General features: G+C 40.9%; 96 protein-coding genes and 3 pseudogenes. 34 read left to right on the top strand and 65 right to left on the bottom strand.

Annotated elements, in window-relative coordinates:
• The first annotated feature begins 154 nt into the window (after positions 1–154).
• Positions 155–883 carry a substrate-binding periplasmic protein gene (locus tag L1272_RS08675; protein WP_235373213.1) on the top strand — a complete coding sequence of 243 codons (729 nt, stop codon included), beginning with the start codon at positions 155–157 and terminating at the stop codon, positions 881–883.
• A 121-nt stretch (positions 884–1,004) separates the two neighbouring features.
• Here L1272_RS08675 and L1272_RS08670 read toward each other — a convergent pair whose 3' ends face one another.
• The 15 genes and pseudogenes from L1272_RS08670 to L1272_RS08600 all read right to left on the bottom strand — a co-directional run bounded on the left by L1272_RS08670 (position 1,005) and on the right by L1272_RS08600 (position 15,039).
• Positions 1,005–1,712, bottom strand: coding sequence for a substrate-binding periplasmic protein (locus L1272_RS08670; protein ID WP_082389280.1), 708 nt, complete (start codon positions 1,710–1,712; stop codon positions 1,005–1,007).
• A 168-nt stretch (positions 1,713–1,880) separates the two neighbouring features.
• Positions 1,881–2,090, bottom strand: coding sequence for a cold-shock protein (locus L1272_RS08665; RefSeq protein ID WP_119852743.1), 210 nt, complete (start codon positions 2,088–2,090; stop codon positions 1,881–1,883).
• Between the two features lie 252 nt (positions 2,091–2,342).
• Positions 2,343–3,047, bottom strand: coding sequence for a hypothetical protein (locus tag L1272_RS08660; RefSeq protein WP_235373212.1), 705 nt, complete (start codon positions 3,045–3,047; stop codon positions 2,343–2,345).
• Positions 3,035–3,784 (bottom strand): iron transporter, encoded by a 750-nt coding sequence (locus L1272_RS08655; protein ID WP_235373211.1) that lies wholly within the window; start codon positions 3,782–3,784, stop codon positions 3,035–3,037. Before L1272_RS08655 ends, L1272_RS08660 begins: the two co-directional genes overlap by 13 nt.
• On the bottom strand, positions 3,768–4,088 hold the full coding sequence (locus tag L1272_RS08650) for a cupredoxin domain-containing protein (protein WP_171041562.1): 321 nt from the start codon (positions 4,086–4,088) through the stop codon (positions 3,768–3,770). The genes L1272_RS08655 and L1272_RS08650 overlap by 17 nt, the downstream gene beginning before the upstream one ends.
• Before the next feature lie 19 nt (positions 4,089–4,107).
• Positions 4,108–5,418 carry an ATP-binding protein gene (locus L1272_RS08645; protein ID WP_235373210.1) on the bottom strand — a complete coding sequence of 437 codons (1,311 nt, stop codon included), beginning with the start codon at positions 5,416–5,418 and terminating at the stop codon, positions 4,108–4,110.
• Entirely contained in the window at positions 5,418–6,077 is a 660-nt protein-coding gene (locus tag L1272_RS08640; protein ID WP_235373209.1) for a response regulator transcription factor, read from the bottom strand. The genes L1272_RS08645 and L1272_RS08640 overlap by 1 nt, the downstream gene beginning before the upstream one ends.
• A gap of 3 nt (positions 6,078–6,080) precedes the next feature.
• On the bottom strand, positions 6,081–6,728 hold the full coding sequence (locus L1272_RS08635) for a tetratricopeptide repeat protein (RefSeq protein WP_194441176.1): 648 nt from the start codon (positions 6,726–6,728) through the stop codon (positions 6,081–6,083).
• A 20-nt stretch (positions 6,729–6,748) separates the two neighbouring features.
• Complete coding sequence (locus L1272_RS08630) at positions 6,749–7,525, bottom strand: SDR family oxidoreductase (RefSeq protein ID WP_054563176.1); 777 nt, start codon at positions 7,523–7,525, stop codon at positions 6,749–6,751.
• Complete coding sequence (locus L1272_RS08625; protein ID WP_199528887.1) at positions 7,522–8,211, bottom strand: TenA family transcriptional regulator; 690 nt, start codon at positions 8,209–8,211, stop codon at positions 7,522–7,524. The genes L1272_RS08630 and L1272_RS08625 overlap by 4 nt, the downstream gene beginning before the upstream one ends.
• 12 nt (positions 8,212–8,223) lie before the next feature.
• Positions 8,224–9,681: pseudogene (locus tag L1272_RS08620) on the bottom strand (AMP-binding protein); the annotation flags it as partial.
• The gene (locus L1272_RS08615; RefSeq protein WP_138600138.1) at positions 9,678–10,319 is read right to left on the bottom strand and encodes a thermostable hemolysin; all 642 of its coding nucleotides are present in this window, start codon (positions 10,317–10,319) and stop codon (positions 9,678–9,680) included. The pseudogene L1272_RS08620 and the gene L1272_RS08615, both read right to left, overlap by 4 nt.
• Before the next feature lie 186 nt (positions 10,320–10,505).
• Positions 10,506–12,665 (bottom strand): S46 family peptidase, encoded by a 2,160-nt coding sequence (locus tag L1272_RS08610; protein ID WP_194441173.1) that lies wholly within the window; start codon positions 12,663–12,665, stop codon positions 10,506–10,508.
• Between the two features lie 146 nt (positions 12,666–12,811).
• A complete protein-coding gene (gene folE2 / locus L1272_RS08605) occupies positions 12,812–13,696 on the bottom strand; it encodes a GTP cyclohydrolase FolE2 (RefSeq protein ID WP_194441172.1) in 885 nt (294 codons plus the stop codon).
• Positions 13,697–13,707: 11 nt separating this feature from the next.
• Positions 13,708–15,039, bottom strand: coding sequence for a dihydroorotase (locus L1272_RS08600; protein WP_235373208.1), 1,332 nt, complete (start codon positions 15,037–15,039; stop codon positions 13,708–13,710).
• Between the two features lie 432 nt (positions 15,040–15,471).
• On the opposite strand from L1272_RS08600, the gene L1272_RS08595 reads away from it, so the two are divergent.
• Positions 15,472–17,637, top strand: a complete 2,166-nt coding sequence (locus tag L1272_RS08595) for a M3 family metallopeptidase (RefSeq protein WP_194441170.1) — start codon at positions 15,472–15,474, stop codon at positions 17,635–17,637.
• Positions 17,638–17,961: 324 nt separating this feature from the next.
• On the opposite strand, the gene L1272_RS08590 is transcribed toward L1272_RS08595, so the two are convergent.
• Positions 17,962–21,966, bottom strand: a complete 4,005-nt coding sequence (locus L1272_RS08590) for a rhombosortase-dependent M36 family metallopeptidase (protein ID WP_194441169.1) — start codon at positions 21,964–21,966, stop codon at positions 17,962–17,964.
• A 127-nt stretch (positions 21,967–22,093) separates the two neighbouring features.
• Between L1272_RS08590 and L1272_RS08585 the strand changes: the two genes are divergently transcribed.
• On the top strand, positions 22,094–22,588 hold the full coding sequence (locus L1272_RS08585; protein WP_194441168.1) for a hypothetical protein: 495 nt from the start codon (positions 22,094–22,096) through the stop codon (positions 22,586–22,588).
• A gap of 256 nt (positions 22,589–22,844) precedes the next feature.
• Here the strand turns inward: L1272_RS08585 and L1272_RS08580 are convergent, their stop codons facing one another.
• Together L1272_RS08580 and L1272_RS08575 are read right to left on the bottom strand one after the other, a co-directional pair.
• Positions 22,845–23,546: a M15 family metallopeptidase gene (locus L1272_RS08580; RefSeq protein ID WP_138600131.1), complete on the bottom strand. Its 702-nt coding sequence runs from the start codon at positions 23,544–23,546 to the stop codon at positions 22,845–22,847.
• Positions 23,547–23,598: 52 nt separating this feature from the next.
• Positions 23,599–25,224: a sensor domain-containing diguanylate cyclase gene (locus L1272_RS08575; protein WP_235373207.1), complete on the bottom strand. Its 1,626-nt coding sequence runs from the start codon at positions 25,222–25,224 to the stop codon at positions 23,599–23,601.
• Between the two features lie 195 nt (positions 25,225–25,419).
• On the opposite strand from L1272_RS08575, the gene L1272_RS08570 reads away from it, so the two are divergent.
• Complete coding sequence (locus tag L1272_RS08570) at positions 25,420–26,607, top strand: acyltransferase family protein (protein ID WP_194441167.1); 1,188 nt, start codon at positions 25,420–25,422, stop codon at positions 26,605–26,607.
• A gap of 50 nt (positions 26,608–26,657) precedes the next feature.
• Here L1272_RS08570 and L1272_RS08565 read toward each other — a convergent pair whose 3' ends face one another.
• On the bottom strand, positions 26,658–29,531 hold the full coding sequence (locus tag L1272_RS08565) for an FAD-binding and (Fe-S)-binding domain-containing protein (RefSeq protein ID WP_194441166.1): 2,874 nt from the start codon (positions 29,529–29,531) through the stop codon (positions 26,658–26,660).
• A gap of 350 nt (positions 29,532–29,881) precedes the next feature.
• Here L1272_RS08565 and L1272_RS08560 point away from each other — a divergent pair, with 350 nt between their 5' ends.
• Genes L1272_RS08560 through L1272_RS08540 form a run of 5 tightly spaced genes read left to right on the top strand, consistent with a single transcriptional unit; the run spans position 29,882 to position 34,980 of the window.
• A complete protein-coding gene (locus L1272_RS08560) occupies positions 29,882–31,690 on the top strand; it encodes a glycoside hydrolase family 3 protein (protein WP_194441165.1) in 1,809 nt (602 codons plus the stop codon).
• A 46-nt stretch (positions 31,691–31,736) separates the two neighbouring features.
• Positions 31,737–32,534 (top strand): putative hydro-lyase, encoded by a 798-nt coding sequence (locus L1272_RS08555; RefSeq protein WP_194441164.1) that lies wholly within the window; start codon positions 31,737–31,739, stop codon positions 32,532–32,534.
• Between the two features lie 6 nt (positions 32,535–32,540).
• Positions 32,541–33,272: a 5-oxoprolinase subunit PxpA gene (locus L1272_RS08550; protein ID WP_235373214.1), complete on the top strand. Its 732-nt coding sequence runs from the start codon at positions 32,541–32,543 to the stop codon at positions 33,270–33,272.
• Entirely contained in the window at positions 33,257–34,120 is an 864-nt protein-coding gene (locus L1272_RS08545) for a glutamate cyclase domain-containing protein (protein WP_194441163.1), read from the top strand. Before L1272_RS08550 ends, L1272_RS08545 begins: the two co-directional genes overlap by 16 nt.
• A gap of 2 nt (positions 34,121–34,122) precedes the next feature.
• The gene (locus L1272_RS08540; protein ID WP_235373206.1) at positions 34,123–34,980 is read left to right on the top strand and encodes an aminotransferase class IV; all 858 of its coding nucleotides are present in this window, start codon (positions 34,123–34,125) and stop codon (positions 34,978–34,980) included.
• Between the two features lie 49 nt (positions 34,981–35,029).
• On the opposite strand, the gene L1272_RS08535 is transcribed toward L1272_RS08540, so the two are convergent.
• The 3 genes from L1272_RS08535 to L1272_RS08525 all read right to left on the bottom strand — a co-directional run bounded on the left by L1272_RS08535 (position 35,030) and on the right by L1272_RS08525 (position 37,381).
• Positions 35,030–36,010 (bottom strand): WD40 repeat domain-containing protein, encoded by a 981-nt coding sequence (locus L1272_RS08535; RefSeq protein ID WP_235373205.1) that lies wholly within the window; start codon positions 36,008–36,010, stop codon positions 35,030–35,032.
• Positions 36,011–36,207: 197 nt separating this feature from the next.
• Positions 36,208–36,468 carry a hypothetical protein gene (locus tag L1272_RS08530; protein WP_138600123.1) on the bottom strand — a complete coding sequence of 87 codons (261 nt, stop codon included), beginning with the start codon at positions 36,466–36,468 and terminating at the stop codon, positions 36,208–36,210.
• 535 nt (positions 36,469–37,003) lie between these two features.
• Complete coding sequence (locus L1272_RS08525; protein ID WP_055021764.1) at positions 37,004–37,381, bottom strand: VOC family protein; 378 nt, start codon at positions 37,379–37,381, stop codon at positions 37,004–37,006.
• A 162-nt stretch (positions 37,382–37,543) separates the two neighbouring features.
• On the opposite strand from L1272_RS08525, the gene L1272_RS08520 reads away from it, so the two are divergent.
• Complete coding sequence (locus tag L1272_RS08520) at positions 37,544–39,565, top strand: S9 family peptidase (protein ID WP_194441159.1); 2,022 nt, start codon at positions 37,544–37,546, stop codon at positions 39,563–39,565.
• A gap of 812 nt (positions 39,566–40,377) precedes the next feature.
• Here L1272_RS08520 and L1272_RS08515 read toward each other — a convergent pair.
• Positions 40,378–41,979: an isocitrate lyase gene (locus L1272_RS08515; protein WP_235373204.1), complete on the bottom strand. Its 1,602-nt coding sequence runs from the start codon at positions 41,977–41,979 to the stop codon at positions 40,378–40,380.
• A 230-nt stretch (positions 41,980–42,209) separates the two neighbouring features.
• Between L1272_RS08515 and L1272_RS08510 the strand changes: the two genes are divergently transcribed.
• Positions 42,210–44,384 (top strand): malate synthase G, encoded by a 2,175-nt coding sequence (locus tag L1272_RS08510; RefSeq protein ID WP_228482470.1) that lies wholly within the window; start codon positions 42,210–42,212, stop codon positions 44,382–44,384.
• A gap of 197 nt (positions 44,385–44,581) precedes the next feature.
• Here L1272_RS08510 and L1272_RS08505 read toward each other — a convergent pair whose 3' ends face one another.
• From L1272_RS08505 to L1272_RS08490, 4 genes are all read right to left on the bottom strand, one after another.
• Positions 44,582–45,307 (bottom strand): YebC/PmpR family DNA-binding transcriptional regulator, encoded by a 726-nt coding sequence (locus tag L1272_RS08505; RefSeq protein WP_054553380.1) that lies wholly within the window; start codon positions 45,305–45,307, stop codon positions 44,582–44,584.
• A 132-nt stretch (positions 45,308–45,439) separates the two neighbouring features.
• A complete protein-coding gene (locus L1272_RS08500) occupies positions 45,440–46,057 on the bottom strand; it encodes an HAD family hydrolase (RefSeq protein WP_166338222.1) in 618 nt (205 codons plus the stop codon).
• Positions 46,058–46,181: 124 nt separating this feature from the next.
• On the bottom strand, positions 46,182–46,685 hold the full coding sequence (locus tag L1272_RS08495) for a DUF6702 family protein (protein ID WP_054553378.1): 504 nt from the start codon (positions 46,683–46,685) through the stop codon (positions 46,182–46,184).
• A complete protein-coding gene (locus tag L1272_RS08490) occupies positions 46,685–49,123 on the bottom strand; it encodes a M1 family metallopeptidase (RefSeq protein ID WP_054553377.1) in 2,439 nt (812 codons plus the stop codon). Before L1272_RS08490 ends, L1272_RS08495 begins: the two co-directional genes overlap by 1 nt.
• Before the next feature lie 267 nt (positions 49,124–49,390).
• On the opposite strand from L1272_RS08490, the gene L1272_RS08485 reads away from it, so the two are divergent.
• The 5 genes from L1272_RS08485 to L1272_RS08465 all read left to right on the top strand — a co-directional run bounded on the left by L1272_RS08485 (position 49,391) and on the right by L1272_RS08465 (position 55,623).
• Positions 49,391–49,624 carry a hypothetical protein gene (locus tag L1272_RS08485; protein ID WP_054553376.1) on the top strand — a complete coding sequence of 78 codons (234 nt, stop codon included), beginning with the start codon at positions 49,391–49,393 and terminating at the stop codon, positions 49,622–49,624.
• Between the two features lie 138 nt (positions 49,625–49,762).
• On the top strand, positions 49,763–49,999 hold the full coding sequence (locus L1272_RS08480) for a hypothetical protein (protein ID WP_054553375.1): 237 nt from the start codon (positions 49,763–49,765) through the stop codon (positions 49,997–49,999).
• Positions 50,000–50,068: 69 nt separating this feature from the next.
• The gene (locus tag L1272_RS08475; RefSeq protein ID WP_235373203.1) at positions 50,069–51,301 is read left to right on the top strand and encodes an exonuclease SbcCD subunit D C-terminal domain-containing protein; all 1,233 of its coding nucleotides are present in this window, start codon (positions 50,069–50,071) and stop codon (positions 51,299–51,301) included.
• Positions 51,298–54,951, top strand: coding sequence for an SbcC/MukB-like Walker B domain-containing protein (locus L1272_RS08470; protein WP_235373202.1), 3,654 nt, complete (start codon positions 51,298–51,300; stop codon positions 54,949–54,951). The genes L1272_RS08475 and L1272_RS08470 overlap by 4 nt, the downstream gene beginning before the upstream one ends.
• Positions 54,952–54,960: 9 nt before the next feature.
• Positions 54,961–55,623, top strand: coding sequence for a class I SAM-dependent methyltransferase (locus L1272_RS08465; RefSeq protein ID WP_235373201.1), 663 nt, complete (start codon positions 54,961–54,963; stop codon positions 55,621–55,623).
• 595 nt (positions 55,624–56,218) lie between these two features.
• Here L1272_RS08465 and L1272_RS08460 read toward each other — a convergent pair.
• The 9 genes from L1272_RS08460 to L1272_RS08420 form a co-directional block, all read right to left on the bottom strand.
• Entirely contained in the window at positions 56,219–56,620 is a 402-nt protein-coding gene (locus L1272_RS08460; protein WP_235373200.1) for a hypothetical protein, read from the bottom strand.
• Positions 56,621–57,132: 512 nt separating this feature from the next.
• The gene (locus tag L1272_RS08455; RefSeq protein WP_235373199.1) at positions 57,133–57,432 is read right to left on the bottom strand and encodes a hypothetical protein; all 300 of its coding nucleotides are present in this window, start codon (positions 57,430–57,432) and stop codon (positions 57,133–57,135) included.
• Between the two features lie 429 nt (positions 57,433–57,861).
• On the bottom strand, positions 57,862–58,212 hold the full coding sequence (locus L1272_RS08450; RefSeq protein WP_209327804.1) for a hypothetical protein: 351 nt from the start codon (positions 58,210–58,212) through the stop codon (positions 57,862–57,864).
• Between the two features lie 111 nt (positions 58,213–58,323).
• Positions 58,324–58,665: a hypothetical protein gene (locus L1272_RS08445; protein WP_235373198.1), complete on the bottom strand. Its 342-nt coding sequence runs from the start codon at positions 58,663–58,665 to the stop codon at positions 58,324–58,326.
• Between the two features lie 112 nt (positions 58,666–58,777).
• Positions 58,778–59,122 carry a hypothetical protein gene (locus L1272_RS08440; protein WP_105173343.1) on the bottom strand — a complete coding sequence of 115 codons (345 nt, stop codon included), beginning with the start codon at positions 59,120–59,122 and terminating at the stop codon, positions 58,778–58,780.
• Between the two features lie 341 nt (positions 59,123–59,463).
• Complete coding sequence (gene ggt / locus L1272_RS08435; RefSeq protein ID WP_235373197.1) at positions 59,464–61,161, bottom strand: gamma-glutamyltransferase; 1,698 nt, start codon at positions 61,159–61,161, stop codon at positions 59,464–59,466.
• 137 nt (positions 61,162–61,298) lie between these two features.
• Positions 61,299–62,111, bottom strand: coding sequence for a substrate-binding periplasmic protein (locus tag L1272_RS08430; protein ID WP_138599748.1), 813 nt, complete (start codon positions 62,109–62,111; stop codon positions 61,299–61,301).
• A gap of 119 nt (positions 62,112–62,230) precedes the next feature.
• Positions 62,231–62,773, bottom strand: a complete 543-nt coding sequence (locus L1272_RS08425) for a DUF6942 family protein (RefSeq protein WP_194441152.1) — start codon at positions 62,771–62,773, stop codon at positions 62,231–62,233.
• The gene (locus L1272_RS08420) at positions 62,770–63,219 is read right to left on the bottom strand and encodes a YaiI/YqxD family protein (RefSeq protein ID WP_138599750.1); all 450 of its coding nucleotides are present in this window, start codon (positions 63,217–63,219) and stop codon (positions 62,770–62,772) included. The genes L1272_RS08425 and L1272_RS08420 overlap by 4 nt, the downstream gene beginning before the upstream one ends.
• Before the next feature lie 104 nt (positions 63,220–63,323).
• On the opposite strand from L1272_RS08420, the gene L1272_RS08415 reads away from it, so the two are divergent.
• Positions 63,324–63,857, top strand: a complete 534-nt coding sequence (locus L1272_RS08415; RefSeq protein WP_235373196.1) for a lipocalin family protein — start codon at positions 63,324–63,326, stop codon at positions 63,855–63,857.
• 211 nt (positions 63,858–64,068) lie between these two features.
• Here L1272_RS08415 and L1272_RS08410 read toward each other — a convergent pair whose 3' ends face one another.
• Genes L1272_RS08410 through L1272_RS08400 form a run of 3 tightly spaced genes read right to left on the bottom strand, consistent with a single transcriptional unit; the run spans position 64,069 to position 66,343 of the window.
• On the bottom strand, positions 64,069–64,404 hold the full coding sequence (locus L1272_RS08410; RefSeq protein ID WP_235373195.1) for a DUF3325 domain-containing protein: 336 nt from the start codon (positions 64,402–64,404) through the stop codon (positions 64,069–64,071).
• Entirely contained in the window at positions 64,401–66,002 is a 1,602-nt protein-coding gene (locus L1272_RS08405; RefSeq protein ID WP_235373194.1) for a PepSY-associated TM helix domain-containing protein, read from the bottom strand. The genes L1272_RS08410 and L1272_RS08405 overlap by 4 nt, the downstream gene beginning before the upstream one ends.
• Positions 65,999–66,343 (bottom strand): hypothetical protein, encoded by a 345-nt coding sequence (locus tag L1272_RS08400; RefSeq protein WP_206769705.1) that lies wholly within the window; start codon positions 66,341–66,343, stop codon positions 65,999–66,001. The genes L1272_RS08405 and L1272_RS08400 overlap by 4 nt, the downstream gene beginning before the upstream one ends.
• A gap of 198 nt (positions 66,344–66,541) precedes the next feature.
• Between L1272_RS08400 and L1272_RS08395 the strand changes: the two genes are divergently transcribed.
• The 4 genes from L1272_RS08395 to L1272_RS08380 are packed head-to-tail and all read left to right on the top strand — an operon-like array spanning position 66,542 to position 68,945.
• On the top strand, positions 66,542–67,234 hold the full coding sequence (locus tag L1272_RS08395) for an aspartate/glutamate racemase family protein (RefSeq protein WP_235373193.1): 693 nt from the start codon (positions 66,542–66,544) through the stop codon (positions 67,232–67,234).
• A 9-nt stretch (positions 67,235–67,243) separates the two neighbouring features.
• Positions 67,244–67,606 (top strand): VOC family protein, encoded by a 363-nt coding sequence (locus L1272_RS08390; RefSeq protein WP_054553363.1) that lies wholly within the window; start codon positions 67,244–67,246, stop codon positions 67,604–67,606.
• 19 nt (positions 67,607–67,625) lie between these two features.
• Positions 67,626–68,207 (top strand): uracil-DNA glycosylase family protein, encoded by a 582-nt coding sequence (locus L1272_RS08385; protein ID WP_235373192.1) that lies wholly within the window; start codon positions 67,626–67,628, stop codon positions 68,205–68,207.
• A gap of 3 nt (positions 68,208–68,210) precedes the next feature.
• The gene (locus L1272_RS08380; protein WP_235373191.1) at positions 68,211–68,945 is read left to right on the top strand and encodes a phytanoyl-CoA dioxygenase family protein; all 735 of its coding nucleotides are present in this window, start codon (positions 68,211–68,213) and stop codon (positions 68,943–68,945) included.
• Between the two features lie 45 nt (positions 68,946–68,990).
• Here the strand turns inward: L1272_RS08380 and L1272_RS08375 are convergent, their stop codons facing one another.
• Complete coding sequence (locus L1272_RS08375; RefSeq protein WP_235373190.1) at positions 68,991–69,548, bottom strand: short-chain dehydrogenase; 558 nt, start codon at positions 69,546–69,548, stop codon at positions 68,991–68,993.
• A gap of 112 nt (positions 69,549–69,660) precedes the next feature.
• Between L1272_RS08375 and arfB the strand changes: the two genes are divergently transcribed.
• Entirely contained in the window at positions 69,661–70,074 is a 414-nt protein-coding gene (gene arfB / locus L1272_RS08370) for an alternative ribosome rescue aminoacyl-tRNA hydrolase ArfB (RefSeq protein ID WP_235373189.1), read from the top strand.
• Between the two features lie 135 nt (positions 70,075–70,209).
• Positions 70,210–70,530: a hypothetical protein gene (locus L1272_RS08365; RefSeq protein WP_138617196.1), complete on the top strand. Its 321-nt coding sequence runs from the start codon at positions 70,210–70,212 to the stop codon at positions 70,528–70,530.
• A 16-nt stretch (positions 70,531–70,546) separates the two neighbouring features.
• Here the strand turns inward: L1272_RS08365 and L1272_RS08360 are convergent, their stop codons facing one another.
• The 6 genes from L1272_RS08360 to L1272_RS08335 all read right to left on the bottom strand — a co-directional run bounded on the left by L1272_RS08360 (position 70,547) and on the right by L1272_RS08335 (position 75,247).
• Positions 70,547–71,581, bottom strand: coding sequence for a DUF2955 domain-containing protein (locus tag L1272_RS08360; protein WP_138617198.1), 1,035 nt, complete (start codon positions 71,579–71,581; stop codon positions 70,547–70,549).
• A 13-nt stretch (positions 71,582–71,594) separates the two neighbouring features.
• Positions 71,595–72,656, bottom strand: a complete 1,062-nt coding sequence (locus L1272_RS08355; RefSeq protein ID WP_054553356.1) for an HlyD family secretion protein — start codon at positions 72,654–72,656, stop codon at positions 71,595–71,597.
• 4 nt (positions 72,657–72,660) lie between these two features.
• A complete protein-coding gene (locus L1272_RS08350; RefSeq protein WP_194441147.1) occupies positions 72,661–73,137 on the bottom strand; it encodes a MarR family winged helix-turn-helix transcriptional regulator in 477 nt (158 codons plus the stop codon).
• A gap of 135 nt (positions 73,138–73,272) precedes the next feature.
• Positions 73,273–73,749, bottom strand: coding sequence for a TlpA disulfide reductase family protein (locus L1272_RS08345; protein ID WP_082389267.1), 477 nt, complete (start codon positions 73,747–73,749; stop codon positions 73,273–73,275).
• Positions 73,746–74,636 (bottom strand): spermidine synthase, encoded by an 891-nt coding sequence (locus L1272_RS08340; protein WP_194441146.1) that lies wholly within the window; start codon positions 74,634–74,636, stop codon positions 73,746–73,748. The genes L1272_RS08345 and L1272_RS08340 overlap by 4 nt, the downstream gene beginning before the upstream one ends.
• The gene (locus L1272_RS08335) at positions 74,621–75,247 is read right to left on the bottom strand and encodes a fused MFS/spermidine synthase (protein ID WP_054553353.1); all 627 of its coding nucleotides are present in this window, start codon (positions 75,245–75,247) and stop codon (positions 74,621–74,623) included. Before L1272_RS08335 ends, L1272_RS08340 begins: the two co-directional genes overlap by 16 nt.
• Positions 75,248–75,439: 192 nt before the next feature.
• On the opposite strand from L1272_RS08335, the gene L1272_RS08330 reads away from it, so the two are divergent.
• Entirely contained in the window at positions 75,440–75,898 is a 459-nt protein-coding gene (locus tag L1272_RS08330; protein WP_138599761.1) for a GyrI-like domain-containing protein, read from the top strand.
• Positions 75,899–75,968: 70 nt separating this feature from the next.
• On the opposite strand, the gene L1272_RS08325 is transcribed toward L1272_RS08330, so the two are convergent.
• A complete protein-coding gene (locus L1272_RS08325; protein WP_194441145.1) occupies positions 75,969–76,631 on the bottom strand; it encodes an FMN-dependent NADH-azoreductase in 663 nt (220 codons plus the stop codon).
• Between the two features lie 120 nt (positions 76,632–76,751).
• On the opposite strand from L1272_RS08325, the gene L1272_RS08320 reads away from it, so the two are divergent.
• Entirely contained in the window at positions 76,752–77,600 is an 849-nt protein-coding gene (locus L1272_RS08320) for a LysR family transcriptional regulator (RefSeq protein ID WP_235373188.1), read from the top strand.
• A gap of 115 nt (positions 77,601–77,715) precedes the next feature.
• Here the strand turns inward: L1272_RS08320 and L1272_RS08315 are convergent, their stop codons facing one another.
• The 6 genes from L1272_RS08315 to L1272_RS08295 all read right to left on the bottom strand — a co-directional run bounded on the left by L1272_RS08315 (position 77,716) and on the right by L1272_RS08295 (position 83,351).
• Positions 77,716–78,294 carry an alpha/beta hydrolase gene (locus tag L1272_RS08315; protein WP_253036281.1) on the bottom strand — a complete coding sequence of 193 codons (579 nt, stop codon included), beginning with the start codon at positions 78,292–78,294 and terminating at the stop codon, positions 77,716–77,718.
• The gene (locus L1272_RS23120) at positions 78,294–78,596 is read right to left on the bottom strand and encodes an alpha/beta hydrolase-fold protein (RefSeq protein WP_253036280.1); all 303 of its coding nucleotides are present in this window, start codon (positions 78,594–78,596) and stop codon (positions 78,294–78,296) included. Before L1272_RS23120 ends, L1272_RS08315 begins: the two co-directional genes overlap by 1 nt.
• Before the next feature lie 286 nt (positions 78,597–78,882).
• Positions 78,883–81,213 carry a S9 family peptidase gene (locus L1272_RS08310; RefSeq protein WP_235373187.1) on the bottom strand — a complete coding sequence of 777 codons (2,331 nt, stop codon included), beginning with the start codon at positions 81,211–81,213 and terminating at the stop codon, positions 78,883–78,885.
• 94 nt (positions 81,214–81,307) lie between these two features.
• The gene (locus L1272_RS08305) at positions 81,308–82,108 is read right to left on the bottom strand and encodes a DODA-type extradiol aromatic ring-opening family dioxygenase (RefSeq protein WP_194441142.1); all 801 of its coding nucleotides are present in this window, start codon (positions 82,106–82,108) and stop codon (positions 81,308–81,310) included.
• Between the two features lie 112 nt (positions 82,109–82,220).
• Positions 82,221–82,853: a thiopurine S-methyltransferase gene (tmpT, locus tag L1272_RS08300; protein ID WP_054553346.1), complete on the bottom strand. Its 633-nt coding sequence runs from the start codon at positions 82,851–82,853 to the stop codon at positions 82,221–82,223.
• Between the two features lie 9 nt (positions 82,854–82,862).
• The gene (locus tag L1272_RS08295; protein ID WP_194441141.1) at positions 82,863–83,351 is read right to left on the bottom strand and encodes a DUF2938 domain-containing protein; all 489 of its coding nucleotides are present in this window, start codon (positions 83,349–83,351) and stop codon (positions 82,863–82,865) included.
• 100 nt (positions 83,352–83,451) lie between these two features.
• On the opposite strand from L1272_RS08295, the gene L1272_RS08290 reads away from it, so the two are divergent.
• Positions 83,452–84,333, top strand: coding sequence for a LysR family transcriptional regulator (locus tag L1272_RS08290; RefSeq protein ID WP_194441140.1), 882 nt, complete (start codon positions 83,452–83,454; stop codon positions 84,331–84,333).
• Here the strand turns inward: L1272_RS08290 and L1272_RS08285 are convergent.
• Positions 84,328–84,902 (bottom strand): annotated as a pseudogene (locus L1272_RS08285) (DJ-1/PfpI family protein). The gene L1272_RS08290 and the pseudogene L1272_RS08285 overlap by 6 nt on opposite strands.
• A 126-nt stretch (positions 84,903–85,028) precedes the next feature.
• Here L1272_RS08285 and L1272_RS08280 point away from each other — a divergent pair.
• Positions 85,029–85,733, top strand: coding sequence for a hypothetical protein (locus L1272_RS08280; protein ID WP_194441139.1), 705 nt, complete (start codon positions 85,029–85,031; stop codon positions 85,731–85,733).
• Between the two features lie 71 nt (positions 85,734–85,804).
• Here the strand turns inward: L1272_RS08280 and L1272_RS08275 are convergent, their stop codons facing one another.
• The 5 genes from L1272_RS08275 to L1272_RS08255 all read right to left on the bottom strand — a co-directional run bounded on the left by L1272_RS08275 (position 85,805) and on the right by L1272_RS08255 (position 94,245).
• Complete coding sequence (locus L1272_RS08275) at positions 85,805–86,773, bottom strand: hypothetical protein (RefSeq protein WP_235373186.1); 969 nt, start codon at positions 86,771–86,773, stop codon at positions 85,805–85,807.
• A 1-nt stretch (position 86,774) separates the two neighbouring features.
• Entirely contained in the window at positions 86,775–88,241 is a 1,467-nt protein-coding gene (rmuC, locus tag L1272_RS08270) for a DNA recombination protein RmuC (RefSeq protein ID WP_138599771.1), read from the bottom strand.
• A 229-nt stretch (positions 88,242–88,470) separates the two neighbouring features.
• Positions 88,471–91,614 carry a DEAD/DEAH box helicase gene (locus L1272_RS08265; protein ID WP_235373185.1) on the bottom strand — a complete coding sequence of 1,048 codons (3,144 nt, stop codon included), beginning with the start codon at positions 91,612–91,614 and terminating at the stop codon, positions 88,471–88,473.
• A 415-nt stretch (positions 91,615–92,029) separates the two neighbouring features.
• Positions 92,030–92,992 (bottom strand): transcriptional regulator, encoded by a 963-nt coding sequence (locus tag L1272_RS08260; protein ID WP_194441136.1) that lies wholly within the window; start codon positions 92,990–92,992, stop codon positions 92,030–92,032.
• A gap of 14 nt (positions 92,993–93,006) precedes the next feature.
• Positions 93,007–94,245, bottom strand: a complete 1,239-nt coding sequence (locus L1272_RS08255; RefSeq protein ID WP_199528876.1) for an AAA family ATPase — start codon at positions 94,243–94,245, stop codon at positions 93,007–93,009.
• A 769-nt stretch (positions 94,246–95,014) separates the two neighbouring features.
• On the opposite strand from L1272_RS08255, the gene L1272_RS08250 reads away from it, so the two are divergent.
• Positions 95,015–96,229 carry a hypothetical protein gene (locus L1272_RS08250; RefSeq protein ID WP_054553336.1) on the top strand — a complete coding sequence of 405 codons (1,215 nt, stop codon included), beginning with the start codon at positions 95,015–95,017 and terminating at the stop codon, positions 96,227–96,229.
• A 66-nt stretch (positions 96,230–96,295) separates the two neighbouring features.
• On the opposite strand, the gene L1272_RS08245 is transcribed toward L1272_RS08250, so the two are convergent.
• Complete coding sequence (locus L1272_RS08245) at positions 96,296–97,171, bottom strand: DNA replication terminus site-binding protein (protein WP_054553335.1); 876 nt, start codon at positions 97,169–97,171, stop codon at positions 96,296–96,298.
• 436 nt (positions 97,172–97,607) lie between these two features.
• Here L1272_RS08245 and L1272_RS08240 point away from each other — a divergent pair, with 436 nt between their 5' ends.
• The gene (locus L1272_RS08240) at positions 97,608–98,957 is read left to right on the top strand and encodes a class II 3-deoxy-7-phosphoheptulonate synthase (RefSeq protein ID WP_054563102.1); all 1,350 of its coding nucleotides are present in this window, start codon (positions 97,608–97,610) and stop codon (positions 98,955–98,957) included.
• A gap of 63 nt (positions 98,958–99,020) precedes the next feature.
• On the opposite strand, the gene ppsR is transcribed toward L1272_RS08240, so the two are convergent.
• Positions 99,021–99,830: a posphoenolpyruvate synthetase regulatory kinase/phosphorylase PpsR gene (gene ppsR, locus L1272_RS08235; RefSeq protein ID WP_054553333.1), complete on the bottom strand. Its 810-nt coding sequence runs from the start codon at positions 99,828–99,830 to the stop codon at positions 99,021–99,023.
• A gap of 152 nt (positions 99,831–99,982) precedes the next feature.
• Here ppsR and ppsA point away from each other — a divergent pair, with 152 nt between their 5' ends.
• Entirely contained in the window at positions 99,983–102,358 is a 2,376-nt protein-coding gene (ppsA, locus tag L1272_RS08230; protein ID WP_138617233.1) for a phosphoenolpyruvate synthase, read from the top strand.
• A gap of 80 nt (positions 102,359–102,438) precedes the next feature.
• On the opposite strand, the gene L1272_RS08225 is transcribed toward ppsA, so the two are convergent.
• Positions 102,439–102,648 carry a PGPGW domain-containing protein gene (locus L1272_RS08225; protein ID WP_235373184.1) on the bottom strand — a complete coding sequence of 70 codons (210 nt, stop codon included), beginning with the start codon at positions 102,646–102,648 and terminating at the stop codon, positions 102,439–102,441.
• A 147-nt stretch (positions 102,649–102,795) separates the two neighbouring features.
• Between L1272_RS08225 and ydiJ the strand changes: the two genes are divergently transcribed.
• Positions 102,796–105,840: a D-2-hydroxyglutarate dehydrogenase YdiJ gene (ydiJ, locus tag L1272_RS08220; protein ID WP_235373183.1), complete on the top strand. Its 3,045-nt coding sequence runs from the start codon at positions 102,796–102,798 to the stop codon at positions 105,838–105,840.
• 36 nt (positions 105,841–105,876) lie between these two features.
• Here ydiJ and L1272_RS08215 read toward each other — a convergent pair whose 3' ends face one another.
• Positions 105,877–107,064, bottom strand: coding sequence for a cation:proton antiporter (locus L1272_RS08215; RefSeq protein ID WP_235373182.1), 1,188 nt, complete (start codon positions 107,062–107,064; stop codon positions 105,877–105,879).
• Positions 107,064–108,275: a tyrosine-type recombinase/integrase gene (locus L1272_RS08210; RefSeq protein WP_194441132.1), complete on the bottom strand. Its 1,212-nt coding sequence runs from the start codon at positions 108,273–108,275 to the stop codon at positions 107,064–107,066. Before L1272_RS08210 ends, L1272_RS08215 begins: the two co-directional genes overlap by 1 nt.
• 134 nt (positions 108,276–108,409) lie before the next feature.
• Between L1272_RS08210 and L1272_RS08205 the strand changes: the two genes are divergently transcribed.
• On the top strand, positions 108,410–108,973 hold the full coding sequence (locus tag L1272_RS08205; protein ID WP_054553327.1) for a YSC84-related protein: 564 nt from the start codon (positions 108,410–108,412) through the stop codon (positions 108,971–108,973).
• A 103-nt stretch (positions 108,974–109,076) separates the two neighbouring features.
• Here the strand turns inward: L1272_RS08205 and L1272_RS08200 are convergent, their stop codons facing one another.
• Entirely contained in the window at positions 109,077–109,415 is a 339-nt protein-coding gene (locus L1272_RS08200; protein WP_054554905.1) for a DUF3693 domain-containing protein, read from the bottom strand.
• 132 nt (positions 109,416–109,547) lie between these two features.
• Here L1272_RS08200 and L1272_RS08195 point away from each other — a divergent pair, with 132 nt between their 5' ends.
• Positions 109,548–109,763, top strand: a complete 216-nt coding sequence (locus L1272_RS08195) for a hypothetical protein (RefSeq protein ID WP_235373181.1) — start codon at positions 109,548–109,550, stop codon at positions 109,761–109,763.
• A pseudogene (locus tag L1272_RS08190) lies at positions 109,747–110,372 on the top strand (hypothetical protein); the annotation flags it as partial. The gene L1272_RS08195 and the pseudogene L1272_RS08190, both read left to right, overlap by 17 nt.

Raw genomic sequence — 110,372 nt, 5'->3', positions numbered from 1 at the left:
GAGGATCTGTAATTGAATTAAAATGTTTCAGAAAAGTAGTGCTCATATTTATGCGACCAAGTAATTATTATGCCTTGATCTGATCACTACTTGCTCTATAAGTTCAATTTATAATGATCTTGCCGTGATTTACTAAATCCTTTTAAGTGCATAAATGAACTATTTTAGAATTTATATACTAACCTTTTTCTTAAGTTGGCCAGCCCTTTGCAAGCCGACCCTAACCGTTGTTACCGAACTATCACCGCCCAATCAAACCTTGATCAATAACCAAGTTGCCGGTAAAAGCACTGAATTAGTAAGAGCTATTTTTGCCAAAGCAAACTTAAATGCCAATATAGAGCTCTACCCTTGGGCCCGTGCTTACAATATGGCACTAAAAAAGCCGAATACTTTCATTTACAGCATGGCTAAAACTCCAGAGCGTGAACATCATTTCTATTGGATTGGTGAAGTAGCCACCTATGAAATGGGCTTTGTGAAATTAAGCGAACGCCGCGATATAAACATCACCTCCAATGAGCAAGCCAAACAATACAAGATAGCAGTTCAGCGTCATGACTTAGCAGCACAACGCTTAACTGAGCGCGGTTACACTGTTGTGTATACTTCAGACATCAATAAGTCATATCAGTTGTTGATGTCGGGGAAGGTTGATTTAATCATTGACGATGAAAACTATATCGCCGCTATGGCTAATGAATTAGGCCTTGATGAATCGCGCTTACACTTTGCCTTTGCAATTGATTTTTTAGCGATGAAAGGGTTCCTAGCTGCAAACAAAAATACTAACCCACACCATATCAATGCATTAAAAAATGCGTTTGCTGAGATTCAGGCATCAACGCTATATAGTCAGGTCATGCGAACAAATAGGCCTTAAGTAAGAGCAAGAAAAATTCGTTATTTGCTATTCTGAACAACCCCCAGTGACTTTTACACTGCACCATGATAGTAGTACTCAGCTACCGATAGCTTCAACGGCTAACGATGACTAATAAAAATTATTTTGTATTGGTATTACTATATTGCTCAATAAAAAAGTCTAACTTACCCTGAGCAATTAGCTTTTCGTAACTTGATTGCAAACGTTCAACTACATCGATGGGTATGTTTTTATTTAATGCTAAATAATTCCCTAATGTATCGTTAAGAGGAAGCTCAACTAGCTTAACGACTTCTCGTCCAGGGTGCCCGTATTGAGTTAGCTGATAATCAAATGATAGATCTGAACCAATAATTAGCTCGATTTTATTTTTGAAAAATAAATTAAGACACTCATAACTATGACTCACTTTCAGCAAATTTTTACCGTCACTAAAACCAATTGTTTCTACAAATTGCTCATAGATACTATTACGCACAACACATAGGCTATGTTCTTTTACCTGGGGTAGATCAAGTGGATTAATACGCTCATTTGATTTTAATCTATAAAAGAAATTTCGCGATGAGGCCAACGGCCCTACCCAGTTAAACAGCTTTTCTCTTTGCGTAATTCGGGCTGTAGAGACTAACCCTGACAAGGGCTGTTGTTGCGCCAAGTGGAATGCTCTTGACCAAGGTAAGAGCTCAAAATTGCACTTAATTTTGGCATCGATGCACATGGCCTTAACAAACTTTAAGTTAATACCCTCTAAATGCCCTTTATTTGAGAAGTTATATGGCGGGAAATGCTCGGTGTAAATGGTGACACTTTCTTTTGCAAACACTACAGGTGCAAAGCTTAGGCACGCTAACAACAAATATTTTAAAATAATTAATACACTCTAATGACACAGCTGCATTAAATATAGAAATATTAACTAGTCCAGTCAATTTTTAGACATAAAAAAAGCAAGCCGTAGCTTGCTTCTTCTCTATTTTACTTTTCAGTAAAATTATAGCGGCTTGATGTTGTCCGCTTGAGGGCCTTTTTGACCTTGTGATAGAGTGAACTCTACACGTTGGCCTTCAGCTAAAGTTTTGAAACCTTCAGATTGGATAGCGCTGAAGTGAGCGAAAACGTCTGGACCATTTTCTTGCTCGATGAAACCAAAACCTTTAGATTCGTTAAACCACTTAACTGTACCTGAAACAACGTTAGACATAGTCATATTCCTGATATAAAAAATTAAATATTGCCCGTAGTGGGCGGGTGTAGCAAAAAATCAGATGGAACTTAAAAACTTCAGGACGGTACTACAAGTATTACTTATACAACAACGAAATAAAGATTTATTAATTACACGCTTTTTAGCTACCGCTCACTATATAGAGTTGCCAGAATATGTCAAATACTATCGTTTGCTAGGCTATATAAACAGGGCACTTAAGCTACTTTAAAGTAACTAAAACAGTCCTTAAAACTCAAACTCAAGTGCTAAACGAAAGCTGTGATCTTTGCCCGATTGACTAAGTTCACTAATAAAACCCGCTTCCCATTTTAACTGGCGTTTAGGGCTAAATCTGTGTAGCCCAATAAAGCCTGGACCAACCCCAAAAAAGTCCTCTCCCGCATAGATTTCTATCGATGGTTGAAAGGCTGAACGATAGCGATAACGGTATTGTAAGCGAAACTCGCTTTCCCACTCGTTTGCAATATCAGCGCCCCATTCATACACTAAAAATGCGTTCATAGTCAGGCTTGTACGGCCAAACTCTTTTTCCCATAAAAACCCAGTTGTTGCTTCGTATGCATCGATATTATGCTGCTTTTCAAGCTCAAATAACGCTCCCCAATCGGCCCATAAACGGCCTTGCTCAACCAGTTGCCAACGTAACTCAAGCTCATACGAAGATATGCCAAAATCACCGTTATCATCTCGTTCGCCAACTAAGTAGCCCTCAAGACTCATGGTGCCGTTAATTGCGCCACCAAAGCCTGCACGCTGTGCAAGGACATTACCGTTATCGGTTTGCCGAGACACTAAACGCCACTCGACCTCACGTTCAAACGGCATCACATAAGGGTGATATACTTTATCAACCACCATGCCATCTGCCTGCGCGACTTGGCTGACACTTGCTAACAACAAGCAACTTAAGCTAATTATTAAGAACCGCATACTGGCTCCTCTGTCTTTTTAATTTTTAAAACGCGCGCTAAGGCAATAAATACTACAGCAGCAATAACATACATCCAGAGCGCAGTTTTACTCGGCGTGGCTTCGTAGCCCACTAAGGCTTTTAATACGCGCCCAAGCTCTGAGTTTTCAACTAAAAATCCACGCCAATCTAAATAATTTGAGGTCACGTCTAGTAAGTCGACCTGACTTGCTAAATCGAGAAATATCAATAACTTTGCTGTTGCATTAAAGGCAAGCAGCACGACTAAAGGCTGCACACCTGCACGTCTGACGATACTTTCCAGTAAAAAGAACAATAACACACCAAAACTAATACAAATGCCCACACCTAAACATGTACCGAGTATCAATGGCTCAGCGGTATCTTTACTGTGCCAAAAGCTGACCAAATAGATCATGTAATGGCTTAAATACAAGGTCATGGTTGCAATCAAGGCCAGTGCAGCCGCCATTTTTCGATGCTGACAACTCATTAGTGCAGCGACAAAAATCATTATACACAGCAGCATTTGTATGAACTCTAAGCCTCGGTGATCAAATAACTGACTCAGCCAAGCAGCGGCTTGTACAAATACTAAGCTCATCAGGGTACCAATAACGGCATAAATACTCAGCTGGCGCTGACTTAAAGGCACGATCAAACTCAAAAGCACAGCTAAAATAACCACAGGTAAAAGCTGATTAATGCTCATTAATAAACTAGTTATCAGCATCATTCACCTCCGTAGCCACGACAGTTCCTCTGGCTGTATTAGGCGAAAATTCTCCAAAAAAATCATAACGTCCAGGGCTGAGCGGTCCGATATAAATGACACTCTTACGACCTGGGTAGAGCACTTTTTCACGGTTTAAGTCAAAGCTATCGAACTCTTCTGGGGTATCATCTTGGTTTTCGATAACTAATCGCAGCTTTTTATTGGCAGGTACTGTTATTTCAGCGGGGTAAAACAAATGATCTTTTAAAATCAGCTTGTACTCTTTGGCATAGGCAAGCCAAGACGACATACATAGTAGCAGCATAGAAAGCGCTAAAATCCATTTATTCACTGACATTTCCTTGCATAAAAGAGACACTCACTCGCAAGCCACCAAGGTGACTATCTGCTAAAGCAATATCAGCATTATAAATCGAGACTATGTGTTCAACAATGGCCATACCAAGCCCGGCTCCTTGTTCACCTGATGGGTGTTTATCACCACCCACACGGTAAAAGCGGTTAAAAATGCGCTGTTTTTGAGCTTCATCAATACCTGGACCCGAGTCATCTATTTGCCAAATAAAACGATTATTTTCGGTTTTCAGCGTAATACAAATTTCTCCCATAGCTGGGGTATATTTTATGGCGTTACTCAGTAAATTGCCAAACAAAGTAACTAAGGTGAATTCGTCACCGGCAATGATAAAATCATCGCCATCAATGCTTATGGTATGCTCTTTTTCGTCAATACGATCATAAAGTTGTGCAACAACTTGTTGGCTAATTTCTAACACCGACACGGGGCTAAATTGCGCTTGCCATTGCTCTGGATAAGTACGCCCCAAAATCAGCATTTGCTCAACGATATTGTTCAGTTTATCAACGCCTTTTTCCATCGCATCAAGCTCAACACTCTCAACACCTTGAGCCACTAAATTATGCACATTGATTTTTAAACTACTGAGCGGGGTACGCAGTTCATGGGCCGCATCTGAGGCAAAAAAGCGCTCTCGTAAATAGGCACTTTCAACCCGTTTGAATAGATCGTTTAAGCGGCTTATTACGGGTTTTATTTCTTGCTCTGGGGTTTGCCAAGGGATTGCAGTAAAGTCATTTGCTTGACGATGTTTAAGTTGATTTGATAACCGAGTTAGTGGCGCAAGCCCTTGTTTTACAAACACACTAATAAGGAGAGCAAGGATAGGCACACTCCACAACAGCGGCGTCATGGCCGACAAAATCACGGTTTCGGTTAGCGCCACACGTTTACTCAAAGGCTCAGCAATAAGCACCCGCTTATTACCTTCGCTTAAGCGATACACTTTGACGCGTTGCCCAGCCAAGTTCTCAACACTAAACCCGCTTTGCCACTGACTTTGATTACTAAGATTTTGCTGCAATGATTTTGAGCTTGAGGCCAAGCTGTCATCAACCCAAACTTGAAATAATAACTGCGGTAAATCACTCGTATAAGCTGGAGTTTCTTTACTGAGTGGCTGCTCGATTAACACATGTGCCAGCGTTACCAGCTCGTTATCGAGCAGTGCTTCAGCCTGATTCATACTTTCACGGTAACCTTTAGTAAATGCCAAAAAGCAGGTTAAGATCACCATAGACAATATAAGTAGAGTCAGCCTTTTACGAATTGACACTAGCGTTTACCCACCACATAACCAATGCCGCGCAAGGTTTTAATAAACTCTTTTGGGAATTTTTTACGCAAGTGATGAATGTGTACTTCGATGGTATTAGACACCACCTCTTCGCCCCATTCGTACAGTTTACTTTCTAACTGCTGTTTTGATTGCACGCGACCTTGGTTTTCTAGCAAGGCTTTAAGGAGCATAAACTCTTTGCGCGGCAAGTTTACTGGCTCACCTTGAAAGCTCACGGTAAAAGCGGCGGTGTCCATTTCAACATCACCGACTTTTAAAGTGCTGGTCTGAGCTTGGGTCACACGCCTGCTGGCAACCCGAAGACGTGCAAATAATTCTGCGGGATCAAAAGGCTTTGCTAGGTAATCATCAGCACCTAAATCAAGCCCCATGACTTTATCATCAATACTGCCCCGAGCCGTTAAAATCACCACGGGCAGGTTTTTACGATGCTTTTTGATGTGTTTTAAAATGTCGATGCCATCACCGTCTGGTAGTCCTAAATCAAGGACTACCAGCTCAATTTCATCATTTTTCAGCCATTGCATCGCTGACTTAACGGTCGAACTATGTTCAACACTGTATCCTTGTTGACGTAAAGAACGACACAGGCCTTCTGCCACTAAGTGGTCGTCTTCAACGAGCAATAAATGCATAGTTTATCTCTTTATTTTTTTCTCTACCTTAGCCAATAGCTTAGTAATTTCTTGTTGGCGGTAAAGATCTGCTTTTGGTCTATCAGGGCGTGCTGGCGCTTGCTGTGCAACCAATAAAAACTCTCTAGCTGATTTATACTTGCGCTCGTCATATAGGAATGACGCATATAAATAGTTGCTATCGATACCACGCGGGTTTAATTCAAGCGCTTGCTTAAACAATTTTTTCGCTTCATCGTCATCACCAAACCCAATTGGCCAACCAGGTACTTTACCGTATAAGGTTGCAAGGCTCGTGTATGCTGAGCCATCAAGCGCTTTTGGATCTAGGCTTAGCGCTTTTTCAAATTGTGCTTTCGCATCTTTTGCAAGACCTAGCGCGCCTAAACCTCCTTTCGCCCCCGCATAGCTCGATAGCACAATACCGTACCAAATATGGCTGGCTGCTTGCTGGTCGTTCGCTTTTGTAAACTCTGCGGTTTCGCTCGCTAATTTTTCGAATGCATCTAACTGCGCATCGTCAACTAATTCGTAATTAACCACTGCCCACTGCTTTTGCACCGAACTTAAATCGCTATTAAAGTCGGCTTTTGCAGGCACAGCCATGATAACACCTAACATCATTAGGGCTTTTAAATTTAGTTTAGTCATAATCATTCACCTTGATCAATTTAGTTGGCAAAAAAACTTTTAATTTTAGGAAGTTGTTTTGCTATTGCGTTATCAACAAGTGATGGAAATGCGCCGTTAATACGGGCAAATAATGTTTCTGGAAAACCAATAAAACGACGTCGTTTTTTTGATTTAATTAAATCTATTAATGCATCAGCCACTTTTTCTGGCGGATCCATTGTGTTACCCAGCTCTTTGTTCATCGCACGTACTTGCGGCGAATTAATTGCGGTGTCAGTCGCACGAGGCGCTAAATACAATACTTTGACATCGCTGTGGCTGAGCTCTCTAGCAAGGGCTTCGGTCATCCCTCTTAGGCCAAACTTGCTAGCGCAGTACAAGGTTTGATATGGATAACCAATGCTGCCAAACGACGAACCAATATTGACAATCGTGCCTTTATTGCGGGTCACTTGTGGTAAAAACAGCTGACATAATTTAATAGGCACATGCAGATTAATATTTAACAGGTGATCAATTTGCTGCTCGCTAATTTCACTAAACCCCTGCATTACATTAACGCCTGCGTTATTGATTAGTAACGTTGCCCCGCCAATTTGCTGAGCAAACTTAGCAAGGTCATCGCGAGATTCACTGTTACTTAGGTCAGCCTGAAAATACTCAGCATCATTGCCACATTCCAATTGCAGTGCAGCAAGTTGCTTCACATTTCGACCAACAAGTAATAAACGCCAACCTTCTTTTGCAAGGCGAAGGGCAATAGCACGGCCAATCCCCCCTGTTGCACCGGTTAGCACACATACTGGGCTACTCATGCGCTTTGCTCCAAGTCAGCCTCGCTAAAGAAAGGTTCTGAATCGAGGTCACGGAAAATATTGCCGTACAATTTATAAAAACATTTTGCGGCGTGAATGATGGCTTGCTGGTCGTCCTCGTTATCAATTTTGTTCATGAGGTTTTCGAAAAACTTCACATGCTCAATATCCAGTGCACCGTGCGAAGTAAGGTAGGTAAACGCCTTTTTAGGTAAGCCTACAGCCTCACGAATTTGCCCTGCTGCATTATCGGCTAATGCAATCGAAGTACCTTCAAGCACATGAACCATGCCAAAGAATGCTAATGGGTTTCCGCGATTAATTGCATCATAGGCATACGACACCATTAATTCGGTCGAAAACTGTGGACGAGAATGACGCACTTGCTCTTTATCAAAACCACAGGCTGCAATATCGTTTAGCACCCATTCTTGGTGGCCTAACTCTTCTTCGATGTATTCTGCAACAGCTTCGCGCAGCCACTCTTGTTTATCGCTCAGCTTTGCACCGACTGCCATCAACAGTGGTACTGTGTGCTTAACATGGTGATAAGCTTGCGTTAAGAACGATGCATATTCACTTAGGCTTACTTCACCTTTAAAAACGCGGCCAATAATCGGCGCAGCTAAAAGGTAGTCACGCTCTGTTTGTGTTTCGGCTTGTAATGTATTGAAAAATTGACTCATGCTCGTCGCCTCTTGATAAAGTGCAGAGATCTCTGCAGCAAAAAATTGATTGATAACATCGCGTTTTGGGCGACTATTGCTGGTTAATAAACCTTGCGTGTGGCTCATAGGCTCTGCCATTCGATGCCATTTTCTGATTTGTGCGTATTCGGGTAGTTGCGCGTTTTGTGCCGTAATATGGGCAGCAAGTTCAGTGTCATTCATCGCTTGGTTTGCATAGATAAGCGCAGCTAAAAATGCCTGGCCTTCGCCAATCACCACCGCTTGTTGTACCTGGCTGTGGCTAAGTAATAACGACTCTGGCCATTCGGCGCTGATATTGCGCCCAAAGCTGGTGATCAGCTGATTTTTCAAGCGGCCTTGTATAATCAAGCGACCTGCTTGCTCAGTAACGAGATCGCCGGTTGCATACCAATCGTCAGCATTTTGCCCGGCTTGACCTAAGTACCCCAAAAACAATGAACCCTTGATATAAAGCTGGCCATTTTCAATTTTGTATTGAATGTGCTTAAGTACTCGCCCTGCGGTGCCGATGTCATCATCATCGCGAGTGTTTAAGCTCACTACCGATGACGATTCAGACAAACCATAGCCTTGATAAACCGGTAAACCGAACTCACGGGCTTGCTTAATAAGCGCTTGGCTTACAACAGCACCACCTACTGCAATAAACTTTAAGCTTTTAGGTGCTTGCCAACCTTGCTTTGCGAAAGCCACTAAGCAAGTCAGTAGTTCAGGCACTAAAATAAGGGTATTTGGCTCAGTGCGCTCAATTGCGGCTACTAATTTGTGTGGCTCAAGTAACTGTGCACCAGAAAAACCAAGTTCAGCTAAAGGCACTAAATTAACCGTGCCACCAGCTAATAGCGGCGCATAAACACCGGCTAAATTCTCAAGCAAAACCGGTAGCGGCAGTAAACACAAATGGTTTGGCTTTTCTAAATCAATGCTTTGATAAAGTGATGTTGCCACCTGCAATTGACTCTCAAGCGATAAACACACGCCTTTCGGTGTGCCTGTTGAGCCTGACGTAAAGGTAATCTTTTGCGTGTTTGAAAAATATGGCACAGGCTGTGTATTACTCAATTGGTAAACATATAAAGGGTAATGCTTACATACATCTACTAACGCCACTAATTTAGCATGCTCACCTTCGTAAGCACGGTCACATACAAATAGCCCTGCTCCGCTATTTTGCAAACCAAACGCTACTTGCTGAGCCGTAAAAAACGTTGGTAGCGGAATGGCCACTCTTTTAAGCTCGCTAAGCGCAGCTTCTAATACACACCAAGCAGGTGTGTTATCTAATTGATAAGCCACACCTTGGGCATCAAATTCTGCCAAAGTAGGTAGTAAACGAGTTACTTGCTCAGTAAATTCTTGTTTAGTTAGTGAGCGCACACCATCGCTTTTGTGGCAAATCATTAAGGTATCGCTATCTTTATGTGATAACTGTGTTAACCAACTCATAACGCCTCCAAAAATACAGCAAGCTCAAGCGATGACTGTAAACACTGCTGTTTGATATTGAATAAAACGGGGGTATTTAAAACACGTTGATGAGCTTCGTTTAGGTCAACCACACAAATGGTTGGTTGATTGTCGTAATAGCTACCCCAGCTTGCTGGATCTTGAAGTGCTTGCGCATTTGCAACACCGATTTCTTTGCAATTTACACCCAGCATTTTTAATAGCGCTCTCACTTTACGGGTTGCACAAAACACTAAATATTTTGCCCCTGCTTGATAGAGTGCTTCGTTCATTAAAACAAAATGTGCCAAGGTGGCTTTTCGATGCGTTGAGCATAAATTACCTAGCTCAAAAATGTGCTCACGCTTGGCACCGACAAAGTGCTCAATAGACGCAGGGAGGTATTGTTCAATAAACAAAGGTTGTGATGCAGAGCGAAGACCTAACGTACATACTTCATCATCAACATTAAGCTCACACAGTAGCGGCATGAACTGCGAAATTTTCGCATCATAAGCTGCAGCAAAACCTTGCTTGATATTACTCTCAAGGCGGTCACGGAATTGACCTCCTTCACGAGAGCAAACAAAAGCCGGCTCTTGAACTTGAGTTTGATGTGATTGTTGAACTGAAAGCATAATTGTTCGCTCCACTTAGATTATGTGTAAAATTTATCGAGCGAAACTTAAATAAAACTTAAGAAAAATTAATTTTTATAAATTTTTTTCAACCTCATGATATTTAATGCTTTTATTTTTATAAAAAACAAAAATGCCAGTCTGCTAGACTGGCATTTTAATGCTAAAATTAACGTTAAACTTAGATTACTTAACGATAGTCATCTCTTTAAGTAGGTTTTGAGCATTATCAACTTTATCCATTACCCACAACATGTATCGTGAATCAACGTGAATTGAGCGATTTAAGTTCTCATCGTAATCCCAATCACCAATAATGCTTTCGTAAACACCATCAAATAATAAACCAACGAGCTCAGCATTACCGTTTAACGTTGGAGAGCCTGAGTTACCACCTGTGGTATCTACGTTCGATAAAAAGTTAACCGGAACAGTATTCATACCGCCGGTATAATCGCCATAAAGCTTTTGCTTAATTAACTCGTTTTGTTTCTCTGGTGAGTTGAATGGTTCAACACCGGTGTTTTTAGCAAGTAGTCCTTCTAACGATGTAAAGGGGGTTGCCACTAAGCCATCTTGCGGTGAATAGCCGCCTACCGTACCGTAAGTTACACGCAGGGTGCTGTTAGCGTCTGCATAAACAGGCTTATTAAGTGCCTTGTTATAAGCAATGATTGCTTCCATTAATGCAGGGCGAGCAGCTTGCTGTTTACCAGCCAGTTCTTTTTTCGCATCTTCAATATCTTTTGTGACCGCAAAAATTGCATGCGCATATTGAATAAATGGATCGCTACTTTGCTTTAACTGAGCAAGGTCAAGATCTGCCATCCATAAACGTTTGCTTTCATCTGCAAGAACCGATTTAGCATACATATCATCAAGCATGGCTTGTTGTTTTTGTTTATCAAAACCGTTTGTTAGACCCAGTGCTTTATCAACCTCTGCAACTCGCTCGTCTTTAGGTAATGCTGCATACTGCTCAATAAAATACAGTAAAATAGCTTTATCTACGGCTTCATCATAACGACGGCTCATGCTTTTTAAACGAGACTCGATACGTGGCATATCACGCTCTTGATAACCGCTTTCGCGCTCAGCATCTGGCTTTTGTTTTTCGTAAGCTAAACGGTATAAACGTCGAGCAGTTGAAATCATTTGTGAGCGGTGTACGTAACCTAACATACGGTCACGCTGGTTATGCTCTTGCGACTGTGCAACTAGCGCAGATAAATCAGCAAGTACCTGTCCGTATTTAGCTTTGCGCTTACTATCTTCATTGATCCACGCGGTGAGATCTTTTTCGAATTGTTGCTTACGGCTATACATTGACCCTTTGTTAAAGCTCTCAATCATTGAACCGTAGTTTTTAATGTAGTTGTTATAACCCGCAATCGTGCTTTCGTAAGCGATACGTGCCTCTGAACCCTCTGGTGCATTTTCTTCGATTAACGAGACATATTTCGAATTATACTTACGCGCTAATGGGTAGGCCGTGTTAAACACATAGTCAACTTCAGGCGAAATACGGTAACGGTTTGTGCTGCCTGGGTAACCGGTCACCATCACAAAATCGCCTTCTTGAACGCCTTTAGCGCTTACTTTTAAAAACGCATCACTTTGGTACGGCACGTTGTCTTCTGAATATTCAGCAGGCTTGCCATCTTTGCCAACATACGCGCGATAGAACGAGAAATCACCTGTGTGGCGCGGCCACATCCAGTTATCTATATCACCGCCGTATTTACCGACGCCCATAGCAGGTGCATACGCTAAACGTACATCTTTAATTTCTAGCGATTTAATAAGGTAATACTCAAGACCACCGTGGAAAGTATACACATTACAGCGGTAGCTTTGGTCTTGCTCACACTCACTAACAAGTGCTTTTTCATTTGCTTGAATAGCATCAAAACGTGCTTTACCGGTTAGCTTTTCAGTACCTTGGTTTACTTTATCAGTTACTTCAACCACTTCCTCGGTTACATAAACACGAGAACCCGGCGCTGCAGGCACTTCTTCGCCTGTTGTTTTAGCTAAAAAGCCATTTTCTAAAATATTATTCTCGGTGGTCGAGTTATATTGAATCGAACCATAGGCACAGTGATGGTTAGTTACAACTAAGCCTTTTGGTGAAACAAACGAAGCAGTACATCCACCAAGGCTAATTACCGCGTTCATCGGGAACTCAGTTAATTTTGAAATTGACTCTACATCAATGCTCAAGCCTTTCGCTTTTAACACTGATTCAAGCTCTGGTAACTGGTGAGGCTGCCACATGCCTTCGTCGGCAACAGCAACATTTGCTACAGCGAGACCCACTGCAGCAGCAATAAATTTAAAACGCATAGTCGTCCTTTATATTATTATGTTTATCATTTTTAGCGCTCGTATCATTATCATTGTGAAAATGAATAGCAATATTTTGCGACCGCTAATGTCAAAATTTGTAAACCATTTTAGGTTCATGAGCCTAACACTTAGACTCATGAGTCTTAATATTTAGATTCATGAACCACGGCATTATGGCCATGTAAGCTTTCTTGGTGTTCAACCTTAAATTGGTAATCAGCAATACCCGGCATGGCTTCGAAACACTGCTTTAATCGCCTTGCTGCATCTTCGCAAAACAGTAAGTTTTTTGCGTTAAGGGCGGCAAATGCTTGCTCATCTTCACGCTTTACGGCGGTTTGTACAGGGGTGCCTATGGCTTGCTCACATACTGTGATAAAGCCGCCAATATCAGGTAGCTTCTCACTACTAAAAGTGACATCAATATAAGCGTAAGAGCGCTGGCTATGAGGAGTTGCAATTGAGCCCTGTTCACTTGCAAGCCAATTGAGTAAAGAGGCTTTATCTATATGCTCATCACTAAATTGCTTATCGACTGCTTCGCTCAAAAGCTGCCTCGATAATGCCGCTGAACACGGGCAGGTACTGCTGTAGGCTATATCAGCTTTTAAGTTGATAGCCATCGACTGCTTCTTAGTTATCGTTAAAACAACAGGGTAAGCATTGTATCCGGCATTGTCGCTAAGGAGTGCTGGTTTTAGCTCGGGTAAATCAAAATGCAGCACCAGTTTTGCGCCTTTACTTAAGCCTTTTTGTGATGCTAAAACGGCTTCCATAAACTCGTTAATACGCTTAGTCGATAAGCTTTGATTAGCCAATAGCTGATTAAGTAATAAATAAAGACGCGACATATGAATGCCTTTAGCATCACTATCAAGGCTAACAAAAATATCGGCTTTGGCATTCAGGTGCACATCAACATGAGGTTGTGCAAGTTTCAAAGGCAATGCTATTTTTTCCATGCCAACCCATTTTAAAGGCGACTGAAAATCTACATTAGAGTGCGAGGTAATATCGGGTAATTGCATATCAACTTCTTTTAACGATTGAATGTTAAGGCCTTAGCGGCCTGCTTGTGCGGGGTTACGTGCTGTCCATCAAAGACACACTCACCATTTATAAAGGTATGTGTTATTCGGTGTGAAAAAGTAGTGCCATTGAAAGGGGTCCATTGGCATAAGTAATGTGTGTTTGTGTGCTCAACGTGCTTTTCTGCGCTTGGGTCAACCAGGACTAAATCTGCAAAATAACCTTCTCTGATAAACCCTCGATCTTCGATAGCAAATCGCTTTGCCACGTTATGCGCTGTTTTTTCAACGACTTGCTCTAGGCTCAACGCACCACGTTTTACCTGCTCAAGTAACGATAGTAATGCATGCTCGACGAGCGGGAGGCCAGCTGGTGCAGCGCTGTATTGTTGCTGCTTTTCTTGCCAAGTATGAGGTGCATGATCGGTGGCAATAATATCAATGCGACAATCGCGTACTGCTGCGAGTAGCGCTTGGCGATCTTGCTCAGATTTTATGGCAGGGTTACATTTAATTTGATTGCCATAGTGTGTGTAATCATCTTGGTTAAACCACAAATGATGCACACAAGCTTCGGCGGTTATGTGTTTTTGCTCTATAGGTGCGTTACTAAATAGCTCTAGCTCTTTTGCTGTTGTAAGGTGTAAAACATGCAGCTGCGAGCCATAGCGTTTTGCCAGCGATACGGCGTACGATGATGATGCGTAACACGCTAACTCATCACGAATTAACGGGTGATGTTCTATTCGTAACTCACCATAGCGTTTTTCTATTCGGCGCTGGTTTTGTTGAATAACCTCCCCTTGCTCGCAATGGGTTGCAATGAGTACTGGGCTTTCCCGAAAAATGGCCTCTAGAGCATGTGGGTGTTCAACCAGTAAATCACCTGTTGATGCTCCCATAAACACTTTAACGCCGCATACATTTTTAGCATCAAGAGCTTTAATTTCATCAAGGTTGTCTGGGGTTGCGCCAAAGTAAAACGCATAATTCGCAGCGCTCGTTTGCGCCGCTATCGCGTATTTATCTGCAAGTGCTTTTGCCGTGGTAGTCGAAGGTGAGACATTGGGCATTTCCATAAAACTTGTAATGCCACCGGCCACTGCAGCGGCAGATTCACTGGCAATCGTGCCTTTGTGAGTAAGGCCTGGCTCTCTAAAATGAACTTGATCGTCGATCATGCCTGGTAATAGCAACAGACCGCTTGCATCAATTACCTCATCATTGGCCTTGGCACTGATATCTTTGGCAATTTCAGCGATTCGATTACCAACAATTCGTACATCGTTTAATTCGCGCTGTCCTTCATTAACAACGCAGGCGTGTTTGATTATGATAGCCATATGACTCCTTGCTTATTCAGCAACATTTGCAACTTATCGTAAAAAAATGCACTCCATGGCAAGATTGATTGCAGACTAAATTGTTACAATATAACATACCACAAAGTTTTTATTTGGACACTGTTATGAGTCAAAAAGATCAATTGGGTCGAGCTATTTAAGCTGTAAAGTTATAAGTGGCTTTCCGATCTTAGAGAATTTTAACGGCTTATCGCAGCCAATAATCACCTTATCGCAACGTATGAGGTCAATTGTAATAAGACACAGTATGCTGGGCTCATTGATCACATGGTGATACCTGCCTCATATAAGTGCTTTTTTGTAGCACTTTTTGTAATTCGTTTTAACCGCTATGCAAATCAAGAGCTTATAAAACGTATGTGCAAGGTTATATCGACACAATTTAATTTTAAAAATGACAAGAGAAAAACTATGAAACACCTAATCGCAACCGCGATCAGTTCTGCGCTGTTACTCACAGCCTGTTCAGAACCGCAAACAACAACATCAACGCCTAAATCAGAGCAATCAGCGCCTGTTGCTGCAAATGAGCAAGCTAACCCACTGTTTGTGAAAAGCGTATTACAATACGAAACGCCTGATTTCAGTGCGATTAAAGATGAACATTTCATGCCGGCATTTAATAAAGGCATGTCTGAGCAAATGGCTGAAGTGCAAGCTATTATCAACAATCCAGCAAAGCCTGATTTTGCCAATACGATTGTTGCGCTTGAGAAAAGTGGTGAGCTATTAACACGCACACGCAGTATTTTTTATAACTTAGCGGGTACGGATTCAAACCCGGCACGTCGTGAATTACAAAAAGAGTTAGCGCCAAAACTAGCGGCTCATAGCGACAACATTTTCTTAAATAAAGCACTTTTTGAGAAAGTAGCGGCTATTCACAGCGAAGCTGACAGCCTTGCCTTAACTGCTGAAGAAAAGCGTTTATTAGACGTTTACTACAAACGTTTTGTGCGTGCTGGTGCAAAATTAAGTGCAGAGCAAAAACAACAAATTCGTGATATCAATACAAAGCACTCGAGCTTAACAACTCAGTTCTCACAAAACTTATTAGCGCTGACTAAAACAAATGTTGTTTTAGTGGATGACAAAGCAGAGCTTGAGGGCTTACCAGCAGGTCAAATTGAGCAGCTTACCAATGCCGCTGCAGAAGCTGGCCATCCAGGCAAATACCTAATTAAGATCACAAACACCACGCGTCAGCCTATTCTGGCAACACTGAAAAACCGCGATTTACGTGAAAAAGTATGGCGTGCATCAGCTGAGCGTGCATTATCGGGCGAAAATAGTAACCGTGATATCGTGGCAGAACTTGCTCACTTACGTGCTCAAAAAGCGAAACTATTAGGTTACGATAGCTGGGCTGATTTTGGTTTAGAGTCGCAAATGGCGAAAAAACCACAAGCTGTATTTGATATGTTTGCGAGTATGATCCCTGCATTAATGCAGAACGTCAACGCTGAGGCCGCTGCAATTCAAGCTAAGATTGATGAGTCAGGTGAGCAATTCAAATTACAGCCATGGGATTGGTTATTCTACGCAGAGCAAGTGCGTAAAGATAAATACAACCTTGACGAAAATGCAGTGAAAGAATATTTCGAGTTCAACCGTGTTTTAGAAGACGGCGTATTCTTCACCATGAACCGTTTATACGGTATCACCTTTAAACCACGTAACGATATTCCGGTTTATCACCCGGATGTAAAAGCCTATGAGTTATTTGATGAAAATGGTAAAAGCTTAGCCATTTTCTTTGCTGACTACTTCGCGCGTGAAGGTAAACGTGGTGGTGCATGGATGACTTCTTTCGTTAAACAATCTGGCCTTAAGGAACAAAAGCCAGTTGTCGTAAACGTAATGAACATTCAAAAAGGCGCGAATGGCGAACCTACGCTTATCAGTTATGATGAAGCAACAACGATCTTCCACGAGCTAGGCCATGGCTTACACGGCATGTTCTCAAACGTGAAGTATCCTACTCTATCTGGCACCTCAGTATCACGCGACTTCGTTGAGTTCCCATCAACATTTGAAGAAGATTGGGCCATGTACCCTGAAGTTATCGCTAACTATGCAAAACACCATAAAACTGGCGAGCCAATTCCTGATGAGCTACTGAAAAAAGTAATTCAATCACGTAGCTTCAACCAAGGTTTTGATACCCTAGAATACGTTGCTGCTGCACTACTTGATATGGAATGGCATTCACTCTCAGCTGATGCTCCTTTACAAGACATTGAAAAGTTTGAGCAACAAGCGCTTGCAAAACATGGAGTTGATGTAGCATTTGTACCACCTCGTTATAAGTCAGCCTTCTTCTCACACTCAATGGGCGGCGGTTACTCAGCGGGTTACTATGCTTATATGTGGAGTGAAATCTTAGCGGCAGACGCCTTTGCCTTTGTTCAAGAGCAAGGCGGTCTAAAACGTGAAATCGGTGATAAATACCGTAAAGAAATTTTAGAAGTCGGTAACTCACGTGACCTAATGGAATCGTACAAAGCATTCCGCGGTCAAGAGCCAGACACATCAGCATTATTAAAACGCCGCGGCCTAAAAGCAACCGTTCAATAGCTGACCTTAAGCTTTAAGCTGTAAGTCAGAAGTGTGGGGTTATCGAGTGTTTATAACCCCACAGCATTCAACCTGTTGACTCTCCACGTAGGTTGGGTAGAGCGCAGCGAAACCCAACATTAAGAAGCTGTCAGCCTTCAGCTATCAGCGGTCAGACGCGCGAAACAAGTTTCACGCCTACGAAAAGGTGCTAGGTTCTGGGCTCTAGGACGCGATGTAAAGTCGCTGCTAACTTTCCCCTCGCTAACTTTACTCTCGCTAACTTATAAACAAAAAAGCCCTTACAGCGAACTGTAAGGGCTTTGTTATCACTATTTAAAAGTCTTATTTACGTTTACGGCGACGGCCGATAAGCGCTAGTGGTGCAAGTAGTAGTGTTAAGAAACCAAAGCTACCGCTACTAGATTTCTTCTCTTCATTACTTTCTTCTTGTTCAGCTTCGTTAGTTACGGCAACAGTGAACTGCTCAGATACAGAGTCTGTACCATCGCTCACTGTTACTTCAAATACTAACTCGTCATCACTTGAGATAGCACCAGGCGTGAAGCCTAGAGTCGCAGTATCAGCACCTGTAAGTGTTGCAGTTGTGCCGCTTAGTTGCGTCCATGCATAGCTTAGTGTGTCATCACTGTTACGGTCTGACGCTGTTGCTGTTAATGTGCCTGAAGCTGACTCAGACACTGTCGCATCACCTGATACCGAAAGTAATGGTAGTGCATTATCACAAGCGAATGTATCACCAGCAATCACGTTTGAGAAGATTGGTGTCGTTACATTGCTCACAGTTACGTTATCAATCCACCAGCCAAAGCTACTAACGGCATTATCAGATGAAATACGGAAACGAAGCTTGGCACGGTTACCGTTTAGTTCAGTTCCGAAACGAATTGTTTCGTAGTTACCATACACATCGTTTTCATCAACATTGTTACCTGTGAAGGTATCGCGATCTTGTAGTGCTTGCGCGTCGTTTTCGATTAGAGGGCCATCGTAACCAACATCAAATGTACCGCCCATTTCAGTAACATCAACCCAGTTACCGCCGTTTACGCTGATTTCTACAACACCACCATCCCACTCGTTTTCGATTAGGTAGAAGTGCCAGAATGAAACTTCAAAGTCACCCGCAAAACCGATATCAAACTCTCTTGATTCGATTGCAACATCAGACTGGAAGTCATTATTATTTAGGTACATGGTTTGCTCGCCAAGACCAAACCCAAAGCTATCAAAAAATGGAACGTAACCACCTTTTGCCATGCTTTGCGTGCCAACGGCTAGGTCATCACCTGTCATTACGTTTTCTTTCCAGTCACGTAATGATGCACCTGCAATTTCCATATCGTCAGCAGTTTGTGAACTAACTGGTGCTTTATCTTCAAAGTCCATGTTCACAAGATAAGATACTTTATCGGTTGCTGCTTCAACAATTTCGTCATCAGCAGACAGTTCAGGGAATGACACTTCGATTTCAAGTGTATCAGCAGTGCCTGCATCATTTAGCGTAAACGTGATAGGCGCGCTTGTTTGTGAAGCATACGGGTTTGTATCGTCGAATGTAATTAAACCATCATTTTCGAACGTTACATCGTGACCACTAACAACTGTTAACTGTGCTTGTGTACCCGTTAGTACTTCACTACCTGTGTTCATGATGCTAACAGTTAATGTGCCTGTTTCACCTTTATCTAGCACGTTATCGTTTGAACAATAACCTAATTCAGCACCGTTGTAGTTTGCATTCATTGCCACATCTTTCAATGTGAAGCTAGCAAGTTTCATTTTGTCTGATTCAACAACACCGGTTAAATCTTCGCTGAAACGCTCTGGTGCTACAGCACCTAAGCCCATACCACGCTTAGCAAATGCACCTAAGATTAGTTTGTAATCTTCTGGGTCTACTGCGTACGCTGCAGCTAAGATAGCATCACGTGCTTCTGTATATAGCGGAGCAACAGGAGTTAGCTTGTAACCAGCAACTAAGTAGTTAGCCATGCGGTTTTGTGCGTCTTCAAAGCCGTGCTCGTTGATAAGTGCTACATAGCTTTCCCAAAGCATAGTTGCCCAAATTTCACCTGCTGCGTGTGGTGAAGCAACACTTGTTGGTGCAATGCCTACATCAGTACCTTCATTTTCAGTAATGTGACGGAAAGACAGCGGGTTTACTTCCATATTAGTTGAATATGGAACACGACGGATACCGTAGTAGAAATCTTCTACGAAAGTACCGCTACCGTAGGCTTTTTGGAACTTGTCGTTACCTGGAATGTTAATGTCATCAGCTTTAGCAATGAACATAAGTGAGTGGAAATCACCCCAACCTTCGCCCATCGCACGGCCTTGGAAGTTGATAAGACCTGATGAGTTACCCACTAAACGGTTACTGATGTAGTGACCCCATTCGTGAGCAATAATACCGTTATCTAGCGTACCGTCTTTTAACGTTGCTTTGTTGAACATGTTCACAGTAACAGTGTCGCCTGCAGCGATACCATCGTAAAGTGCGTGACCGTCAGCATAGTTCAGACCCATGTTAGGAATGATAACGGCATCATCTTCACCGCCCATCGGCGCTGGTTCATCTGTATCAGGGTTGTTGTTTACAACGATTGCACCAATTGCACCCGCTTCTTGAGCGTGTAGTACTTTTGCTGTGAAGTTACAAGAGCCACGATCAACTAGCGCAATTTTGCCAGCAAGTTCAGCTGCATTTGTTGCTGGTTGACAACCATCTGTTACGCTACCAGAATCGGCATCATCGCCATCAACTAGACGAACAACTTCGCCTGCGATATCAGCAAATTGCATTTGACCAAAGCCTGATACTTTAGAAGACTCTAGAAGACCAATTGATTCGTCAGATGTAACAACCACACCAAAATCTACACCCACTTTCGCATCTTTCGAGTTGTATAAATACATTTGCATGCGTGGGCTTGCACCGTCAGCAGGGGTTGCCATATTAGCGTTATTTAAACCGCTATTATCTTGCGCTTGCGCTTCGATAGGGTCGCCTTCTACACCACCACGGCCGTAGTTTGATACTTGCGCAACATTTGATGTTTCGTCAAAACCATGGTCATAGAAGAAATCGTGTAAGAAGTTGTTCATATAGAACAAGTTAACGATAGCTGCTTTACGGTTGTCGTAGCTGTTTGCTACTTGATCAACTTGATAAGGGTAGTCAAATGTGTAATCTGATGTGGTTTCAGCTGTGAAGTCACCTTCTGTAAAACCTTGTGGTGCGATAACATCAGCATAAGCAAATACGTTATTACCTGATGTTGTTGTAGCATCATCAGCAAGCCATGGATCCATCGTGCTTAATTTTTTGTAGTAAGACAGGCTTACAAGTGGTGCATCTAGGATTTCAGTTTCATCAATTTGATCTGGGCCATCAGCTGGGATCACGTCACCGTGTGGACCTTCCCACGGGTAACCATCTTCGTCAGCCCATACACGGTAGTTAAAGTCTGCCGCGTGTGCTTTTAAGTCTTTCTTGAAATAAACTTTGCTGTTTTGCGCACCAATAACGTAGCTGAAGTAATCGCTTTCTAGGCTGTTTTTATCAGCAACTTCTACTTCAACATAGTATGCAGATTGCAGCTCACCCGCTACTTCAAAGAATACTTTCTTAGCACGTGGCTGACCTAATACAACTTTGTCACCACTTTGGTTAGACACAGTATATTTAACATAGTCGCCTTGCTCAGTTGACTTAGTTAACGACACATTGATATCAGCAAGTTCTTTAATTGCACGTTTAATGCTTTGCTCAGCACTTGTGAACTCACCTAGAGGAGCAACTGAACTCGTCACTTTATTTGCGAAATACCCAGAGCCAGCAACTAAATTATGCTCTTTGTCCATAATCAGGTTATATTCACGGTTGAAAACTTCAACGCCGAGTACTTTTTGCTTGTATTTAGCTGTGATTGAGCCAAGTTTTTGCTCAGATAAATCTGTTAATACAGCACTTGAAAAACCTTTTTTCGCAGTGCTAACACCCGTTAAGGCATTTAAATAAAAATCTGCAGCATAGGCATTACGTTGCTCAGGAAGCACCATCGCCATATCAGGTTTAGCTTGACCAACTGCTTTCCATAAGAACGTAGCTTTACCTAACTGCTCATCGAAAATTGATTTGTGACCCGAAACAGTTCTTCGCTCAGCTAATGCACGTTGTTGAGATACTTGGGGGTTGAATTGCACTTGTGAGCTAACGCTTGAAGTATTATAAAAACGAGTTTGTTCGCTTGCCTGTACTTGAGATGATGCCAAAATAGCCGTTACCATAGTAGCAACTGCTGTTACTTTAAATTGTGACATTATTTACGTTCCCTATTGTTATATTTTTATTTTCGGTTAACAATCATAACCAATTCCAATGTACCTAATAGAACAATTAAAAAACAGAATTAATTGTAAAAAAAAGTAACAAAAAAACAGGTGAGGTATGAAAAAAACACTTACAATACAATTCATTATATTGACTTTAGCTCTAATGACTGGCTGTCAAAAAAATGAAATAAGCGAGCAAGATACAGTACAACAACCAACAACCAGTTCACAAAAAGAACAAATCTCAGTTAAAGATGTTAAAAAATCAGTCGAAATCAACAAGCAAAAATTTACGAACGCTTTTAGTAATAATGGCGAAAAAATTACCTTTGATGCACCTACTTTAACCAAGGGCACAGAAGTCTTTAATCACGCAATGCAAGAGCGCGGCATTGCAACGGGTGCAATTTACTTAACGCTAAAAGAAAATAGCTTACCGGTAGAGCTTAGCAGTCAATATGCGCTGAAAAAAATGACCAACAAAAGCTACCGTTACCTTGCAGAAAAAGACACTGATTTACTGCAAGTGCAAAACGCTTTTAAACAAAATGCCAATGTCGATATTGTTGAAATTAAAGTTGATTATTCACCGGTAAAAGAGGTGATGTAGGTTGGGTAGAGCGCAGCGAAACCCAACGTGAAGAAGCTGTCAGCCTGTAGCAGCGGGTTTAGCCCGCGTCATGATGCGCTAGGTTCTAGAAGGAGCTGTCAGACGCGTGAAACAAGTTTCACGCCTACATCAAACCGTAGGCGTCATGCTTGCATGGCGTGTCTAACATTCAACGCCATTTAATCAAGCTAACTCAACATTCAAAAACAACACTTTCGGCTTAAAACTTACAGCTGAAAGCTTTAAGCTGTTTTACCTACTCCACCACAAAATCAAAATAGGTTGCGGGGTATGCTTGCGGTTTGTAAGTAAAATGCCACCATTCCATTGAATAAGGCGCAAAGCCGGCCTCAGTCATCAGGCTTTTTAATTTGTATCGATTGGCTTTTTGCTCTGCACTAATGCGTGGGTCGTCGGTGTTAGAAAGAGTGTCGAACATATCAAATGGTGAGCCCATATCGAGCTCTTCGCCTTTTGCATCAACTAACGTTAAATCAATCGTTGAACCACGGCTGTGACCCGATTTAGCAGCGATGTAATCACCAAGCAGTTTGTCTTTGCCTAAGTTTGGATAAAACTCAGCTTTAGTGCGGGTATCTTCTAAATCGTTAACCCAACGTACAAAGTGATCAACAGCGCGCTGCGGGCGATAACAATCATATATTTTCAAGCTCAGGCCTTGGGTTTGCGCTGCTACTTGCACTTTTTTAAGGGCTGTAGCAGCACTGTTGTGCAATAAACATTTTGGCGCGTTGTAACCATCAACTGGTTTGCCAACAAAGTTGTGATGGCCAAAATAACGAATATCTAACACAGCATTAGGTAGCAAAGCACCAACATCCACAAATTCGCTACGTTTATCATCGCTTGAGTCTGCATAAACATTGCCTGTTAAAATAACAGCAATACTTAACAAGGAAATGGATTTAGTTAAACGAGTCAAAAAAGTGAATGCCATTTTGGTTTTCCATAAATAACTTAATAACGTTCACTATTGCACATTAAATAACTTATTCCAAGATTGGAGACTCAGAAATAGTTGCGAAATCTTGCCCATAACTTGCATTAACTACAGAACGATTGCGGCCCGTTTTTTTAGCCTGATATAAGGCTTGGTCAGCGAGCTTAAGTACTTCATCAATGTTCAGTTGCTCAATCGGCCAACCAGATATACCAATAGATACATTAATGCAGCCAACAGGGTCAATGTAGCTTTCAGATATCCGCATCCGCAAGCGTTCTGCAAGCTGATACGCCCGTTTGACCTCAACTCTTGGCATGATCACAATAAATTCTTCTCCACCAGTACGAGCAACAACGTCGCTATCACGAGTTACATCTAACAAAATTTTAGCAAGCGACTGCAATACCACATCACCAATATCATGCCCAAATTCGTCGTTTACCCGCTTAAAGTGATCAATATCGATTGCCAAAACTGCAAACGGGCAGCGCTGTGCAATAAAATGACTTAACTGCGCATCAAAGCTTCTACGGTTGTGTAACCCTGTTAGTGAGTCTGTCTGTGCTTCTTGACGTAACAAACCAATTTTACTGTGTAATAAACCAACTCCCTTTAACATTGCTTTTCTAAGCTCATTACTTTCAAAATACCATGAACGAATTAGCATTAACTCGCGTGTTGTGGTTGGCCTATCCAACGTATTTGCGGTTTCAGCAAGTTGCCTCAATGGGCTCGCTATTTTTCTAGCTAATACCCAAATTAATATTAAAGTGATGACACCCACAGGCGCCGTTTTTATGAAGACTTGCCACATTAAATTATCAAGCGGTGCTAATGTGTCTTCAAGGGGTCGTTGTGCAATGACTCCCCAAGGAGCAACGGTTAAGGGAGCAAAGCCAGCCAACATTTCAACCCCTTTGCTATTACTTAATAGTTCAGTTCCGGCTTGCCCTTTCAAAACAGCCTTGATCACAGGGTTTTCAAAAACTTGCTCCCCTATCCTTTTTGTATCAGGGTGATAAAGCAAGCGATGATTCTCATCAACAACATATAAATATGAACCATCGCGATAATAGTGAACTTGTAAAAGCTGGTTTAGAATGCTTGTGCGCTTCAAATATAATGTACCGCCGACATAGCCAATGAATTCACCTTGCTTATCAAATAAAGGCTGAGAAATAAAAATCAGCAAATTTCCCGCCATCGAAATATACGGTTCGCTGATCATCGGGGTTCGATAAGAAAGCGCAGCTTTAGTCCCAAAACTATCAACTTTGCGATTTTTAAGTTTTAAGGATTGCGGTGATACCCCTAAGATATCGCCTTGTTTATTAACAATAATGGTCGAGTTAAAACTGTTAGTTTGTAATCTCAATCGTTCTGCTTCAGCATTTATCAACCCTTGATTATTAAAGTCATTTTCAAGAATTTTACCTACATAAGCCAGTTGCTGCTGCGCCGCCAATAAAAAATTATCGGTGGCCGATACCAGTTTAGCTGCGTAAGCTTTGTGATTTTCAAGCGTTTTATCTATTAGTTGTTGCTTTTGAACTTGATAGCTCGAGTAATAACTGTTTAGAAAGGTGATTAGCGTTGCCGAAAACGCTAATAATAAAATTAAGCGGCGCAGATTTAAACCTGCCTTAAGACCATTAAGCACTGTAATTCTCACATCAAAGCCCAATGTCCATATCGGGTACATCTAATACATTTATACTAGCAATTTATCACTACAGCCTCTATAAAACTTTCGTCATAATTTGATTTAGCTCAATGATGATGCAATAAAATCAAAATTTATATTGACAAATAAACTTGCCCAAAAGGAATAATTTATTACAATAAAGAAAAAATATAGAAATTTTTCATGTTTAAACATAGTTCTGCGATCATCAATAAACTCCCTTCACATCGCCTGATGGCGTTAGATGTAATGCGCGGTTTGACTATTACCGCAATGATATTAGTGAATAACCCTGGCAGCTGGGGAGCGATGTATTGGCCTTTAAAGCATGCTGACTGGCATGGTTGGACACCTACCGATTTAATTTTTCCGTTTTTTATTTTTATTGTCGGCATGTCTATCACGCTATCAGTAAATAGCTTGCGTGCTAAAGGGATCAGTGATCAACACATACTAAAAGCAGGGGTTATTCGTACCATTAAACTCATTGCCCTCGGTTGGTTTTTAGCCTTGTTTTATTACAACTTTCGAGACCCTTCTTTTAGCTGGGTTGATGACAAGTTATTGCAACTGCGCGTGTTAGGCGTGCTGCAACGTATCGGTTTGGTCTATTTAGTAGCTCTGTGTTGTTATCTTTATTTATCACCTAAGAAAATAGCCATAACTTGCATCACTCTTTTATTGTTTTACGGCGCTGCCATGCTTTATATCCCGTATACCTTGCCAAACGGCGAGGTAGTGAGTGGTTTATGGTTACATGGCAATAACTTAAGTGCCTTCATAGACAATACCGTACTTGGTAGTCATCACCTGTATTATGCCAATGCTAAGCCACTGCCATTTGACCCTGAAGGACTGTTCTCAACACTGCCTGCCATTGCAAGTGCGCTAAGCGGCATATTGGCTGCGGTTTATTTAACTAAGCAACCCGACCTTAAAAAACAAGCCCGTACACTTATCTTACTGGGCACATTAGCCGTTATTGCTGGCTATGCGATTGCACCAATAACACCTATCAATAAAGCCTTATGGACGCCGAGCTATGTGCTACTCAGCTCAGGGCTTGCAGCGATTTTCTATGCACTGTGCAGTGCTATTTTAGATATTTATAAGCTGCGTAGTTGGGGCGCTCCGTTTATTGTATTTGGTGCGAATGCGATATTATTTTTTATGTTTGCGGGCGTGTTTGCACGGCTATTAATTATGATCCCGCTCGGCGATAGCAGTTTAAAAGGCAGTATTTATGGCTTAATACAATTAGTGATCAGCAATGATCACCTCGCTTCATTTAGCTTTTCACTGCTGTTTTTAATGGTGTCTTATGGTGTGATGTACGGCTGCTACCGCAAAGGCATTTTTTGGAAAGTGTAAGCTTTAAAAAATAGATGAGCCAGTCAGCAACTGGCTCATCAAATTAGCAATTAAGCCTGTTTTATTGCATGGCTTTGCTGATCGAGTAGATACAAAATTGATTGATAACTAATGCCACTGTGTTCAGTTAAACCAATTTCGCAACTACGGCTATTAGACACGCCGCGATTACAATTTTTTGGTACTTGTTGTTTAAGGGTTTTTAACGCATTGCCATTGAGTTCTGGCAAGTTAAAGCCCTTATCACCTGCAAAACCACAACACTCAATATCAGCTGGAATAATCACCTCATTACTACATGCCTTGGCAAGTGATACTAGGTTTTGCTCTTTACCTAATCGCTTAGAACTACAAGTAACATGGAGCATCACGGGCTCATTTACGGGGGTTACCTGCAAATTAGGCAGTAAATGCTGGGCTGCAAAGTCAGCACTTTCATAAATTTTGAGTGCTGTATTTTGCGCGGCATTAAAAGTAGTAAGTGCACAAGGGCTGGCATCAAAAACAATGGGATATTGGCCATTATTTGAAAGCGTCTCGAGCTCAGTAAGTAACTGCTCACTTTTATTTTTAGACTCTTCATTAAAGCCTTGGCTAGCAAATGGCATACCGCAACAAAGTGAATCTACTTGTTGCGGAAGTAGCACTTCATAGCCTGCTTTAGCTGCGAGTGAATAGATAACATCTAGCAGTGGGCGCTTATCATCCGCAAACTTATCGGGGGCAAAAATCCGGCTGGCGCAGCTTGGCATATACACCAACTTTTTCGTTTGTTGGAGCTGCTTGAATTGCTTATTAATTGGTTGCTCAGCTCTTGGCCATGCCGAGTAATAAAGCGGTGTACCAAGCAACTTATTGGCAGGCTTGCTTAGGCTTCTTAGCTTACTGCTGCCGATTGCTTTTTCGAGCACCTGCATCACAGTTAAACCAAACCGTGCACCCTTAGCAACAACCGCAAAATGCTTGCTAGCAAAACGTGATAATGATCGCGCAACTTTGTTTGATGAGGCTTGCTCTGCTCTGAGCGATTTTATAAATTCGCCCGTGTTTATTCCCACCGGGCATTTAAGGCCACAAAGGCCCGTTGCCGCGCATGAATCAATACCTAAGTATTTAAAGTCGGCCTCGATAACACTGAGCTTTTGATTTAACTTCTGCTTGCTTGCTAAATCTTCGGTTGTTAGCAATTGATTGTGTAACTCGGTGCGGTGTCGCCATAAAGTAATACGCTGCCTCGGTGTTAAGCTAAGCCCTTTTGACGGGCAAACAACTTCGCAAAAACCACATTCAATACAGGTATCGATAATATCATCACTTTTTGGCATGACTTTTAAATGCTGAGTGTGAGCATTTTTGTCGTGATTTATAATAACCCCAGGGTTAAGAATATTTTGTTTATCGAATAATGCTTTAAGCGCAACCATCACCGCAAAGCCATCGTCTCCCCATTCGGTGGCAACAAACGGTGCCATGTTACGCCCAGTACCATGCTCAGCTTTTAATGACCCTTTTAGTTCAACCGCCACTAAGTTCGCCACATCAGCCATAAATTGTTCGTATCGGCTTACTTGCTCTGGTGTATCGAAAGCTTGGGTGAATACAAAATGCAGATTTCCGGCAAGGGCATGCCCAAAAATAATGGCTTCATCATAACCATATTTGATAAATAATTGATGCAGCGCATTTACGCCCTCAGCTAATTTATCAAGAGCAAAGGCAACATCTTCAATAATCACAGTAGTGCCAGTTTCGCGCACTGCACCAACCGCAGGAAAGGTGCCTTTGCGGATATTCCAAAGTGCCGCATTACGGGCGCTGTCTGCTGAAAACTCAATCGCTGCCAGTTGGCTTTGCTTAAACTCAGCAAGAAGTTGTTCGGTGACCTTAGTGAGCACATCGAGAGCCTGTGCATTTTCAGCTCTTAACTCGATTAACAGTGCCGCTGACTGCTCAGGGTAGCTGGCCACTTCTTTTGGCATTATGGCATGCTCAGATACCGACATCAGGGCACGTTTATCTAGCAGCTCAACGGCCGCAACATCAACTCCACTCAGCCTTTGCACCAGCTCACACACCTTGCTAATGTCATCAAAAATAAAGAAACCTGTGTGTTTGTACTTATGCTCAACCACTGTGTGGTAAGTGATATCGGCGATAAAAGCTAAGGTGCCTTCAGAGCCGATAATTAAGTGCTTAATGATTTCGATTGGATCAGAAAAATCCAGCAGTGCATTTAAACCATAACCCGTGGTATTTTTTAAACGGTATTTATGGGCGATGCGCTCACTCAAATCGGGGTTTTGCTTTACCCTATCAACAAGGCTCATTAGCTCATCAACCCAAAGACTATGGCTTTGTAAAAAGGCATTACAGCTTTGGCTATCAGCCGTATCTAGCACAGTGCCATCGGCAAAAATGAGGGTCATATCTTTTACTGTGTGGTAGCTGTTTTGCGCCACCCCACAACACATACCCGATGAATTATTTGCCGCCATTCCGGCTATTTTGCAGCTATTAATTGAAGCAGGATCAGGGCCAATTTTTTTACCAAACGGGGCTAATACTTGATTTACTCGAGCACCAATGATCGACGGTTGTAAACGGATTGCCTCGGCGTCATCAATAATCTCAAACTTGCTCCAACTATCGCACAATAAAACTAATACCGAATCGGTAATTGCTTGCCCAGATAAACTCGTGCCAGCGGCGCGAAAAGTAATGGGAACCTGTAGCTCGTTGGCAGTAATGATCACTTGCCGTGCTTGATTTTGATTGCTCACTAATACAATTAACTCAGGGATTAATCGATAAAAGCTAGCGTCAGTCCCGTACGCATAACGGCGCGAGTAATCTTCTATTAATGCAGACTCTGGTAAAAAAGGTTTAATTTGCTGTTTAAATGCGTGCAATCGAGTTAAAGCCATCTCGCCCCCAGGCTTGTCATATTTACGCTGATGATTATGGAATATATTATTACTTTAAATTGTACTAAAAAGCGACCCATTAAATTGATAAATTATCAACTTGCCACACTTTTCATCAGTATAAAGGTTTGGTTACTTAAGCTTATTAGCCCTATTTGGTGATCTAACTTAGCTTTTTGCAGTCGGACTCAAAAACCGCTAGGGTAGCAAAAAAATACTGTATTTATATTTAAAAACCCATTAACATCAAGAATAATTTATTCTAAAAACTAAATAAGCGTTTTGCTTTGGAGCTTGCTGTGTTAAATAAGTTTGCACTATCGTCACTGGTTATCGGATTAGGATGTTTCATGCCATTACAATCATCATTTGCTGAGTCTGCATTAACTTTAAAACAACAGTTAGGGCAAAAGCTCATGCTTGACCTACGTTATTACTGCGAGCAAGACCCGGGTGAGCAAAAATGCCGTACACCGGTGACAGAACTGCCGGCCGATTTAGCAAATATCATCACTAAACATAACATTGGTGGGGTGATCTTATTTGCAGAAAATATCGATACTGTGCCGCAAGTGATCAAACTTAACAATGACCTACAAAAAGCCGCCGCTAAGTCAGAGTTAGGCTTACCGCTGTTTATTTCGATAGACCAAGAGGGCGGCCGAGTTGCCCGTATTCCTCGTGATGTAGGTACATCGTTTACCGGTAACATGTCGATTGGCGCGACCTATAAAGAACATGGTACCCACTTCGCAACTGAGTCTGCCCGCATTATTGCCGACGAGCTATTGGCACTGGGTGTTAATGTTAACTATGCACCCACGGTTGATGTAAACATGAACCCAGATAACCCCGTTATTAACGTGCGCTCTTACGGTGAAGATCCGCAATTGGTTGCAAAACTAGGTGGTGCCCAAGTAGCTGGGTTTGAAAACAACGGCGTTATTTCATCGTTAAAGCACTTTCCGGGGCATGGCGATACCAATGTAGATAGCCACACAGGTCTGCCAAAAGTAATGCATGATAAAGAAACCATTTGGCAGCAAGACTTACCACCTTTTAAAGAAATTATTAAAAACCAACAACCGGGTATGATCATGACTGCACATATCCAATACCCCGCCCTCGACGACAGCACGTTTGTCAGTAAAGAAGGCAAAACCATGATCAAGCCTGCAACGATGTCGCGCAAAATCATCACCGACTTATTACGTGACGAACTTGGTTATCAAGGTGTGGTGATCACAGATGCTCTTGATATGGCGGGGATCAGCCACTTTTTTGAACCAATTGAAGCGGTCGTAAATACCTTTGCAGCGGGTGTTGATATTGCTCTGATGCCAATCGAAATCAGAAGCCCTAAAGACTTAGCTGTGCTTGAAGCCCTGATTGAGCGATTAGAACAAGAAGTACAACGCGGCACGTTAAATGCCAACGAAATGAGTGCTTCTGCTACACGCATTTTAAAACTTAAAGAAAAGTTTAAGCTCACTTCGTTGCTTGATGACAAAGCAGCCATCAAAAAAGCGCAGCTTTTACTCGGTGATCAAAGCCATAGAAAAGTAGAAGCCGAATTAGCATTAGCTGCTATCACCGAAGTGAAAAACGAGAAAAGCACTCTACCGCTTAGCATTAAATCGGGCAGCAAAGTGCATATTATTATGCCAGATACCCGTAAATGCTATGCTCTGCAGCAGGCGTTAATTGACAACACCGATAAGTTAATCAGCTTTAGCTGCACAAGTTTGCAAGGTTATGAGCCGCTTGCAACATTAAAAGAAATTAACGAATCGGATATAATCATTGCCGCCAATGCGTCACCAAAACAAAGTGCTGTTGAAGTCGGTGGGATGGATGACTTAGCTGACAACCCGGAGTTTGCAATTGCTAAAGCCGACCAATCTGCGGCATTAGAGTCATTGCTAAAACAAGCAAAATTAGCCCATAAGAAGACTATATTTGTAAGCTTACGTGCCCCTTACGATATTGCCCAATTCGGGAAATTTAGCGACGCTGTACTTGCTACTTATGCTTACAATATTGATGTAGATACTGATGAGAAAATTGCAGGGCCAGCTTTCACAGCACTGGCAAAAGTATTACTAGGAAAAGCTCCTGCAAAAGGACAGCTACCCGTTACTATTAATGATCTGAACTGAGTGTTATTGTAAAACTATCAGTTAAGCATTTGGTAAGGATCGGTATATGCAAAAAAATGCATCATTAACCACTCCCGCAGCTATACGAAAAATGGTTCGCGCAGGAGATTACAGTGGTAATACATCGGGCTTTGCACCGGGCTTTGTGCAGGCTAATTTAGTCATTTTACCCAAACAGTACGCGTTTGATTTTTTGCAGTTTAGTCAAGCAAACCCAAAATCGTGCCCAATTATTGCCTCTAGTCGCTTACCGGGCGTTGCCGATATGCCAAGTGTTGGTGAAGACATTGATATTCGTAGCGATTTACCTCGTTACCGCGTCTTCAAACATGGCCAAATGGTTGAAGAGGTTACCGATATTACGAATCATTGGCGCGACGATTTAGTCACCTTTTTAATTGGTTGCTCGTTCTCATTTGAAGAAGCGCTGATTGCCGCAGGTCTTGAAATCAGAAACATCAGCGAGCAAAAGAATGTGCCTATGTATGTGACTAATATGGCGTGCCAGAGTGCGGGAATTTTCCACGCCAATATGGTTGTGAGTATGCGCCCGATGAAACCTGCCGATGCCATTCGCGCTATCCAAATTTGCAGCCGCTTTCCAAGTGTACATGGTGCGCCAGTGCATTTTGGCGACCCTGCTGCAATTGGCATTAAAGATATTAACAAACCTGAGTTTGGTGATGCGGTGACCATTAAAGAAGGCGAAGTGCCCGTATTTTGGGCCTGTGGTGTTACTCCACAAGTCGCGATTGCCAACGCGGCTCCTGATTTTTGTATCACGCATAGTCCAGGACACATGCTGATCACTGATATTCCAAATAGTAAAATGGCAGCGTTATAAATGACGATGAAATTAAACTGCGACCTTGGTGAAAGCTATGGCATGTGGAAAATGGGCTTAGATGAGCAAGTTATGCCACATATTGATATGGCAAATATTGCTTGTGGCTTTCATGCTGGCGATGCCGATGTGATGGCAAACACCCTAACCCTCGCCAAGCAGCACAAAGTAATGGTTGGCGCGCACCCAAGTTACCCTGATAAACAAGGCTTTGGTCGCCGCTCAATGGCTATGAGCGAAAAAGAGCTGACCAATTGCCTGCATTATCAAATTGCTGCAATTGATGGTATGGCTGCAGTACATGGTTTAACGCTCGAATACGTTAAGCCACATGGCGCACTGTATAACGACATGATGAGTGACGAGCAAACGCTGAATATCGTTATGCGCGCAGTGGCAAGTTATGCAAAGCCATTAAAATTAATGATTTTAGCTACCAACCAAGCTGCCAAACACAAAGTACAATCAAACGAGCTTCAACTAGAACTCATTTTAGAAGCGTTTGCCGACCGTCAATACACAGACGAAGGTAAGCTTGTTGCACGTTCTTTAGCGGGCAGCTTACACGACAAAGCGGCGCTAATGGCGCAAGTTAAACAGTTAGTTGCACATGGCACAGTTACAACGCGAAGTGGTCAGCAGCTGGCACTTAATGCCGATAGCCTGTGTGTACATGGCGATAATGAAGCGGGTATTGCACTCATTCAAGAGATCAAAGCACTATGTCAGCAAGCCTAAGCGACGCTGCGCTCAGCCAACACATTGAAACCATGATGGTTGAACAAAACCCACGTGGTATGCTGCATTTATACGCAAAACAACTAACGGGTACGTATTTACGCGCAGCAAAATACCTTTATAAAGCACAAGGTACTGTGTTGATAGGTACGGGCTTTGCGGTCAACAATACCTTCGAGACTGATGGTCCGGTTGGTGCAATTGCACTTTACAAGGTACTCGAAAAGCTTGGTAAACAGCCTATTTTGGTTACTGGCAACCCCCTTTACAGTGCCCTGAAAAATGACTTTAACTGTTTTGAGCTACCTATAAATAGCATTGATAATGCACACACTTTTAGCATTAAAGCCCTTGCGCAGCTAAAACCTGAGTGTGTTTTATCAATAGAACGCCCGGGGCTTAACGAGCATCAGCGTTATTATAATATGCGCGGTATTGATATTTCGGAGCATTGCGGCTGCTTTGATTTTTTTGTGACAGAAGCACCTTGCCCCACCATAGCAATTGGTGATGGCGGTAACGAAATAGGCATGGGTAACCTTGCACAGCATATGCAAGCGCTAAACATCACTCCTTGTTTAACAACCTGTGATGAGCTGTTACTCGCCGATGTATCTAACTGGGCAGCATACGGGCTCATTGCCTTTTTAAGTCGCTGGCATAACACTGATTTGTTGGCTGATATTGAGCCACTCAACATTTTACATTACCTAAGTGAGCGCGGTAGTGTCGATGGCGTCACCCATAAAAATGAGCTCACCGAAGACGGCCTGCATGCAATGCATGGTCAACAATTAATAACTCGGCTTCGCCAAATTGGCGGCTTTACGACAGAGAATGAGGTTTAACAATGGGCACGGTATACCTAAACGGTGAATACCTTGGCGCTGATGAAGCAAAGATTTCACCCATGGATCGCGGCTTCTTATTTGGCGATGGCATCTATGAAGTGATCCCATTATACCAAGGCAAAATGCTTGGCTTTGGCGCACATATTGAGCGTATGAATAACGGTTTAAACGAACTTGAAATTAAGCTCGATTACAGTGCCGATACGTGGCGTAAAATCTGTAATGATTTATGCGAGAAAAACCAAGGTGATAATCTAGGGATTTATTTGCACGTTAGCCGCGGCGCCGACACTAAACGAGCCCACGGCTACCCAACTAATATTACCCCGACCGTATTTGCATTTGCTTTTGAAATTCCGGCAGAGCCAAAAAGCGATATCGACAATGCAACAACTTACACCGTATCACTTGAGCAAGACCGTCGCTGGCAACGTTGCCATATTAAATCAACGGCACTGCTTGGCAATGTGATCCATTACCAGCACGGTGCAGCAGCGGGCAACAAAGAAACCATTCTTTTTAACCGCTTAGAAGAAATAACCGAAGCTAGTTCAAGTAACGTGTTTATTGTTAAAGATGCTGTGATCAGTACGCCACCACTTGATAACCAAATTTTACCGGGGATCACCCGCTGGTTAATCCTCAATATTCTTCACAGTTACAGTAACTTTAAAGTGCAAGAGCGCATTATTAGTAAAAACGAGTTACTTGATGCCGACGAAGTATGGATCACTAGCGCCACTAAAGAAGTTGGCCCAGTTGTAAAAGTAAATGGCAAGTTAGTTGGCGATGGTAAGCCTGGTGCAGTTTGGCAACAAGTGCAAAGCTTGTTTACCAAGCATAAGTTTGATTACTAATTTAATCGGACTCAAAAACAAACGCCTACTGCAAGTAGGCGTTTTTGTTTTAGCTTTTATTTGCTTTATAAGGCCAAGCTTGCAATAGGCCGTCACTGGTTTCTGAATATAGCTGCTTACCATCGTAAGCCACACTCAGTACTGACGTTCGCTGGCGCTGTTGTTTAGCTTCGTACTCAGCGATTAGTTCACCATCTGCAACGCGATATAAACGCATCTTCATTTTTGGCGACCCAGTTAATAGCCATTTATCTCGATTAATAAATTGCGATGCGGTGAACTCAATAAAGTTAGAGTATGAGGCCACTTCTGATAACTCTTTTTTATTGGCTAAATCAAAGAATACACGATCATCAACCGAGTCAATTGCAAAGCCCAAGCTTGCTGTTTTATTTAAAGAAACGTGATTCACTCTAGTCGCTAAACGCTCTTCAAAGCGAGTGCTGCCATCACTTGTTGACCAAAGCTTAACGTACTTGTCGCTTGAGCCGGTAAACGCCCACTGCCCATCAGCCGATAACGCCACGCTATTAATATCTAAGCGATGAATATCAAAACGCTTAGTATCACCTGTGCGAGTATTTATTACCTCAGCCTTGCCGCTACGATAAGCGATAACCAACGTATCGCCTACGGCTGAAATAGCGATGTCTCTTGCGATTTCTTGCCCGGTGAGCCAAGTACCAATACTACGCCCAGTGCGAGTATCGTATAAAATCACCGATAATCGATTTGAAATGAAAAAACGAGATTTGTTAGCACTAAAGCCCACAAGCTCAACATGTTCAGCGCCCTGCCCTGTTATACAATCGTATAGACGCGCTTTTAACTGATTATCCCAAACGCACACCTCAGATTGGGTTGCCACTAACGCGTGACTAGCATCCTCGGTTAGTGCCGTAGCACTTAGTAGCTCATTGCCATGGGCAAACTCACTACTAGCAGGGGCAGTAAACACCTCACCTCCACCACAGCCCAAAAGGCTCAGTGCAAATACACAGCACAGAGGTTTAAACAGTTTCGACGTCATGATTATTCTCAATTTTATAATTATTTTTGTATTGGCGCAGTGTAATGAAAATAAGCGGAAGTTGGTAGGGGAACTAGCTGTCAGCTTTCAGCCGTCAGCCATCAGTTTTTGTAGGCGTGAAATTTATTTCGCGCGAAGCGCTGGCAGTTGTGCGGTGCAGCGGCGCGCCATGCGAGCATGGCGCTTACTCAAAACAATTATTGGTCTGTTCTGCTCACGATTTCGTAGCCTTTGGCTTCATAATCATTGATGCATTTTTGAAATTTATTTTGAAGTTTTATTTCATCAAAAAAGCCTAGTGAGTATGCATCACACTTTACTTTCATATGTTCACTGTTTTCCAAAACCGCATTTAGTTTGAGCTCAGCAAAACCAAATTTATAGGCTAATTCTGTGAACTGTGAATACAGAACTAAAAGCAGTACAGCAAGAAGGGTAAGCGTTAGCGTATTTTTCATTTTTATTTCCTTTAAAAGTGTTGGTAAAAAGACTGGAGCAATTATCGAACCAACAATGTAACCTCATATAAATCAATAAAATGGATTATTCACACAAAAGCATAGTTGATATTTTCACCAATAAATAGTGAAAAAGACAACTATTTCCTAAAATAAATACAACCGTATTGTGATGTGTGTTTTTAAGGTGCGAAGTACGAGATTCGAGATGCGAAGTATGAGATTCGAGGTGCGAAATGCGAGGACCGAGATGTGAGGTAGGAGGTGCTTTAGCGCCGAACAACAACTTCCTAATCACAGCTTAAGATTACCCTACAATTTTCTTGTAGGCGTGAAATTTATTTCGCGCGAAGAGCCGGTAGGTATGCGATGTTACTGGCGTGCCATGTGAGCATAGCGCAAAGAAGAGTTAAGAGTTACGCGGCATAAAGCTACATAAGCTAGGCCCTGTTTCCTAGAGCCTAGCGCCTGTTAACTTTCAATCTGATAGCTGACGGCTGAAAGCTTACAGCTCACTTTCCCTCGCTCACTCCCCTCACCCATGCGTAAAACAAAACACATTAAGTTTGTTACCGTCTAAGTCTCTAAAGTATCCCGCATAAAAGCCGGGCATTTCACGTGGACCGGGGGCGCCTTCGTCTGTGCCACCTAGTTCTATGGCTTTTTTATAAAAGGCATCTACTTGGGCTGGGGTTTCGACTGCCAGAGCAATCATAGTGCCGTTACCTACTGTGGCTTTTTCATCGTTATAAGGTTTGGTAACCGCAAAACCGGGCTTATCTTGACCTGTGCTCCATGCGACAAAGCGGTCAGTTTCTAAAAAGCGCTCGGCGTTTAAAGTGGCGAACAATTCATCGTAATACTTTACTGCTTTAGCTAGGTTGTTAGTGCCTAACATGGTGTAACCTATCATTGTGTGCTCCTTACGTTTAAAAGTGTCTGTACTCAACATAAAAGGGAAATGACCATCTGTCTATTGATTTCTCCATTCATCGCAATGGACTATATTTCTGATGGTTGTTACTTTATAACAGGTTAACACGCCCTAATTTCTGCTCACTAACAAGGAAATAAAATGAAGTTTAAAACGTCTTTAGCACTGCTTGCAGCAGCCAGCTTTTACAGCCATGCAGGAGCTAGCAATACCTTTCAACTTGAAAATGTTTTTGATCTTGAATACGCCAACCAAATAGAAATGACAAAAAATGGCGATACAATTTACTTTGTGCGTAATCGCATGGATATCAAAAGCGACCGTAAAGTCAGTAATATTTGGTCAGTAAACCCAGATGGTAAAACCATGCTACCGCTAACGTCTGGCGTGCATATGGATTACTCTCCGGTGTTGTCACCAGATGAAACTCGTTTAGCGTTTATTTCTACCCGAGATGGTAGCAGCCAAATCTATGTAAAATGGTTAAAAACCGGTAACGTAGCAAAAATTAGTAACCTAACGCAAAGCCCTGGCGGATTAACTTGGACACCAGATGGCAAACAATTGGTGTTTAGCCAGTTTGTGCCAGCAAAATCAGCAAGCCCAGTGTCTTTACCGGGTAAGCCAGAAGGCGCTAAGTGGGCAGAGCCAGCTAAATATATTGACGATACCTATTACCGTGCCGATGGCGGTGGCTACTCTGAAAAAGGTTATCGTCACTTTTTTATCATCAGTGCAACGGGCGGCAATGCACGTCAATTGAGTTCTGGTGATTTTGATCATGGTGGTGCTATTAGCTTTAACGAACAAGGCGATGCGTTTTATTTTTCGGCTAATCGCTATGAAGACAATGAATTACACCCAACTGAATCTGAAATCTATAAACTTAGCTTAGCGGATCGTTCAATTACCCAAATAACAGACCGTAAAGGCCCAGATTCACGCCCTAAAGTCTCGCCAAATGGTCGTTACCTTGCATACACAGGCTACGACGACAAAAAAACTAACTATGAAAATAACGACATTTATTTACTTGATTTAAAATCAGGTAAAACCTCAGTACTCACTGCTGATTTAGACCGTAGTGTCGAAAGCATTAAATGGGATGATAGCGGCAGAGGTCTTTATTTTAGCTACGATAGTGAAGGTAAAACTCATCTAGCTTACCAGCCGCGTAGTGGTAAACATAAGGTGATTACCTCAGAGATTGGTAGTGTCGCCTTTGGTCGCCCATATTCAGGTGGTGACTTTGATGTGAGCGAAGATGGTGAAGTTGCATTCACACTTGCAGATACCCAGCGTCCAGCAGATGTAGCATTAATTAAGCGTGGTAAAACCGCACGTTTAACACAATTAAACGAAGATGCGCTGGGCGACAAAGAGCTGGCTAAGGTTGAAGAAATTTGGGTTAAATCAAGCCACGACGGTTTGGCCATTCAAGGTTGGATTGCTTACCCACCGGGTTTTGATAAAAACAAAAAGTACCCACTTGTTTTAGAAATCCACGGCGGTCCTGTTGCAAACTACGGCCCTCATTTTAGTCCTGAAGTTCAATTATACGCAGCCAAAGGTAATGTTGTGCTATATATGAACCCGCGCGGCAGTGACTCATACGGTAAAGAGTTTGCGCAAACAATTCATCATAACTACCCAAGTAATGACTTTGATGACTTAATGACAGGTGTTGATGCTGTCATCAATAAGGGCTTTATTGATGAGAGTAAGTTGTTTGTCACCGGCGGTTCAGGTGGCGGTGTTTTAACTGCATGGATTGTGGGTCATACAGACCGCTTTGCAGCCGCTGTTGTTGCTAAACCTGTTATCAATTGGATCAGCTTTGTACTAACTGCTGATTTCTACCCTTTCTTTGCTGACTATTGGTTCCCAGGTAAACCATGGGACAATATTGAGCATTATATGAAGCGCTCTCCAATTAGCTATGTGGGCAATGTAAAAACACCCACTATGCTGTTAACTGGTGAATCAGACTATCGCACGCCGATTTCTGAAACCGAGCAATTTTACCAAGCGTTAAAGCTACAAGGTGTTGATACAGCGATGGTGCGTATTCCTAATGCCTCACATGGTATTACCGCGCGCCCATCAAACCTGATGACCAAAGTCGGCTATATTCAATGGTGGTTTGATAAACATAGTAAGTAGTTGCGGGTTGCGAGCAATAGTTTAGGTGCGGCTTTATGCCGCGCCATATATAAACCATAACGCGGGATAAACCCGCTGCTATTTTCTAACTTTTGAATTTCAATCTGATAGCTGACGGCTGAAAGCTGACAGCTCTCTTTTCTGTAAACCCCCTTTACAGTCAAAATATGAGTAACTCCTTACATACATTTCTCAAATATCGGACATTAATCCAAAAGCAGTTAGTAAAAAATCGGTTTATAGCCAAAATCAGTAACTTGAGTTAGTAAAAAATCGGTTTGTGCCGCTAGAAACCTAGCTTCAGTTAGTAAAATTTTGGTTTGTAAGGGTGTTGAGTTGGTAAAAAATCGGTTTATGGCTTGAGTGAGTTAATAAAAAATCGGTTTGTAAATCGCTAGATTCTACAAAACAACATTAAATTGCCGTTTATATGAGCCAATTTAAACCATTCTAGAGGCTGTAATTAGGCAATAGGCCCTAAATTAAGGCTTATACGGCGGAGGTAGTTAAATCCTGATCTAAAATTCTTAGGCTGGTAAATGCGTGATCTGTATTTTTATAAAGCTAGTAAATGGCTGATCCAAGACTTGGTTAAAGAGTGATCCGAACTACGAGATACGAGATACGAGATACGAGGTGCGAGATACGAGGTGCGAGATACGAGGTGCGAGGTTCGAGGTTCGAGATGCGAGGTGAGAGATGCGAGTCTGATGGCTGACGGCTGAAAGCTGATAGCTAAAAAGCGAAAAAGGGCCCGAAGGCCCCTAACAACATTATTGAATAGCTATAAAAGAAACTACATTACAACTTGGTTAGAACTGGTTCATGGTATTTGCTTCACCACCGGCTTTAAGCGCATTTTCACCAGAGAAGTACTCTTTATGAGTATCACCAATGTTTGAACCTGCTAGGTCTTGGTGTTTCACTGATGCTTGCTCACGGCGGATTTCTTGACGTTGTACGTCGCGAACATACGCTAGCATGCCTAGGTCGCCGAAATAGCCTTCTGATAGAATATCAGTGCTTAGCGCCGCAGTATGGTAAGTTGGTAGCGTGATTAGGTGATGGAAGATACCCGCTTCACGTGCACCATCTTTTTGGAAGTTTTGCACAAGTACGTCTGCTGCCGCTGCAAGCTCTGTGTCATCCATTTCTGGCGCCATTAATGCCTTATTGTCATCGATGCTTGGGTAAGCTGATAAGTCTTTACCTTGCTCTTGCCACTCAGCATATACTTGCTCACGGAATTTAAGTGTCCAGTTGAACGACGGTGAGTTGTTGTATACCAGCTTAGCATTGGGTACTTGCTCTTTAACGCGGTTTACAAGCTCAGCGATTTGTTTAACGTTTGGCTTTTCTGTTTCAATCCACAGTAAGTCTGCGCCTGATTGTAAGCTAGTTACACAGTCTAGAACTACGCGGTCTTTCTCTGTGCCTTCACGGAACTGGTATAAACCATTATCTAAACGTGTTGGTTTGCAAAGCTGACCATTCAGCTTCATTACAGTGTCGCCTTCGTTTAAGTCATCCACACTGTTTACTAGTGTTGTTTCAAGGAACGACGTGTATTGGCTAGCAAGGTCGCCAGGAGTTTTAGATACTGGCACTTTTTGAGTAAGGCTTGCACCTAATGAGTCAGTACGAGCAACGATAATACCGTTATCAATGCCAAGCTCTAAGAATGCGTAACGAACCGCGTTAATTTTTGCTAGGAAATCTTCATGCGGTACAGTTACTTTACCAGCTTGGTGACCACATTGTTTTGCGTCAGATACTTGGTTCTCGATTTGGATAGCACATGCACCCGCTTCAATCATCTTTTTAGCAAGTAGGTAAGTTGCTTCTTCGTTACCGAAACCCGCATCGATATCAGCAATAATTGGCACAACATGGCTTTCGAAGTTATCGATTTTATTTAGCACTGCTTGAACGTCACCGCCGTTTGCTTTCGCTTCGTCTAGGTCTTTGTAAAGGTGGTCAAGCTCACGTGCATCAGCTTGCTTTAAGAAAGTGTAGATTTCTTCGATTAGCGCTGGAACAGACGTTTTTTCATGCATACTTTGGTCAGGTAATGGACCAAACTCAGAGCGAAGTGCCGCAACCATCCAGCCACTTAGGTATACATAGCTGCGTTTAGTTGTTTTATTATGACGTTTAATTGCCATCATCATTTGCTGTGCAGTAAAACCATGCCAACAACCTAATGATTGTGTGTATTGGCTGTGGTCAGCATCATAAGCTGCCATATCTGCACGCATAATGTCTGCAGTATATTGAGCAATGTCTAGACCCGTACGAAAACGGTTTTGTAAACGCATACGGCTTGCGTATTCTGGGTTGATTGACTGCCACGTTTTGCCTTGTGATTGACATAAAGTAGCTAAGTTATCGGTTTCGCGTTGATATGTTGTCATAATAAAAATCCTTCGAACGGGTTATCTATTTTTTGTTAGTGAGAGTGGCTACTTGGCGTTTGCTTCGTAGCGCTTAATTCAACATTAGGCGGATTTTTTGGATTTAGTAAATTTATAGTTGTTATTGCCACTATATTTTTAGTGAATGGCAAATAACCTGCTTATTAGCCTTTTTTACGATATGGTTGAGCCATGAATGATCAATTTAAGCTCGTTTAAAGGACATTATTATGACCACTCTCTCACTTAACGGTTTAAGCGTTGATCAACAACTTGCACAGTTTGTTGAACAGCAACTTTTACCAGGAACAGGCATTAGCACAGACACTTTTTGGCAAGGTTTTGCTGATATCGTCAATGAACTAACACCTATCAATCGTGCGCTTTTAGAAAAACGCGAACAACTACAAGCAAAGATTGATGACTACCATAAGCAGCAGCCGGTATGGGATGCTGCTAACTATCAAGCATTCCTTGAAGACATTGGCTACCTTGTTCCTGAGCCAGCTAGTTTCAGCATAGAAACAGAGCAAGTAGAGCCTGAAATCGCAAACACAGCTGGGCCACAGCTTGTTGTGCCAGTGAGTAATGCACGCTTTGCCTTAAACGCCGCAAATGCGCGCTGGGGCTCACTGTATGATGCGCTATACGGCACAGATGTATTAAGTGAAGACGACGGCGCTGAGAAAGGCTCTACATACAACCCTGTGCGTGGCTTTAAAGTCATGGCTTATGCCCGCCAGTTCCTTGATAAAGCACTGCCTTTAGCAAACGGCTCACACATCGAAAGCACCAGCTATGCAGTGGTTAATAATGAGCTTTTAATCACATTACGTGATAGTAGTCAGGTTCGCCTAGCAAACCCTGAACAACTTATTGGTTACCAAGGTGAAGCGCAAAATCCAAGCGCTATCTTATTGAAAAATAATGGCTTACATATTGAGCTACAAATAGACCATCATCACCCAATAGGCCAAGCAGATAAAGCAGGCCTTAAAGATGTACTACTAGAAGCAGCCCTTACAACGATTATGGACTGTGAAGATTCCGTTGCTGCCGTTGATGCCGAAGACAAAGTAAACGTCTATCAAAACTGGCTTGGTTTAATGCAAGGAAACCTAGTAGAAGCATTTAACAAAGAAGGTAAAACCATTGAACGCCGTTTAGCAGAAGATCGCCAATATCAAGGTGTAAATGGCGAAACAATCACGCTAAAAGGTCGTAGCATGATGTTTGTACGTAATGTTGGCCACTTAATGACTAATCCAGCTATCCAAGATAGTGAGGGCAATGACGTGTTTGAAGGCATTATGGATGCCATTATCACTAGCACCGCTGCACTTCATGACTTAAAAGCTACAGGTAGCCTTAAAAATTCAACGGCTAAGAGTATTAATATTGTTAAGCCAAAAATGCATGGTCCAGAAGAAGTTGCCTTCACTAATACCCTGTTTACCCGCGTTGAGCAGCTGTTAGGCTTGCCTGCAAACACCATTAAAATGGGTATTATGGATGAAGAGCGTCGTACTTCAGCTAACTTAAAAGCCTGTATTTTCGAAGCTAAAAAGCGTGTTGTATTCATCAATACCGGCTTCTTAGACCGCACTGGTGACGAAATTCATACTTCAATGCAAGCAGGTGTAGTACTGCCAAAAGGCGCTATTAAGCTTGAACCTTGGATCAGCGCATACGAAGATCGCAACGTAGATATTGGTCTTGCAACTGGCCTTAGTGGTAAAGCACAGATTGGTAAGGGTATGTGGCCAATGCCAGATAAAATGGCGTTAATGATGGAACAAAAAAGTGGTCACCCGAAAAGTGGGGCAAATACCGCTTGGGTGCCCTCTCCTACTGCTGCAACACTGCATGCCATGCATTATCATGATATTGATGTATTTGCCTGCCAAAGAGCGCTTATGGACCGCAAAGAAGCAAGCCTTACCAGCTTACTCACTCCGCCGCTTATGAAAGATGCCAGCAGCTTAAGCAAAGAAGATATTCAAGCCGAACTTGATAACAACGCTCAGGGTATTTTAGGTTATGTTGTGCGTTGGATTGACCAAGGTATTGGTTGCTCAAAAGTACCAGACATCAACCATGTCGGTTTAATGGAAGACCGTGCCACACTGCGTATTTCAAGCCAGCATATGGCCAACTGGCTGTATCATGGCGTTTGTTCTGAAGAGCAAATTAGAAAAACCATGGCACGTATGGCGAAAGTTGTTGATGGTCAAAATGAAGGTGATCCGGCCTACAATAATATGGCTGATTCAGCCGAAACTTTAGCACAAAGTGTTGCTTATCAAGCAGCTTTAGCCCTTGTATTAGAGGGAGTTAAACAACCTAGTGGCTATACTGAACCATTATTGCATGCGTTCCGTATAAAGTATAAATCGTTAAATTAGCCACTACACAACTCCCCTTCGAGTTTCATGTGTCGTTCATTGCAGCCCTAGGGCTGCTTTTTTTTGACTAATATCAACTGAACTCATAACGACAGTGAATAGCCACCATTCACGGTATAATGAAAATCTATTAAAAAAGGGGCATTTGTTACCAAATGCCCCTTTTTACGTACTAATACGTACTAATTTTTTAAAAATTAGTTTTTGACAATCGCATTGTGATAAACGTTTTGCACGTCATCACAGTCATCAAGCATAGAAATAAACTTTTCAAAGTTTGCGATATCATCTGGATCAGTGATGTCAGTATGAACTTGTGGAACAAACGTAATTTCGTCTACTTCAAAGTTAATACCTTCAAATGCTTCTTCAAGGGCTGTTTTTGCTTTGTAGTACTCTGTATGTGGAGCGAAAACTGACACTTTGCCATCTTCTACTTCTACATCCGTTACGTCTACATCAGCCATCATTAGCGCTTCAAGTACAACTTCGTCGTCATCACCTTCAAAGCCTAAAACAGCTAAGTGATCGAACATATGCGCTACACAGCCCGGTGTACCAATTTTTGAATCTGTTTTTGTAAACGGTAAACGTACATCTTTGATAGTACGGTTAGGGTTATCAGTTAAACAGTCTACAATTACCATACAGTTACCAGGGCCATAGCCTTCGTAACGTGCTGGAGAATAGTCTTCCCCTGCTCCACCGGCTGCTTTTTTGATTGCATTATCGATTACGTGTGCTGGAACTTGGTCTTTTTTTGCACGCTCAATAATACGTTTTAGCGCTTGGTTAACTTCTGGATCTGGTTCGCCATTTTTAGCAACAACGTAGATTTCTTTTCCGTACTTAGAATTTACTTTAGTTTTTGCATTGGCTGTTTTAGCCATGGCGTTTTTGCGGACTTCAAATGCTCTGCCCATCTTATGCCTCTATGAATACATTTGATAATTGCCGATATTTTAGCAACTCATGACGGCTTGGGCTAGTACTAGGACATTTAGAAAAATAAAAAACTAACAATAAATCTCAGGAAAAATAAAAAACAAGGCTATTTAACATAACACCTTATTTTCTTGGAATGAGTCAACCAAAGTAGGTAGTTCTGAAAAATGATGCATTACATAATCGGCCTGATTCGCATACTCAGGAATTTCATCTGGTGCGTACAAGCAAGCACGCATATTGGCATTATGCGCAGCCTGAATATCAAATAAGTAATCGCCAACATATAGTAACTCAGACTGATCAAGCTCCCATAATGTCGCAATCGCATTTAAAGCACTTGGATCAGGCTTAGCAGGCGCATCAGAGCGAGTCAACACGGTTTCTATTGGTAAGGGGTTATTCTTTAATTTAATGGCAGCTGCACGGTCGTAGTTGCGAGTCACAATCGCCATCGGGATGTTATTTTCTTTCAGCCTCTTAATTGCCTCAGCAACGCCTGGCAATAAATGCGCATGCTGCGCATCAATAAGTTCATGCTGATGAACAATATTCATCGCTTCTTCACGCATGTAAGGCGAAGGTAACGAAGCAATGTAAGCAAGTAAGTCATTATCAAGCGGACAGCCTACCTGTGCTTTGATCAGTGAAAAATCCAACTCCGATGAAACCAAAGTACCATCTAAGTCAAAAATTACGCCACGGATATTGTTGTCATGGATAGTCATATAAATCCCTGTATATGAGAAGTGGGAAAATGTTGATGCCCATTAATAAGATAGTTTACGAAATGGGTTTATTAAAGGATCAAAGGATTAAAAAAGTAACTTTTTTAATCCTTTAGGACTGCTATTACTCTGGATTGACCGGCTCAAATCTAGCCTCAAGCCAAGTATCATCTTGGCTAAAGGTCAGCGTTTTTACCTTACCTTTACCCTCAATATTTACCATATTCACTTGTGTTGGCCATAGGTCGCGAAGTGCTCCGTTGCTCATTCGAATACCATGAATTCCCTCAGGGATCATGACTTCTTGGTAAACCCAAAAGAATTTACCATCAACTTGCGCACCCACATCTTTAAGCTCAAGCGGCTTGCCATCTAAAGTTTGTAGAGCAATATGTGACTCAACATAATCTGCAAAACGCTTCTGATCTTCTTTATTTGATAAAATATCAGCATTGCCGTCAAACAAATATTCAACGGCGTGCTCTGTATCATGTAAATAAAAACGATGCATCAGCTCAATATTGTTGGTGCGTTTGTTAAATAACACGGTAGTCACAGACGCTTTTAACTGGTGCGCCATGGTTGGCGCACTCAGTAATAAAGCAAAAATAATGGCTATAAAGCGCATTATTGTTGCTCCTGGGCATCATTTTCGTCGTCTTTTTTCAGCTCAGTTTTAATATCTTGCATGATATCGCGGCTGACTTTCGCTTTACTCTTCTCACGTTTGTACACTTCAATACGTGATGGAATAATACGACGAGGGTAGTTATTGTTTTCTACATCAACATCCGCTGTTTCCCAGCGAGGGTCCACTGTAACAGACACTAGGTTTTTACCTTTTTCTGTAACAATTAGCTTTTGTACATGCTTGTGGTTACGACGCCAGATTTCAGCCGGAATGTACTGCTCTTCTTTCGTACCATCTTCATAAGTAAGCTCTAATAAGATAGGCATGACTAAACCACCTAAGTTTGAGAACTCAAGTACGTAGTAGTTTTTATCTTCTTTGATTGCACGCTCAAACGTTTTACGCTCCCAAGGCTCTAATCCTTTAAGGAATTTGTTATACGCGTTACGCTCTTTGTTAGTTACTGTGAAACGGTCGTTTTCGTCGTAGAAGTCAGTTACATCTGGGTTTTCTTCAACCCACAGTTTTTTACCTTCTTCTTTATTACGTTTTACGAATAACGGCATTGGCTTGTCAGCTTCGATATCACGTAAACGATTAAAGTCGATATCAGGGTTTTTGGTATCTAAACGAAGTTGATAAACCTTGTCTAGCGAGATATCAACGTGATCTGTGGTGTAGAACCAACCACGCCAGAACCAATCAAGGTCAACACCTGACGCTTCTTCCATAGTGCGGAAGAAATCAGCAGGAGTAGGGCGCTTGTATTTCCAACGCTGTGCATATTCTTTGAATGCAAAGTCGAATAGCTCACGGCCAAGGATCACTTCACGTAAAATGTTAAGTGCGGCAGCAGGCTTAGTATAAGCATTAGGGCCTAAACGTAATACGCTGTCTGACTGTGTCATAACAGGCACTTGGTTTTCAGACTTCATGTACTCAACGATGTCGCGAGGCTCAACACCCCAAGGAATAGTGTGGTCCCATTCGCGACCAGCAACACCATCTAAGAAGCTGTTAAGGCCTTCATCCATCCACGTCCATTGACGTTCATCAGAATTGACGATCATAGGAAAGTAAATGTGGCCAATTTCATGGATAACCACACCGATCAAGAAGCGTTTTTCTGCTTGCGAGTAGGTACGAGTTCCATCTTCTTGTAGATCTGTACGCGGGCCATTGAAGGTGATCATAGGATATTCCATACCGCCTACAGGGCCATTTACAGATTGAGCAACTGGGTAAGGGTAGTCAAACGAGAAGCGTGAATACACTTCCATTGTATGAACTACTGACTCAGTAGAATACTTCTTCCAAAGGTCACCACCTTCTTTAGGGTAAAAAGACATCGCCATTACTAACGGCTGATCTTTACCGCCTTGATGATAGCCTTTTGCATCCCACATAAACTTACGTGAAGAAGCCCACGCAAAGTCACGTACATTTTCAGCTTTAAAATGCCATGTTTTCGTTTTGTTTGTGCCTTCTTTTTCGTTTTCTAACGCTTCTTCTTCAGTCACGATGAAAACAGGGCGCTTAGCATCTTCAGCTTGTTCAAGACGCTTACGCTGTGTGCTAGTCAGAACGCTGCTTGGGTTATCAAGCTGACCCGTTGCCGATACGATATGGTCAGCAGGTACTGTAATTTCTACATCGTAATCACCAAACTCAAGTGTGAACTCACCGCTGCCTAAGAAAGCTTTGTTAGTCCACGCTTCATAATCAGTGTATGCAGCAAGACGAGGGAACCACTGCGCTAATAAGAAGATATCGTTACCATCTTCTTCAAAGTGTTCATAACCTGAACGTGCACCAACGGCGTCTTCTTCAACAATGTTAAAGGCGAAGTCCATGCTGAACTCAACGTCTTTTCCCGGTTTAAGCGGCTCGTTTAAGTCGATACGCATTAAGGTATCTACTACAGTAACTTTAAGCTCTTTTCCGTCTTCGTCTTTAACATTGGCGATTTGATAACCCAGCTCGTTGTCGGCCATAAATTGCTGACGACGTAACTGACCTAAGCTCAATTTAGTTGATTTTGGCTGAGGATCACCTTGCAATGTTTTACCATTGAAAGTAGATGTCATTTCAGCAATTGAGTCAGATTTAAAGATATTTTGGTCTAGCTGTAACCAAAGATACTTTAAGGTGTGCGGCGAGTTATTTTTGTATTCGATAGTTTGGCTTGCTGTTAAGCGACGTTTCTTTTCATCTAGCTTTACATCGATGTCGTAGTTTACTTGCTGTTGCCAGTAATTTTCAGCAGGCTCACCGGCCGCACTACGGTATACGTTTGGAGTTGGAAGTGCTTCATCTAGCTGACGGAACTTGTCAACGAATGAGCCTTTAGTTTGCTCAACAGATGACGCCATAACAGCTGAAGATACTGCTAAAGGCAATACCAAAGCACTCAATTTGAGAACTGCTTTTTTCATTGTTTATCCTGTAATTAGTTTGCAACCGTAACATCGCAAACTAAAAACAAAGTTGCAACATTATCACGATAAATTGCGGTATTTTTCAGGTAGTATTCATCGGTTATTACTAATCAAGATTAATTGTTGCTTTTTTTAATTAATATCTTGTAAAGGGGGTTTACAAAAACTGATTAATTTTAATTCAGCACTAATTCATTCCAAAGCATTACAGTTAAAGAGAAGGTAATCTACTTAAATTCTAGTTAATGATGAAAGGGTGATTAGATGAAGTTTTATATTGTAAAAAAAGACTCTCGTTTAGCAGCCATTCCTGCGCAAGAATCAATCTTAAATGAGTACCAAGAACGTGGTTTTAAGTTTGTTGAGGTCATCAATGCATGTGATGAATCAGACGCCCTATCACGAACAAAACCAGAGATTAAAAGAGCTAACAAATGGCTAATTTGGTCATCTTCATTGGTTATTTTGACCCTATCCATAATTATTTTTTGCAATTAAGTAATTTTTGTAGCATTTGCTATTGAAATTTACTGCCATTTATATTTAAAATCGCCCACTTTTTTGATTTTGGGGTCTACGCAGCATGCATTTTAAACCCCAAAATGTTTGGTAATCAGCATAGAATTCGGTGAGCGTATGGATTTCTATATCCTAAAAAAACAACAAGAACTAATTGCAATTCCAGCGGACGAACAAAATTGTAAACAGTACCTAGATTCAGGGTATTTTTATATCGACAAAGTAGCGGCATGTAATGAAACAAATGCCCTTAAGATTTTACAAGCTAAGCAAACTAAAGCGCTTAAAGTACCTATGATCATGGCATTGTTAGCTTTGCCAATGGTGGTTTTTGCTTGGTATAGCTTAAGTTAACAAACCAGGCTGGGCATCTTGGCTCAGCTTAGGTATATTGACGCTCTTAATAAATAATAAGAGCGTTTAATGAAAGTCCTTCATACATCTGATTGGCATTTAGGCCAACAATTCTACGAGCATTCCCGATTCGATGAGCATCAAGCATTTCTAGCTTGGTTAACCGATACGCTTGTGTCAGAACAGATCGACTTACTACTGGTTGCGGGTGACATTTATCATACGGCAACACCTCCTGCCAGCGCAGAAAACCAACTCTATCAATTTATTAAAACCACTAAGCAGCATTGCCCTGACTTACACATAGTGATTATTGCTGGTAACCATGATTCAGCAAATCGTATTATGGCGGCAAAACCTTTATTGGCTCAGTTTGATACCCATGTTGTTGGCCGCTTTGATAGCAATGCTCCTCATGAAGTAGTACTGCCAATCAGCACAAAAAATGGCGATGCGAATGTTGTTGCTATGCCATTTTTACGCAGTAGTGATTTAAGCAGCTATAACCGCCAACAAGAGCAGCCGCTAACATACAATCAAGGCGTTGCCCTTGCCTACAAAGATGCATTACAAACAGCAAGCGAATTACCAAGCGCGCCATTAATTGCTATGGGCCACCTGCATGCAAAAGGTGGAGACATCTCATCTGATTCTGAACGTAACTTAGTGATTGGTGGTGAAGATGCGATATCGGCAAGCATATTTACTGATCAGCCTGATTATGTTGCACTAGGGCATCTTCATAAGGCTCAAACCGTCGCGAAGAAAGAGACCATTCGCTACAGTGGCACGCCAATGCCGATGTCATTTTCTGAAAGGCGTTACCAACATCAAGTTGTAATAGTCGAGCTTACTGACTCAGGTACTTCTGTAAACCCCCTTTACATTCCTAGCTTCTGTAAAGTCATGTTACTACCAGAAAAAGACTGCGTGCCACTGAACGAACTCTGTGAGCTTATAAAACAGCTCGATTTAACAGATGAAGATTTAGCGCCCTATCTGCGGGTTAAATTGAGCGCCCATGACACTGACACCACTTTCAGAGAACAAATAGAACAAGCCCTTGAAGGTAAGCAGGTTAAGTTTTGTGGCATTGTAAGAGTACGTCAGCAAAGCAACCAGCAAGACGATGAACAAACCCTATTTGAAGATGTCTCGCAAATTGAAGCGCTAAATCCACATTCACTTTTAGAGCAAGCATTTGCAAACAATAAAGATATGGCAGGGCAGGCGGTGCCAAAAGAATTAGAAAGCTTACTAAGCCAAGTGATCGATGAATTGAATGCAGAGGACCTACTATGAAAATTTTAGCGATTCGTGTTCACCAACTAGCCTCTATCTTAGACGCCGAAGTCGACTTTAGCGCTTCGCCTTTAAAAGAAGCAGGGTTGTTTGCCATCACCGGTGATACCGGCGCCGGTAAAAGCACATTACTCGATGCCATTTGCTTAGCACTTTATAACAAAACAGCAAGGTTACGCGGCGATACAGGCAATAAAATTGACTTTAACGGCGACAATATCAAACTCAATGACTCGCGAAACTTATTACGCCGCGGGGCAGGGCAGGGCTATGCCGAAGTCGACTTTATTGGCCAAGATAAACAACAGTACCGAGCAAGGTTAAACTTTAGCCGAGCGCGTAATAAAGCCGATGGCAAGTTACAACCTGCACAACATAGCCTGCACTCATTACCCGATGAAACCCTAATCGCCGATCGAAGCGCGGCAGGTAAAGAAATCGAGCGTATTATCGGTTTGAGCTTTGAGCAGTTCTCACGAGCAGTCCTTCTTGCGCAACATGAATTTGCGGCATTTTTAAAAGCGACCGGAGATGAGCGTGCGCAACTACTTGAATGCTTAACAGGCACCGATAAATTTAGCCGTATTGGTCAGCGAATTTTTGAACGCCATCGTGAGCAGCTGCAAGCATTAGAGCAGTTAAAGTTAAGTTTAAGTAATTATCAGGTTTTAAGCCCTGAACAGGTCGAAACGAAACAAGCAGAACAAAAAGCGCTTGAAGCTAAACTTGCTGAGTTGCAAAAGCAAATAAAACAATTTGAACAGTACCAAGGGTGGTACAAGCAAGCATCTCAGCAGCAACAACAGCTAAACCGGGCAGAGCAAGCAAAGCAAGAGTTACAGCAGCAAATGCACGCGCTTGCTGAAAAAGCCACTGAAGCGAAACAAGCTCAGCAATGCTTAGAAATAAAAGATAACCGTGAACGCGTCACTTCGATTACTGCTCAACATGGGCAACTTATTAAAAACCGTGAGCAGCTTTTAAACGTTGATCATAAAACACTGCTCAAAGACGCTGAGCAAACGCTTGAGAAGCAAACCGCGCAACTAAACCAAGCAAAGCAAGCACAAAAAGACGCACAACCTATTATTAGCCAGGCCCGTGAGTTAGATAAGCAGCTTGCCGTATTAAACCAGCAAGCAGCGGCGCAAAAAGTACAAGCAGAAAAAGCAAAGCACCATCATCAAGAGCTGACTAATACACTAAATAGCCATAAAGCCGAGCAGCAAAAACAGCTAGAGCAACAAGCGCAAATCAATGGCTATTTAGAAACACACGCACAATGGCAACCATTAGCGAAAGACTGGTCATTCTATAAAAGTGAGTTAAGCCGCTTTAGCCAGCAACAGCACACAATTAGCCAATCACAGCAAAACGTAAAAGCTCTTCAACCTAAAATTGATGAGCAGCAAGCAGCTGCGCAGCAGTGTAAAACTCAATACCAAGCCCTTGAGCAAGAAATTAAGCGCCTAAATGAGCAAGATACCGCCTTTAAATCGAGTTTAAATACTCAATCAATGGCCGATATCGACGCTAGGCTTGATGCGATTAAGCACCTGATTGAAAAGCGCCAAGTATGGCAAACTAATCAGCAGCAGTTAAAAAATTGGCAAACCCAGCTAAACACATTAAGCCAAACTGAGCAGCAACTACAAACAGCATTAAAAGATGCGCAGCAAGGGGCAGAGCAAGCACAGCAGCAGGTTTCGTTTTGTGAGCAAAACTTACAGCAAGTGCAGTTAAGAGCCAGTGAAGGGGTCAGCCAGTTACGTGCCACCTTAAAAGCTGGGGAGCCGTGTGCAGTATGTGGCTCAAAAGAGCACCCCTTTATGCATGAAGAAATGGTAAACGAGCAATTTAGTCAACTTATTAACGACTTTACCAACCAACTAACTAACGCCAAACAGCACTTAAAAGCTCAGCAAGCATTACAGCAAGCTAAAAGTAATGAGCTGTCGGCATGCAGCCAACAGATAAGCTCGTTAAGCGGGCAAATCTCGGAACTGAGCGCTCAACAACAGAACCTCAAAGAAACCATGGCGGCTAATCGTACTGAGCTAAATGATTTAACCGAAGATCAGTTAAACGAGCGTCAACAACAGCTCAGCTTGCAAAAACAGCAATACTACAAAACCCTCGAGCAGCAACAGCAGCTGCAAAACACGCTTGCGGCTAAGCAAGCTGAGTATAATAAGCAAGGGCAAGCGCTACATAGCAAAGAGCAGCAGTTAAACGAATTACAGCAACAGCTGAATAATCAGCAAACACGTTTAAACGAGCTCAATGATGAGCATCAGCAGCTTTATACGACACTGAATCAACAGTTCACTAGTGCACCTTGGTGGCAGGCACTCAATACACAAAGCATTTCTTTAGAGGTCATTGCAGAGCATGTTGAAGCTTATCAAGCTTCGCTGCAAACGGCGGATGAGCTTAAAACTAGCTTAAAAGCCATTGAGCAGCACCTTGCACATGTAACGCCGCAGCTAAACGAAGCACATACCTCTTTAACTCAGTGCAACGAGCAACTAAGCCAAACTGAAAACGAATTAACGCAGATAAAATCAAAGCGCGAGGGCTTATTTAGTAACGCGGCGATATCGGTAGATGAGTTTATAGCAGAGCTTGAAAAGGCGATAGATTCAGCGCAGCAGGCACTGCAACTTGCCCAGAAAAACCATAGTAATGCGGTGAAGGCGCGTGACGAACAAGCCATTCAAATCGCCAATATTGACGAGCGTGAAAAAGAGCTCACCGCTGAGCAAGCAGCGCTTAATGATCGCTTTAGTCTGTGGTTTAACGATTTTAAAGCACAGCACCCAAGCTTGGATGAGCAAGCCGTTAGTCAGTTATTAACAATAAGCCCCGCTGAAATCAAACAAACTCTGGAAGATTACCACACCGCCGAGAGTAGCTTAAAAGACGCTGAGGCGCTTTTAAAACAACGACAGCAGGCGCTGGCTCAGCATCAAAATGATAAGCCAAGTCTCGGTGAAGATGAGCTGCAATTACAGCTTAATCAAGTCACAGAGCAACAAGTACAAGCGAATAACGCATTATTGCAAGTTGCGACTGAGCTTAAAACCCATCAACAAAATAGCCAAGCGCTTGAAGACAAACAAAAGCTATTAGTTGAGCAGCAAAAAAGCTATGAGCACTGGCATTTACTCAATAAGGTCTTGGGGGATGCCAGCGGCAAAACCATGCGTAATTTAGCGCAAACGCAAACCTTAAAAATACTGCTGCACTACGCGAATAGTCATTTACAGACTCTAAATAAACGCTACAAATTAACAGCCATAGGGAAAACGCTCGATATCGCTATTATCGATAAAGACATGGCCGATGAGCAGCGCTCTGTTAATACATTATCAGGCGGTGAGTCATTTTTAGTGTCGTTAGCACTGGCGCTAGGGCTTGCCTCGTTGTCGTCGAATAAAGTGCAAATAAACTCTTTGTTTATCGACGAAGGGTTTGGTACGTTGGACAGTGAAACGTTAAGCATCGCGATGGATGCTCTTGATTCACTACAAGCACAAGGCCGCAAAGTAGGGGTTATTTCGCACGTATCAGAAATGACCGAACGCGTTGCCACGCAGGTGCATGTGGCGAAAAAACCAGGTGGTTATTCGACCATCTCAGTTATTTAAAGGATTAGCATGCCAACTTTTAATCACGAAGAAGCAAATCACTACGACGAACGCATTTTGCGCCTAGTTCCAGGTTATGAGCTATTACATCAAGCAACCGCAGCCCAATTAGCAACCACGCTGAGCGATGAAGCGTGCATTTTAGTGATTGGTGCCGGAACAGGTAAAGAAATCATTGAATTAGCGGCGCTAAAACCAAGCTGGCAATTTATTGCTCAAGACATTTCGCAAGACATGCTCGATATTGCCGAGCAACAGTTTGGCCAGCATAACATTAGCGATCGCGTAACAGTACACTGCGGTGATATCAACGACATCGACACTCAATGTGACGCCGCACTGTGTTTACTGGTAATGCACTTTGTTGAAGATAACGGCGATAAAAAAGCGCTATTAAAAGCGATTCACAGCAAACTTAAAAAATCGAGCAACTTATACATTGCCGATTTAATGCGCCCAGAAACCGCTTTTGAGCGCGAATCTCAACTACAGCTGTGTACGCAGTTAGGTTTAACCGAAGTCGGCGTAGAACGCATGCGCCACAACCTAGAGCACGAGTTTTACCCATTAGACCGAATTCGTTTTTCAGAGTTAATGAATGAAACCCGCTTCAGCACCCCAAAACAGTATTTTAAAGTGCTTGGTTTTGCTGGGTATGTGGTTGGGAGTTAGCCACGTTCTAGAGCTGTCAACTCGTAGGTTGGGTAGAGCGCAGCGAAACCCAACAAGTTAGCTAGTTAAGTGAGCTGTCAGCTTTCAGCCGTCAGCTCTCAGATTGAAACCAACAAGTTAGCGAGCTACGAGGGGAAAGAGTAAAGTTACATCGCGTAGGCGTGAAATTTATTTCGCGCGATTTATGTTATTTAACTCATTTAACTTACTGATTTTAGAGCTTAATAGTTTAGCAACTAATAACGCTATAATTTGAAATGGAATGAGAAAAAAGCCGCCTACGAAGTAAGCTTGGATAAAGTGCTCGCTGAATAGTCCTGTCACGATAAAATAGCCCATGAAAACAACATTTAGGAGCAATAGCACGAGAGCTTTTGAATTGGGGAATTTGCCTTTAAACAACAAGGCCATATTTATCACAAATATCAATGGAGTCGTTAAGTAAGTCAATACAAGTATTTCAGTTCCCATTTCCTGTTACCTAACTCTCAACTAAGAAGCAAAAAATAGCTGGCTATAATTGGCGATGAAGAGACACAAGCCAGCGGTTTTGTGTCCTTTTGAGTTACTTGTTAAGTAGCCGATTTCCACTGAGCTACAATGCTTTCATATTTTTTTCGACCAACTCATTATCATCTGGACAAGAAAACAAGACAACTTGAAGCGCATTATAGGATTTTGGAAACGCTGAAAGTTCTTCCATTATACCCAGAGCTTCGGAGTCTGAGACCTCAGTTTTGTTGATGTATGAAAGAGAAGCAGCTTCAACGATGTCCTGCACTGGGCTGGCAAACGATTGCTTCCAATATTTATACATTTCCATATGCTTTGCTTGATCTAGTTTCTCCGAGGCAGGAACTCTGCATATTTCGTGAAGCACTAGAAAAGGCGCGTCTTCACCTATTTCAATTGATTGATCAATAATTTGCTTCCACTCCCATTCTTGATGGTAAGGAAACTTGCAATCAATACTGTAATAAAATTCTTTGTAGATCATTTCAATGCCTTACTTTCCTTAGCTACCAAGCTCCAGTAGGGACTACTTTTAAGCTTGGCTAAACATATGTTACTGTCCCAACGAACCTGCAAGCGGCTTAAGTGGTTTGTTATATGACAATGCCTAAAGCTGCCTAGTTAAATAAAAAACTAGAAGTATTTCTAAGCCCATAAACACGACACTCATAATAATGTCAAAAACCTTCCATACTGCGCCACGCTTTGAATACTCAATGAGAACTCTTTGCTGATACGACGACGATAGAAAATATAGCCAGCCACGGTAGACCCACTTAAAACTGCTCCCAATTTCAGAAATAAACTCTAGCAATCAGCAACTCCTAATACATAAACAGCATAAGTAAAATTGGGAAACTATTCTTCCTGACATATAACGCCGTGCTAAACCACACAAAATACTTAGCTAAAATCAGCGAAGAAGGAGCGCAAGCCAAGCGTTTTTCATCCTTTAGAGCTCGCTGGGTAAGCGAAGCGGTGTTTTGATGGCGCTTGTTAGGCTTGTGGCCGAAAATAAAATTCATAGTGAGTAACCTCTGATGGATCTTCATTGATAGTTTCAATAGCTTCCATAGACGTTATTTGTCTTTCCCTACTGAATGATGCGTTGAATTCCATATGTGGTTGTCTAGTACCATCTGGGAAAACTGTAAAGGCGTCATACCCCAAGAAGTAAAAACCTTTTTCGTATAACAACTCAATCACTCTTAAAGCCTGTTCACGAGCGATTAGTACACCTGATCCGATGATGATATAAGGTAAACCCCAATCTTCATATAACTCAGAACTTTTCATTTGATACCAACCCCCCAATAAGCGGCAAGTTACGAGCGTAAGCCAAGTTTAAGACCCCCGTTTAAACGGCTTGTTATATGGCTACTTACTCTTTCTCTTTATTAAATAAACGATATATCGATAACTGAAAAGCAGAGCAAATACTATTAAACCAAATTTAAATGGAAACCACTCCAAGCCTGTTTCTGCAAGACCGACTAAAATACATAGCCTATAAAGAGGCTCCCAAACGATACAAACTAGAGAATAAGCAAAAGCATCTGGCGCAAGTAAAATAACAAATTTGAGTTTCTCTTTTAGTAAATTAAACATCAACTCTCAATATACATACAGCCCTGTTACTTGCTTATTTTAGTTAACTAAAATAAGCAAGTAACGAGCAAAAGCAAACTATTATTAATCTCTCTTGAATAGCTTATAACATGCAAATCACCTCAACAGTTCGAGTACTTCTTCACCGTTAAAGTCAACACTTAGTTGATTACAACCTTCAGATATTATTTGAACATCGACAAATGAATCTTGAGCTGCACTATACATTTTTGCATCCCAATTTGCTGAAGTTAAACCAGACTTAAGGCCTTTTAAAACTACTAACCCGACTGCTTTAGCATTGTTATCATGAGAATGAACAGAGATTTCGCCTTTGCTTAAGTCGACTAGCAATTTTGCTGGCTTAGTTGAATGTTTCCAAATACCAGAGATATCGCAGTCAGCTTGAACCTCTGTGGAATAAATTGAGGTTACTAAAAGAGAACTTAAAACTAAGAATCTGAGCATGAATATCCTTTGCATGTAATACCCGATTTGCGGGTGAAAATATGGGCTAAAATTAGTGACAAACGAGCGCAAGCCAAACGTTCGTACCTATTTCAAGCTTCTTGTTAGGCGCTACTTTGAAAACAGACCTTTTAATAACTTACCATCAGCTAGATCTATTGTGCATGTATAGCCTGCAAAATTATTTACGACAACCTGATTACCGTTTAGATCTATACTTGTAAAGTTAACATAAGCATCTGAACTCTGAGTTGTGGGGTTTTCTGCTACCCATAAAACAGAGCCATCTAGATTTATACATTGGAAATTTCGTGCTACGGAATTTTGGGAAAACTCCATGTAGTCGAAAATAACTAAAATACTCTGGTCTAATTCCTTGGCTTCCAAAATTGAGTATGGCAATTCAACAACATTTCCATTTATCTCGATTCTATTTCTATTAACCTGAATCATAGAGTATGTCTACTCCCCCATAAAAGGAGAAGGTGCTGCGCAATAATTGCGAGGCAGCGCCGTGTTTTTGTCCGAGTGGCCGAAGGTAACGAATTCATACGTTTGTTATAAGTTACTTAATCCTGATCAGATTTCCATCATCAAACCCGACAGTAACAACAGGAACATGATTAAGAATGTTATCAGCGTTGTCAGCAATAATTTCAGAAATAGACTTTGAAACTAAATCTAATAAAGTTTCCCAACCAAGTTCGCTTGTACCGGGTAGCTCAAGATACCTATATTCTGGTACATAATCTTCACTACATGCCCAATCATCATCTTCTGGATCGTATTCAAAAGAACCGATCAAATATGCTTGATAAACACTTCCAGCTTGAAACAATCCTATGTTTATTGCCTTAACCTCGGGACGATCACTTATCTGCTTAATCCATGCTTCAATTTCAGACTTCACTGCGATTCCTATGTGACTTTAATAGCGCGCGCGCGTCGCAAATCTTTCTTCCGATATCACGCTCACATATTTAATAAACTTATTTTTAACAAATAACGTAATGCATTGCTAACTATAAATTTTTTATCGGTACTAAAGATATTCAGAAAAACGGCTTAACGCTGATTTTGATCTTATTTGCAGGGTAGGTGGTTGGGAGTTAGCGAACCATGAACCATCGCGTGAAATAAATTTCACGCCTACGCGATGTGAAATCGCTACTACATCAAAGCTCGCTAACTTTACTCTTGAAACTCGCTTGCTTGTTGGGTTTCGCTCCGCTCTACCCAACCTACAATAGCCTAATACCCCGCGGCCTGGCCGTCTTTACGGGTTTCAGATGCGCCGTAATAAACGCCGGTTTTTGGGTCTTTCAATATTGCTTGATAACCACCGTATGGGCCAACCGCGTCTTGTAAGGTGTGGCCTTTTTTCATTAACTCACGGCGGGTTTCCATCGAAAAACCTGACTCTAAGCTAACAAAACCACCGTCTTCCATGATCTCGCCGGTTGGCTGCGATGAACCTGTGTGCAGAATACGTGGTGCATCACCGGCTTCTTGTAGGTTCATGCCAAAATCAATCATGTTGATAAGTATTTGAGCATGCATTTGTGGCTGTGTTGCGCCGCCCATTACGCCATAACTCATATATGGCTTGCCATCTTTGGTGACAAACGCAGGAATGATTGTATGAAATGGTCGTTTGCCTGGCTCATATTGGTTCATGTGGCCTTTTTTAAGGGCGAACATTTCGCCACGGTTTTGCAATACAAAGCCTAATTTTGCAGGTGTCATACCTGAGCCCATGCCACGGTAATTACTTTGAATAAGCGAAACCATGTTGCCGTCTTTGTCGGCGGTCGTCATATAAATGGTATCGCCTTCTACTGGGCCTGCGTGGTCACGTTTTGCAGCTTTATTAGGGTCTATCAGTTTGCGTCTTTGGTCAGCATATTGCTGCGAAATAAGTGTTTGTACGGGAATGGTGTTAAATGCTGGATCGGCGTAATACTTTGCACGATCTGCAAACGCGAGTTTTTTCGCTTCAACAAAGGTGTGTACGTATTCAGGGCTATCAAAGCCCATAGCTTTGATATCGTAACCTTCAAGAATATTCAGAATTTGCTGTGCGGCAATTCCTTGGCCATTTGGTGGCAATTCCCAAAGCGTATACCCTCTATAATCGGCGCTCACAGGCTTGACCCATTCACTATGGTGGGCAGCTAAATCGTCATACGATAAGTAGCCGCCGTTTTCTTTCATGTAGCGACCAATTTCTTTAGCAATATCGCCTTTGTAAAAAGCATCGCGGCCGCCTTTGGCAATTTTACGATAGGTGTTTGCAAGGGCAGGGTTCTTAAAGATCTCTCCTTTTTCTGGCATTGCCCCATCAGGCATATATACATCTTTAAAGCCTGGGTATTTACCACGCGCAGCCACACTTTTTTGCATGTAATAGGCAATCAGTTCAGACACAGGGAAGCCATTTTCAGCGTAGTCGATAGCAGGCTGCAGTAAGGCTTTCATTGGTGTTTTGCCAAACTTTTTATGTAACTCAAACCAACCATCTACAGCACCAGGTACCGAGACAGGCAATGGCCCATAAGCAGGAATGTAGTCACCTTGTGCTTTTAAAGTTTCAAAAGACAAGCTTTGTGGTGAACGACCAGAGGCATTTAAACCGTAAAGTTGCTTGCTTTTGTTATCCCAAATAATGGCAAATAAATCGCCACCAATTCCACATCCTGTTGGTTCAACTAGGCCTAGCACTGCATTTGCCGCAATAGCCGCATCAATAGCATTACCGCCGTCTTTTAAAACTTGTAAGCCTACTTGCGTAGCTAACGGCTGTGATGTAGCAACCATCCCTGATTGTGCGATGACTTCAGAACGACTAGCAAAGTTATGGCCTGTGATACGATCGTAAGCTTGAGCAGCACCTACTGTGCCTAAGCATACTGCTAGCACTAAGCTTTTGAAGAGTGGAGTTGGTTTCATAATTTTTTGCCCTTTTTATTTGTCACTATAAAAAGCAATTTAAGATCAGGCAATGGCTTTGCGTTCGAGCGCGAAAAATCGCGATTGACTTCAAAAATAAGAAAAATAGCGGCTAACTTACCTAAAATCACTCCAATTTAATAAATGGCAGAGCCATTTAAGCACTGCTCTGATACTTTGGATGCTTCGCCGTGAGAGTGCCTATCCTCTTCGACAAACTGATCAACAAAAGGGTCAATCAGGTTTTCTTGCTTCATGGTATCGAGGGCGTGTTGCAGCTTAGTAACTACCTCCGGCGATGTGTTTTTGTTAAGTGCTAAATAATTACCCACTAAAGCAGGGTGCTTTAACTCAAATACAGGTGTGACTTGGTCTGGGCTCATACCTACATTCATCAATTGTGTTGATAGAGTGAGAGAGGAGCCAATCAGTAAATCATGCTTGCCTTGCTTAAACATTTTAAGTTCTTCGAACTTTTTTGAGTAAGTTAAAAATTGCTGGCCTTCAGTAAGGTTAAAATCAGCAAGAACGGTTTGATATACATCACCACGAGATACGCCAATGGTGTAGTTTTGCAACGACTGTGTACTCGTTACTTTAATGTCGTTTCGATCATTTAAGCGATAGAAACATGAATGCCCAGATACCAAAGGGCCAACCCAGTAAAATTGAGTTTCTCGCTTTGCGGTACGTGAAGTAGAGTAAATTCCTGCATTCGGTTGGGCAAGGGTTAGTGACATTGCGCGCTTCCAAGGCAATACACTAAACGTACAGCTCAACTTGGCTCTTTCGCACAAAGATTCCATGATTTTGGTGTTAATACCAGTGAGCTGATTGTGCTCCACAAAATTATAGGGTGGGAACACTTCAGTATATAAAGTCAATTGTTCAGCACTCGCCATAACAGAGCTAGCTGTAAACAAACTCACTATTGGTAAATGCTTAAACATCGGTTTAGCTCCATTTTTCACACTTTAACAATTCGATCAGAGTTTTCATCTAAACTCCTATTAAGCTCTACAGTATTTAAAGCTTAGTTTGCTAACTCAATAACGCAATAAACTAGAAACTAAGAAAAAATATCGGCAACAAGCTGGCTAAGTCGTGCAATTTTAATATTACTTAACTGGCGATAGTCAAAATACGGACAGACAATCACTTTATCTGATTTACTAATAGCAAATTCATCATCAAGCCAAGTTAATTGGCAATGCAAAAGTCCGTCATTTATAAGCTGTTTAGCATGTGTTCGCCCTGCAATTATATGCAATTGCTCTGGTTTCCCTAATATCGGCGGACTAAACAGTAATGTAGTTTGGCTGTGTGCTTGCAGCAGTTGTTCATCGCGATAGCTCTGCCAATCAGCTGCTTTTTTAGCGAAATTATAATACTCACTTGGTAGTGCAAACAGCACTTTGCCATACACGTTAAAAACTTTGCGCCAACCATTTCCACATGCTTGGTTTATTTCGTTTATTTGGCCGGGTTGCATTGCATGCAAATGATCAAGCTGTTGCCAAGCAGGCATCGGCGGGCGCTTTTCTATATAAACAGCGACTTTAAACGCATCATCACCAAAACCCTGCAGTGGCGCACTATTAACGACACTCATAACTGTTTAGCTAGGATTCGATCAAGATTATTTGCAAAGTTTTGGCGGTCTGCTTGGCTTAACGGCGGTGGGCCACCGGCCATTTCAACGCCACTTGAGCGCATTGTTTCCATAAAGTCACGAACGTTTAAACGTGAGCGAATATTTTCGGTCGTATATAATTCACCGCGCGGATTAAGCGCTTGTGCGCCTTTTTCGATGACTTCTGCAGCCAAGGGAATATCACCGGTGATCACCAAATCATTCGGCTCAATACGTTTAACGATTTCGTTGTCGGCAATATCAAAACCCGAAGATACCTGCAAACGGCTAATAAACTTTGAGGGTGGTACTCGCATCGCATGGTTCGCCACTAATGTGGTAAAGGTCTGTGTGCGCTCTGCGGCACGAAACAATATTTCTTTAATAACGACGGGGCAGGCGTCTGCATCAACCCAAATCTTCATGCTGTTCTCAATCTTTAATTTTAGACATTAATAGTTTACCGTAATTGAACTAAATTAGTGCTATTAACGTATTAATTTGTTTAATTTTTAAAGGGAGTAAAAACGTGCAAACATCATTAAAATTAATCGGGGTTTTATGTATCACAGTCATTTTATCTGCGTGTACAGGCGTGCCAGACAACATCAAACCCGTCGATAATTTTGAGTTAAACAGATACACAGGAACATGGTACGAAATTGCACGTTTAGATCATTCATTTGAACGCGGCCTTGAGGGCATTACCGCCAAATACTCAATTAACCCAGATGGCAGTGTGAAGGTTATCAACAAGGGTTACAGCGCCGAAGATAAAGAATGGCAGCAAGCTGAAGGTAAAGCGAAGTTTGCAGAGCAACAAGACATAGGCCACTTAGAAGTCTCATTCTTTGGACCATTTTACAGCTCTTACGTGGTATTTGAATTAGATAAGCAAAATTATCAATACGCTTATATCACAGGTTATAACAAGGAGTATTTATGGTTTTTGTCGCGCACACCGACCGTGACAGAACAGCAAATGCAGGACTTTATAAACACAGCAAAAGAATATGGTTTTAAAACAGACGAGCTTATTTATGTTGACCATAGTCGCTTGTAAAGGGGCTTTACAACTGTCTTTAAACTATCACGAATGTGCAACACAAATGTAATGGATGCTAGGCAAACTTAGCGTCGTTAAATTGAAGCAACATGTGATCCCCCAATTTAATCCCCTGCTTGGGTAGGCATTGCCTACCCATTTTTTTAAACAATTTGCTCAATTAAGCGTTATTGCAAATTGGTATCAGATCAGTTTTTTACTAACTAAACTAAAAAATCATTACCGAAAAGCCACTCAACAGCAAAACAGACATAGTTAATACGCTGACATACTTTACCCATGAAACAGTAAAACTGTATAAAATCATGAGCATAAGTACACTCAAAGCCATATAACCGCAAAACAGCAATGCGCCGTACCCAGCATCTGACAGCACGCAAAGCACTAAACTTAGTAAAATACTGATCCAGCCGCTTAATAAAAAGCTATTTCGCTGTTTTTCGGTTAATTTCTTTTTGAATACATCACGGAAATGATTGAATTTTGCAAGCGCAAAACAATTAAACCCTAAAAAGCAGAGACTAAATTGCAGTAACTCCATCATCCTTGTTGCTCCTTTAACACCCTATTTTTACTTGGTTTTGCCTTGTTAATAACAGCTTTGTGACTAGCTATTTTTTTGCTTTGTAGTAAAAACAATACGCCAGCACAAATAAACGCACTATCAACACCGAATAAGGCCCATTGATTAGTTAGTAAATACGTGATCCAATTACCATCTGTTGTCAGTGCATTTACCACGGGCACGAGAAAGCAAGCTATTGCATTGAGCCATGCATTATAGCGCCAGTGGCGTTTTTCTATACTGCTCACAGCCGAAAGCGCCACCGCAAGCCAAGTTAAGAAAAACACGAGTATTTCTTTATCGGCACGCCCAGCTAACTCTAAAGGCAATAAACGATTAGCAATGAAGAACGCTGAAGTTGCTAGCGGTAAGCCCATTAAAGTTATTAAATTAAGACTTTCAACAAGCTTTAAACCAAAGCTTGGTTTTTGCTCTGCTTTGAGCCTCTCGCGTAAGCGTTTTGCCCACATAATGCAGCCTGTAGCGATCATGGCACAGCCAGCTACGCCACAGAAAAAATACAACCAACGCAGCAACGGCTCCGCTAAGCGACCGCTATGCAATGCCGTCATTGAGTCATAAAACTGCGCCGAAGCGCTCCAATCTTCGCCAGAACTCGCTTCAAGCTCGCCCGTTACACCATTGAATAAGTAGCGTGGTCCGTTATCTACAACCTCTTTGCCGGTTGCCAAATAAACCACGATTTGTGAGGTCGCTGTATTGGCATTTCTTACAAACACGTAGCTAATATCAGCATTCGGTGACTTAGTATAAATCTGATCTAACACATCTTTGATTGCCACCATAGGGCGCTGCTCTTCACTGGGCTTTGCACGTTTATTAATAGGCAATGCCTCATCAAACATTTGCCTTAAGCCATTTTCATATACAGTCTCGGCAGGGTAGGGGAACAGCATAAAAATCAGTGTAATAATACCCGTGTAGGTGATCATGATATGAAATGGTAATGCCAGCACTGACGAAACATTATGTGCATCAAGCCAGCTTCGGCTGCCTTTGTTTGCTCTAAAGCTAAACATATCTTTAAAAATACGTTTGTGGATCACGATGCCTGTTATAAGCGCTACCAACATAAATAACGAGGCTAAACAAACAATTATCCGTGCAGTAAATACATCTATGTAATGTAAATCAAAGTGTAAGCGATAGAAAAAGTTACCCCCCTTAGTTTCCCGAGGTTCGGGTAATTGCTCTAAGGTATTAGGGTCTAGATGTGTATAGTTGAAAGGTGCTCGGCGCTGGCCTGGCAGTTTAGGCTCAGCAAACCCATAGCTTAAAACAGGGTTACGTGGCTCAGGTAAGTTTATCCGCCAAGATAATGAATTAGGTGCCTGTTGCTGTAATTGCGCAAACACATAATTAATTTGCTCGGCTTGAGACTGAACCCGTAGTGCTTGATGCTGCACATTGTGTGTTTCGGGTTTAGCCCAAATAGTGATTTCATCTTTAAAAAAGCTGATGGTGCCAGCAAAGAATATTAAGAACAGTAACCAGCATACTAGTAAGCCAACCCAGGTATGAAGCCAAGTCATTGAGCGGAAAAAGCTCTCTTTCATAACCATCCCTTAATTAATGAAAGGGCCAGTAATTGCCCACCAGTTGTTAGTAAAATAGTGATCCAAACAGTCTTTAAAGACTTAACTGCAAACACCCAAATAAACACACAACAGTAAAAAAATACCGATAGAGTCGTGGTTAACAGCACGCTGTCGAGTTTATTAAGTGGTAATAACACAGCTAGTAATGAAATAAGCACACTGGTAAAGGCGTAACCACCAATGATGGCTGCAACGAAACGCAAAAACACAGCAACACGATAAGATAGGCTCACAGAGCGCTTTTTAGCTGTATTTTTAGGGCGATTGGTAGTCACTGCATCTAATGATTGAGAATGCATGATAATCCCTTAAAAAATAACACGAGAAGAAAACCCCGTATTATATCGCCGATAAACAGAAAAGATAGTAATTATCATTTACGTAATCGTATTTAATAATGAAACAAATGTACTCAGATCGATGTTAGTAAAATAATGATCTACTAGCTTTGTTAGCGGCATTATCATATGGTGTTATGGAATCAAAAAGGAGTTGTAATGAAAACAATAGGCTTAATCGGAGGCATGAGCTGGGAGTCTACACAAAGTTACTACCAGCTTTTAAATCAAGGTGTTAAAAACAAACTTGGGGGGCTGCATAGCGCCAAGATAGTACTCGTTAGCCTCGATTTTGCCCACATAGCAGCACTACAACAGCAACAGGATTGGCCGCAAATGGCCGAGATACTCATTAAGGCCGCTAAGCAGGTTGAAGCTGCGGGCGCGGATTATTTATTAATTTGTACCAACACGATGCATAAACTAGCTGAGCAAGTACAAGCTGCGGTTGCAATTCCTTTATTACACATTGCTGATGCAGTTGGTGAAAACCTGATCCAGCATAGCTTTAAAAAAGTGGCTTTGTTGGGCACCCAATTCACTATGGAACAAGACTTTTACAAGCAGCGTTTAGCAGATAAATTCGCCATAGACGTGTTAATTCCTGATGCACAGGGGCGTGAAACAGTGCATCGTGTGATTTATGATGAACTATGTAAAGGCGTTATCAAGGAAGAATCTAAAGCCGAGTATTTAACCATTATTGATAATCTAACTCAGCAAGGTGCTGAAGCCATTATTCTTGGTTGCACCGAAATAGCATTATTAGTACAACAATCTGATACATCAATTCCACTACTTGATAGTACTGCTCTTCACTGCGCGATGGCGCTTGAGAATAGTTTAAATTAGGAGCTTACCATGTCGAACCACCATAGCCTAAATTATGTTGAATTTGCTGCTAAAGATTTAGCCGCAACAAAAGCATTTTTTCATCAGGTTTTTAAATGGCAATTTACCGACTATGGCCCTGAATACACGGCCTTTAGCGCTGAATCTGCGGGGCTTGATGGCGGGTTTTATCAAGCCCCATTAGCTAGCTTAACCAATAATGGCGGCGCGCTACTGGTGCTTTATTCAAATAATATTAAAGAGACGCAAGCGCAGGTAGAAAAACATGGTGGAACAATTATTAAACCCTTGTTTGATTTTCCTGGAGGCTGTCGGTTTCACTTCACAGAGCCAAGTGGTAACGAGTTAGCAGTTTGGTCAAAACAAGCATAGATCATATTTTTACTAACTCATGAGTACTCAATCATTATTAGAACAAGTTAGTAAATGCGTGATCTGCGAACCTCATTTACCACTCGGAGCGCGGCCCGTTATCCAGTTTAATCCACAGGCTCGCATTTTAATTGCAGGTCAAGCGCCAGGAATTAAAGTGCATGAAAGTGGCAAACCTTTTAATGATGCAAGCGGGCAAAGGCTTCGCTCTTGGCTTGGTGTTACGAGTGATGAGTTTTACGATGACCACAATTTTGCTATCTTGCCGATGGGCTTTTGTTACCCGGGCAAAGGAAAATCAGGTGATTTACCGCCAAGAAAAGAGTGCGCGATTGCATGGCGTGAAAAACTCTTAGCGCAACTAAATAATATTGAGCTCACCATTATCTTAGGTAAATACGCGCAGGCATATCATTTGCCTCACACTAAGCAGCTGCCCTTAACTGAGTTAGTAAAATCGTGGCGTGAATATTGGCCAAATTACTTGCCACTTCCTCACCCAAGCCCTCGCAATAATATCTGGCTAAAGAAAAATCAGTGGTTTGAGCAACAAGTATTGCCTGAGCTTAATAGTAAAATACGTGCAATTTTAGCAAGGTAAAAAATGGAAAATAACTTTTTTGCTGAAAACGGCTACTACCATGTAAAGGGGCTTTACACAGAGAGTGAGCTTAGTAAAGTAAGGCCAATTCTCGATAAATTTCATCAACACTGGTTGCAAGAAAACCAATCTTTTTATCAATCCAGAGGTATTAATAGCTCAGGTTTGACTGGCGCTGCATGTTTAAGTGCTGAGGAAAAGTTTACTCTTTTTAAGTTTGTCAGCGCCAACACACTATTGAAACAGGTTAAAGGTATTGTTGCTGGCCCTCAGTTTATGAATACTCAACTATTCTTTAACCCATACAATCCCAAACAAGCTAACTATTGGCATCGAGATATGCAGTATCACTTAGAGCTTGATGCGCAAAAAGTAGCTCTTAACGGCCCTGAAGTACTACATTGCCGCGTTGCTTTTGAAGATGAACCAGGAATAGAACTTATACCGAGTAGTCATAAAAACTGGGATTCAGATGAAGAGTTAACAGTTAGATTAGAACAGCAGGGCGCTCGAAATAGTGACTCACTCGTTCGTGGTAAAAGTGTGGCACTCAAAAAAGGTGACTTACTCATATTTTCGGCAAACATGATCCATCGGGGCTTGTACGGCATGAATCGTTTCGCCCTTGATATTTTATACTTTGAACGTCATCCAAGCCTTAGCGAGTTTGTACAAACTGGATTTTTACCAACTGCAGAACAAAAGCTGCATCTAAAAAACGCTGTGGTATTCGAGTAAGCATAAAAAAAGCGGCTACCTAGCCGCTTTCTTTTCGTTTTGCTGTTACTGCAACATTGCGAACAATTCTTTTAACTGCGGCATATACTGCTTAACTAAGTTAACGTTACTTTCGCTAACATCTGCTGTTGCAGTACTTGCTTTAATACCTTCTAAAGCACCAGCCATTGAGCGAGTACCCGCATCAGATGATGATGCTGTAAGGCTTTGTAAACCACTCATTGCTTGGTTTACACGTTGCTTATTCTCTTCAGACATACCCGCTTTAAGGTTTTCTAAATACGCCATTGATACCTCTGTACCAACAGTAACTAACTGCTCAGGTGTGAAACCATATTGTTTGGTAAGGGCTGCAAACTCAGTATAAAGCTCATGCTCTTTGATGTGACCTAATGCTGACATCACTGACGAACTATCAACACCATCAGAACTACCTAGCATACCACCAAGGTTTACAGTATCTAACTCAGATTGGCTTTGTGACCAATTAAAGACTGCAGGAAGGGCTTTAATGTAACGCTGTAGCTGATTTTCAGAAATATCTTCTGCGAAGCTAGAAAAACTCATCGCAAGTAGACTCATAGAAATAAGTAGTGCTTTCATCGTGATCTCCTTTCTTTCAAAATGGTTAGCAACCGGCGCAAATAGTCGAGCTATTATGTTTAGCCAATTACAAATGTTACAATACCTTTTTTACCATAGCTAACTGAACCTGATGTTAATTATTTCTAATACCGTCACAATTGATGAATGGGAACTCGACTTTAGTGCGATCCGCTCGCAAGGCGCGGGCGGGCAGAATGTCAACAAAGTGGCCACAGCTATTCACCTTCGCTTTGATATTAAACGCTCAAAGTTACCTGACTTTTACAAACAACGTTTACTTAATTTGAATGATTCTCGAATTACCAAAGAGGGCGTTATTGTTATTAAGTCGCAAAGTCATCGCACGCAAGAGATGAACAAAGAGGATGCGCTTAATCGTTTGAAAGAATTAATTCTTAATGCCACTCAAGTACAAAAGGCGCGAAGAGCGACAAAACCAAGCAAAAGCTCTCAGAGAAAACGCATGGACTCTAAAACGAAAAGAGGACAAACAAAAGTATTAAGAAAAAATGTAAAATTATAACTTTAACATCAGAAGATCGTGTCAAAAATAAGCAGAACTGTAAAGAAATGTAACTTGTTAACAAAGTTAATTGATGGTTAATCCTGCCGCGTCTATAATAGTCATACAATCTCACCATTAATGAAGGAGCCGCGTATGGGCCAGAAATCACGCATTGTTGCTGCAGCAATGATAACGCTGTCAGCTTTGCCTATGTCGAGTTTTGCTGTAGATTCATGGCAAGCCGGTAACGCGTATCCGCAAGGTAGTGAAACCTGTTACAACGAAATTCTTTATAAAGCCAGATGGTGGGCAACTCCAGGTGAAGAACCAGGTAGTTCACAATGGGGCGCTTGGGTTGCAGATGTCGCCTCAAAAACCTGCGTACAGAGTGTCGTAAAAAAACAAGATGATTTATTAAAGTCTTTACCGACCATTTTCGAATCAAATAACAATAAAAAAGGGAGTTCTGATTAACTCCCTTTTTTAATCTTTACTCAAACGTGTGATGCCTTGTCATTTCAAAGCGATTTAAGAGGTGATGCATTATATACACCGCACACAAGCTCAATAGTATTGCCACAGATACCGACGAAAAACGATACAGCGCGCTGTAAACCAGATCTTGCCCCGGCCCTAATGACTGGCCAAACAAAATACCAAATGTGGTAATAATACCAAAACCAACACCCGGAATACCGCCACCAATTATGTGATAACGACTAAAGATAAAGGTCAAAATCCACAGAATTAACGCAGGAAATATTAAAATATCGGTATGGTTATACAAAAATAACTGTGCCACTAACGCTAAGTTACAACCAATTAAGGTACCTATAGCACGTTGCCATGCCGCCATACCTGCCGCTTTCCAGCACAACGAAAACAATATCAGTACCGAGGCAGCTTGAGCAGAGATTGAATCTTGTAAATCAAAGACCTGAAAAACAACGAATGACAAGGTAGCTACAGTTGAGCAAAGTAATACTTCATGACGCACACTTTCTTTTGCTTTTTCTGGCATTACCCGACCTTGGCGTGGTGCTACATCAGGAAATAAACCATGCATTAGCATCGAGAACACCACTGTGACCACAACGGCAACAGCGTTACTAATGATCAACGGATAAATACTCACTCCACTGCCAGTGTAGGTCGAAAAGTGCAATTGAATAGACAAACTCACCACCGTTGTGGCGCCAAATAAAAAATTAGCGCCACGGCTCATTTGATAAAACAAAAAAGCAAATGCGATAAAGCACATCATTGTCATAACAACAGGCAGGTGTGAAAACAAACCTTGTACAACCAATACGAACAGCGCACTGAACACCGCGCCTGCATAAAACTGACGAATAATATGCATGTTAAGCACAGGCACTAAACCGAGCAATAGCATAGGGTAAACAGTAAAAAAGATGCCATTAGGCCAGTTCATCAATTTTGCCAGTGTAAACCCTAGTGCTGAGCCCGTAGCAATGCGTAGCGCTTGGCGTAAGCCGTTACCATCGAGTTGCAATACTGACATAACTCACCCAGCCTTAGTAAATGAAGTGCAGAACACTAATGAAGCGAATTTGCATACTTGCAAACCAGCTACCGATGCTAGAGTCAGGCAGAAGTTGTACAGTTGCACGCGCACCACTTGGAAATTTAGCCAGCATCTGGTGCTCATCTAGTTGAATATGGATACGTTGACGCTGTGCATCTCGTACCCAACGGTTGCTGCTTTCAGTCGCACTGAGTAAACCGTTCGCGTTAAGCTGACCATCACTCACACCGGCTTCAAAACTAATAATTTTGCCTGTAAACACTTTGCCCGGTAGCGCATCAAAGCTGACTTTTGCAGTACTACCAATTTGCACGTGAACTAACGACTTTTCACGAAAATCAGCAACCAAATCAGCCTTATTAGCAACAATCGCCATTAGCGGTTGGCCTTTATTAGCATACGTACCCGGTGTTACTTGTAAGTTTGCAGTTTTACCGTCGGTATCAGCTGTCACTGTGGTGTAAGACAGGTTTAGCTTCGCTTGTTCAAGCTGGTTTTGAGCATGACGAAGCGCTAAATTGTCATCCCCCATTTTACCGCGCGCTAATTTAGCCTCGCTAAGCTGGGCTTCAATTGCAGCCACATTGGCTTTGCTTGATTGATAGTTCGCATTGATTGTTTCGTACTCTTGCTCTGAAATAGAGCGCTTTTTCAATAACGACTCACCACGTTCGAACAGTAATGTTTGTTCATGCAGCTTAGCTTGAGCAGCTGCAAGCTGTGCTTCTATTGCCTTCACACTGCTATCTAAACGTTGGTTTTGTAGTTTTGCATCATCATATGCAAGTTCAGCTTGTTGCACGGCAAGCTCAAAAGGCTCGTCATTAATCTTAAACAAGGCTTGCTGTTTTTCGACGGCTTGATTATTGGTGACAAGTACGTCAGTCACGCGACCACTTACCTGCGGGGTCACTTGCACCACTGGGTGATACACACGGGCCTGCGGTGTAACAGGCATATACAAATCGGCAATCACAAAATATAAAAATAAAACAATAAAACCCGCTAAAGAGATTTTTACGTAACGGGCAAACTTTTGATCTGGTGTCATAACGTTACTTATCTCCTGAATAATGGCGGATACACTGGCGAGCATTCTGTTCCATCTGAATTAAACCATGCGCCATGGTATCGAGTTGATCAGTGGTTAAGTCGGCATAAAGATGCTGTTTCACATCAGCAATAATCACCTGCAATGTGTCTAACAATTGTAGACCTTGCTCAGTAAAGTACAGACGTTTACTGCGTTTATCTTCAGCGTCAGCTTTGCGAGCAATAATCTCTTGTTGCTCAAGCTGCTTAATCGTACGAGTGAGTGAAGGCATTTCAATGCCTAAGCTATTTGCTAACTCTTGTTGCGTACAACCTTGGTTTAAATGAAACAGGTGCATCATCGCGGTCCAGCGAGATTGGGTAAGACCCAAAGGCTCAACCGCCAAAGTGACAGCATCGCGACATAAACGATGCACACGGCCCATACTGCCGCATAATGTTAAATCAAGAGTTTCGTGAAAAGGGGGAGTGGAAGACATGATGCGCTCCATTTACTTAGCATGCTAAGTATTTTAATGTAGTTAGCATGCTAAGTAAATATTAGTGCAATTAATTAAATAGATAGCTTTGTTCGATAAAAGCGAACAACTGCAAAAGTTATCTGCTAGATAACACTATTTAGCGATTAACTCTTTGATATGACTTTCATAGAGGTCTAATTTATCAGCAACAAATCCTGTGTGTTGGAACCGTACTATGCCTTCCTTATCAATTAAAAAGCTGCTCGGCATACCTTTGAGTTGATATTGCTTGCCAATAACAGCGTCTGGGTCGTAAATAATATTAAAGTTCACTGCAAACTCAGTTAAAAAAGCATCGGCATCACTACGCTCAACATCAATGTTTACAGCAATCACTTTAAGCCCTTGCTGTTGATACTTGCTCTGCATGGCTATAAACCAAGGAAACGACCGTCGACACGGGCTGCACCAAGACGCCCAGAAATCGAGTAACACGACTTGCCCTTTGTATTGATTCAGTAGTTTAGACAATTGCTGCTGACTTGCAGCTAAAGGAGGGCTCGAAAGACGCTCTGCCTTAGCAGCAGAGCTCGTAATGAAAAGAAATGCAATTAAGGCGTATTTGATCATTGGTAATTTAATAAATTCGCTGGTGAATATTGATCAGTGAGCACCTTGGTATCCGCTGGCCAATCTTGATTACCCTTAGTATAAAACAAATGCTCGCTAAGTAACTGCAAATCAACATCGTAAGGGGTTAACTTATTTGCGAGTTTGTTGACGCGCTCAATTAAAAGCTTCTGGCTAGGCATAGTCTCGAAGCCCGCTAAAATAATGCGATTAGAATTTTCATCGGTCACAACATTCACAAAGTCACCAAACACATCGAAGTAAGTTGCCGACTCATGCTGGTACAACTTGCTTGATGAAAAGGTATTTGCAGCGACAATTCCACCATCAGCTAAAACACTTTTTACTTCTGCAAAAAATTCCTTAGTGAGTAGATGTTCAGGGATATAGTCGCCATTAAAGGCATCAAGAATAATCCAATCGTACTTTTGTTTTTTAAGTGCGGCGCGCTTAATGAAAATACGCCCATCTTGCACTTTTGACGTCACGTTATCGGTTTCTATAAAGTTAAAATAATCGCGGGCAACTTTTATCACCGCAGGATCAATTTCGACATTTTCGATATGAGCGCTAGGGTAAAGCTCATGAATGGTATTAGAGAGTGAACCTCCCCCTAAACCTATGATCAGTACATTTTGAGGATCATTAATAAATAGTAAGCTTGCGAACGTCATTTTGGTGTAATTAAACACCAGCTTTTTAGGCTTACTCTCATACATACAGCTTTGCGTACTTTTACGGGTTTTTTCGTTGAATTTTAAACACAGTAAATCGCCAGTCTTCTCCACTAAAATATTGCGATAAAGCGAGCGCTCTTTATGTATTACTTCGGCTAAGCTGCTAAAAGGCAATGTCATGAGTAAACAAAGCATTAAGATTCTAAACATACAGCACGCTCCTTTGTTTTAATTTGACTAACAACAATTGCAAGCAAACCAAGCGCGCCTAAAACCGCTGCAAAGGTTTTAATGATGTCGTTAACATCAAACGCTAGCACCATATAAAAAGAGGTAATAATCGTGCCAAGGGCGCTTCCTAGGGTGCTCACAAAATACAAACCACCGGCAACCTGGCCACTTTTTTCATGATCGGTAACCAATAATCGCACTGAGTAAGGTGAGATCATGCCGAGTATTGTTGTAGGAATAAAAAACAACGCCGTTGATGCCAATAACGAGCCGTAGCGACTGTCTTCAATATGGGTGAAAATAAAGGTCATAATTGGCTCAGCAAACAATACAATTGGCACCACCATAATGCTTGCTACAAAGAAAATGAGTCCATATTTAGTTAACGAAGGATTGCGAGTAGAGAGCTTGCCGCCAAGTAAATAGCCGATAGATAAGCTCAACATAAAGACGGTGATAATACTGCCCCATATATGCACACTACTACCAAAATATGGCGCTAAAATTCGCCCGCCTAACAGCTCAATTCCCATAATACAAAAGCCACTACTAAAGGCTAAAAAGTAGATAAGCGCATTGATTTTATTCATTAAACACCCGCTGATTTTGTTGTTATTTTACCCATCTTAACCTGATGCAGATAAGGATGCCATGACTGTTTTTTAAGCTGTAAAGGCCGTTGACAAAATATAGTCTTTTTTAAAATAAATAATTAAAAAGGTTAGGTTAAAGTACACATGCTCTGGTATTTTACTGGGAGCAAACTAACAAGGATAAATGCAATGGATCAGCAAGTAACGAAAATCAATATAGACAACCCTACGATCTTATTTGGCCTCAAAGTTCGTACCTGTAATATGAATGAAATGAGTGGTGAAGGTGCCAAAATCGCTGGCTTATGGCAGCAGTTTTATACAGACATAGCGCCCAAATTAACCCCATCGAGCCAAGTTTATGGCGTGTACACTCATTATGAATCTGATGTCACAGGGGAGTTTGATGTGTTTGCGTGTACTGATCTGCAAGTCACGTCATCAGAGATAGAACAAACGACACTCGCCACAGGTAACTACCTTCGCTTTAGCGGCAAAGGGGCAATGCCACAAACCGTTATCGATGTTTGGGGTCAAGTTTGGCAGTACTTTAGTAATGAACAGTGCCCGCACATTCGAGCATATAAAACTGACTATGAGTTTTATAAAAACAGTGACGAAGTTGAGGTATTCATTTCGGTTGAATAACACTAAACCCATTTTTTAGTGTAAAGCCCCATTACAAAATAAGCCGCTTGTTGCGGCTTTGTTGTGTATATTAATTGGCGTATCTCAGCGCTAATTGCTCTGCTTTAGCATAGGCATTAGTCAAAGAGCGTTGGTGTCTTTGGTCGTTAAATTCTTGATACTCACAGGCTATTTCATCAATGTGCTCAGCACCTAAATACTTACTCAAGGTTTTAATGTGCGGCACTAAATGGCTCATACTCTCGCGTATACCACCTGCCTCAAAGCCAAACTCACCCGTTGAGGTTATAACCAGCAAACGTTTACCAGTTAACAAGGGTTGCAAAGGGAAATCTCCCCGCTGCAAGTCAAAATCAAACGTTTTATTGATCCTAACGATTTGATCAAACCATGCTTTTAATTGTGCAGGCATGCCATAGTTATACATAGGCGTTGATATCACGATGGTATCAGCCTTAACCAACTCATTTATCAATTCATCTGATTCGGCCAGTACTTCTTTTTGCTCTAGCGTTAACTTATTGGCAGGCGTAAACACAGCACCAATCCAAGATTGATTAATAAATGAAGGTGGATTCATTCCAACATCACGATAAATATACTCAGCTATAGCATTATTTTGCTGTAAGTGATTTACAAATTTCTTAGCAATATTTTTAGAGATTGAGTCGTGGTTAGGGTTTGCATTTTTAGCCGAACGTACACTAGCATCAATGTGTAATAGAGTGCTCATAAGTAAATACCTCATTAGTTAATGTGTTGGTATCATCAATAAATGAAGGCTATTTAACAAACGAGTTATTATTCACTATAAGTAAGTTATACTCATCTATAAATTTAGGTGGGTTCAAATATGCATATATCATTACAAGCTTTAAAAGCCTTTGAATCAGCTGCGCGATTAGGTAGCTTTAAAGCAGCCGCCGCTGAGCTTGCGATTACGCCTACAGCGGTATCGCACCACATTGCAAATCTAGAAAGCCGCTTGAATACAGATTTATTTCATCGCGAAGTGAGAAAGATTACCTTAACTCCATCAGGCGATTACCTGAGTCAAAACACAACTAGCGGCTTTAAACTTATTTTTACGGCAATTGAACAATTGAGCCAAGCAAATAATCAAGTACGCATCACCACAACATCGTCTCTAGCAGCCCTAAGGTTAATACCCGCTTTAGATGAGCTAAATAGCGAAAAACCACATTTACAGCTCGATATATCAACCAGTGAAACTTTAGATAAGCAACTGCATACCTTGCCTGTTCGGCTAGGAAATAGTGAGGAAGTATACAAAGAAGATATCATCAAATATGAGCGCTTTGATATGTTTGCGGCAAACACACAACAAAGCGCCCCTTGGCTTGATAAACAGGTTACATTATACACCAGCCAATGGAAAAATAATGCCCTACCAGCCCCACCTCTAACGCAGTGGCTAAAAGTAAATAATCTAAGTGATTCATGTTTCAAGGTAAAAACATTCGATCAAGAGCTGTTTGGTATAAATCAGGTGCTCGCCAATAAAGGTGTAGTGTTTTGCTCAAAAACCTTAGTACAACCTTACCTAGATGCAGGGTTACTAACATCGTTTAATAACCAAGAAGTTGAATCAAAACTGTGTTACTACATTCCCGAAAAATCTCGCTTCGAAACATCAGCACATAACGCTGTGATTGAATGGCTTGAGCGGTTACTAACTTAAAAATGTAAAAGTAAACATCATTTAAATTATAAAGTTTTTAATGAACCATAAAAAGCAGCTAGAAACAGAGTTAGTTAATTGGTTTAACGCCTATTTGTAGCTTTGTTTTTCGTCATTACTGAGCCATATCAAAATGATTAAAAGCCCCATCTAGCGCACTGCGAACGGATTGTTTTGCGTTTTGTTCATGGTCAGCACCTTTGTTGATGTGGTGCTGCCAGATAAGGTCGTTTGGTGCATGCTTTTGAAGAGCATTCACTAAACCATTGAATGCACCAGTTATGATTGGATTCTCATCACCACCTAATGTGACATAAAAATAGTGAGTGTTGCCTACTGTATTAGGTAAGTTTTTACTGAACTGTTTTACAACAACATTATCGTCATACCAAGCCGCTGGGCTAAAAGCAAAGTATGCATTAAATAACTCTGGTTTAGTAACCATGGTATATAACACAAAGCTACCTCCCGCTGAAAAACCTGTTAGCGTGCGCTGCCCGCTAATACGGTATGTTCCCTCTAAATAGGGTATTAGCTCTGTTTCAATAAACTTTAAAAACACATCAGCTTTACCAAATATTTCTCGTTGATTTTGGTTAATTGGGCGCGCTTCTATCGCCACATCCTTACGGGCGTAAGGTGGCACTAAATCACGATTCCGTGTGTCATGCCAAAACAGGTTCGGGATGGACACTAGAATAACCTCAGCATGTCATCAGTGCTTTCAAGAATACTTAAAGCGTCATCCCAAGTATCAAGGTTAAAGTTGCCGTCAGTTTTAATTATGAGCGGATAAGCTTTGTTAGGGTTGTAGTTTTTGGGCAAGCGAATGAAAACTCTGCGCATTTCTGAAAGCGCATTGGACTTGATATCTACATCAATAAAGCGTGAGCTATAATGCTGTTGGTATTTCACCGCGAAATACAAGCCTGTAGCTAGCAAAACAAATGTAATAAACCAAGCTAAGTACTGAAATCTAAATTTTAGTAATGCCATTTTATAGCCTTAATCAATAACTTAATGACACTACTTCAATTACAAAAATTAGTTAATAAGACAATTGTAACAGAGTATTAGTTAACTCCTTTCACCGACTTGACTGTAATACAGGATATTCATTAGATAAGCCAATAGTTCGCAGCCGCCATTGCTAGCACTGATAATTTACTTCAAACATTTGATAGCTTTCATCTAATCGCTATCTTGTGTAACGGGGGTTTACAGTTTGCATAAAAAAACCGCAGCTTAACCTCTAAGCTGCGGTATTTTTTATAGAGCATATTTACTTGTTAAGTAAATGCTTTTCGAAGAAGTTAGCCATCATAGTATGATAGTGCAAGGTAGTGCCTTTACCTTCTCGTAGGCTGTGAGAACGGTTCGGGTAAGAAAAAAACTCGAACTGTTTATTCTGCTTAACTAATTCGTTAATTAAGCGCTCTGAGCCTTGGTAGTGAACGTTATCATCTCCTGTACCGTGGATCAGTAGCAACTTACCTTGCAGGTCTTTTGCAAAGCTGATCGGAGACGTATTGTCGTAACTTTCAGGATCGGTATTTGGGTTACCTGCATAGCGCTCTTGGTAGATAGTATCGTACAAGCGAATATCTGGCACTGGGGCTGAGGCAATCCCAACTTTATATTTATCACCGTGGCGGAATAACAAATTAAGCGTTGAACTACCACCACCTGAGTGACCCCATACACCAACACGGTCGGTATCAATGACATCCCAACGTTTTGCCATTGCATCGAGGGCGTCAACTTGGTCACGTACGGTAATAGAGCCTATTTTTTTGTAGATAGACTTACGCCAATCTCTGCCTTTTGGTGCGCGCGTGCCGCGGTTATCAACTGAGGCAACAATAAAGCCTTGCTGAGTTAGATACGACTTGTATAAGTAACTGTTACCTTCCCAGCGGTCTTGTACTGTTGAGCCCCACGGCTCACCGTAAACATAGAAAACGATTGGGTATTTTTTACTTTTATCCATATTCGCTGGGAACATGATGTAACCATCAAGCTCAACACCATCGCGCGCATTAACCGTAAAGAACTCGTGAGTCGGTAACTGCTCAGTCGCTAATTTCTCTTTTAATGCTTTGTTCTCAACTAAGGTTTTCACATTGCTGTGATCGCTTACTTTGATGATCTCTTTCATTGGTGGGGTGCCAAATTTAGAGAAGGTATGCATCGCCCAAGAGGTGTCTTTAGACATGTAATAGCTGTTTGAGCCATCGAATGACGCAGGCGTTACGCGCACCGGTTTAGTGCTACCATCAAGCGAGGTACGGAATAAATAACGCTGGCCTGGATCATCCGGTGATGCAGTAAAGTACATAACGTTTTTATCTTCGTTGAGCGCTAACATATCTATGATGTCGTACTCGCCCGGTGTTAAATCAACAACCGTTTTGCCATCGCGAGATACACGGTACAAATGACGCCAGCCATCACGCTCACTGTGCCAAATAAAGAACTTACCGTCTTTTGACCAGTTTGCTTTATAAAACCACTCAATAAAGGCATCGTCTTTATCTTCAAGAATTTTAGTCAGCTGCTGTTTTTGCCAGTCGAATAACCAAACCTTATTGTGGCTTTGCGGGCGGTTAAGATCTTGGATCATCAAAGATTCACCTGTGCCTGCCCAGCTAATACGTGGAATATAACGATCGCGATTATCGCCACCTAGTTCAGCCCAACGGGTTTTCTTGTCGCTAAGACTGACCACACCCACTTTAACCGCTGAGTTCATCTCGCCAGCTTTTGGATACGGAAACTCTTTAAGGGTAGGGTAGAGATCATCGGTGTTATTGATCATGGTGAAGTATTTAACGCCACTGGTATCAAGCTGCCAATAGGCAATTGATTTGTTGTCTGGACTCCAGCGGAAACCATCACGAATAGTAAATTCTTCTTCGTATACCCAGTCAAAATTACCATTAACAATGGTGTCGTTACCATCAGTGGTTAAGGCAGTCACAGCCTTGCTACCCACTTTTTCCATGTAGATATTGTTATCACGCACGTAAGCTACTTTTGAGCTATCAGGTGAGAACTTAGCAAACATCAGCTTTTTCGCTTCGATGTTTTCGCCACCTAACTGATATAGCGAATCAGTTTCGAGGTTTAAAAGCCAAAAATCACCACGGCTACGTGAGCGCCACACTTGCTCGCCATTGGTAAAAACCATCAGCCATTTACCATCTTTAGACCATTGGTAGCTTTCAACGGTGAGTGGCTCTTTATCACCTTTGGGAATTAATTTTTCGTAGCTAACAAGTACCTTACGACCCGTGCCATCGGCGTTATAAAATACAATATCATTGCCTTTTACGCCGTGCTCATCGTCTTCAGCTTTGTCGTCTTGGTTGTTTTTATCGCTTTCGCGCTCTTCAAGTACCGTATAACCAGTACCATCATCGAGCCACGTAAAATAGGTACTACGCTCAGCTTTAAAGTCTTTTTCTTTATAAATTTGTTCAAGCGAGAGCGGATTAGCCGTTGCGTTCACTGTTGCTGATTGGGTGCTCGCTTGCTCTGTCGTTGAGCATGCCTGCAAACCTAAACCCGCAACCACAGCAAACGCAAGGGTTGATGTTTTTATTAAGTTCATTTTGTTGTTCCTAGGTTTTAACTTACCTAGCGTACCAAAATAAGCTTATAAAATCTGAGCCTTTATCGTGTTATCTGGGGGGTTGAACTTAAACTTAATCGTCCCACAAGAACATACTGGCTTGCTTATTGGCAATACGTAGTTCGTAGATATCACTACAAGGGCGCATCGCCGCACCATAGCAAACATGTAACGGCAATAAGTGCTCTTCACGAGGGTGACTAAAACGCGCCGCAGGGGCCATTTGCCATTCTAATAACTTAGCTTGTCGCTGCTGTTCACTCAGCTCAGTATTGCCACAGACATCGACTAACCATTGCTCAAAAGCCATATTTTGCGCTTTAATTTCAGCTGTTTCAGGGGTGAAAAATGCGCGCATATTATGAAAAGTAAAGCCAGAACCAATGATCAATAAATTATCGTAATCAAGCTGTTGTAAAGCCTCACCTATCGCTAGGTGTAAGTTTGGCTCAAGGCTTGGATGTAACGACAATTGCACACAAGGTATATCTGCCTCTGGATACATAATCTTCAAAGGCACATACATACCGTGATCAAAGCCACGAGATGGGTTTAAAGTGCTATCGATATTAGCCTTTGCCAATGCTTGATGTACTTTTTCGGCAAGGGCTGGTTCACCTGGGCTTGGGTACTCAATACTGTAAGCAGGCTCAGGAAAACCATAGTAATCATAAATTAGCTCAGGAGCAGCGCTCGAAGTGATGCTAATTGGGTTCGCTTCCCAGTGCGCACTCACCATCAAAATAGCTGACGGCTTTTGAATTTTTGCAGCAATAGACTGCAAACAAGTAACCATATCAGCATGACTTGGATCGCCAAGTAAAGGCATAGGACCGCCGCCATGTGAAACAAATAAAACGCGTGGCTTTTGCATAAATGTACTCCTTAAATGCAGTAATCACTATAGTGCACGCACAGAGGTAGAATAACTAGCGACAAAAACGCACAACTAGGGTGTGAATTTACACACCACTAGTTTGTAAGTACTAACTTAAATGCCAAGCTACGTTCATAGCCGGGACTTGCCCTTTTAAGCCACCTTCGAGAGGTTCTTTGCACAGTAATGTTAGTTGATAAAAAGCATCGTAGTGCTGATGTAGCTCATCGGCGACCACACTAAACGGCGGACCCGAAAACTCACTTTGCTGATACTCAAAGACCACCACTAACTGTTTAGCTCTATTGGTCAACTCTAGTAAATGCTGGGTATAGCGAATGCGCATGGGCTTTGGCAGCGCAACTAAGGCAGCACGGTCATAAACCGCGTTGATAGTGCCAAGTTCATTCGCGGTAAGTGCAAAAATATCACCTACCCAAACGGTTAGATTTGCGCCTTGATAACGTAATAGTTCGCCGTGTTGGCTAATTTCGGGTTCTAGCTTTAACTCATCAAATAACTGCTTAATGGCTATCTCACTAAGTTCTGCCCCAACAACACGCATACCTTGCGCGAGCAAATAATGAATGTCGTGAGTTTTTCCGCACAGTGGCACAAAAACAGTATCGCCTTGCTGTAAATTTAAGTTAGTAAAAAACTGATCTAGATAACGGTTAACGTCTCCTTCATGAAAACCAATTTCGTTATTTTCCCAACGTTGATGCCAATGCTTTGCGTCCATTACATACTCCTAAATAAATTGAATGAATTGAGCTGATAAATATATTCCGACACCAAAAAGTAGGTGAGTTACAGCACTTTTTAAGCGGGCTTGAAGTGGGTTTGCTGTTTTCGTAGCCATTATCCCCATCCCTAAAGCGGGCTGCATAACAAAAAATGGCATAGATACGCTAGCTAATCCAAATATACATGCAGCGATTAAGGTGGGCTGTTCAAGCCAAGCAATACCGACCAATAATATAAATAGAAACGAAAATAAAACACCAATAAAGTAGTGTAAACACCAGCCAAACACGCACTCAAACTGCTTAACTGGACTAGTTGCTATATTCAGGTGCTTAAACTTTCCAGCTAATAAACCCAAGCCCCAACGGCCAACTAAACAAAGGTTTAATGACGGTATCTTAAACACTTTAGCCAGCAAAAAAGCATAAAGATCAATGAACAAAGTCGCCGCTATGCCTACAAAAGTTATCACATAAATATCATTAACACTCATAATTAGATGCTCTTAAATGATTTAATAAAAGACATGATATCTAATTGCAAAAATGCTAAAAATAGCAAGATAAACAAACTATGATTGCATAAATGAGAACATGATTGACGATATTGCCCTATTCATACAGATTGTTAAACAAGGCGGCCTAAGTAATGCGGCTGAGAGCTTGTCGTTGCCTACCGCAACAGTATCGAGACGCTTACAACGACTTGAGCAACGCCTAGGCGAGCAGCTTTTAACTCGCTCAGCAAGGCAATGCACGTTAACACAAGCAGGAGAGGTATATTTTCAAAGTTATGTTGAATTAATTGAGCAGTTTGAACAAACTCACCGCCAGCTCAATGATCAAAAAGCACAATTATCAGGAAAGCTTAAAGTTTTAGCACCTCTGAATATTAGTCATGGTTTCTTAAAGCCGATGTGGCTCGCATTTACTAAACAGTACCCTGATATTCAACTTGAGTTATTGCTTAATAATAAACTTGAAGATCTGAGTAAAAGCCAAGCTGATCTAGCAATAAGAGTCGGGCCGCAGGCTGATTCTATGCTCCATCAGAAAAAGTTAGGCAGTGTTGATACCTTATTTGTAAGCACTAAAGCATACCTTAATTCGGCATCTGCCATAGAAGAGCCTGCTGATTTAAAACAACATAGATTAATTGGTACCACGTTGCGAAATAAGTGGCAGCTAACCAATACACAAACGAATGCAACTTATACTCACATGTGCCGATTTGCTACCACTTTTAACGATACTGGATTTGTAAAATACTTAGTTTGTGATGAGCAAGGTATCGCCTTGTTACCTCGGTTTGAGGTTATAGATGAATTAAAATCTCAACAGTTAGTTCAAGTACTGCCACACTGGCGAGGGGAAAACCGCGACATTTATGCTATCTGGCCAAGCGCACGTTTACTGAGTAAAAAGGCTGCCTTTCTAAAGCAGTTTATAACCGACTACATTACTGAGAAATTATAACGTCTGCCATTTATATTCCATCTGTTTAGCAGTTAGTAGTGCGTGTTCGTAACTAATAAACTCAGCGACTAATGCTAGGCTCATATCAATGCCTGCAGAAATCCCCCCAGAGCTGATAAACTTACCGTCGGTGACCCAACGAGTTTCTGCAATCACGTTGAGATCAGAAAACATAGCAGCCAGCTCAGGTTGATCTTGCCAATGAGTCGTGACATTTTACCGCTTAAAAGCCCAGTTTTAGCAAGCAAAAACGCCCCCGTACAAACACTCGCAACACGCTTGGTGTTAGTGACTGTGTGTTTTAACCAAGTAATAACCTCTGCTTTTTCTAGCTCTCGTGTATGGTCACCCCCAACCACAACAAGCAGATCAAGCAAAGGGCAGTCAGCAAAGCTGTAATGGGGGTTTACACTATAACCGCCGCGGGCAAGAACAGGACTATTATTTTCGGCAATTAAACTCACTTGCCAGTCATTATTCGCTAGGCGCTTAGCCGTACTAAACACCTCAAACGGACCTGAGAAATCGAGCACTTCGGCATCATCATAGATGTAAATTCCAATATTCATACAATTGTTCCTATTATGTGGATTTATTTCTCAAGTAAAAAAACGTACTATGCCATTTTTGCAGTTCGTTAATGACATATTATTAAATTGCGCACTGTATACAAACAAAACTTCAAGGCATTGTTAATGCGTTTTTTATTATTATTGAGCGTGCTGCTGGTTGGTTGTAAAACAACACAGCAAAGCGTTGCTGAAATTAGTGAAGTATCGCCGGGCACTATTTATTTTCACGGCAAAACATCAAAGCAAAATGTTGAAAAGTTTGAACAATTATTAGTAAATAGCGATCAACAAATCAACACCTTAATAATTAATAGCCAAGGTGGTGATGTGATGGCAGGTCTCCATTTCGGAGGCTTAGTTCATGAATATCAACTCAATGTTGTAGTGCGTGAGCTTTGTGCATCCTCCTGCGCCAATTATGTCGTTACAGCAAGTCCACATGTCCTCGTTGAAGCACAAGCCGTTATTGGCTGGCATGGCGGCTCATTACAGCCATTATACGTGCCCATGGAGCAGCCGCCCGAGGTAGCTAGTTATATAGCTAAATGGCAAACTGCAGAGCGACAATTTTTCGATATCATCAATGTTGAACAAGCGGTTACTATCATAGGGATGATGCCAGGTATTACCGAGAAACGTGATGCGGCTATTTATAGTTATGATACCCAAACCCTAAAACGTTTAGGGCTACATATCGAGTTTGCAGGTGCGCAAACAGGAATGTCAGCAAGTGGCGAAAAAATAGCGCAGGTATTTGAACTTGAAGAGTCTGTACTTAACCACTTTTTAATGCTTAACGATATCGTGTCAGCTGAACTTATTAATTAATACCGATCCGCAATAATATTTAATTAAGTGAATTGGTATAACAAAAAAGCCAACATGGCGTTGGCTTTTTGTTAGTGATGTTGCTTAAGCCAAGAGTGGATTTGTTTAGCACTTCTTGGTGATACTATTTCTGCACGGCGTTTTAATTCTTTATGCCATGCCTGATCATTTAAAACCGCATCACTTAATGGCGCATTTCTATCTGTGTTTTTTAGCACATAATAAGCGTCCGCAAGGCTAACACTATTGCTTGTAGCAAAGCGCTTAGACATTGACGCTAACGGCTTATTCAACGAACTATAAGCCGATAAAGGGATCAAGCTATCCGCAGGGTATGATGATGCAATACCATCGTTTTTCATCGCTGGCCAAACAGTGTATGTGGAACCTGGCTTTTGCTGTTCAAGTAATGTAATAACTGAATTAAAAGGCGAAGCTTGAGTACTTATAACCACTGGCTGCTTAAAGGTGTGAAATGCACCAAAGAGTAAGATTGCACGGCGCTGCTTAGCGACAACATGCTGATTTATTGACTCTAAATAGCCAGTTTCACGGCTACGCTCTAGCTTTTGCCAATCCTCTTTAGAGAGGGTTTGCCAGTTCATTGCAGGCTCAGCAAGGACGAGACGAACTTTATGTAAACGGGTACTATTAAGCTGTTTTAACTTTAAAACTAATTGCTCATAAACATCATATTGCCATGCCATAAAATACAAGGTGTCGCGCCAAATGTGCCTTACGTCATCAATGCTTATATTCTGTTTGCTCAACAAATATTGATCAGCTAAATCTTGATACCGCGCATTGCCAAATTCAACGACAAGATCATCAAGCTGCTGCCAGTTACTAGGCTCATCTAAGTATTTTATAAGCCTAGTAACAACATGCTCGCTGCCATGAACATCACCAATCGCGACGAGTTTATTAGCGTGTAACGCTTTATTAAGTTGGCTGTCGTAATCATAATTTTCAGCTTTGACACTACTTGCAAAACATACAGATGCGAGAATAACAAACCCGATAAGCTTTAAAACCTGCATATTAATCTAACTCTAATTGGGCTTTTTCAACAGTTTCCGCGGGTAACTCTTTTTGAACAGAAACCCCCAACTCTTTGAACTCAGAGGCCTGCTTAATCAAGTTTCCTTTACCGCGGTACAGCTGAGAAAACGCTTTATCATAACTTTCTTTGGCGCGGTCTAATTGCTTACCAACCCCTTCCATACTGGTTAAGAAACCATTGAGTTTGTTGTAAAAACGCTCTGCACGAGCGGCAAGCTCTTTTGAGTATTTAGTTTGCTCTTCAAAACGCCACAGTTGTTTTACGATATTCAAGCTAGTCAATAAGGTCGTTGGCGTAGCAACTAAAATGTTTTTTTCGATTGCTTGCTGATAAATATCACTCTGGTACTTAAGCGCTTCAACAAAAGCCGACTCTATTGGTACAAACATGATCACCACTTCTGGTGAGTTAATACCGGGTAGTCTGTCGTAGGCTTTGCTTGCTAACTCGTTTATACGTGATTGCACCGCCATAACATGCTCTTTTAGCGCTTGCTGCGCCTCAAGCTCTGTATCGGCATTTACATAGCGTGTATACGCGTTTAAAGAGGTTTTAGCATCGATAACTAAATGACGTTGCTGAGGCAAATACACCACAACATCTGGTCGTAAACGGCCATCTTCGGTGTTAAACGATACTTCTCGCTGATAATCTACTCCAGCACGCAGCCCAGCGCTGTCGAGTACATTTTCAAGCATTAACTCACCCCAATTACCTTGGGTTTTCTTTTGCCCCTGTAATGCGGTGCTCAGCCTATCGGCTTGTTCAGTGATAGCTTGGCTTTTAGCCTGTAAATGCAATAACTCAGTTTTTAGCGCTGCACGCTGCTTTAGATCTTCGACGTGGATCAATTCCATCTTATCGCGAAAGCCTTTTAGCTCACCCTGAACAGGTTTTAATAGTTGCTCAATACTTTCTTGATTTAAGGTTTTAAAACGTTGCGATTTTTCTTCAAGGATTTGATTAGCGAGATTTTCAAATTCTTTTTTGAGTTGCTCTTTGCTTTCTTTGATATGGCTAAGCTGCTCTTTAAAATGCAGTTCTTTTTGCTCAACTGTGCTTCGTAAGGTACTTAAATCAACATCGCGCTGATTAAGTGCAGCTTTTGTATCAGCAAGCTCAGCTTCGACCTTGCGCCAAAACTGACTATATTGTTGTGCTTGTTTTTCTTGTTCTACAAAGCGGGTTTTAAAGTGTTGAGACTCATCACGTTGTTCTGCGTAATCTTGCTGTAACTGCGAAAGTGTAAGCTGGCTTTGTTCAAGTTGCAGCTGCTTTTGTTCTAAATGATTTTGCAGGATTTGCTGGCTATTTTGAAGTTCGGTTAACTGATTTTTTAAGCGACTATTTTGTAGGGCAAAAATAACACCACTTGCAACAGCACCTACAGCAGCACCAAGCACACCACTTTGCCAATTAATCTGTGCAATTAGCTCTGTAATCATAATGAAAACTCAATAACTTAAAGACACATCATCATAACGAATTAGCGCTCAGCAGAGTAGGGGGTTTAGGCATAAAAAAAGCCAGCTCAAGGTGAGCTGGCTCTAACATTACTAAAATTTAGTAACCAAATGGGAAATCAACATAATGCTTATGTAAACTGCAATTTAACAACAAGCATAATAATAGACGCCCCAAAATTTGATTAGTTCAAAAAAACTTTAAAAAAATTTAATTTTTTATCAGTGCAAGCATTTGCTCTTCATCAAACTGAGTAAAACTCATTGATTTCTCGGTAAATAATGCATCAACAAGGGCTTGTTTATGCTGCTGCATTTTAAATACTTTTTGTTCGATTGAGTTAGCCATAATCAATTTATAAACAAACACAGGGTTAGTTTGGCCAATACGATAGGCACGATCTGTCGCCTGTTTTTCAACGGCAGGGTTCCACCAAGGATCAAAATGAATCACTGTATCGGCTTGAGTTAGGTTTAATCCGGTGCCGCCGGCTTTAAGGCTGATTAAGAATACGGATGTATCACCTTGAGTAAACTCTTCAATTACACGGTCGCGATGTCGCGTTTGCCCTGTAAGCATACTAAAGCGGATGCCAAGTTCATTTAATCGCTCAGCTATCACATCAAGTGCCATGGTGAATTGACTAAATATAATCACCTTACGTCCTTCGCTAAGCATAATAGGCAAATGCTTTGATAACCACTCAAGCTTAGCACTGCCAGCCTGTGAACTAGGATCGATCAATTTTGGATGACAACAGATTTGTCTTAGCTTTAATAATGCATCTAAAAAGGCTAGCTTACTTTTTTGTACACCTTGCTGTGCAAATAGGTCGACTAATTTCTGTTCTAAAGATTCAGTGATACCTGAGTAAATTTCTTTTTGTTTGCTTTCAAATTCAAACTCTTTAACTAGCTCAGTCTTCTCTGGGAGCTCTTGCGTTACCTGTGCTTTAGTACGACGCAAGATAAATGGCATGATCAACGACTTAAGTTCATCAGCTCGGGCAACGTCGTTATCACGCTCAATAGGCGTTTGAAAATAGCTCTTAAAATGTGCTTGCGAACCAAGTAAAGAAGGCATTGCAAAGTCGAGCAAAGATTTAAGCTCAAATAAGTTATTTTCAATAGGCGTGCCACTTAAGCAAAGCTTAAAGTCAGCATTAAGACGCTTAACCAAGCGTGAAACCTGTGCGGCATCGTTTTTGATATATTGCGCTTCATCAAGAATGATGTTTTCAAAATACAGCGGCGAATAAAAGGCAATGTCCCGCTTTAATAGTGGGTAAGTTGTTAAGATACAATCTGCTTGCGACAACTGTTGTAATTGGTCGCTGCGCGCAGCACCAAAGACAGTCGTAATTTTTAAGTTGCTCGCAAATTTATTAATTTCACTTTGCCAGTTACCAACCAAACTGGTCGGGCAAACAATTAACGTGGGGCCAGCTTGTGGTGATTGCTTGGCATTAGCTAAAAAGGCGATAACTTGTAAGGTTTTACCTAGCCCCATGTCATCTGCCAAAATACCACCAAGTTGGTGACGTTTTAGAAAGTTGAGCCAATCAACACCGTGTTGTTGATACTCTCGTAATTGCACACCTTGGTTTAAGCCTTGAATATCGGACTTTTTAATAAGCTGTTGCGAGCTATTCAGTTCAGATAAATAAGCATCGAGTGCATCGTCAACAATATTAACCTTAATTGCTTTTTGCTCGATAAGCTTAGGCAAAAACGACAAAGGCATTAAGATTTCGTCACGGGTTTTAATATGCTCAAAACGTTCACGATAATCATTAAGCTGCATCATCGCAGCCTTTTCAACCACAGCAAAGCGTTTTCCTACAGTAAAGTAATAAAAGCGTTCACTTTGTCTGTTAAGAGATTGATAAGTGTTGTTATCAGTGACAAACAACTGTTGAGTTTTAACACCAGAGATCACGATTTTACTAACTATCTGATGACCTTTACCTCGCTCAACTTGCAGTGAAAGTTGTTTTAGAACTTTGCCTACGTCTAACTCATCATTAATTTTCCAACCGCGTTTTAATAAGTTTGGAATTATTTCAAACTTTAACCAGTGCTCATGAATAACTGATTGTTTATTAAAGATAAAATCAGTTTGTAAAGCCCCTTTACATAATTCAAAGCCAAGGTTAGTTAATTCATTTACAACGGTGTTTTCTAATGACTGGTTTAATATATCAGCTGGCGCCTGGCTTAAATCATACAAAGAGTTTTGATAATTAAACTGCAATCCTAAGCGGATTGTGCCCTCGTCATTATTAATACTGATGACAGGGAATACAGTTCGAGCTAGGCTTTTTTTGCTTTCCTTAAATGCATGAGGGATCACACCTTCACCAAAATTATCATTGAGCTGTTGATAAACGCGATCAAAGTTCTCTGTGTGAATAGCAGGCATATTGGCTAGTAACGCTATTTCATCGGCTGTTAACGGAGTACGAATTCGGCCCACTTTTAGTTTTTCAGGGTCAAGGTAAGTAGGGGGGGTTGTTTTTAACAATAACCAATTATCTTGACCAGCAAGCGTCATGCTCAATGATGTTAAGTCTTTGTTTTGTTTCCAATCAAACTCTAACGCTTGCATACTGTCAGCTTTAATTGCTTGGCGCGAACGGCCTAAAAACAAACGCTGGGTGGCAATTAATTGCTGTAGTGCTGCAAAGCCCCATTGACCTTTAAGCTCCAGTTTTCCAAGGGCATTTTGAGAACGGATCCAGCTATATAAACGAAAATCCGATTCTAATAAATCAGTGGGGGTTACAAAACTATTTAATTGCTGCTCGGTAAGGTTACGACCAAGCGTATAGTTATGCTCAGGATCGTAATTAGCAATTTTAGGAGTAAGGGTTACAACAGACTTCTCTACATCAAGGACGAATAATAAAACCTGTTTGGCATTGTCACTAGCAACTTGCTTAAGCGTTTTTAGCTCACTAAACCAATCATTAATGATGTAATCTTCGCCATAGTCACCTGAATGTTCAATTTTCAGCTTTAGGAGCACAGCCGCAATATGACGGCATTTAGTTTTAGAGCCACAAGTACAATGCGAATCGACCGAAAAACCACTTGGTAATTTACTGATCTCAATATGCTGAGTAAAGGTATTTCCTTCGTTACCAAACATAGATGCATCAATAACGCTAAAATCACTGTTATGTTCCAACCAATTGATTTGGCCGTTCTGATGATACTCTTTTGCTTTACTTAACACATGTGGCTTAAACAGCTGTTTGATGAAGCGCTCAGACAGAGGAAACTGAGTTTCTTGCTCTTGCTTGATTTCTTCAAAGATAGCTAATAAGTCATTTTTGGATAAGTTAGCAGACATAACGCTTTTGGCAGTAAAAACAAAAAATAATTCTGCCAGTATATGATCTATCGGCCCAGAGCTAAAGCACTATTGAGCAATATTGGACTGGTTGGAGCTGATTAGTTAGTAAAAAAGTGCTTTATAATAAAATCAAAGTTGAAAAGTGACATACTGAGCATTTAACAAACAACAATCGCACAAGATATAAACAGGTTAATAACAAGGAAGGGGCTTTACAGATCGATTTTTTACTAAGCAAACAAATTTACAGGGTAACAGAACTGTAAAGGGGCGATTAGTTGGTAAAAAACTGATCTGAGAGTGTAAGAATGACCAAATTAGCCAACCAAAGATCACTATTTTACTAACGAAAGAGGAGGGGAGATCACGCTTTTACTAACTGTAAAAGCGTGAGAGATCATTATTTTACTAACTAATTAAAGCTATTTAACAATTTAGTTAGCTGCTCTAAGCGTTTGTCTGTCATCACTTTATTATCGATTTTGACAGATAAATCACCGCTTTTAATATTACGCTGTACGCTAACAAACTCACTGTCGATAAGTGCTTCACGACGGCTAGGCGCTGCTGGTTCAGCAGTTAATAGCTTAGTAATTGCCAGAGCGCGTTTATCATCGCTGCTGATTTGCGCTAATTCGCTATCACTACTAACGTCATTTACAAGCTTGGTAAACAACTGCTCATCTCGTTCTTTGGCACTAATAAGCTTTTTAGCTACTTCACGGCCAACATGATTTGCTGTTGGGTAAAGACTTAAAACCTCAGAAGGTAGATTCTCAAACGCTTTGATAGCATCAGCAATAGCTGTGTGTGATACCCCCTCAATTGCCGCAATCTCACGATAAGAGCCTTTTTTACCTTCAGCAATAAGCTCATCACGGGTTTGTTGATACGCTTGACCAAGCTCCCATAGGCTCGGGGCAATGTATTGATCAGATGATACAGCAAGTATTTTAGCATCTTGATCTGTAAAGTCTTCCGAGCTTAAAACTAAGTAATCAGAATTGCTTAAAATACATGCTTTACGACGACGAGAGCCTGCTAATACAAGCATTTCGTCACCTTTATCCCAACATAGCGCAGGGTGCTGATTACGACCGTCTTCGGCAATTGCAGGTAGGATATCGGCAACTGACTTTTCATTTAATAATGATTGCACACGGCGGTTTTTACCATAAACTTTTGTTTTAGCTTCAATTTCTGAACTTGGGATAACCTTACACACCAAAGTAATTTGACGAGTAGGATCACTTGGAGCAGGCATACTGATAACATCACCAGCAGAAGCCTGTTCTAGCAAAGCATCTAAACTACTGCTTTCGATAGACGTTGAAAAAGGGTCTAAGCTGGTATCATTTTTACGTTTTTTAGCCATTTTTATTAATTACCTTACTTAGCTGAATTTAGCGTTGATTGAGTTGACTGCCAATTAGATCGGATCAACATTTCTAGTTCATCAACCACATCTTTGATATTTTCTTGCGCACGAAGCAGTGACTCACGACTAGCTAAGCTGTCTGACGTTTTTTGATCAAAAATAGTATTAAAAGAAGATGAGCTGGCGGTAATTGCTGAACTATGATTGATTGGGTAACTCATTACTTGACGACCAAATGCACTACGAACATCTTTAACGATATCGCGCTGTGAATGGTTACCCTTAACATAATTAGTCACTAAGAATTGCATGAAATCCCAACCTTGGTGGCCAAGCGCAGCAACTGTATGGTAAATCTCGCCTAATCGTTTTAAGTATTTATTGTTTGCATCAAAGTCTACAGCTTCAGGATGAACTGGAATAAGCATCGAGGTAGAAGCCATTAATGCATTATAAAACATAAAGTTAAGAGAAGGCGCTGTATCAATTAGAATAATATCGAATTGATCTTTTACCGGTTCAATTACTTTTTCGAGCAATTTATGATAGTGGCGTGTTTTATCGTAACTAGAACTATCTTTTAATAAAGTTGCTGTTTCATGCTCGAAATAAAAGTCATCCATACCTGAAGGCAATATACGGATATTAGGTATATGAGTAGCTAAGAAAGAGTTAGTTACTAACTCATCCCAGGTTTCGTTTTCATCGAGTTCAATACAGTCACGCATTAAGTCACCCACAGTGATTGGATCTGGTTCACTAGGCGGGAAAAAGCTTGATGAAGAACCTTGTGGATCAAGGTCAATAATACCAATTCTGTATCGTTTAATGTTGGTAGTAGCAAGTGCAGCGGCTATGTTCACCATGCTGGTCGTTTTACCACAACCACCTTTTAATGAGTTAATAACGATAACTTGTAATTTATCATCAACGGTACGGTGATCTGGCTTTATATCCATGATATCAGCCATAGCAAATATATTTACTAAGGTATATGCGTAGTGACCATTAGCACCACGTTTGATATTTAGTTCATCAAAGTCACCATTATCATGACGTCGTTTCAAGGTGCGATTATTACAGCCTAATAAGTCAGCGGCTGCTTTTTGCGTGTAAGTACGAAGTTCTTTTTCTTCAGACTTTAAATGGGCACGATAATGTTGAATACGTCCTTCTAGCGATTTTTCAGCAACTTCTGCTGTCGCTTTTAGTAACCTGTAAGTGGCTAGCGCATTATTATTGATAGACATACTTTCTTCCTCAAAGTTATGCTTTAAGTATAATGTCCATTCAAATTGCTGTAAACAAGTATTTAAGACGACATACCTTTTATTTATAAGACATTTAATAAAAATTTGTAACTTTACTGATGCTAAGTATAAATAAGTAAGTTTAATATCGGTTAAGTATATAGGTATATAAGGTTAAGATGCTAAAATAGTGAAATATATCACTGATTTTATTGAATATTTACTAAAAAGCCAGATCGTGTTTTTACTTGGTAAAGATCAGATCTATAATGACTCGCAGATCAGCATATTACTAAGCAAAAAATGAGCTTTCGACTTATGCACAGCTTAGTCACTGCTTTACACACAAAAATGCTTGTGTAGATCAAACTTTTACTAACTAAATTATAAAGTTATACACTGAGAGGATAACTAAAATGCGCAATAAGTTGGTATGGATCTGATCTATAGTTGGTACAGATCAGATCTATGCTAACTAAAGAGCTGTTTATCCACATGCTGTTTTAAAAAAGCAATTTTTGTCGTGTTAATTTGCTTTAAAAAGGTGATTAACAGGACATAAATTGAACTGAGTTAGTAAAATTGCGACCTATCAACTATAACTTAGTAAAAATCTGATCTGAAAATCAGCAATTACGAAACAGTTAGTATAAAACTGATCCGAAGAAATAAATTATGATCGGATCAAGTTTATACTAACTTAAACATTTAACTTTTGAAGTTTTATGTGTTGTTATTAACTGTCGAAGAAAAATTGGAAATAAGAACAATGAGCCGAAAGGTCAACATCTCGGTAGATAACTTACCCGATACATTACGCGGGCAGATCCACGGGGTGGAAAGTGCAATAGATAATGAAAGTCTTGCACTATTTACAGACAACAAAGATGTGCGTGTTTCAATTGAAAATGCTGCACATGGTTTGAGAGCTTACTCAAATACATTTAATCATTATGATTTATGGGGACGTTTTGTCCGTTCTGGTCATAAGAAGCTTCCGGTTGAAGAAGCACCAAAGAAAACCATCGTCACAAGAAGAATCTCTGAAAAAGTAGACGGCATTCTTTATGATGGCGAAATCAAAATTACACCTGCGGTAGTTAGCACAAGAAAAGATGGTGAAGATGTTGAATATCTTGTTTGGCCATCTGATCGAGAAGAAAAAGTCGAACGTGCCTTAATTCGTTTAGCCTCTAAAGGTAAAATTGTAAAAATCAATTTTAAGTCTGGCATTCAATACGCAGTTGTTTTTTCAATGAATGAATTAGCGCAAGAACTGAAAGCGGTTGGCCAGTCAATGCCTTATCCGCAAATCAAAGAATCATTAGAAGCATTACAAGGTTCTAAACTTTCTTTCAAATATTCAGCAACAGATACGCGTAACTCTGATATTGATGACTCATTTTACGAATCGAACATGAACTTTTTATCGTCACTTCATTTTAGTGGAAAAAAAGGTCAAGGTGGTAACGTAAAATGTGTGGCTTGTTTGAATGCCTTCGTTCATAACATGATCGATAACCTTGAATACAAAGGTTACTACTTTAATAGTGCTCAAGAATTAAAACGTGGTTTATCTCGTTGGATGATGCTTCGTTTATATCATTTATGGCGTTATGCGGCACCGGGTAAGACCTACCATTTCCGACTATTATCGATTATGGAAAAATATGGCTCTATTTATTCAACAGACGAAATTACCGAGAATAAATTAAAAGCTTTGCGTCGTGATATGACTACGACAATGAAAGACTTAATTGAGAAAGGTGCAATCTCTGAATATAACATTACCAATGTCAAAGATGACAAAACGGGTAATATTATTGATTACACATATGAAATGCATCCATCTGATCAATTTTGTGATGAGATTCTTACGCTTAATAAGCATAATAAACGAATCGAAATTCAAGGTGGGAAACGCATTGTTGAGAATGCGGTATTAATCGATGAAGATAAAATTGAAGAAATAGTCGAAGACTAATTTCTTTTATACTTACTTACTATTTACTATGTACAAAAGGCCACATATGTGGCCTTTTTAACATAATCAATCTGTCACTTGTTCTAAGTAAAGTCTATCAACTAAGAAATCATATTCTCTTTTTCGAGGGTGGCTTTCAGGTTTTTGATAATCAGTTAATGTACCAAGTTTTACATCTGGTTCTGGGTTTATCAAAATAAAAGGTAAAGCAGCACTAACATGATATCGATTTTTAGCTGTATATCTTACATTAACTTGTGGGCTAACTCTTGTTGGTCTACGAATTCGCAATTTTTCTTTATCACCTAAACTTGCAACACGACTTTGCTCTTGTGCAACTAGCGCTTGCCAAGCGTGTTGGTCGATCATTCTTGGGTTAGAATAACTAGCCGATTTATCCAACATTGCTAAGGCCATTTTTTTTGTTAGCGTTTTAGTTGCGTGTTTGTGCATCCAAGTAAAACGAACAGAGTAGGGCGATTCAGTTTCAAAATGGATCTTACGATATGCTGCAAGGGTAATGAGATTTGGAACAGCATTGTGAACAGCTTCAAACCTCGCATCATTATTATCGATAGCTATAACACTATTTTTAAAATCAGCTTTGGCTTTATTTAATTGATTTATCCTTGCAATGAAATGTTGCTTATCGACATCTTTTAAAACTAATAAGCCTGGATGCCTTTTTAATACTCGACTACTTAATCCTGACTTTTTATAAAAATCACCAAAGGAATTTAGAATTAATTTATGAGCATCATCGCCTTCAATTTTATGTACACTAATTGAAGAAGGAACTTTCTTTTCGTCGTTTACATCGATATCTGGCAGTTGATAATATGAAGCCTTATCAAAACCCACTTCTTTTAATTCTTCACAAAACAAATGAGTCAATTCACTGACTAAATCAAACTGACTACGTATCTCTAACTTTGTACTCATAGGAACACATCTTACTTAACGTTTATTCAATTTTAACCTTATCCTCTGAAAATTAATAGATAAATTTATTTTCAATGCTGACCTTACCTTTTATTTACTTTAGGTATGATGTGTTCTTTTTTGTGCTACTTAGTACAGGTTTTCAACTTGATCAATGTTAGATATAAATTGTTCAATATAAGTGTGTAAAGCAGAGGTTACACTAGGCCTTAATCTAGGTAAGATGTGTTCTTGGCCTTTAGGTTAATTGTTAAAACAAAAAAAGCTCTATAACTCACTGTTTCAAAATGGAAAGATGCTAAGTAACTGCTAGTTAATATCGAATCTGTTTATCAAATAACGAAATAATCGTAAATAGCTGAATATTGTCCTTGAACTTAGTACGTGCAATAAGTTAGTTTTCGTAAATGGTCTATGTTAGGAATGAGGAAACAACATGCAATCGTGGAACCCAGACAGCTGGAGAAAACTGCCGATACTTCAGCAGCCAGAGTACCCAGATCAAGAAGCCCTTAAATCAGTTGAAGGGCAATTAAAAAGCGCACCACCTCTGGTATTTGCCGAAGAGACGCGTAGCTTATACAAACAACTAGAAGCTGTATGTGAAGGCAGAGCCTTCTTATTACAGGGTGGTGATTGCGCAGAGTCATTCAGTGACTTTAATGCAGCAAATATCCGCGATACATTTAAAACACTTTTACAAATGGCCGTTGTTTTAACTTATGGTGGTAAATGCCCTGTAGTTAAAATTGCGCGTATGGCAGGTCAGTACGCTAAGCCTCGCTCATCAGATTACGAAACGATCGATGGTGTATCTCTGCCTTCGTACCGTGGTGATATCATCAATAACTTCGAGTTCACTGAGCAAGCACGTGTACCCGACCCACAGCGTTTGATGACAGCATATCATCACAGTGCAGCAACGCTAAATTTATTACGCGCATTCGCGCAAGGTGGTTTAGCCGATTTACATCAAGTAAACCGCTGGAACATGGGTTTTGTTGCAGCAAATCCGCTTAAAGAGAAATACCAACAGCTAGCTGACAGAATTCAAGATGCGCTTGAATTTATGGAAGTGTGCGGTATCGACTCAACTGTTGCACCAAGCTTAAAAGAAACAGACTTATTTACATCACACGAAGCATTATTATTAGGCTACGAAGAAGCACTAACACGCCGCGACCACTTATCAGGTGACTGGTACGATTGTTCTGCACACTTTGTTTGGATTGGTGAACGTACACGTCAACTTGATCATGCACACATCGAATTCTTTAAAGGTATTAAAAATCCAATTGGTGTGAAAGTTGGGCCAGGTATGGACCCAGATGAGCTAATCAAACTTATCGATGCAGTTAACCCAGATAACATTCCAGGTCGCTTAACGTTAATTACGCGAATGGGTGCTGATGTACTGCCAGAGAAACTACCGGCACTAGTACGTAAAGTACAACAAGAAGGCCGTAAAGTTATTTGGAGCTCAGATCCAATGCATGGTAATACTGAGAAAGCGAGCTCAGGTTATAAAACACGTAGCTTTAATAATATTCTTCGTGAAATTAGCCAGTTCTTCGCAGTACACAAAGCTGAAGGTTCATACCCAGGTGGTGTTCACCTTGAAATGACTGGCCAGCACGTGACTGAATGTACTGGTGGTGCATATGGCTTATCTGATGAAGATTTAGCACAGCGCTACCGCACTCAGTGCGACCCACGCCTAAATGCAGATCAAGTTTTAGAACTAGGTTTCTTAGTTGCTGATTTATTAAAAGACGCACGTAAGTAACACTAAGTTATCCAAAAAAGGCTGCATATTGCAGCCTTCTTTAATGTCCGATACTAAAATAAGTTAGTACTTACGTCTTTCAAGACCAGTATCAGATATAATCTTTGCAGAAATTTCTTCTACTGAATGATGAGTCGAATTTAAAAATTGAATCTTCTGTTTTTTATAAAGCATTTCTACTTCACGCACTTCGATACGACACTGTTTTAAAGACGCATATTTTGAATTAGCCATACGACGCTGGCGAATATCGGCAAGGCGAACAGGGTCAATCGTTAAACCAAAAAGTTTATGTTTGTAAGCTTTTAAACACTCAGGCAGGGTGCCTCTTTCTAAATCATCTTCTGTCAGCGGGTAATTCGCCGCTTTGATACCATATTGTAATGCCAGGTATAAACTAGTTGGTGTTTTACCGCTTCTGCTAACACCTACTAAAATAATGTCGGCTTCAGCATAGTTTTTAATGTTAGCGCCATCATCATTGGTCAACGCATAGTTAACCGCATCAATACGAAAATCATAACTTTTCTCGTGCATCGAATGCGTTCTATGAACCTTTGGTACTGGCGCAACTTTTAACTCTTGAGAAATTTTATCACTGTATTGTGATAAAAAGTCATAACACACCGCGCAAGACGATTTAATAATTTCACTTAGCTCGTGGTTTACAAAAGTGAAAAACACGAGTGGCTGTTCTCCATCACGTTGCGCTGTTGAATTAATTAAGTTCTTAACTTCAATTGCTTTTTTTTCTGTTTCAACAAAAGGAATTGTTTTGTGATTAAACTCAACAGGAAACATAGATAAGGTCGCATGACCAAAGACTTCAGAGGTGATTGCTGTTCCATCAGAAATATAAAATGCAGTTCTCATATTTAACCTTTTTATTACCTTTATCTGCAAAATAGGGGCTTCACGGTTTACGTGAGGTCTGTTGCCAGTGTAGAATGACTACGACCTTTTTAGAAGGTTTTCTTTCTTAACTCTCACAGTTAGTACTACAATTTGTTTATGGAGAAAGATCCGTGCAAGAATACGTTCTCTGGTATCAAGAGCTTGGTATGCAAGATGTTCCTCGTGTTGGCGGTAAAAACGCTTCACTTGGTGAAATGATCTCAAACCTAGCTAACGCTGGTGTTCAAGTGCCAGGTGGTTTCGCTACAACCGCTGATGCATTCAATGAGTTTCTAGAGCAATCTGGATTAAACTCAAAAATCCACGATATTTTAGACACATTGGATGTGGATGATGTAAATACACTCGCTAAAGTCGGTGCCGAAATCCGCCAATGGATTATCGATACACCATTCCAACCTAACCTAGACCAAGCCATCCGCGACGCATATAGCCAACTACACGGCGACGCATCACAAGATGTTTCATTTGCAGTTCGCTCATCTGCTACAGCAGAAGACATGCCAGACGCTTCATTCGCAGGACAACAAGAAACGTTTTTAAACGTACGTGGTATTGATGCAGTAATGACTGCAATCAAACACGTGTTTGCCTCACTATTTAATGACCGCGCTATTTCTTACCGTGTTCACCAAGGTTATGATCACCGTGGTGTTGCACTTTCAGCTGGTATCCAACGCATGGTTCGTTCAGATAAAGCAGCTTCAGGTGTTATGTTCAGTATTGATACTGAATCTGGCTTTGAAGATGTTGTATTTGTAACTTCAAGCTATGGTCTTGGTGAAATGGTTGTACAGGGTGCTGTAAACCCAGATGAATTTTATGTTCATAAACCAACTCTTGCTAACGGTAAACCAGCGGTAGTTCGCCGTAACATTGGTTCAAAAGCAATCCAAATGATTTACTCAGCGGATGAATCACATGGTAAGCAAGTTGAAATTGTTGACGTAGATTCGTCACTTTCAAACAAATTCTCAATCACAGATGCTGAAGTTCAAGAACTTGCAAAGCAAGCTGTTATTATTGAAAAGCACTACGGTCGTCCAATGGACATCGAGTGGGCAAAAGACGGCAACGACGGTAAACTTTACATCGTTCAAGCACGTCCAGAAACAGTTCGTTCAAACGAAGACGCTAACGTTATGGAGCGTTTCCAATTAAATGGTACAAGCACAGTTGTTGCTGAAGGCCGTGCAATTGGTCACAAGATTGGTTCAGGTACTGTACGCGTACTAGATTCAATTGATGAAATGGACAAAGTACAACAAGGCGACATTCTAGTTACTGACATGACTGACCCAGACTGGGAGCCAATCATGAAACGTGCCGCTGCGATTGTTACAAACCGTGGTGGACGTACTTGTCACGCGGCAATCATTGCTCGTGAATTAGGTATTCCTGCAGTTGTTGGTTGTGGTAATGCAACTGATTTAATTAAAGCAGGCCAAGATGTAACTGTATCGTGTGCCGAAGGTGACACAGGTTATATCTACGAAGGTATTTTAGATTACGAAGTACTTACTTCACGTGTTGATGAAATGCCAGAATTACCAATGAAAGTTATGATGAACGTAGGTAACCCTGATCGTGCATTCGACTTTGCTCGCTTACCTCATGCCGGTGTTGGCCTTGCGCGTGTTGAATTCGTAATCAACCGAATGATTGGTGTTCACCCTAAAGCACTTCTTAATTTTGATGCGCAATCTGACGAGCTAAAAGCTGAAATCTCAGAAATGATGGCAGGTTATGAATCACCTGTAGAATTCTATATTTCTAAGCTTGTTGAAGGTATTGCAACACTAGGTTGTGCGTTTGCACCTGAGCGTGTCATTGTTCGTATGTCTGACTTTAAGTCAAACGAATATGCAAACCTTGTTGGCGGCCAGCAATATGAGCCGGAAGAAGAAAACCCAATGATTGGTTTCCGTGGTGCAGCACGTTATATCTCTGAAGATTTCCGTGACTGTTTCGCGTTAGAGTGTGAAGCGATTAAACGTGTTCGCAACGAAATGGGTATGACTAATATTGAAATCATGATCCCATTTGTTCGTACGCTTGAAGAAGGTAAGCGCGTTATTGAATTACTTGAAGAACATGGTCTTAAACGTGGCGAAAATGGTCTGAAAGTAATCATGATGTGTGAATTACCATCAAACGCGTTACTTGCAGATGAGTTCTTAGAGTATTTCGATGGTTTCTCTATCGGTTCAAACGACTTAACTCAGTTAACATTAGGTCTTGACCGTGACTCAGGTTTAATTGCGCATCTATTTGATGAGCGTAACCCTGCAATCAAGAAACTATTATCAATGGCTATTCAAACTGCTAAAGCAAAAGGCAAATACGTAGGTATTTGTGGTCAAGGTCCTTCAGATCATGAAGACTTTGCAGCTTGGTTAGTTGAGCAGGGCATTGATTCTGTTTCTCTAAACCCAGATACAGTATTAGAAACTTGGTTATATCTTGCTAAGAAATTAGCCGACTAAGTACTTTATTTAACTAAAATAAAGATTCTGATATAAAAAATGCCAGCACTTAGCTGGCATTTTTGTAGCTCAATTAGGAATCAGCGAGCAAGTTTTTTATCGATATAATCACATGACTTAGTCAGAGCCTTTTGGCACAAGGTTAAATAATCACGCGCTTTAGGATAGTAAAAAGATAAACAGAAAAGTCCTGCAATAAAGAAGATCAGCGACGGTCCGGGAATAATAACAAAAACTAAACCCAATAACATGCACAAGGCACCTAAACTGATTAATGCAATTTTTTTCATCTGACTATCTCATTTGCTGCTTTAATACACAGTATAAAAGTATTGCCCCCGAAATCGATAAAAAGAGTGTTACAAACTGTAAAATCTTCAATTTATCTTAGCTATTAGCATGATATAATTTGCAAAATGCCTTAATTTATCACCGTCATGATAGCAACAATAAGCCAACAACAAGCCACCACAGAACTCGTTTCTAATTACTTAGATACAATACAAAAACAAGGTTTTAGTGGTGATACCGATGCAAGCTTTTCTACACGTTTAAGTTTATCAACCGATAACAGCGTTTACCAACAGGTACCTCAAGGTGTCATCTTTCCAAAGTCAGCAAAAGACATACAACTTGCTATGCAAATTGCTTCTCGTGATCCGTTTTTATCACTGACTTTTGGTCCACGCGGAGGTGGTACAGGTACTAATGGTCAATCGCTAACCCCAGGTATAGTTGTTGATTTATCTCGCTACATGCGTGAAATTTTAGAAATCAATGTCGAAGAAAACTGGGTGCGCGTGCAAACGGGTGTAATAAAAGACCAATTAAACGACTTTTTGCGTCCTTACGGTTTTTTCTTTGCGCCCGATTTATCAACAAGTAACCGTGCAACAATCGGTGGAATGATAAATACAGATGCATCAGGTCAAGGCTCTTTGGTTTATGGCAAAACAAGTGATCACGTTTTAGGCCTAACAACTTTTCTTGTTGATGGCACTGAAATGTCAACAACCCCTATGCCTATTGAAAAAGCAAAAGTAATTGCTGAACAAAACACGACAGTAGGTAAGTTATATAAAACAGTTCTTGATATTGGCCTTGAGAATCGAGACGCTATTTTAGAAAAATTCCCACGTTTAAACCGTTTTCTGACCGGCTACGATTTAGAACATATTTTTTCTGATGATTTACAAACCTTTGATATGAGCCGATTAATTACTGGCTCCGAAGGTTCATTAGGTATAGTTACTGAAGCAAAACTAAATATTACGCCCATTGCTGAATTTAAAACATTAATCAATATTAAATACGATAGCTTTGATTCTGCACTTCGTCATTCACCTTTTCTAGTTGCAGCAAATGCAACTTCTGTAGAAACAGTCGATAGCAAAGTACTTAACCTTGCTCGAGAAGATATCATTTGGCATTCAGTATCGGACTTAATAACCGATGTTGAAAACAAAGATATGCAAGGGCTCAACATGGTTGAGTTTAATGCGGTTTCACCAGAAGACATTAAAGATAAAGTAGACACTCTTTGTAAGCTACTCGATGAATGTGTTGAAAAACAAACTAATGGCGTGATCGGTTATCAGTTAACGAATGACAAAGCTGATATATTAAAAATTTATGCAATGCGTAAAAAGTCAGTAGGCCTTTTAGGAAATGTAAAAGGCAGTCAAAAACCGTTAGCTTTTGCTGAAGATACTGCAGTACCACCAGAAAACTTAGCCGATTTTATAGTCGAGTTTCGTGAACTTCTCGATAACCACAACCTTCAATATGGTATGTTTGGCCATGTTGATGCTGGTGTTTTACACGTACGACCTGCACTCGATATGTGTGACCCTGAACAAGAAAAATTGCTTCGCCATATTTCAGATGAAGTCGTTAAACTGACTGCCAAATATGGCGGCTTGATGTGGGGAGAGCATGGCAAAGGGTATCGAAGTGAATATGGCCCTGAATTTTTCGGCGAGCATTTATTTACACAACTTAGAAAAATCAAAGCGGCATTTGATCCAAATAACAGAGTAAACCCAGGTAAAATCTGTACGCCAATTGAAAGTAAAGACTCACTCGTTTCTGTTGACGATCAAAAGCGTGCCTGGTTCGACAAAGAAATTTCTATCGATGTTAAAACAGAATTTAATAACGCGATGACCTGTAATGGTAATGGTCTATGTTTTAACTACGATGAAAAATCACCAATGTGTCCATCTTATAAAGTAACAGGTGACCGCCGTTATTCACCTAAAGGTCGCGCAAGTTTAATGCGCGAGTGGTTGCGCCTTCAAGAGTCTGAAAATATTGATTTACTCAATGTCGAAAAAGAATTAGTTAATGGTGAAGTGATCACTTGGTGGGAGCGCTATCAACATAGTCGCGATAAGAAAAAAGGCGTTTATGATTTCTCTCATGAAGTAAAAGAATCAATGGATGAATGTTTAGCTTGTAAAGCATGTACTACTGCATGCCCAATAAAAGTTGATGTACCAACATTTCGCTCACGCTTTTTAAATTTTTACCACAGTTATTATGCTCGACCAGCAAAAGATTATTTAGTAGCAGGCATCGAACAAACTGCGCCGGTTATGGCAAAATTTGCTAAAGTGGTAAATCCAATAGTAAATACAAAACTTGTTTCAGGATTAATTAAAAATACCATTGGTTATGTTGATACGCCAAGTTTAAGCGTACCGCAACTTTCTAAACGTATTTCAAAAGATCAGCAATTTAATTTTGAATTACTTAATTCGCTTTCAAAAGAACAACAAGCAGAATATGTACTGATAGTACAAGATCCATTCACGAGTTTTTACGAAGCCGAATTAGTCGAAAGCTTTATTAAAGTCATTAAAGCGTTAGGCAAAAAACCTATGTTATTACCATTTAAACCTAATGGTAAAGCACAGCATGTAAAAGGGTTTTTAAATGAATTTAAAACAACAGCAAAAAATGCAGCTGAGTTTTTAAATTCACTCAGTGAAATCAATGCTCCTTTAGTTGGGCTCGATGCATCTTTGGTTATGTGTTACCGAGATGAATATGTGTCAATTTTAAAAGAGAACCGTGGAGATTTTAAAGTTGAGCTTGCGCATGAATGGCTTAAAACGCAAAACTTTAAACAAGTTACTCTTGCCACTACAACGAGTTCGCCATTTAAATTGTTGAGTCATTGTACTGAAACAACAGCAATGCCGAATGCATCTAAAGTTTGGCAAACCATTTTTGCTGATCTAAATTTACAGCTTGAAACTACCAGTACGGGTTGTTGTGGTATGGCAGGAACGTACGGCCATGAAAAACAAAACCAAGAAAATTCACGGGCTCTTTATGAAATGAGTTGGCAACCAATTATTTCAAGTAATGAGCCTGAAACTATTTTAGCAACTGGCTTTTCTTGTCGTAGCCAAGTGAAGCGCTATGAAAAATTTAAACCAAAGCATCCACTGCAATTAATTGCAGAGCTACTTTAAGTTGTAAAAATAAAAAAGGCGCTCAATGCGCCTTTTTTATTGGTAACTTTTTGCGATGGGCTTGGTACTCATGCCATGAATGAACACACTAAATAAAATGGTTGTTAATGTTACTGTGGCAATTTGTTCTTTGTTTTCAATTGCTGTATCCATCACCATTAAAGTGAAAACGATAGACGCCAAACCTCGAGGACCAAACCACGCAAAAGTAAATTTGTCTTTGAAATTTAGATTAGTAAACATAAGTGAAAGGAGTACCGGCACAATTCTAAAAATCGTCACACTTAATAATGCATAAAAAACAATTGGCCAAGTGATATCATTCACAATTAAGTGACCACATACAAAACCGAATAAACACCAAATTAGTAGCGCAACAAATTCAGCGATATGCTCAGAGTCTTTAACTAGTGTTGAACGAATTTTTTTAGGTGCTAAGTAATCAAATAAAAGCCCCGAAACAAAAACAGCAATAAAGCCACTGCCATGAAAATTTTGTGTTAAAGAGAAAATAGCCATGACTAAGCCAATCAATAAAAATGGACTGCTATTATTTGCAAAGTAATGACGTGCTAATGCTATTTTTAAAAGTGGAATAAACACGGCCATCGACACGCCTGCAACAATAAGTGCTACACCTAACTCTCTTGCAAAAACAAGTAAAGTATCAATTGTCGTTACAGCACTTTCTGGGTTTTTAGCTAATAAAAGTAAAATTAAAAAGATGGGTACGCAAAGGCCATCGTTCAAACCACTTTCCGTATTTATTCCTTCGCGAACTTTCTCTGGAACCGATGTGCATTCTAAAATTCCTTTGCTAAGCGCGGCATCAGTCGGCGTTAAGATTACCGCAATCAAAGCAGATTGAAAAAGTGATAACTCCGAAAAGAAAAACAACCCGCCAGCTACACCTAACAGTAATGTCATCGGCAAAGCAACAAAAAGTAACAGGCTAGGGTACTGATAACTATGTTTTAATACGGGAAGTTTTGATTTGGCGGCATCGGTAAATAAAAAAATACTTAAGGTTAATTCAACCAAAGGTAAAATGTCACTGAGTCCGGCTTCGCCTAACTTAAACTCACTCGGCAAAAAGTAAGACATTGCAATTCCGACCAACACAAAAAACATTGGCCCGGTAATTTCTGTTCGCTCTAATTGCCGAATCGTCAGTGAATAAAATAATAAAGCTAAGCCAACTGATGCCAGTATTGTATATTCCATTACACTTTCCTTTTTATTCCGGACTTTGCACGTTCTTTTATATTTGTTTGAATATAGATTTGATCTGTCGTAGCAATTTTTGCATGACCTAAATCTTCAGATAAATGTTTAAGAGGTCTTGTTTGGGCATCGTGTGTTGCACCGGTATGTCTTAACCAGTGAGCAGTGGCCGCTTCAAGTTGTTCCGCATCATCTTTAAAGCCGTCATCTAAAAGAGATTGTTTTGCTAAATCAAAACTTTGCTGAACCAAACGACGAATTTGACGAACAGTCATTCCACCTTTACCACGAATTTTATGAACTAACGGCTCAGCTTCATCAACGCGGGGCAGGGCAGGTAAACCACGGTAAAGCCTATAACGTTTTAGATATGATATAAAATCTTCACTTAAGGTAACATCACGTAATTTATTGCCTTTACCCATAATTCTTAGAAACCAAAAACCATCATTATCTTGCCAAAAATGTGACATAACGGGTGACCACTGAGGGCGCTCGGATAACTCAGATATTCGTAAGTACAATCCTTTTAAGCAAGCAAGTGTGAATAAATTTCTTTCTAAATCAGGTTGTTGTTCACATAAATCACGAGTAACACCAAAAACATATTCCCATTGAATATCACTAAGTGTATCGGGAATTTTAATTTGCGATTGCACAACTAAGTAAGGGCTATTCTTTTTAACAACCGGTACAAAGTTAGCAAAGGTTTTTTCTTCTAAAATTGCGAACTTATAAAAAACATTTAAAGCTGTAAACATAGCTGCGAGTGTTTGTTGGCTAGCAATATTTTCTTTATTGATGAAAGGGCGCCAATTTGTATTTAGTCGTCTTATGCCTTGTTCATCTTTATAACGCCATTGCACGGAACTTGATAACCAGGCTGAATCTGGTTCAACCATAAAATCAACATAGGCTTCAATATCTTCACGTTTTAGATCAAATACCGATTTTTCAGCAACCAACCATGACCATAAACAAAAACGCTCAAGCTCATTTCGAAAACGATTAAATGTGGCTTCTGATTTTCGGCCATACACATATAAAAACTGATAAACAAAAGCTAAGTCATTTTTTGATTCAGCAACAGTCAATCCAACTTGATGTATAAAGTGTTCAAGTTCTGGATATTCTGTTGCAAGAGTATCATCTTCAAGATGGGCAATTTGGTAACGCAGTTGTTTTAGTGTATCGACGAGAGCAACGAGCATAATGATGTAATATCTTGTAAAATAGCTAGTTATAAGATTACCATAAAGTCCGATACTGTCTAGTATTGGACTTAATATATCTATAGTATTTGCAACATTAACTAGATTGCCATACTAATATTCAAGGAATATGTATGAAAAAGTTTATCGCTATTAGTTTAGTTTTAATCACTACAATTTTAACCGGTTGTGCTACAACAGGAAGTGCATCTCCCGATGAAAAACGTGCTTTAGTACAAAGCATGAAAAACAATACATTAAGTGAGCTTTACGCTCAAAAACCTGATGTTAAACAACAAATTGCTAATTCTGCTGGTTACGCGGTTTTTGATAATGCCAATGTAAATGTTGTTTTAGCCAGCTTTGGCGGTGGTTACGGTGTTGTTAAAAACAACCTAACCGGTAAATCAACTTACATGAATATGGGTGAAGCAGGTTTAGGCTTAGGTTTAGGTGTTAAAGACTTTAATGTTGTGATGGTTTTTCATAATCAAGCAGCAGTAAATCGCTTTATTGAACATGGTTGGGCATTCGGTGGAAATGCAGATGCAGCAGCAAAATACGAAGATAAAGGTGGCGCTTTAGTTGCCGAAGCTATTGCAGACCAAGTAACTGTTTACTCTTTAACCGAAAATGGCCTTGCACTACAAGCTGTACTTAAAGGCACAAAGTTTTGGGTAGATTCTGAGTTAAATTAAGCTATTTAAAACCCTTCTAAAAGTGGGCTAGTTAGCAACCTAACTCCCACTTTTAATTATTTTTATGTAATTTAACATAACGTAATTTATGGGCTATCCGTTATTACGCAAAAGCGTCCTCAGTTGGAGCGTTTGCTAGTCCTGCAACAAGTGTTAGCGCTACACATGCCGCACTAATCTTTTTTACAATATCCGACCAGATCTTACCTTCTTCCTTCGATTTTGATTTTTCGATAGCAAGTTTTAGTAAAGCTTCTTTTTGATCCATACCAACAGCATTAGCCATTGCGATGCACTGGTTCGCAGTTAAATGACGATTACCTTTTTTAATTTGAGACATATTACCTGAGTTAAATTCAGTGAAATCTGAAATAACTTGTTTGTCCTGAGTGTAACCTTTAACTTCTTTATATTTTTCAATTAGTTCGTAACTAAAATTCATAGCGTTCTCCTCACTTACTTAATTATAACTGTCATTCTTGATAAATAAAAAGTTGACACCTGTCAAACCTGAATGTTAGATTCGCGAAAACATTCAAGATTGACAGTTTGACATATTAACAAGGATTACAGTTTGAAATTCTATCTCCAATACATAGCTGGCATTGAGGAATACGCGTTAGGTTTCAATAAAATTGAACACCCGCTTATGTATTCGTCACGCGCTGAAGCTATGGCTTTTTGCATAGACTATGCAAGTGGAGAACCTTTCGAAATCATCGACGTTGATGATTCAAACTGGCAAGAACTGTTCGACTCTGGAGCATTTGACTATGAACCAGACTTCTAAACAGTTAACCAAAATCGACTACTTAACCGTTGTTTTTTGTCCTGACGAAATTGCCCGTCTTCGCTTTGACGCCAAAATTGCGTTTGGTAAAGGTGACTTTGGCTCCTACAAAGAAGCTTATAACGCAATGCTTTGTGCTGAATTATTCGACCAACAAGCCACTGATGATTTAGACGTAGAAGTTAACGAATCGGTTGTTTATGACTCTGATTATTACTATGACCAGCTGTTCGAAAACAACCCTCGTTACCGTAATTACGGCTCTGTTGATGCTATTCCAAGTGAAGAACGGGCGCACTTTTTCAAGAATGTAGTTAGAAAAACCAAACGTTATAAAACACTTAACTCATTGATTGAAGGTGATATTACTAAATTTATGCACCTTCTTAATACTGAGGTTGCTACGGCTGCCGACCGCTTAACATCGGATGATTTAAGCTGGTCTTATCGCCATAACTCAGGTGGCATGTTCACCTATGAAAAGTCAGCAACCCTTTACCGTCATGATGTAAATTCAGGCGTAGTTGCTTGGGGTGCGAACAATGGCGGCGTGATGATTTCATTCTCTGGCGCAGGTTGTGCGGGTCTCGATATTCCAAAACTTCACGC

Source organism: Pseudoalteromonas sp. PAST1 (assembly GCF_021532515.1).
Taxonomy (GTDB): Bacteria; Pseudomonadota; Gammaproteobacteria; order Enterobacterales; family Alteromonadaceae; genus Pseudoalteromonas; species Pseudoalteromonas simplex.
The sequence above is the reverse complement of the archived record's forward strand: the minus strand, read 5'-3'. Positions and strand labels throughout refer to the sequence as shown.

Coding starts and splice junctions, on each gene's coding strand:
- L1272_RS08675 (WP_235373213.1), top strand. CDS start 155: ATGAACTATTTTAGAATTTATATACTAACCTTTTTCTTAAGTTGGCCA.
- L1272_RS08665 (WP_119852743.1), bottom strand. CDS start 2,090: ATGTCTAACGTTGTTTCAGGTACAGTTAAGTGGTTTAACGAATCTAAA.
- L1272_RS08660 (WP_235373212.1), bottom strand. CDS start 3,047: ATGCGGTTCTTAATAATTAGCTTAAGTTGCTTGTTGTTAGCAAGTGTC.
- L1272_RS08655 (WP_235373211.1), bottom strand. CDS start 3,784: ATGATGCTGATAACTAGTTTATTAATGAGCATTAATCAGCTTTTACCT.
- L1272_RS08650 (WP_171041562.1), bottom strand. CDS start 4,088: ATGCTGCTACTATGTATGTCGTCTTGGCTTGCCTATGCCAAAGAGTAC.
- L1272_RS08640 (WP_235373209.1), bottom strand. CDS start 6,077: ATGCATTTATTGCTCGTTGAAGACGACCACTTAGTGGCAGAAGGCCTG.
- L1272_RS08635 (WP_194441176.1), bottom strand. CDS start 6,728: ATGACTAAACTAAATTTAAAAGCCCTAATGATGTTAGGTGTTATCATG.
- L1272_RS08630 (WP_054563176.1), bottom strand. CDS start 7,525: ATGAGTAGCCCAGTATGTGTGCTAACCGGTGCAACAGGGGGGATTGGC.
- L1272_RS08625 (WP_199528887.1), bottom strand. CDS start 8,211: ATGAGTCAATTTTTCAATACATTACAAGCCGAAACACAAACAGAGCGT.
- L1272_RS08615 (WP_138600138.1), bottom strand. CDS start 10,319: ATGCTTTCAGTTCAACAATCACATCAAACTCAAGTTCAAGAGCCGGCT.
- L1272_RS08610 (WP_194441173.1), bottom strand. CDS start 12,665: ATGCGTTTTAAATTTATTGCTGCTGCAGTGGGTCTCGCTGTAGCAAAT.
- folE2 (WP_194441172.1), bottom strand. CDS start 13,696: ATGCAATTACCCGATATTACCTCGCACTCTAATGTAGATTTTCAGTCG.
- L1272_RS08600 (WP_235373208.1), bottom strand. CDS start 15,039: ATGGCTATCATAATCAAACACGCCTGCGTTGTTAATGAAGGACAGCGC.
- L1272_RS08595 (WP_194441170.1), top strand. CDS start 15,472: ATGAAACACCTAATCGCAACCGCGATCAGTTCTGCGCTGTTACTCACA.
- L1272_RS08590 (WP_194441169.1), bottom strand. CDS start 21,966: ATGTCACAATTTAAAGTAACAGCAGTTGCTACTATGGTAACGGCTATT.
- L1272_RS08585 (WP_194441168.1), top strand. CDS start 22,094: ATGAAAAAAACACTTACAATACAATTCATTATATTGACTTTAGCTCTA.
- L1272_RS08580 (WP_138600131.1), bottom strand. CDS start 23,546: ATGGCATTCACTTTTTTGACTCGTTTAACTAAATCCATTTCCTTGTTA.
- L1272_RS08570 (WP_194441167.1), top strand. CDS start 25,420: ATGTTTAAACATAGTTCTGCGATCATCAATAAACTCCCTTCACATCGC.
- L1272_RS08565 (WP_194441166.1), bottom strand. CDS start 29,531: ATGGCTTTAACTCGATTGCACGCATTTAAACAGCAAATTAAACCTTTT.
- L1272_RS08560 (WP_194441165.1), top strand. CDS start 29,882: ATGCCATTACAATCATCATTTGCTGAGTCTGCATTAACTTTAAAACAA.
- L1272_RS08555 (WP_194441164.1), top strand. CDS start 31,737: ATGCAAAAAAATGCATCATTAACCACTCCCGCAGCTATACGAAAAATG.
- L1272_RS08550 (WP_235373214.1), top strand. CDS start 32,541: ATGAAATTAAACTGCGACCTTGGTGAAAGCTATGGCATGTGGAAAATG.
- L1272_RS08545 (WP_194441163.1), top strand. CDS start 33,257: ATGTCAGCAAGCCTAAGCGACGCTGCGCTCAGCCAACACATTGAAACC.
- L1272_RS08540 (WP_235373206.1), top strand. CDS start 34,123: ATGGGCACGGTATACCTAAACGGTGAATACCTTGGCGCTGATGAAGCA.
- L1272_RS08535 (WP_235373205.1), bottom strand. CDS start 36,010: ATGACGTCGAAACTGTTTAAACCTCTGTGCTGTGTATTTGCACTGAGC.
- L1272_RS08530 (WP_138600123.1), bottom strand. CDS start 36,468: ATGAAAAATACGCTAACGCTTACCCTTCTTGCTGTACTGCTTTTAGTT.
- L1272_RS08525 (WP_055021764.1), bottom strand. CDS start 37,381: ATGATAGGTTACACCATGTTAGGCACTAACAACCTAGCTAAAGCAGTA.
- L1272_RS08520 (WP_194441159.1), top strand. CDS start 37,544: ATGAAGTTTAAAACGTCTTTAGCACTGCTTGCAGCAGCCAGCTTTTAC.
- L1272_RS08515 (WP_235373204.1), bottom strand. CDS start 41,979: ATGACAACATATCAACGCGAAACCGATAACTTAGCTACTTTATGTCAA.
- L1272_RS08510 (WP_228482470.1), top strand. CDS start 42,210: ATGACCACTCTCTCACTTAACGGTTTAAGCGTTGATCAACAACTTGCA.
- L1272_RS08505 (WP_054553380.1), bottom strand. CDS start 45,307: ATGGGCAGAGCATTTGAAGTCCGCAAAAACGCCATGGCTAAAACAGCC.
- L1272_RS08500 (WP_166338222.1), bottom strand. CDS start 46,057: ATGACTATCCATGACAACAATATCCGTGGCGTAATTTTTGACTTAGAT.
- L1272_RS08495 (WP_054553378.1), bottom strand. CDS start 46,685: ATGCGCTTTATAGCCATTATTTTTGCTTTATTACTGAGTGCGCCAACC.
- L1272_RS08490 (WP_054553377.1), bottom strand. CDS start 49,123: ATGAAAAAAGCAGTTCTCAAATTGAGTGCTTTGGTATTGCCTTTAGCA.
- L1272_RS08485 (WP_054553376.1), top strand. CDS start 49,391: ATGAAGTTTTATATTGTAAAAAAAGACTCTCGTTTAGCAGCCATTCCT.
- L1272_RS08480 (WP_054553375.1), top strand. CDS start 49,763: ATGGATTTCTATATCCTAAAAAAACAACAAGAACTAATTGCAATTCCA.
- L1272_RS08475 (WP_235373203.1), top strand. CDS start 50,069: ATGAAAGTCCTTCATACATCTGATTGGCATTTAGGCCAACAATTCTAC.
- L1272_RS08470 (WP_235373202.1), top strand. CDS start 51,298: ATGAAAATTTTAGCGATTCGTGTTCACCAACTAGCCTCTATCTTAGAC.
- L1272_RS08465 (WP_235373201.1), top strand. CDS start 54,961: ATGCCAACTTTTAATCACGAAGAAGCAAATCACTACGACGAACGCATT.
- L1272_RS08460 (WP_235373200.1), bottom strand. CDS start 56,620: ATGATCTACAAAGAATTTTATTACAGTATTGATTGCAAGTTTCCTTAC.
- L1272_RS08455 (WP_235373199.1), bottom strand. CDS start 57,432: ATGAAAAGTTCTGAGTTATATGAAGATTGGGGTTTACCTTATATCATC.
- L1272_RS08450 (WP_209327804.1), bottom strand. CDS start 58,212: ATGCTCAGATTCTTAGTTTTAAGTTCTCTTTTAGTAACCTCAATTTAT.
- L1272_RS08445 (WP_235373198.1), bottom strand. CDS start 58,665: ATGATTCAGGTTAATAGAAATAGAATCGAGATAAATGGAAATGTTGTT.
- ggt (WP_235373197.1), bottom strand. CDS start 61,161: ATGAAACCAACTCCACTCTTCAAAAGCTTAGTGCTAGCAGTATGCTTA.
- L1272_RS08430 (WP_138599748.1), bottom strand. CDS start 62,111: ATGTTTAAGCATTTACCAATAGTGAGTTTGTTTACAGCTAGCTCTGTT.
- L1272_RS08425 (WP_194441152.1), bottom strand. CDS start 62,773: ATGAGTGTCGTTAATAGTGCGCCACTGCAGGGTTTTGGTGATGATGCG.
- L1272_RS08420 (WP_138599750.1), bottom strand. CDS start 63,219: ATGAAGATTTGGGTTGATGCAGACGCCTGCCCCGTCGTTATTAAAGAA.
- L1272_RS08410 (WP_235373195.1), bottom strand. CDS start 64,404: ATGATGGAGTTACTGCAATTTAGTCTCTGCTTTTTAGGGTTTAATTGT.
- L1272_RS08405 (WP_235373194.1), bottom strand. CDS start 66,002: ATGAAAGAGAGCTTTTTCCGCTCAATGACTTGGCTTCATACCTGGGTT.
- L1272_RS08400 (WP_206769705.1), bottom strand. CDS start 66,343: ATGCATTCTCAATCATTAGATGCAGTGACTACCAATCGCCCTAAAAAT.
- L1272_RS08395 (WP_235373193.1), top strand. CDS start 66,542: ATGAAAACAATAGGCTTAATCGGAGGCATGAGCTGGGAGTCTACACAA.
- L1272_RS08390 (WP_054553363.1), top strand. CDS start 67,244: ATGTCGAACCACCATAGCCTAAATTATGTTGAATTTGCTGCTAAAGAT.
- L1272_RS08385 (WP_235373192.1), top strand. CDS start 67,626: ATGAGTACTCAATCATTATTAGAACAAGTTAGTAAATGCGTGATCTGC.
- L1272_RS08380 (WP_235373191.1), top strand. CDS start 68,211: ATGGAAAATAACTTTTTTGCTGAAAACGGCTACTACCATGTAAAGGGG.
- L1272_RS08375 (WP_235373190.1), bottom strand. CDS start 69,548: ATGAAAGCACTACTTATTTCTATGAGTCTACTTGCGATGAGTTTTTCT.
- arfB (WP_235373189.1), top strand. CDS start 69,661: ATGTTAATTATTTCTAATACCGTCACAATTGATGAATGGGAACTCGAC.
- L1272_RS08365 (WP_138617196.1), top strand. CDS start 70,210: ATGGGCCAGAAATCACGCATTGTTGCTGCAGCAATGATAACGCTGTCA.
- L1272_RS08360 (WP_138617198.1), bottom strand. CDS start 71,581: ATGTCAGTATTGCAACTCGATGGTAACGGCTTACGCCAAGCGCTACGC.
- L1272_RS08355 (WP_054553356.1), bottom strand. CDS start 72,656: ATGACACCAGATCAAAAGTTTGCCCGTTACGTAAAAATCTCTTTAGCG.
- L1272_RS08350 (WP_194441147.1), bottom strand. CDS start 73,137: ATGTCTTCCACTCCCCCTTTTCACGAAACTCTTGATTTAACATTATGC.
- L1272_RS08345 (WP_082389267.1), bottom strand. CDS start 73,749: ATGATCAAATACGCCTTAATTGCATTTCTTTTCATTACGAGCTCTGCT.
- L1272_RS08340 (WP_194441146.1), bottom strand. CDS start 74,636: ATGTTTAGAATCTTAATGCTTTGTTTACTCATGACATTGCCTTTTAGC.
- L1272_RS08335 (WP_054553353.1), bottom strand. CDS start 75,247: ATGAATAAAATCAATGCGCTTATCTACTTTTTAGCCTTTAGTAGTGGC.
- L1272_RS08330 (WP_138599761.1), top strand. CDS start 75,440: ATGGATCAGCAAGTAACGAAAATCAATATAGACAACCCTACGATCTTA.
- L1272_RS08325 (WP_194441145.1), bottom strand. CDS start 76,631: ATGAGCACTCTATTACACATTGATGCTAGTGTACGTTCGGCTAAAAAT.
- L1272_RS08320 (WP_235373188.1), top strand. CDS start 76,752: ATGCATATATCATTACAAGCTTTAAAAGCCTTTGAATCAGCTGCGCGA.
- L1272_RS23120 (WP_253036280.1), bottom strand. CDS start 78,596: ATGGCATTACTAAAATTTAGATTTCAGTACTTAGCTTGGTTTATTACA.
- L1272_RS08310 (WP_235373187.1), bottom strand. CDS start 81,213: ATGAACTTAATAAAAACATCAACCCTTGCGTTTGCTGTGGTTGCGGGT.
- L1272_RS08305 (WP_194441142.1), bottom strand. CDS start 82,108: ATGCAAAAGCCACGCGTTTTATTTGTTTCACATGGCGGCGGTCCTATG.
- tmpT (WP_054553346.1), bottom strand. CDS start 82,853: ATGGACGCAAAGCATTGGCATCAACGTTGGGAAAATAACGAAATTGGT.
- L1272_RS08295 (WP_194441141.1), bottom strand. CDS start 83,351: ATGAGTGTTAATGATATTTATGTGATAACTTTTGTAGGCATAGCGGCG.
- L1272_RS08290 (WP_194441140.1), top strand. CDS start 83,452: ATGATTGACGATATTGCCCTATTCATACAGATTGTTAAACAAGGCGGC.
- L1272_RS08280 (WP_194441139.1), top strand. CDS start 85,029: ATGCGTTTTTTATTATTATTGAGCGTGCTGCTGGTTGGTTGTAAAACA.
- L1272_RS08275 (WP_235373186.1), bottom strand. CDS start 86,773: ATGCAGGTTTTAAAGCTTATCGGGTTTGTTATTCTCGCATCTGTATGT.
- rmuC (WP_138599771.1), bottom strand. CDS start 88,241: ATGATTACAGAGCTAATTGCACAGATTAATTGGCAAAGTGGTGTGCTT.
- L1272_RS08265 (WP_235373185.1), bottom strand. CDS start 91,614: ATGTCTGCTAACTTATCCAAAAATGACTTATTAGCTATCTTTGAAGAA.
- L1272_RS08260 (WP_194441136.1), bottom strand. CDS start 92,992: ATGGCTAAAAAACGTAAAAATGATACCAGCTTAGACCCTTTTTCAACG.
- L1272_RS08255 (WP_199528876.1), bottom strand. CDS start 94,245: ATGTCTATCAATAATAATGCGCTAGCCACTTACAGGTTACTAAAAGCG.
- L1272_RS08250 (WP_054553336.1), top strand. CDS start 95,015: ATGAGCCGAAAGGTCAACATCTCGGTAGATAACTTACCCGATACATTA.
- L1272_RS08245 (WP_054553335.1), bottom strand. CDS start 97,171: ATGAGTACAAAGTTAGAGATACGTAGTCAGTTTGATTTAGTCAGTGAA.
- L1272_RS08240 (WP_054563102.1), top strand. CDS start 97,608: ATGCAATCGTGGAACCCAGACAGCTGGAGAAAACTGCCGATACTTCAG.
- ppsR (WP_054553333.1), bottom strand. CDS start 99,830: ATGAGAACTGCATTTTATATTTCTGATGGAACAGCAATCACCTCTGAA.
- L1272_RS08225 (WP_235373184.1), bottom strand. CDS start 102,648: ATGAAAAAAATTGCATTAATCAGTTTAGGTGCCTTGTGCATGTTATTG.
- ydiJ (WP_235373183.1), top strand. CDS start 102,796: ATGATAGCAACAATAAGCCAACAACAAGCCACCACAGAACTCGTTTCT.
- L1272_RS08215 (WP_235373182.1), bottom strand. CDS start 107,064: ATGGAATATACAATACTGGCATCAGTTGGCTTAGCTTTATTATTTTAT.
- L1272_RS08210 (WP_194441132.1), bottom strand. CDS start 108,275: ATGCTCGTTGCTCTCGTCGATACACTAAAACAACTGCGTTACCAAATT.
- L1272_RS08205 (WP_054553327.1), top strand. CDS start 108,410: ATGAAAAAGTTTATCGCTATTAGTTTAGTTTTAATCACTACAATTTTA.
- L1272_RS08200 (WP_054554905.1), bottom strand. CDS start 109,415: ATGAATTTTAGTTACGAACTAATTGAAAAATATAAAGAAGTTAAAGGT.